The sequence below is a fragment of the Streptomyces sp. NPDC000075 genome (assembly GCF_040301925.1).
Lineage (GTDB): Bacteria > Actinomycetota > Actinomycetes > Streptomycetales > Streptomycetaceae > Streptomyces > Streptomyces polychromogenes.
The window spans coordinates 1-114694 of the sequence record NZ_JBEPFL010000009.1 but is presented as its reverse complement, the minus strand read 5'-3'; the positions used below and the strand labels follow the sequence as shown (position 1 = coordinate 114694).

At 70.8% G+C, this 114694-nt stretch carries 103 protein-coding genes and 4 pseudogenes (1 of these 107 cut by a window edge); 45 read left to right on the top strand and 62 right to left on the bottom strand.

What is annotated here, in order from left to right; translation table 11 throughout:
- From ABT403_RS13565 to ABT403_RS13550, 4 genes and pseudogenes are all read right to left on the bottom strand, one after another.
- Nucleotides 1–137, bottom strand: partial view of a hypothetical protein gene (locus ABT403_RS13565; protein WP_344151719.1) — the 5' end (the start) only. 391 nt of this gene lie to the left of the window's left edge; the window shows 137 of its 528 coding nt (coding positions 1–137); the start codon lies at nucleotides 135–137; its stop codon lies beyond the left edge, outside the window.
- Between the two features lie 705 nt (nucleotides 138–842).
- Nucleotides 843–1697, bottom strand: coding sequence for an IS5 family transposase (locus ABT403_RS13560; RefSeq protein WP_425580112.1), 855 nt, complete (start codon nucleotides 1695–1697; stop codon nucleotides 843–845).
- A gap of 61 nt (nucleotides 1698–1758) precedes the next feature.
- A complete protein-coding gene (locus ABT403_RS13555) occupies nucleotides 1759–2187 on the bottom strand; it encodes a RacP protein (protein WP_344151716.1) in 429 nt (142 codons plus the stop codon).
- 4 nt (nucleotides 2188–2191) lie between these two features.
- Nucleotides 2192–3304 (bottom strand): annotated as a pseudogene (locus ABT403_RS13550) (DUF6192 family protein).
- Nucleotides 3305–4772: 1468 nt separating this feature from the next.
- Between ABT403_RS13550 and ABT403_RS13545 the strand changes: the two are divergent.
- From ABT403_RS13545 to ABT403_RS13535, 3 genes are all read left to right on the top strand, one after another.
- Nucleotides 4773–5357 (top strand): GIY-YIG nuclease family protein, encoded by a 585-nt coding sequence (locus tag ABT403_RS13545; RefSeq protein ID WP_344151713.1) that lies wholly within the window; start codon nucleotides 4773–4775, stop codon nucleotides 5355–5357.
- 511 nt (nucleotides 5358–5868) lie between these two features.
- Nucleotides 5869–6318, top strand: a complete 450-nt coding sequence (locus ABT403_RS13540; protein WP_344151710.1) for a hypothetical protein — start codon at nucleotides 5869–5871, stop codon at nucleotides 6316–6318.
- Between the two features lie 203 nt (nucleotides 6319–6521).
- A complete protein-coding gene (locus ABT403_RS13535) occupies nucleotides 6522–7262 on the top strand; it encodes an ATP/GTP-binding protein (RefSeq protein WP_344151707.1) in 741 nt (246 codons plus the stop codon).
- Nucleotides 7263–7576: 314 nt separating this feature from the next.
- Here ABT403_RS13535 and ABT403_RS13530 read toward each other — a convergent pair whose 3' ends face one another.
- Nucleotides 7577–8488, bottom strand: coding sequence for a hypothetical protein (locus tag ABT403_RS13530; protein ID WP_344151704.1), 912 nt, complete (start codon nucleotides 8486–8488; stop codon nucleotides 7577–7579).
- A gap of 713 nt (nucleotides 8489–9201) precedes the next feature.
- Between ABT403_RS13530 and ABT403_RS13525 the strand changes: the two genes are divergently transcribed.
- From ABT403_RS13525 to ABT403_RS13510, 4 genes are all read left to right on the top strand, one after another.
- Nucleotides 9202–16551 (top strand): LamG-like jellyroll fold domain-containing protein, encoded by a 7350-nt coding sequence (locus ABT403_RS13525; protein ID WP_344151701.1) that lies wholly within the window; start codon nucleotides 9202–9204, stop codon nucleotides 16549–16551.
- A 545-nt stretch (nucleotides 16552–17096) separates the two neighbouring features.
- Nucleotides 17097–18827, top strand: coding sequence for an IPT/TIG domain-containing protein (locus tag ABT403_RS13520; RefSeq protein ID WP_344151698.1), 1731 nt, complete (start codon nucleotides 17097–17099; stop codon nucleotides 18825–18827).
- Nucleotides 18828–18877: 50 nt separating this feature from the next.
- The gene (locus ABT403_RS13515; RefSeq protein ID WP_425580111.1) at nucleotides 18878–19042 is read left to right on the top strand and encodes a hypothetical protein; all 165 of its coding nucleotides are present in this window, start codon (nucleotides 18878–18880) and stop codon (nucleotides 19040–19042) included.
- 321 nt (nucleotides 19043–19363) lie between these two features.
- Nucleotides 19364–20155, top strand: coding sequence for a glycine-rich domain-containing protein (locus tag ABT403_RS13510; protein ID WP_344151694.1), 792 nt, complete (start codon nucleotides 19364–19366; stop codon nucleotides 20153–20155).
- 1412 nt (nucleotides 20156–21567) lie between these two features.
- Here ABT403_RS13510 and ABT403_RS13500 read toward each other — a convergent pair.
- The 5 genes from ABT403_RS13500 to ABT403_RS13480 are packed head-to-tail and all read right to left on the bottom strand — an operon-like array spanning nucleotide 21568 to nucleotide 28934.
- Nucleotides 21568–22353, bottom strand: coding sequence for an aminotransferase class IV family protein (locus ABT403_RS13500; protein WP_344151691.1), 786 nt, complete (start codon nucleotides 22351–22353; stop codon nucleotides 21568–21570).
- 44 nt (nucleotides 22354–22397) lie between these two features.
- Nucleotides 22398–23804 (bottom strand): class I tRNA ligase family protein, encoded by a 1407-nt coding sequence (locus ABT403_RS13495; RefSeq protein WP_344151688.1) that lies wholly within the window; start codon nucleotides 23802–23804, stop codon nucleotides 22398–22400.
- Entirely contained in the window at nucleotides 23801–24154 is a 354-nt protein-coding gene (locus tag ABT403_RS13490) for a cupin domain-containing protein (RefSeq protein ID WP_344151685.1), read from the bottom strand. Before ABT403_RS13490 ends, ABT403_RS13495 begins: the two co-directional genes overlap by 4 nt.
- Nucleotides 24151–25503 carry a lysine N(6)-hydroxylase/L-ornithine N(5)-oxygenase family protein gene (locus ABT403_RS13485; protein WP_344151682.1) on the bottom strand — a complete coding sequence of 451 codons (1353 nt, stop codon included), beginning with the start codon at nucleotides 25501–25503 and terminating at the stop codon, nucleotides 24151–24153. Before ABT403_RS13485 ends, ABT403_RS13490 begins: the two co-directional genes overlap by 4 nt.
- Nucleotides 25500–28934 carry a non-ribosomal peptide synthetase gene (locus ABT403_RS13480; protein ID WP_344151679.1) on the bottom strand — a complete coding sequence of 1145 codons (3435 nt, stop codon included), beginning with the start codon at nucleotides 28932–28934 and terminating at the stop codon, nucleotides 25500–25502. The genes ABT403_RS13485 and ABT403_RS13480 overlap by 4 nt, the downstream gene beginning before the upstream one ends.
- Nucleotides 28935–29869: 935 nt before the next feature.
- Here ABT403_RS13480 and ABT403_RS13475 point away from each other — a divergent pair.
- Nucleotides 29870–30331 (top strand): VOC family protein, encoded by a 462-nt coding sequence (locus ABT403_RS13475; protein WP_344151676.1) that lies wholly within the window; start codon nucleotides 29870–29872, stop codon nucleotides 30329–30331.
- 235 nt (nucleotides 30332–30566) lie between these two features.
- On the opposite strand, the pseudogene ABT403_RS13470 reads toward ABT403_RS13475, so the two are convergent.
- From ABT403_RS13470 to ABT403_RS13460, 3 genes and pseudogenes are all read right to left on the bottom strand, one after another.
- A pseudogene (locus ABT403_RS13470) lies at nucleotides 30567–31845 on the bottom strand (IS256 family transposase).
- Nucleotides 31846–32072: 227 nt separating this feature from the next.
- Nucleotides 32073–33122 (bottom strand): D-erythronate dehydrogenase, encoded by a 1050-nt coding sequence (denD, locus tag ABT403_RS13465; protein WP_344151673.1) that lies wholly within the window; start codon nucleotides 33120–33122, stop codon nucleotides 32073–32075.
- A 64-nt stretch (nucleotides 33123–33186) separates the two neighbouring features.
- Complete coding sequence (locus tag ABT403_RS13460) at nucleotides 33187–34041, bottom strand: 4-phosphopantoate--beta-alanine ligase (protein ID WP_344151670.1); 855 nt, start codon at nucleotides 34039–34041, stop codon at nucleotides 33187–33189.
- Nucleotides 34042–34333: 292 nt separating this feature from the next.
- Here ABT403_RS13460 and ABT403_RS13455 point away from each other — a divergent pair, with 292 nt between their 5' ends.
- The 5 genes from ABT403_RS13455 (at nucleotide 34334) to ABT403_RS13435 (ending at nucleotide 38858) form a co-directional block, all read left to right on the top strand.
- Nucleotides 34334–34987: a HalD/BesD family halogenase gene (locus tag ABT403_RS13455; RefSeq protein WP_344151667.1), complete on the top strand. Its 654-nt coding sequence runs from the start codon at nucleotides 34334–34336 to the stop codon at nucleotides 34985–34987.
- Nucleotides 34988–35325: 338 nt separating this feature from the next.
- Complete coding sequence (locus ABT403_RS13450) at nucleotides 35326–36024, top strand: tyrosinase family protein (RefSeq protein ID WP_344151664.1); 699 nt, start codon at nucleotides 35326–35328, stop codon at nucleotides 36022–36024.
- Nucleotides 36025–36399: 375 nt separating this feature from the next.
- Nucleotides 36400–36648 carry a hypothetical protein gene (locus ABT403_RS13445; RefSeq protein ID WP_344151661.1) on the top strand — a complete coding sequence of 83 codons (249 nt, stop codon included), beginning with the start codon at nucleotides 36400–36402 and terminating at the stop codon, nucleotides 36646–36648.
- Between the two features lie 382 nt (nucleotides 36649–37030).
- Nucleotides 37031–37804: a hypothetical protein gene (locus ABT403_RS13440; RefSeq protein ID WP_344151658.1), complete on the top strand. Its 774-nt coding sequence runs from the start codon at nucleotides 37031–37033 to the stop codon at nucleotides 37802–37804.
- A gap of 499 nt (nucleotides 37805–38303) precedes the next feature.
- Nucleotides 38304–38858, top strand: a complete 555-nt coding sequence (locus ABT403_RS13435; protein WP_344151655.1) for a DEAD/DEAH box helicase family protein — start codon at nucleotides 38304–38306, stop codon at nucleotides 38856–38858.
- 141 nt (nucleotides 38859–38999) lie between these two features.
- Here ABT403_RS13435 and ABT403_RS13430 read toward each other — a convergent pair whose 3' ends face one another.
- Nucleotides 39000–39791: a DUF5995 family protein gene (locus ABT403_RS13430; protein WP_344151652.1), complete on the bottom strand. Its 792-nt coding sequence runs from the start codon at nucleotides 39789–39791 to the stop codon at nucleotides 39000–39002.
- 405 nt (nucleotides 39792–40196) lie between these two features.
- On the opposite strand from ABT403_RS13430, the gene ABT403_RS13425 reads away from it, so the two are divergent.
- Nucleotides 40197–41288, top strand: coding sequence for a polyprenyl synthetase family protein (locus ABT403_RS13425; RefSeq protein WP_344151649.1), 1092 nt, complete (start codon nucleotides 40197–40199; stop codon nucleotides 41286–41288).
- Nucleotides 41289–41320: 32 nt separating this feature from the next.
- On the opposite strand, the gene ABT403_RS13420 is transcribed toward ABT403_RS13425, so the two are convergent.
- Nucleotides 41321–42973: a hydroxysqualene dehydroxylase gene (locus ABT403_RS13420; protein WP_344152067.1), complete on the bottom strand. Its 1653-nt coding sequence runs from the start codon at nucleotides 42971–42973 to the stop codon at nucleotides 41321–41323.
- A 556-nt stretch (nucleotides 42974–43529) separates the two neighbouring features.
- Between ABT403_RS13420 and ABT403_RS13415 the strand changes: the two genes are divergently transcribed.
- The 4 genes from ABT403_RS13415 to ABT403_RS13400 all read left to right on the top strand — a co-directional run bounded on the left by ABT403_RS13415 (nucleotide 43530) and on the right by ABT403_RS13400 (nucleotide 48881).
- The gene (locus tag ABT403_RS13415) at nucleotides 43530–44654 is read left to right on the top strand and encodes a polyprenyl synthetase family protein (protein WP_344151646.1); all 1125 of its coding nucleotides are present in this window, start codon (nucleotides 43530–43532) and stop codon (nucleotides 44652–44654) included.
- A 52-nt stretch (nucleotides 44655–44706) separates the two neighbouring features.
- Nucleotides 44707–45660: a terpene synthase family protein gene (locus tag ABT403_RS13410; RefSeq protein WP_344151643.1), complete on the top strand. Its 954-nt coding sequence runs from the start codon at nucleotides 44707–44709 to the stop codon at nucleotides 45658–45660.
- A 169-nt stretch (nucleotides 45661–45829) separates the two neighbouring features.
- Nucleotides 45830–47182: a cytochrome P450 gene (locus tag ABT403_RS13405; protein ID WP_344151640.1), complete on the top strand. Its 1353-nt coding sequence runs from the start codon at nucleotides 45830–45832 to the stop codon at nucleotides 47180–47182.
- A gap of 34 nt (nucleotides 47183–47216) precedes the next feature.
- Nucleotides 47217–48881, top strand: a complete 1665-nt coding sequence (locus tag ABT403_RS13400; RefSeq protein ID WP_344151637.1) for a prenyltransferase/squalene oxidase repeat-containing protein — start codon at nucleotides 47217–47219, stop codon at nucleotides 48879–48881.
- Nucleotides 48882–49077: 196 nt separating this feature from the next.
- On the opposite strand, the gene ABT403_RS13395 is transcribed toward ABT403_RS13400, so the two are convergent.
- Complete coding sequence (locus tag ABT403_RS13395; RefSeq protein WP_425580110.1) at nucleotides 49078–49434, bottom strand: DUF6328 family protein; 357 nt, start codon at nucleotides 49432–49434, stop codon at nucleotides 49078–49080.
- A 343-nt stretch (nucleotides 49435–49777) separates the two neighbouring features.
- On the opposite strand from ABT403_RS13395, the pseudogene ABT403_RS13385 reads away from it, so the two are divergent.
- Nucleotides 49778–50176, top strand: a pseudogene (locus ABT403_RS13385) (tRNA (adenosine(37)-N6)-threonylcarbamoyltransferase complex transferase subunit TsaD); the annotation flags it as partial.
- On the opposite strand, the gene ABT403_RS13380 reads toward ABT403_RS13385, so the two are convergent.
- From ABT403_RS13380 to ABT403_RS13360, 5 genes are all read right to left on the bottom strand, one after another.
- The gene (locus ABT403_RS13380; protein ID WP_344152085.1) at nucleotides 50095–50466 is read right to left on the bottom strand and encodes a hypothetical protein; all 372 of its coding nucleotides are present in this window, start codon (nucleotides 50464–50466) and stop codon (nucleotides 50095–50097) included. The pseudogene ABT403_RS13385 and the gene ABT403_RS13380 sit on opposite strands and share 82 nt — an antisense overlap.
- Before the next feature lie 7 nt (nucleotides 50467–50473).
- Nucleotides 50474–51055: a DUF2231 domain-containing protein gene (locus ABT403_RS13375; protein WP_344151631.1), complete on the bottom strand. Its 582-nt coding sequence runs from the start codon at nucleotides 51053–51055 to the stop codon at nucleotides 50474–50476.
- 244 nt (nucleotides 51056–51299) lie between these two features.
- Nucleotides 51300–52580, bottom strand: coding sequence for an alcohol dehydrogenase catalytic domain-containing protein (locus ABT403_RS13370; protein ID WP_344151628.1), 1281 nt, complete (start codon nucleotides 52578–52580; stop codon nucleotides 51300–51302).
- Nucleotides 52581–52790: 210 nt separating this feature from the next.
- Nucleotides 52791–53183, bottom strand: coding sequence for a hypothetical protein (locus ABT403_RS13365; protein WP_351648902.1), 393 nt, complete (start codon nucleotides 53181–53183; stop codon nucleotides 52791–52793).
- Nucleotides 53184–53260: 77 nt separating this feature from the next.
- Nucleotides 53261–53410: a hypothetical protein gene (locus ABT403_RS13360; protein ID WP_344151622.1), complete on the bottom strand. Its 150-nt coding sequence runs from the start codon at nucleotides 53408–53410 to the stop codon at nucleotides 53261–53263.
- 280 nt (nucleotides 53411–53690) lie between these two features.
- Here ABT403_RS13360 and ABT403_RS13355 point away from each other — a divergent pair, with 280 nt between their 5' ends.
- From ABT403_RS13355 to ABT403_RS13300, 12 genes are all read left to right on the top strand, one after another.
- A complete protein-coding gene (locus ABT403_RS13355) occupies nucleotides 53691–54806 on the top strand; it encodes a glutamate--cysteine ligase (protein ID WP_344151619.1) in 1116 nt (371 codons plus the stop codon).
- 124 nt (nucleotides 54807–54930) lie between these two features.
- A complete protein-coding gene (locus ABT403_RS13350) occupies nucleotides 54931–55137 on the top strand; it encodes a hypothetical protein (RefSeq protein ID WP_344151616.1) in 207 nt (68 codons plus the stop codon).
- A gap of 245 nt (nucleotides 55138–55382) precedes the next feature.
- Entirely contained in the window at nucleotides 55383–55664 is a 282-nt protein-coding gene (locus ABT403_RS13345; RefSeq protein WP_344151613.1) for a type 1 glutamine amidotransferase family protein, read from the top strand.
- Between the two features lie 226 nt (nucleotides 55665–55890).
- Nucleotides 55891–56577 (top strand): HemK2/MTQ2 family protein methyltransferase, encoded by a 687-nt coding sequence (locus ABT403_RS13340; protein ID WP_344151610.1) that lies wholly within the window; start codon nucleotides 55891–55893, stop codon nucleotides 56575–56577.
- Nucleotides 56561–56818 (top strand): CDGSH iron-sulfur domain-containing protein, encoded by a 258-nt coding sequence (locus tag ABT403_RS13335; protein ID WP_344151607.1) that lies wholly within the window; start codon nucleotides 56561–56563, stop codon nucleotides 56816–56818. The genes ABT403_RS13340 and ABT403_RS13335 overlap by 17 nt, the downstream gene beginning before the upstream one ends.
- The gene (locus ABT403_RS13330) at nucleotides 56818–57849 is read left to right on the top strand and encodes an iron-containing redox enzyme family protein (RefSeq protein ID WP_344151604.1); all 1032 of its coding nucleotides are present in this window, start codon (nucleotides 56818–56820) and stop codon (nucleotides 57847–57849) included. Before ABT403_RS13335 ends, ABT403_RS13330 begins: the two co-directional genes overlap by 1 nt.
- Nucleotides 57850–58148: 299 nt before the next feature.
- The gene (locus ABT403_RS13325) at nucleotides 58149–58823 is read left to right on the top strand and encodes a glycosyltransferase (RefSeq protein WP_344151601.1); all 675 of its coding nucleotides are present in this window, start codon (nucleotides 58149–58151) and stop codon (nucleotides 58821–58823) included.
- A 209-nt stretch (nucleotides 58824–59032) separates the two neighbouring features.
- Nucleotides 59033–59308: an isoamylase early set domain-containing protein gene (locus tag ABT403_RS13320; protein ID WP_344151598.1), complete on the top strand. Its 276-nt coding sequence runs from the start codon at nucleotides 59033–59035 to the stop codon at nucleotides 59306–59308.
- 185 nt (nucleotides 59309–59493) lie between these two features.
- Nucleotides 59494–59895: a cofilin family protein gene (locus tag ABT403_RS13315; RefSeq protein WP_344151595.1), complete on the top strand. Its 402-nt coding sequence runs from the start codon at nucleotides 59494–59496 to the stop codon at nucleotides 59893–59895.
- Between the two features lie 20 nt (nucleotides 59896–59915).
- Nucleotides 59916–60113 (top strand): hypothetical protein, encoded by a 198-nt coding sequence (locus tag ABT403_RS13310; RefSeq protein ID WP_425580109.1) that lies wholly within the window; start codon nucleotides 59916–59918, stop codon nucleotides 60111–60113.
- A gap of 271 nt (nucleotides 60114–60384) precedes the next feature.
- Entirely contained in the window at nucleotides 60385–60588 is a 204-nt protein-coding gene (locus tag ABT403_RS13305) for a cold-shock protein (protein ID WP_344151592.1), read from the top strand.
- 127 nt (nucleotides 60589–60715) lie between these two features.
- Complete coding sequence (locus tag ABT403_RS13300; RefSeq protein ID WP_344151590.1) at nucleotides 60716–60991, top strand: hypothetical protein; 276 nt, start codon at nucleotides 60716–60718, stop codon at nucleotides 60989–60991.
- A gap of 11 nt (nucleotides 60992–61002) precedes the next feature.
- Here the strand turns inward: ABT403_RS13300 and ABT403_RS13295 are convergent.
- From ABT403_RS13295 to ABT403_RS13225, 15 genes and pseudogenes are all read right to left on the bottom strand, one after another.
- Nucleotides 61003–62228 (bottom strand): annotated as a pseudogene (locus tag ABT403_RS13295) (IS256 family transposase).
- A gap of 211 nt (nucleotides 62229–62439) precedes the next feature.
- Nucleotides 62440–63060 (bottom strand): HAD family hydrolase, encoded by a 621-nt coding sequence (locus ABT403_RS13290; RefSeq protein ID WP_344151587.1) that lies wholly within the window; start codon nucleotides 63058–63060, stop codon nucleotides 62440–62442.
- 31 nt (nucleotides 63061–63091) lie between these two features.
- Nucleotides 63092–64657: a glycosyltransferase family 4 protein gene (locus ABT403_RS13285; RefSeq protein WP_344151584.1), complete on the bottom strand. Its 1566-nt coding sequence runs from the start codon at nucleotides 64655–64657 to the stop codon at nucleotides 63092–63094.
- Nucleotides 64658–64677: 20 nt separating this feature from the next.
- Nucleotides 64678–65823: a radical SAM protein gene (locus tag ABT403_RS13280; RefSeq protein WP_344151581.1), complete on the bottom strand. Its 1146-nt coding sequence runs from the start codon at nucleotides 65821–65823 to the stop codon at nucleotides 64678–64680.
- A 54-nt stretch (nucleotides 65824–65877) separates the two neighbouring features.
- Nucleotides 65878–66798 carry a UTP--glucose-1-phosphate uridylyltransferase gene (locus tag ABT403_RS13275; RefSeq protein WP_344151578.1) on the bottom strand — a complete coding sequence of 307 codons (921 nt, stop codon included), beginning with the start codon at nucleotides 66796–66798 and terminating at the stop codon, nucleotides 65878–65880.
- Between the two features lie 114 nt (nucleotides 66799–66912).
- Nucleotides 66913–67824 (bottom strand): class I SAM-dependent methyltransferase, encoded by a 912-nt coding sequence (locus ABT403_RS13270; protein ID WP_344151575.1) that lies wholly within the window; start codon nucleotides 67822–67824, stop codon nucleotides 66913–66915.
- A gap of 22 nt (nucleotides 67825–67846) precedes the next feature.
- The gene (locus tag ABT403_RS13265; protein WP_344151572.1) at nucleotides 67847–68314 is read right to left on the bottom strand and encodes a cytidine/deoxycytidylate deaminase family protein; all 468 of its coding nucleotides are present in this window, start codon (nucleotides 68312–68314) and stop codon (nucleotides 67847–67849) included.
- Nucleotides 68314–68844, bottom strand: a complete 531-nt coding sequence (locus ABT403_RS13260) for a dCTP deaminase (RefSeq protein WP_344151569.1) — start codon at nucleotides 68842–68844, stop codon at nucleotides 68314–68316. Before ABT403_RS13260 ends, ABT403_RS13265 begins: the two co-directional genes overlap by 1 nt.
- Nucleotides 68845–68855: 11 nt before the next feature.
- Nucleotides 68856–69392, bottom strand: coding sequence for a dCTP deaminase (locus ABT403_RS13255; RefSeq protein WP_344151566.1), 537 nt, complete (start codon nucleotides 69390–69392; stop codon nucleotides 68856–68858).
- Complete coding sequence (locus ABT403_RS13250) at nucleotides 69389–69991, bottom strand: ATP-binding protein (protein WP_344152064.1); 603 nt, start codon at nucleotides 69989–69991, stop codon at nucleotides 69389–69391. The genes ABT403_RS13255 and ABT403_RS13250 overlap by 4 nt, the downstream gene beginning before the upstream one ends.
- A 141-nt stretch (nucleotides 69992–70132) precedes the next feature.
- Complete coding sequence (locus ABT403_RS13245) at nucleotides 70133–70672, bottom strand: hypothetical protein (RefSeq protein ID WP_344151563.1); 540 nt, start codon at nucleotides 70670–70672, stop codon at nucleotides 70133–70135.
- A 639-nt stretch (nucleotides 70673–71311) separates the two neighbouring features.
- Nucleotides 71312–71515 carry a hypothetical protein gene (locus ABT403_RS13240; RefSeq protein WP_344151560.1) on the bottom strand — a complete coding sequence of 68 codons (204 nt, stop codon included), beginning with the start codon at nucleotides 71513–71515 and terminating at the stop codon, nucleotides 71312–71314.
- Between the two features lie 103 nt (nucleotides 71516–71618).
- Nucleotides 71619–71927, bottom strand: coding sequence for a hypothetical protein (locus tag ABT403_RS13235; RefSeq protein ID WP_344151557.1), 309 nt, complete (start codon nucleotides 71925–71927; stop codon nucleotides 71619–71621).
- Complete coding sequence (locus tag ABT403_RS13230) at nucleotides 71924–72115, bottom strand: hypothetical protein (protein ID WP_344151554.1); 192 nt, start codon at nucleotides 72113–72115, stop codon at nucleotides 71924–71926. Before ABT403_RS13230 ends, ABT403_RS13235 begins: the two co-directional genes overlap by 4 nt.
- Before the next feature lie 67 nt (nucleotides 72116–72182).
- The gene (locus ABT403_RS13225) at nucleotides 72183–72686 is read right to left on the bottom strand and encodes a hypothetical protein (protein ID WP_344151551.1); all 504 of its coding nucleotides are present in this window, start codon (nucleotides 72684–72686) and stop codon (nucleotides 72183–72185) included.
- A gap of 375 nt (nucleotides 72687–73061) precedes the next feature.
- Here ABT403_RS13225 and ABT403_RS13220 point away from each other — a divergent pair, with 375 nt between their 5' ends.
- Together ABT403_RS13220 and ABT403_RS13215 are read left to right on the top strand one after the other, a co-directional pair.
- Entirely contained in the window at nucleotides 73062–73931 is an 870-nt protein-coding gene (locus tag ABT403_RS13220) for a helix-turn-helix domain-containing protein (protein ID WP_344151548.1), read from the top strand.
- A gap of 5 nt (nucleotides 73932–73936) precedes the next feature.
- Nucleotides 73937–74143, top strand: coding sequence for a DUF397 domain-containing protein (locus ABT403_RS13215; protein ID WP_344151545.1), 207 nt, complete (start codon nucleotides 73937–73939; stop codon nucleotides 74141–74143).
- A 112-nt stretch (nucleotides 74144–74255) separates the two neighbouring features.
- Here the strand turns inward: ABT403_RS13215 and ABT403_RS13210 are convergent, their stop codons facing one another.
- Both ABT403_RS13210 and ABT403_RS13205 read right to left on the bottom strand, forming a co-directional pair.
- A complete protein-coding gene (locus ABT403_RS13210) occupies nucleotides 74256–75377 on the bottom strand; it encodes a methyltransferase domain-containing protein (protein WP_344151542.1) in 1122 nt (373 codons plus the stop codon).
- A 7-nt stretch (nucleotides 75378–75384) separates the two neighbouring features.
- A complete protein-coding gene (locus tag ABT403_RS13205) occupies nucleotides 75385–75543 on the bottom strand; it encodes a hypothetical protein (RefSeq protein ID WP_344151539.1) in 159 nt (52 codons plus the stop codon).
- 227 nt (nucleotides 75544–75770) lie between these two features.
- On the opposite strand from ABT403_RS13205, the gene ABT403_RS13200 reads away from it, so the two are divergent.
- Nucleotides 75771–77063 carry a helix-turn-helix domain-containing protein gene (locus tag ABT403_RS13200; RefSeq protein WP_344151536.1) on the top strand — a complete coding sequence of 431 codons (1293 nt, stop codon included), beginning with the start codon at nucleotides 75771–75773 and terminating at the stop codon, nucleotides 77061–77063.
- A gap of 380 nt (nucleotides 77064–77443) precedes the next feature.
- On the opposite strand, the gene ABT403_RS13195 is transcribed toward ABT403_RS13200, so the two are convergent.
- The gene (locus ABT403_RS13195; protein WP_344151533.1) at nucleotides 77444–77764 is read right to left on the bottom strand and encodes a helix-turn-helix domain-containing protein; all 321 of its coding nucleotides are present in this window, start codon (nucleotides 77762–77764) and stop codon (nucleotides 77444–77446) included.
- Nucleotides 77765–77883: 119 nt separating this feature from the next.
- Between ABT403_RS13195 and ABT403_RS13190 the strand changes: the two genes are divergently transcribed.
- On the top strand, nucleotides 77884–78819 hold the full coding sequence (locus ABT403_RS13190; RefSeq protein WP_344151530.1) for a hypothetical protein: 936 nt from the start codon (nucleotides 77884–77886) through the stop codon (nucleotides 78817–78819).
- Nucleotides 78820–79009: 190 nt separating this feature from the next.
- Here ABT403_RS13190 and ABT403_RS13185 read toward each other — a convergent pair whose 3' ends face one another.
- On the bottom strand, nucleotides 79010–82294 hold the full coding sequence (locus ABT403_RS13185; protein WP_344151527.1) for an AfsR/SARP family transcriptional regulator: 3285 nt from the start codon (nucleotides 82292–82294) through the stop codon (nucleotides 79010–79012).
- 32 nt (nucleotides 82295–82326) lie between these two features.
- Entirely contained in the window at nucleotides 82327–82773 is a 447-nt protein-coding gene (locus tag ABT403_RS13180; protein WP_344151524.1) for a pilus assembly protein TadG-related protein, read from the bottom strand.
- 180 nt (nucleotides 82774–82953) lie between these two features.
- On the opposite strand from ABT403_RS13180, the gene ABT403_RS13175 reads away from it, so the two are divergent.
- Genes ABT403_RS13175 through ABT403_RS13155 form a run of 5 tightly spaced genes read left to right on the top strand, consistent with a single transcriptional unit; the run spans nucleotide 82954 to nucleotide 87123 of the window.
- A complete protein-coding gene (locus tag ABT403_RS13175; protein WP_344151521.1) occupies nucleotides 82954–84030 on the top strand; it encodes a tyrosine-type recombinase/integrase in 1077 nt (358 codons plus the stop codon).
- 16 nt (nucleotides 84031–84046) lie between these two features.
- Complete coding sequence (locus ABT403_RS13170; RefSeq protein ID WP_344151518.1) at nucleotides 84047–84379, top strand: helix-turn-helix domain-containing protein; 333 nt, start codon at nucleotides 84047–84049, stop codon at nucleotides 84377–84379.
- Entirely contained in the window at nucleotides 84376–86169 is a 1794-nt protein-coding gene (locus ABT403_RS13165) for a site-specific integrase (RefSeq protein ID WP_344151515.1), read from the top strand. Before ABT403_RS13170 ends, ABT403_RS13165 begins: the two co-directional genes overlap by 4 nt.
- Nucleotides 86170–86217: 48 nt before the next feature.
- Entirely contained in the window at nucleotides 86218–86751 is a 534-nt protein-coding gene (locus ABT403_RS13160; protein ID WP_344151512.1) for a DUF4262 domain-containing protein, read from the top strand.
- A 36-nt stretch (nucleotides 86752–86787) separates the two neighbouring features.
- Nucleotides 86788–87123: a hypothetical protein gene (locus ABT403_RS13155; protein WP_344151509.1), complete on the top strand. Its 336-nt coding sequence runs from the start codon at nucleotides 86788–86790 to the stop codon at nucleotides 87121–87123.
- Nucleotides 87124–87143: 20 nt separating this feature from the next.
- On the opposite strand, the gene ABT403_RS13150 is transcribed toward ABT403_RS13155, so the two are convergent.
- The 21 genes from ABT403_RS13150 to ABT403_RS13050 form a co-directional block, all read right to left on the bottom strand.
- Entirely contained in the window at nucleotides 87144–87671 is a 528-nt protein-coding gene (locus ABT403_RS13150) for a TadE/TadG family type IV pilus assembly protein (RefSeq protein WP_344151506.1), read from the bottom strand.
- Entirely contained in the window at nucleotides 87668–88054 is a 387-nt protein-coding gene (locus ABT403_RS13145) for a TadE/TadG family type IV pilus assembly protein (protein WP_344152061.1), read from the bottom strand. Before ABT403_RS13145 ends, ABT403_RS13150 begins: the two co-directional genes overlap by 4 nt.
- Before the next feature lie 128 nt (nucleotides 88055–88182).
- Complete coding sequence (locus ABT403_RS13140; RefSeq protein ID WP_344151504.1) at nucleotides 88183–88383, bottom strand: hypothetical protein; 201 nt, start codon at nucleotides 88381–88383, stop codon at nucleotides 88183–88185.
- A gap of 22 nt (nucleotides 88384–88405) precedes the next feature.
- Entirely contained in the window at nucleotides 88406–89293 is an 888-nt protein-coding gene (locus tag ABT403_RS13135; protein ID WP_344151501.1) for a type II secretion system F family protein, read from the bottom strand.
- The gene (locus ABT403_RS13130) at nucleotides 89290–90228 is read right to left on the bottom strand and encodes a type II secretion system F family protein (RefSeq protein WP_344151498.1); all 939 of its coding nucleotides are present in this window, start codon (nucleotides 90226–90228) and stop codon (nucleotides 89290–89292) included. Before ABT403_RS13130 ends, ABT403_RS13135 begins: the two co-directional genes overlap by 4 nt.
- Nucleotides 90225–91799: a TadA family conjugal transfer-associated ATPase gene (locus tag ABT403_RS13125; protein ID WP_425580108.1), complete on the bottom strand. Its 1575-nt coding sequence runs from the start codon at nucleotides 91797–91799 to the stop codon at nucleotides 90225–90227. Before ABT403_RS13125 ends, ABT403_RS13130 begins: the two co-directional genes overlap by 4 nt.
- Nucleotides 91789–92610, bottom strand: coding sequence for a CpaE/TadZ family protein (locus tag ABT403_RS13120; RefSeq protein WP_344151495.1), 822 nt, complete (start codon nucleotides 92608–92610; stop codon nucleotides 91789–91791). The genes ABT403_RS13125 and ABT403_RS13120 overlap by 11 nt, the downstream gene beginning before the upstream one ends.
- Nucleotides 92610–93344 (bottom strand): SAF domain-containing protein, encoded by a 735-nt coding sequence (locus ABT403_RS13115; RefSeq protein ID WP_344151492.1) that lies wholly within the window; start codon nucleotides 93342–93344, stop codon nucleotides 92610–92612. The genes ABT403_RS13120 and ABT403_RS13115 overlap by 1 nt, the downstream gene beginning before the upstream one ends.
- 53 nt (nucleotides 93345–93397) lie before the next feature.
- Nucleotides 93398–94027 carry an ATP/GTP-binding protein gene (locus ABT403_RS13110; RefSeq protein WP_344151489.1) on the bottom strand — a complete coding sequence of 210 codons (630 nt, stop codon included), beginning with the start codon at nucleotides 94025–94027 and terminating at the stop codon, nucleotides 93398–93400.
- A 230-nt stretch (nucleotides 94028–94257) separates the two neighbouring features.
- Nucleotides 94258–94860: a hypothetical protein gene (locus tag ABT403_RS13105; protein WP_344151486.1), complete on the bottom strand. Its 603-nt coding sequence runs from the start codon at nucleotides 94858–94860 to the stop codon at nucleotides 94258–94260.
- A gap of 470 nt (nucleotides 94861–95330) precedes the next feature.
- Nucleotides 95331–95597 (bottom strand): hypothetical protein, encoded by a 267-nt coding sequence (locus ABT403_RS13100; protein WP_344151483.1) that lies wholly within the window; start codon nucleotides 95595–95597, stop codon nucleotides 95331–95333.
- The gene (locus ABT403_RS13095; RefSeq protein WP_344151480.1) at nucleotides 95594–96493 is read right to left on the bottom strand and encodes a replication-relaxation family protein; all 900 of its coding nucleotides are present in this window, start codon (nucleotides 96491–96493) and stop codon (nucleotides 95594–95596) included. Before ABT403_RS13095 ends, ABT403_RS13100 begins: the two co-directional genes overlap by 4 nt.
- The gene (locus ABT403_RS13090; RefSeq protein WP_344151478.1) at nucleotides 96490–99069 is read right to left on the bottom strand and encodes an ATP/GTP-binding protein; all 2580 of its coding nucleotides are present in this window, start codon (nucleotides 99067–99069) and stop codon (nucleotides 96490–96492) included. Before ABT403_RS13090 ends, ABT403_RS13095 begins: the two co-directional genes overlap by 4 nt.
- Nucleotides 99054–99698 (bottom strand): hypothetical protein, encoded by a 645-nt coding sequence (locus tag ABT403_RS13085; protein WP_344151476.1) that lies wholly within the window; start codon nucleotides 99696–99698, stop codon nucleotides 99054–99056. The genes ABT403_RS13090 and ABT403_RS13085 overlap by 16 nt, the downstream gene beginning before the upstream one ends.
- Nucleotides 99695–100813, bottom strand: coding sequence for a C40 family peptidase (locus ABT403_RS13080; protein WP_344151474.1), 1119 nt, complete (start codon nucleotides 100811–100813; stop codon nucleotides 99695–99697). Before ABT403_RS13080 ends, ABT403_RS13085 begins: the two co-directional genes overlap by 4 nt.
- On the bottom strand, nucleotides 100810–103509 hold the full coding sequence (locus ABT403_RS13075; RefSeq protein ID WP_344151472.1) for a hypothetical protein: 2700 nt from the start codon (nucleotides 103507–103509) through the stop codon (nucleotides 100810–100812). The genes ABT403_RS13080 and ABT403_RS13075 overlap by 4 nt, the downstream gene beginning before the upstream one ends.
- Nucleotides 103506–103829, bottom strand: coding sequence for a hypothetical protein (locus ABT403_RS13070; protein ID WP_344151469.1), 324 nt, complete (start codon nucleotides 103827–103829; stop codon nucleotides 103506–103508). Before ABT403_RS13070 ends, ABT403_RS13075 begins: the two co-directional genes overlap by 4 nt.
- Before the next feature lie 14 nt (nucleotides 103830–103843).
- A complete protein-coding gene (locus ABT403_RS13065) occupies nucleotides 103844–106414 on the bottom strand; it encodes an ATP-binding protein (protein WP_344151466.1) in 2571 nt (856 codons plus the stop codon).
- Complete coding sequence (locus tag ABT403_RS13060) at nucleotides 106414–106917, bottom strand: hypothetical protein (RefSeq protein WP_344151463.1); 504 nt, start codon at nucleotides 106915–106917, stop codon at nucleotides 106414–106416. The genes ABT403_RS13065 and ABT403_RS13060 overlap by 1 nt, the downstream gene beginning before the upstream one ends.
- Entirely contained in the window at nucleotides 106914–107231 is a 318-nt protein-coding gene (locus tag ABT403_RS13055; RefSeq protein WP_344151460.1) for a hypothetical protein, read from the bottom strand. The genes ABT403_RS13060 and ABT403_RS13055 overlap by 4 nt, the downstream gene beginning before the upstream one ends.
- Nucleotides 107228–108061, bottom strand: a complete 834-nt coding sequence (locus ABT403_RS13050; RefSeq protein ID WP_344151457.1) for a conjugal transfer protein — start codon at nucleotides 108059–108061, stop codon at nucleotides 107228–107230. Before ABT403_RS13050 ends, ABT403_RS13055 begins: the two co-directional genes overlap by 4 nt.
- A 2075-nt stretch (nucleotides 108062–110136) precedes the next feature.
- On the opposite strand from ABT403_RS13050, the gene ABT403_RS13045 reads away from it, so the two are divergent.
- From ABT403_RS13045 to ABT403_RS13025, 5 genes are all read left to right on the top strand, one after another.
- Nucleotides 110137–110775 carry a hypothetical protein gene (locus tag ABT403_RS13045; RefSeq protein WP_344151454.1) on the top strand — a complete coding sequence of 213 codons (639 nt, stop codon included), beginning with the start codon at nucleotides 110137–110139 and terminating at the stop codon, nucleotides 110773–110775.
- A gap of 666 nt (nucleotides 110776–111441) precedes the next feature.
- Nucleotides 111442–111828 (top strand): DUF3846 domain-containing protein, encoded by a 387-nt coding sequence (locus tag ABT403_RS13040; protein ID WP_344151452.1) that lies wholly within the window; start codon nucleotides 111442–111444, stop codon nucleotides 111826–111828.
- A gap of 122 nt (nucleotides 111829–111950) precedes the next feature.
- Nucleotides 111951–112382: a hypothetical protein gene (locus ABT403_RS13035; protein ID WP_344151449.1), complete on the top strand. Its 432-nt coding sequence runs from the start codon at nucleotides 111951–111953 to the stop codon at nucleotides 112380–112382.
- A 106-nt stretch (nucleotides 112383–112488) separates the two neighbouring features.
- Entirely contained in the window at nucleotides 112489–113493 is a 1005-nt protein-coding gene (locus ABT403_RS13030) for a DUF932 domain-containing protein (RefSeq protein WP_344151446.1), read from the top strand.
- 80 nt (nucleotides 113494–113573) lie between these two features.
- Nucleotides 113574–114278, top strand: coding sequence for a PP2C family protein-serine/threonine phosphatase (locus ABT403_RS13025; protein WP_344151443.1), 705 nt, complete (start codon nucleotides 113574–113576; stop codon nucleotides 114276–114278).
- The last annotated feature ends 416 nt before the right edge of the window (nucleotides 114279–114694 follow it).

Sequence of the window (114694 nt, the reverse complement as noted above, 5' to 3'; positions counted from 1 at the left end):
GAACGACGGATGACAGGCATGACTTCCCCTGTCGGTTGCGTGGTGATCTGCCGCGGCCACGCAAACAGACCGAGCACCCCCGGGTCGCCAAGCCACTCCACATCACCCGAATCTTCATTCCCCCACTGGTTATTCATTCGCTTTCAGTTTGAAAAGAAACTCGAATTCGCCGTGAATCTGATTCGCGGAATACAGGGTTTTCACGTCAGCTTCAAAGACGCGAAACTGCCCACCCGGCCGGGCCCTAGACAAAATTAGCCGGACTCCGAAACTAAAACACAGAACGGGGCAGATGTCGCAGGCGCAACGTTTCCCCGGTGAACCCGCTCCTGCCAACCGGGTGAACCACGCCGTCACGGACTTCCATAGACGCCGTCCCACCGCACCGGCGCGAGCCGCCCAAGCCGGGGACGCCTGGTCAGGCACGGACGTGTGCTGTGAGCCAGGACGGTGGGTACCGACAGCCTGCCCAGGCTCATTGGTGGATCATGAACAACGCGAAGCGTTTCCTGGCAGCCCTGCTCTTCTCGGTGGCGGCCCTTCCTTGTCAGGGGTACCTCAGGCCGACGATCCGGAAGTCAGCTGGCGGACTCCTGAGGTCGAGGGCTGCAACCACCACCTGACCCTCGGATGCGTACGGCTTCGAGTTCTACTGGGCGAAATAGGAGCGCCCTGGATCGCGAATTTGGGACACGCCCTCAACGGCGGAATCCCCGACAGCTCGGCAGCGAGGGACTCGCTCGTTCTGGTGAGTCGCCGGGGATTCTGCTCTTTGCAGAGCCTGCCGCGCCAGAAGGAGAAGCAAGGTGTGAAATCCGGGTGCGGTTGGTGGTGTGGACGGGTCAGTCCCGGGTGTGTTCGCGAGAGGCTTCCTGACTGGCTCGGCGGGACTGTCGACGGGTGATCCGTCTGGTCATCAGAGTGATCGCGGCCCAGGTGATCAAGGTTTCGGAGTGCTGGATGAGCCGTTCGTAGTCGCGGGCGTGTCTGCGGGCGTGCATCACCCAGGCAAGCGATCTCTCGACGACCCAGCGGCGGGGCAGGATGACGAAGCCGACCGCGTTCTTCGGCCGACTCACCGTTTTCACCGTCAGGCCCAGGTACTTCTTCGCCCAGGCCACAAGCTGGCCCGCGTAAGCGGAGTCCGCCCAGACGATCGTGATCTCAGGGTGCATGAGCCGCAGGCGGAAGAGGACTTCTTTGGCCGCGTCACGGTCGGTCATGTCGGCCGGGGTGACCATGACGAACAGGGGCAAGCCCTTGGTGTCGACGACCAGGTGGCGCTTGCGGCCGTTGATCTTCTTCGCCGCGTCGTAGCCGCGGGAGCCGCGGCCGACGGTCTCGGCGGCCTTGACCGACTGGGAGTCGATGACAGTAGCGACCGCGCCGGGCGCTCGCCCCATGTCCCGCCGGATCCGTTTGCGGAGCTGGTCGCGGATCTGGCCGACGATGCCGGCGGCGGCCCAGCGGGCCATAAAGTTGTAGCAGGTCCGCCAGGGCGGGAAATCCTTGGGCAGGGCCCGCCATTTGCAGCCGGTGTCGACCACGTAGCGGATCGCGTCGACGATCTCACGCCGCGGGTGCTTCTCCGGGCGGCCGCCGCGTTCGGTCTCGCAGGCCGGGACCGGCAGGAGCGGTTCGATCAGGGCCCATTCGTCGTCGTAGGTGTCGGAGGGGTAGCAGCGCAGCCGCGCCACCTTCACCCCTCCTGTCCCGACGGGGCCGGGCCCCGCCCGCTTCGCGGTCGGGGCCCGGCGGTCAGGCGTCGATGTAGTCGGCGATCACGTCGAGGGTCGACTCGACGGAGTTGAGCTGGGTGTTCAGGTGCCGGATCCACCGGCCCTTGGGCTGGAGGGCGGCGTGCGGGGCGACGACGCCGGTGATGAAGCGGCGGATCTCGGTGAGCTTCGCGCGGATGACCGCGATCTCGTAGGCCTGAAGCTCGGTGGGGTCGGAGCAGAACTTGTAGCCGTCGGCCTTCGTCCAGATCAGCGGTGGCCAGTTCTGCTCGGCGATGATGTCGCGCAGGCAGGCCAGTCCGGCGCGGGCCTGGTGGACGGAGAGTTCGCTGGATCTGACCAGCTGGTTGAAGGTGAGCCCGGCCGGGCGGGCCTCGAAGAGGACGAAGCGGACGGTGTCGGCGTGCCGGTGGGACGCGGCCGAGCGGCGCTGGCCAGCGCGCGGCATGCCACTACTCGCCTTGCAGCAGGCGGGCGAGTTCGCCGTCGACGTCGACCTTTCCGGTGTCGACGGCCGTCTCGATCCAGTCCAGCGTGGCCCGGACGCGGGCGACGTTCTCGTGGACGATCGCCTTCTCGTCGTCGCTGAGCTGCCGGTCCCGCAGGGCCGGGACGGTCCGGCCTGAGGCTGCGACGAAGGAGTGGCAGGCGGTAATCAGGTCCAGGAACTCCACCGTCCGGTCGATCCGCTTGACCGCGGGCGCGGCCGGGCTCGTGCGCTCGAAGTTCTCGCGGGCCTGCCGGCCGCGTTCGACTTGGGCGTGGTTGACCTGGTGGCGGGCGGTGTCGTCCGACATCGCGCGGAAGGCGACGTCCGGCCGGCGCAGCAGGCCGGCGGTGACCGTGGCCGCGACGGTCTCGTCACGGGTCAGTTCCTCCACGACCCTGGTTCGCTGTTCCGGGGTGACCTGGGAGACCACGGTCGGCCTGCGCAGGACGTCGGGGGCGACTGCCGCGGCGACCCGGTCGTCGCGGACGAGTTCCTCGGCGGCCCTGATCCGGTCTTCCGGGGCGACCTGGGAGACCACGGCCGGCCGCCGCAGGAAGTCTGAGGTCACCGTCGCGGCGACCTGTTCGTCCCGGGCCAGCTCGTGGATCGCCGAGACCTTCTCGGCGGCGGTGACCGGGTGGTCGACCTTCCAGCCGACCCTCCGCCTGGCGGAGTCGACCGACCACCGGGCCTGTCCCTCGGGCGGGGTCAGGATCGCCGTGAAACGCTCCTGCTCGTCCTCGATGCTGCCCAGGATCCGGTGGATCGTGAACGACACCTCCGGCCGGCGACGTTCCTTGGGTCACTTCGACGCCGCCCACCTGGCGTTCTTCACCACCGAGTAGGACAGGCCGATGTCCTCGGCCAGCCGGAACAACGAGTCCCGGACGGTGAACTCCTCCTCGCAGGGCCCCTCCGGCATCCGGAACGCCCGCATCGGTTCGACTTCCAACGCGTAGTCGCCGATGGCGAAGTGGGCCCGGCTGACGGTCTCGACGAGCTTCCGCAGCTCGGTGACGATCTCGGTGTATCGGTCCAGGCCGACACTGCCGATCTTCTCGATTTCCTGGGTCATGGCAATGATCACCACCCATGACGGGGCCGGGGCACGATCCCTCGACCGTGACGAGACACGGCCCGCTGTCATTGCCGAGAGTCGAGCCCACAACCCCAAGATCACAACGAATGACCACAAGTGACCTGAATCTGACCGAATGCCCGATTTTGATGCGTTCGCGGACCGGTCACTGTGACCGTTCGTCGAACGAATCGTTCCGCGCCCTCCAGGCCCTCGTGCCGCACCGGCGCGAGCAGAACACCGCGTCCGACCGCCGATCCACCCCGGTCACCCAGGACGTCCCGCACTCGGGACACACCACCCTGCCCGCCCCGTTCAGCTCCGCTTGAACCCGACGCCGCAACCGCCGCTCACGACGCCACGACCTGGCGCGACAAGCAGTCGAGCAGAACAAGGCATCCGGCCGCGCCGCCGGCCTCAACCGGTCACCACAGCCCCCACAGACCCGCTCAACAGGCCGCCCGGAACCCTCGGACACACGTCCAGGCTAGAGCTCCGAGCGACCTGAAATCCGGGATATGGAACAGGCACTGAGCCCCTGACGCACACGGTCGCCGCGGTCATCGCGGCCCGTCTGCGGCAGGCCGCGGCCGGTCCGGTACCGAGCCCGACCGCGACGTGGGGCCTTCCCGCGCCCCGGCCGGGGGACAGCCCGGTCGAGCACTCCAGCACGGCCGCGGCTGACCGCAGCGTCTCCGAGGCCTTGGAGCACCGGGTGCGGTACGAGTGCGCCGACTGCGGCCGTCCCCCGGTCGCGGGGCGCGACCTGTGCGGGGAGTGCGCCGGGTGGCCTGCCTGCACGACCGGCTGCGGCCGCACCGTCGAGGCCGGCGGTGTGTGCCCGTCCTGCGCCGAGGCGGCGGAGTACGCGGGCATTCCCGCCCAGGCCGCCGAGAACGGGGCGTGCCCGGGCCACGACGGCCCCTGCGGTCGGCCGGTGGCAACCCTCGGCCTCTGCGGCCGGTGCCGGATCACGGCCGAGGCCGCCAAGCGGCAGGCAGAGACCGATTGGGAGACCGCACGGGACGCTGCTGTCGCAGCCGTTGAGCAGGCCGAGACCGAAGACCAGGCCATCACAGCCCCGTTCTAGCCGCTGTGCGCCCCTCTGAGCGCCTCGGAGCGCTGATCTCGGCCTTCCGGGTTGAGGCGGACTCTGAGAGGGGCTCAGCGGGGCGTGTGGGGCTTCGTGTTGCGGGTGGTGTGTGAGGCGGTGGTGTGGCTCGGCCTCCAAGTGCCGGTTGGCCGCCAACGCGTGGTGCACGTAGCGCGTGCCGTGAACGCGAGAGCGCCCGCGGGCACGGCCGGCTTCACGGGCCTTCCTTCCTTCCTCCTTCCTCCTTCCTTCCCGGATGAAGACCCTGGTCAGGGCCTCCTGCGCGGGTCCACAGGGTCCCTGTGGGAGGGAAGGAAGGAGGAAGGAAGTTCGAGCCTGTTCTGGAGGGCTGGCGGTCATAGGCTCGGGGCCATGGAGAACCTGACCGGCCCACGCCGCGGCCACTTACAGTCCTACCTCAGCGAGGCCGTGCGGGAGGAGACGGAGGTGACCTCCCGGCTCGCCACGGAAGCCGAGCTGGAGGCGCTGGGGTACTCGGGCCGCGTGGTCGTCATGCAGATCATCCGGACCACGTTCAGGGCGGACGGCACGCCCATCGGCAAGACGATGACCATCCAGGGCGGGAGCACGCCGCTCGTGCGATGGCTGAAGCCGGAGGACGCGGAGGACGAGAACGCATACCCGGTCGCCTCCGCTCCGCAGGTGCCGCCTCCCCGGGGGCAGGTCAGGGCCGTACGGACGTACCTCGTGGGCATGGAGGACTCGCCGCTGACGAAGATCGGGCAGACCACCGGCACCCTCAAGTCCCGGCTGGCACAGCTCCAGACCGGTCAGCCCGCCCTGCTCCTCCCGCTCCTGGACATCGAGGGCGACTACGAGGCCGCGCTGCACACACGATTCGCGGAGTACCGCGTCCGAGGGGAGTGGTTCGACCTGACACCCCTCGGGGACCCCGCCACGGCCGTCATGGATGCCCTGGCGGCACTGGGGCGCTGAGCCGCCGATGCCGTCCCGACGGGCCTTCAGAGGGTGGACCGAGGGGGAAACCCAGGGGGAGCCTGCGAGGGTGCCCGTGGGGGGAGGCAGGAGGGGGAATCTGCGGGGGAGGCGGAATTCGGGGAGGTTCTGCGTCAGTGCTGGTCATCAGCGTTGTGCAGCTGGTGAGTGGCCGGACTTTCTTGAGTGGGAGGAGCAGGGCGGGCTGACCGGTCTGGAGCTGTGCTGGCTGGCGGGCGCGCGTGACGCGCGCGTGTGGAGCGGCCGGTATTACGTACGTAATACGGCGCCCGGCCCTCGCGCGTGAAACGCGTGCACGGGTGCTGGTGCCCGGGTGTGCACGCGAGGGCGGCCTGCCCGAGGGCGTGTTCGCTAGCGTGGCGTGATCACGAGAGCGGGAGGCGCGGTGCGGCGGTCGGCGTTACGGGTTGCGGGGCTTGGGGTGGCGTCAGTGATCCTGGCGGGTTGTGGGAGTACCGACTCGGACGGGAAGCCAGCGGCCACGCCCTCGGTGTCCGCGCAGGCCTCGGCGAAGGCCGACCCGCAGGCGGCCGAGAAAGCCGCGGTGCTGGCCGCGTACGCGGGCATGGGGGCCGCCGAGGTCCGCTCCTACACCTCCGGGACGATGGACCCCGAGCTGGAGCGCTACGCGACCGACAGCGCCCTTGCGGACATTAAGGCGACGCTGTTCTGGTACCAGCAGCGCGGCACCGTCATGAAGGGCCAGCCGGCCCACGTGCCGACCGTCGAGTCGGTCGACACCACCGGGGATCCGCAGCGGGCGGTGGTGAGCGACTGCGTGGACTCCACCGGCTACGACAAGGTCGACAAGGCCACCGGCCAGACGGCGCCCGCGCCGTCGGGGCCGCGCCGCCACGTGGTGACCTCCACGGTGCAGCGGACCGGTTCGGGGCCGTGGCTGGTCTACCGGTCGACGATCGAGCGGGACCGCACGTGCTGAGCCGCTCCCGGCTCGCGACCGCGGCCGTGGCGGCCGGGCTGCTCTGGGCGGCCGCGGTCCCGCTCGCGCTCGCGGACGGGCCGGGGGGCGGGGTGGTGTGTCCGCCCCGGGATCTGGACTGCGACATCGCAGCTCAGGACCCGGGCAAGCCTGCTCCGGGCAAGCCTGGCGGGGGGTCGGGCAAGCCCCCCTCGGAGGGGGGCTTGCCCAGCTGCGCGATCGACGGCCAGGAGGTGCCCTGCTCCACCCCGGAGATGGGCACCTTCAACTCGGCGGACTCCTGCTACTGGCGCCCCACGGACGGCCCGCCCGGAGGCCTGCCGCCCGGCTTCGACACCGGGGCCCCCGCCGGCTGGAAGCCGGGAGACCCGAGCGGGAGCCTCTACCTGGTGACCTGCCCCAGCGGCGGGGACGTCCGCGGCGGGATCCGCTGGTCGGCGACCGGCCCGGCCAGCGGCGGCGTCGACGTCCAGGCGCTCGCCCGCCAGGCCGTCGAGCACCTGCGCCTGGAGGGCCCGGACTTCGGGATCGTGCCGCGCCCGGACGGCAAAGGCCTGGTCGGGCTGCCGGTGTGGATGTGGAACCGCCCGGGGCCGACCCGCACCGGGCCGGCGACCGCCTCGGCGTCGGCGGGATCGGTGACGGTCACCGCGACCGCCAAGGTCCGCAAGGTGGTGTGGTCGATGGGCGACGGCACGACCATCACCTGCACCGGCCCCGGGACCCCGTACTCACCGGAGCGGGGCAAGGAGAAGTCGCCGGACTGCGGCCACATGTACACCCGCACCAGCGCCCAGGCACCCGGCGGCCGCTACCCGGTCACCGCCACCACCACCTGGGACGTGGCCTGGGCCGGCGCCGGACAGACCGGCACCATCGCCACCACCCGCCAGAGCCAGACCAGCTTGGCGATCGGTGAGCTCCAGGTCCTCAACGTCCCCTGACCGGGCCCTGGTGAGTTCACCAGTGACCTCACCAGTGAACTCACCGGCCTGGGCAAGCCTGCCCCGGCGGGAGCCGGTGAGGGTTGCACCGGAGGTTGTCTGGAGGGTTGCACGTAGAGGTGCACTAGGGGTTGCACCGCAGGTGTGACCGGGAGTGGGACCCCAACTTTTCCGATTCAGCGCATCGTGCCTGGTCAGAACCGGTGGGCAAGCCCCTCGCGCGCGACGTCCCACGCGATAGCCGAGGGAAGAGGTCTGTCCTGTGTCCGGGGGCCGGCGCCGCGCGGAGGGGGCACGTACTGAATCGGCTCCTGCTAGCGACGCCAGGTGATGACCTTCTCGCGTACCAGCAGCGGTTTGTCGTCCGGTCCCTTCACGTGCTCGTTGATCCAGATAGGGCGGTGACTCTGCAAGCGTGGGTGCCATTGACGCCGCCAGTGCCCCCGGACGACCCAGCGATGCGACCACTCGACCTCTTGGGCCTCGTCGTTGTTTCCGCCCGTTGCTGTCTTGCGCCGCAGGGTGACGACTGCCACGGGAGCAGCGGGAATCTGTCCTGCCCGTTGGAGTCGCCTCCGCTGAGGGCGGTCTGCCTCCATCTCGCCAACGGCCACCAGCGGCTGCTGCATCAGGGTCCACATGGTGCGTGCATATCGGCACAGGGCAGCAGACTCGGGGCGCATGGCGCCGACCTCTACCGACTGAGCCATCTGGAGGGGGCGACCCGCCGGCATGAACATCCCGTTCCCCACCGGCGCGACGGGTGAGCCGAAGAACTGGCGTTCCTCGCCAACGACAGGTCCGATCCATTGGATCAGGATTCCGTCATCGTGCTGCTCCTCCGCCCACTTGGTAGCTGGAAGGACTCGATGGACGGGACGCCACCTCAAGCCGCTGAACGGATGGTCAACTGCACACTCCGGATCGGCGCACCGAATCGTGAAGGGCTCAGCGAGGACGAGGAATCCGTGACTCGACGGCGGCTCCTCGAGGAGAACGTCTTCGTCAGGCACGGTTTCCTGCGCCGCTTCCACGATGCGGACCATGTCCGGAGCCACCCAGTAGTTCTGCGCGATACGCAGACTGTCCAGCTCGTCTTGAGGGGAGTTGCTGAACCCCTGTCTCGCGTAAGCCTCGGCATCCATCTCCGCCAGCTCCGCAGCTGGCTTACTGGCGAACCAACCTGCGAAGGCCAGCTTGATGTCCAGGGTCTCCTCGGGCCGCATCGGCCTCCCTCCACACCGCAGTGCAGACATGTACATGGGGGGACATTCTTCAAGCCGGGGGTCGCGCGCGCAGTCGTTTGGCCGATTGAGGCCGACGGCCCGAACAAGGAACCAGTGAGGGTCTGTCCCCAGCCGCGGGATCACTTCCGCACGCGCAAGTGGTACCCGGTTACGCGAACGGTGGCGCTCCGGTGTGGTTGGCCTTCGCCGGCTGCCGCGGCTTCGACATCGAGCGCCCGGTCCAGTGGGAAGTGGAATATGGAGCCGGACGAACTTCCGCGCTTGGGCCTGGCCGCCGTCGACCCGCACATCGACCGTGACGTCCTCGCCCGGCAGATTGCCGGCGAGGAGCAGCAGTGCCGCGCCCTGGAGGACGTCGTCGATCGGTGGGGCACGGCGGGCGGTGAGCAGTCTTGGGCGGCAGCCTTCTCTGCGAGGCCGACGTCGTGGTGGGCGGCGATGAACCGAACGCACGGCCGACAGTGTGGATGAACCACCCCATCAGCAGTGTTCAGCTGTGCCGGGGTGGCGAGATTTAGTCATCCAGTGCCCAATTAGCCTACTTCTCAGGGGCTTTGCATCCTTCGCTCCGCTTAGGAGTGACGCGTGTCAGACTGGCCGAGGCCTGCCGGGTACTGCGGTGCGGGCCCATCGCCGCCTTCCCGGTCAAGGGAGAGCCGGGAGGCCGCGTCATTGCTTCTGGAAGGGGAACAGTGGCACCTCAGGAATCCCTGCTCAAGGTCTACGGCGACCGGTCGTACCGGCACGTGACCATGGCGCGGCACCAGGGAACGACCATCGCCTTCGCGATGGACTCCGCACGCCGCATCGTCTACTCGGTGCTGGACCTGTCCGGTCAGCAGGCCAAGGGCGAGATCGACTCGGCGTACTGGAGCGAGAACCCGGCCGAGCTGGCCTTCCCCCGGGAGATCGCCGAGGTCGGGTTCGCCGCTGTCGGCGCGACGGCCATGCCGACGGTCAAGCGCGGCGGGGCGGAGGCGGGCCCCGACGAGAGGCCGCTGCCCGCCGAGATCGACCCGTTCCTGTCCACGACGGCGCGGCTGACGGCCGACACCCCGTTCCACGTGGTCTCGGACGGCACGTACTTAGTGGTGCTGCGCCAGTCCATAGGCAGGACGGACCCCGGCGCGGTGTACAAGCTGACCGGCCGCGGCTCCTCGGCCGATGCGGGCCGCACGGACTACGAGCTCAGCGGCACCGAGAAGATCCCGCTGGTGCACAACACCCTGCTGTGCGACCGGTTCGTGCTGGTCGACGGCAAGCTCAAGCCCGTCCTCGAGGTGCGCTTCAAGCGCAGCCGGCACGCCACCAACCCCGAGTCGGCCAAGGACAGCCTGGGCACCGAGGACATGGAGGGCCGCCCGTTCCATGAGCCGACCCAGGAGCTGTCCTTCGTCCGGAACCTGACCCGGGGTCGCTTCGCCGCCGTGCTCGTGCCGACCGCGATCAGCAACGTGCAGCGCTGGCAGCTGTTCGCCCACAACGACGCCACCGGGCGCGTCGACTGCTTCAACGTCGAGCAGAGCGCGCAGGGCCTGTTCAACACTCTCGGCACCCGCTTCTACACCAGCCCGGACGCGGACTACCGCGACTCGGTGTTCGAGCGCGGCCCGGGCACCTGTCCGTTCACCGGGCGCGAGCTGGTCCCGGTGGCGGGCGGCGAGGGGCACGCGGAGACGGCGCTGCGGCTGACCGGTACCGACCCGTACGTCGACCTGGGCGATCCGGTGGCGCTGCGCTTCGGGGGCAGGGCCTACTCGATCGAGGCCTGGGTCAAGCCGAGCTCCCACGACGGCCCGGTGCTCGGCCGCGACGGGGAGTACCAGCTGGCCGTGGACTCCACCGGCGCGGTGACCCTCACCCACAACGGCGCGCCCTCCCCGCTGACCTCCGACGAGACCGTCCCCACCGACGTCTACACCCACATCGCCGCCACCTTCGACGGCAAGACCGCGAGGCTGTACGTGGGCGGCAAGCCGGCCGGCAGCGGCGCGCTGCCGTTCACCCCGGTCACCGGCGTGAACACCCTGATCGGCCAGAACGGCGCGGGCGACCACTTCGACGGCGATCTCGACGAGCTCCGGGTGTGGAACCGGGTGCGCTCGGAGGCCGAGCTCGGCGAGGAGATGAACCACCGGCTGATCGGCAACGACCCCGGCCTGGTGGCCTACTACCGCTTCGACGAGGGCACCGGCACCACCGCCCACGACCAGACGGACAACGCCCTGCACGGCACGCTCTCGGGCGACGCGCAGTGGGCAGGCTCGGACGCGCCGGTCGGCGACCACCCCGGGGTGCGGCGCGACAGCTTCACCCTCAAGGGACGCACGGTCGCCTCCGGCATGTCGGCGGTGCTCTATCACCAGCAGGAGAACGTCACCGCCGGGTACCGTGCCGATGCCAAGCCCGCCAAGCGGCAGGCGCGGGTGATGCTGGCGTTCGTCGCCAAGGACGCCCAGGGCCCGTCCATGGCCGCCTTGGACTTCGCCGTCGGCCGCGACGGCCGGCTGGCCCAGGCCCCGGACGTGCTGGCCCCGACGGCGCTCACGCGGCCGGTCAAGGGGCAGGACTCGGAGCGGATCAGCGTCCTGCAGCAGACGATCAAGCGGCTGGAGCCGGAGATCGCCGATCTGCAGCAGAAGATCGTCCAGCTGGGCGGCGAGGTCGGCAAGGTGGCCGACTACCAGGCGCGGTACGACCGGATGAAGCCGGAATTCGACAAGCTGGAGCGGCGCTACCTTGACGAAAAGGACCAGCCGACCGCCTACAACTACACCCTGGCGCTCAAGACCCCGCGGCTGAACTCGGCCGGGGGCCTGCGGCAGTGGCTGATCGGCGTGCGCAGCGACACGAACCGGGGCGTGGCGTACTTCTACGACAACAAGACCACGGCTATGTCGACCTGGCGGCTGGAGGCCGTCGGCGAAAGCCAGGACGACAGGCCCTTCTACCGGCTGGTCATCGACGGGGACCTGTATCTGCGCGTCGAGAACGACTCGACGGCGGAGAACTCCAAGATCCTGCTCAGCAACCTCATTCCCAACAACCACTTCGAGCAGTTCCAGCTGGTCACCGAAGGCCGGCCGAACTCCGACACGCAGTACGTCCGCCTCGTCAACCGCAGAACCCGGTTCGCGGTCGGCCTGCCCACCGCGGTCGACGGCGACGTCCCGCGCCAAGCGAGCGAATGCCTCAAGGGGGACTCGGGTCTGCTCGTCATGACGAGCCTCGGCCTGCGCTCGCGGCTGGACGTGCAGTACTGGCCGGCCAAGCTGGACATGGACACCCTGAGCACGCAGCTTGCGGGGGCGAAGACGGCTCAGAAGCGCGTCGCCGAGCTGCAGCTCGCGCTCAACGCTCGGCAGGCGGACCTGCAGACCGCCCGCGCCGAGTTGGCGTCCCTGACGAACGCCGCGCAGGGCGACGACGACCTGACGCTGGCCATGCCGCTGCTCTCGGTGGACGCCACCGGGCTGAGCCTGTCCGGCTGCCTGCTCGGCTTCGCCCAGGGCACCGACCGGCCGGCGCTGCTGGACAGCGGCACCGGCAACCTCGTGCTGTACTTCCGCGGCGTCAACGGGCAGTTCTTCGCCGTGTACTACGACACCGCCGTCGTCCGCGGCACCCGGACGCTGGCCGGGGACGGCGGCACGCTCGCCTTCCTCGCCCGCGACCCGGCCGTCGCCCTGGACACCTGCACCATCCAGGTCGGCGACGGCGACGCGCCCGACCGCTGCGACCTGACCGTCACCGTCGGGACGGTCACCGAGACCTGGAAGTCCCTCCCGCGCAAGGCCGCCCTGATGGCGGCCGCTCTGGCCGGGAACCCCGGTCGCTCGGTCACGCTCGGCGCGGTCGCGAAGGTGACGGGCAGCACGGTGGAGTTCACCACCGCCACCACCCTCCGCGTCCCGGCCAAGGCCCACCTGCTCATCGGCAGCACCAACTACGCCGCTTCCGCCGACGCCCCGGCAGGTGCCAAGAGCCTGACCCTGACCTCGGCGGGTACCGCGATCAAGCCCGGCGACAAGGTCAGCCTGGTCACCTACGACTGGGGCCGGGCGGAGTCCAGCCGCCCCGGCGTCCTCCTCTCCGCCGGATCCCGGCTGATCGGCCTGGCCACGAACGGGGTCGAATCCGTGCCCAACGGCACGTCCAAGGCGTCCGTCACCGGTCGCGGCTGCCGCTGGCGGGCCGAAATGCCGGGCCGTGCCTTCCAGTTCGGCGGCAAGGACCAGTACCTGACGCTGCCCGCCGCCAAGCAGCAGGCCGCCGCCCTGGTCGGTGACCTGAGCCTGGAGGCCTGGGTCAATCCCGAGGCCGGGCAGGGCCGGCTCGTCCACGGCCGGACCACGGACGGGGCGAACTACTCCCTGGCGCTCGCCTCCGCCGGGCTCCCGGTGTGGCAGTTCCTCGGCAACTCCAAGGCCGAGCTGACCGGTTCGCTCGACCTGGCGAACCGCGACTTCACCGTCGAGCTGTGGGCCAAGCGGGACACCATCCGCGCTGTCCGGGAGCCGCTGCTGACCCACGGCCTCCTGGCGGGCGGCCAGAAGGACCGGACGCTGCACCTGCACTTCGAGCCCAGCGGCGCCTTCGGCTTCGGGATGTACGGCGATGACCTGACCACCACCCAGACCTACTCCGACCTGGAGTGGCACCACTGGGCCGTGGTGTACCGCAACGCCAGCCGTGAGCGGTTCATCTACCGGGACGGCGTCGAGGTCGCCAAGGACGTCGCCACAGGGGCGTACCTCGGCAACGGGCCGCTGATCCTGGGCCAGCAGCCGTTCGGCGGCACCTCCCTCTACGGTCAGATCGACGAGGTCCGCGTCTTCGACCGGGTCCGTACCCCGCAGGAGATCCTCGCCCAGCGCTTCCAGCGTCTGTCGGGCCTGGAGCCCGGGCTGCTGGGCCACTGGAAGTACGAGGGCTCGAACGACACGGCCTCGCCGATCAAGGGCTACCAGGTGGTCGCCCGGGTCGGCGACCAGGCGATGAGGTCGGCGGAACGCTTCCCGTGCAACGAGTGGGGCCACGTCGCCGCGACCTTCACCCAGTCCTGGGCGGTGCGCCTGGACGGCGGCGAGGGCCTGTCGGTGGCCTCCCAGGACTCGCTGAACATCCTGGACGACCTCACCATCGAGGCGTTCGTCCAGGTCGAGCAGCTGGGCAGGCCCGCGGTCCTGATCTCCAAGGGATCGGCGGTCGACGGCGGCCGGGAGGGCGTCCCGTACGAGCTGAGCATTCTGCCCGACGGCCGACTGGAGTTCGCCTTCGCCGACGCCGCCGGCAAGGCCACCCGGTTCACCTCCAGCGAGACCGTGAAGCCCGGCACCTTCCACCGGGTGACCGTGGTGCGCCAGCGCCAGCCCGACACCGTCGACACCGTCAAGGCGAGCGAGAGCAAGCCGGCCGAGCCGGCCGTCCGCGTCTACCTGTACCTCGACGGCAAGCTGGCCTTCAGCACCCTGTGGGGCGGCGCCGGTACCCAGGCCAACAACCGCCCGGTGGAGATGGGCCGGGGGCTGCGGGGCGTCCTGTGCGAGGTCCGGCTGTGGAACACCGCGCGCACCGCCCCCCAGCTCGGGCTGCCGGTCGGCCCGCGCGACAAGGGGCTCCTGGCCTGCTGGCCGTTCAACGAGAACACCGGCAACGTCTCCGTCGACCTCGGCGGCTCCTTCCCCGCGAAGCTGCGGGGCGCCCGCTGGACCCGTGACCCCGACCCGAAGGCCAGCGTCCTGCGCCTGTACCGCAACGGCGAGCCACTGACCGAGGGCACGGCGACCGCCCAGGACCGCGACACCTCGGGCGACACCCAGCTCACCCTGGGCGCCCGCTTGGTGGGCGGCAAGCCCACCGAACTGCTGACCGGCACCCTGGAGGAGGTACGGATCTGGCGCAGCGTCCGCACCCAGGAGCAGATTTCGGACAACCTGTTCACCCGCCTGCGCGGGGACAAGCAGGACCTGCTCGGCTACTGGCCCTTCGACCGCGACTCCACCGAACCCGGCACCACCTCAGTGCGCGACGAGGGCCTGCGCGGCAACGACCTGCACTTCTCCCCGACGCGGCCGCGCATCCTGCTCTCCACCGCACCCATCTCCGCCGACACCGCCCAGGTGCGCTCGGCCCTCGCCGACGTGCGCACCCCCTTCCACAGCACCATCGCCGGCGCCCCCGGCGCCACCGAGTACGCCGACCTCCAGTACGACGCCAAGGGCCAGGCGATGGGGGTGCTCAAGCGCTGCTACGGCTTCGTCCGCGACGGCCGCTGGCACCTCATCACCGGCTACAAGGTCGGCGACCTGATCACCGAATGGGTCGGCCAGGCCCAGTTCGACCCGCAGCTCATGGGCTTCATCGAGGGCGCGCCGCCGGTGCCCTCCGAGAACCTCACCGACAAGTCCGACGGCTACGCCGGCGCCTCCTCGGTGGAGTTCGGCGAGGCCGAGGAGGTGGTGCAGAGCCTGTCCGCCAGCCGGGAGAACAGCCGCAACCAGGCGTTCAACGCCTCCCTCGGCCTGGAGAACGACCAGGGCATCATGACGGTCGCCGCGCCGCTCGGCGCGGGCACCGCCTTCCCGGCGGCCAAGTTCCACCTGAAGATCTCCGCGACGGGCAGCGTGGAGCGCTCCAACAGCTGGAGCGAGGACACCAAGGTCAGCGTCGGCAAGAACACCGCCCGCAAGACGAAGCTGGCACTGACCGGGTACACCGAGGACCCGGCCAAGGTGCTGAACTCCACGGTCGGCCGCCGGTACGTGCCCGCCAACACCGGCATCGCGCTGGTCCAGTCGCAGACCGCCGACGTCTTCGCGCTGCGCCTGGCGCACACTGGCGCCCTGGTCGCCTACCGGATGCTGCCCAACCCGGACATCCCGCTGGACTGGAACATCATCCACTTCCCGATCAACCCCCGCTACACCAAGCAGGGCACCCTGGACGGCGCGGTCGGCTTCAACGACCGCGGCAAGGTCGTCGACCCCGACTACCCCACGGCCACCGGCTACGGCGAGTACAGCTACTTCAAGCCGAAGGACGCCTACGCGCTCAAGCGCCGGATCACCCGCGACCAGCAGCGGCTGCAGGCCTTCTACGAGTCGATCTCGACCGAGGTCGGCCACACCACGAGTGACGAAGCGGCCAAGGCGCAGGCCAAGGAGGCCCTGCGCTCGATGGGCGTGAACGCCACCCAGGACGGCCCCCGGCCCACCGCCGGCGGCAGCGGCACCGCCACCGGCTTCTCGCACCGGGACCTGGTCAACACCTACATCTGGACGGCCCAGGGCGGCTTCTTCGCCGAGACCACCGAGGCCACCGACGCCGTCAGCGAGACCACCTCCGGCTCCTACAGCTTCAACGCCAAGGTCGGCGTCTCCGCCGAGCTCGCCTTCGGCATCGGCCCCATCGGCATCGCCGGCAACGCCGACGTCTCCATGGGCGGCGGCTTCACCGTCACCCGCGCCAAGAGCAGGGACGCCTCCCGCAGCTTCGGCCTCGACGTCCAGTGCGCGCCGTCCGGAGACCTGCAGCGCCGCGACAAGGACGGCAAGCTCGTCTACGACGCGGCGGGCAAGCCCGTCCTGGTGCCTGGCAAGGTGGACGCCTACCGCTTCCTGTCCTTCTACCTGGGCGAGAACAGCGCCAACTTCGACGACTTCTACAACAAGGTCGTCGACCCCCAGTGGCTGTCGAACAGCGACGCCCCCGACGCCGCCGCCCTGCGGCAGACCCGCCAGAACACGGCGAAGCCCCCGTGCTGGCGCGTACTGCACCGGGTCACCTACGTCAGCCGGGTCCTCGCACCCGTCCCGCCGCCCGGGGCGCCGCCGCTGGAGAAGGCGATGCGCGCCGAGAACATCGACAGCAACTACGAGCTGATCAGGCGCCTGGAACCCTACGTCCGCCCCGCCGCCACCACCAGCACCGCCCTGGCCGCCGCCACCCGCAGCGCCCTCGCCACGCAGCTGCCCGAACTCCTTCCCCACGCACCCGAGATCATCACCTACCTCACCCGCTACTTCGGACTCTCGGAATAGCGGATCGACATCCGCCCGGCCCTCCGGCAGACCGGAGGGCCGGGCCTCCCCAACCGCAGGACGAAGAGTGGGGTGGCCGCGGCACCAGGCCGCGACCACCCCACCTCTCGGAGCCGTTCCCGATCGACGGCTCCCCGCCCTGCGGGGGTGTGTGCGCCGGGTGCGCCGGTCGTGAACGCGCCATCTTTACCGGTTGCAGGTACGGGTCCTTGCCGTTGCCCGGAGGATGGGCGGGACAGTCGCCCGGGGGTCGGGCCCTGCACGATAGGGCGTGAGTTCCTCGGGGTCGTCGTACTGCCGTTCGTGCTGCTTGCCGCGGCGCTTCCCGCAGCCCTCAAGGGGGCGGGCCTGCGGTACGCGGATTCCGTCGACCCCTGGAGGGGCTCTCCGTGTCTGTATCCGTCCTGCCCCGCCCCGGCCGTGCGCGCTGGCGCCGGTACGCCGGTGCTGTGGCCGCTTTTGCGCTCGCCGCCGTGGGTGTGGTCGGGGTGGCCGCTGCTCCGGCTTCGGCCACTCCGACGATCATTGCCAGTATTCCGCTCGGAGTGGCTCCCGAGTACATGGCGGTTGCCCCCGACGGCGCGCACGCCTACGTCACCAACACCGGCGGCGGGCCGTTCGGAGGCCCGGCGGGCACCACGGTCAGCGTGCTGAACACCGCGACCAACACCGCGGGCACGCCGATCACCGTCGGCAACTATCCGACGGGCATAGCCGTGAGCCCGGACAGCTCGACCCTGTACGTCGCCAACAGCGGCGACAACACCGTCAGTGTGGTGAACGCCGCCACCGGCACCACCACCGCCACCATCGGGGGCATCGTCTCCCCGACCGGGGTGACGATGGTGCCCGGCGGGTCCGAGGTCTACGTCGCCAGCGGGGGTCCCAACTCCTCGGTCAAGGTCATCGACACCGCCACCAACACCGTCACCGCCACCGTCGCGGTCGACGCCTTCCCCCGTAATCTCGTGGCCAGCCCCGACGGCAGCAAGGTCTACGTTGTCACCCAGTCCCACTACACGCTGACGGCCATCTCCACCACCACCCACACGGTGACCGGCAGCGTCACCCTGTCGGAGAGTCCGTTCGCGCTCGCCGTCAGCCCCGACGGCACGACCGCCTACGCCACCCATTCCAACCGCAGCACCGTCTCCGTGGTGAACCTGACCGCCCTGACCGTCACCGCGACGATCACCACCGGCAGCTCGCCCTACGGCGTCGCGTTCAGCCCCTCCGGCACGACGGCCTACGTCGTCAACATCAGCAACGGCACCCTGTCGGAGATCGACACCGCGACGAACACGGTCACCGCGAGCACCCCGATCGGCAACACCGCCGAGACACTGGCCCTGAACCGCACCGGCAGCCGGGCCTACGTCGTCAACGCCCCCTACAGCAGCGCGACCAGCCTCGACGTCATCCAGCTCGGCCCCGACGCCGCGGTGCCGGCCGTCACCGCCCTCGCCCCCGCCACCGGCCCGACGACGGGCGGCACCACCGTCACCGTCACCGGCACCGGCTTCACCGGCGCCACCGCCGTCACCTTCGGCACCACCCCCGCCACCTCCTTCACCGTCAACAACGACACGTCCATCACCGCGACGGCACCCGCCGGGAGCCTCGGCACCGTCGACGTCACCATCACCACCCCCGGCGGCACCAGCCCCACCAACAGCGCCGACCGCTACACCTACCGGGTCCCCGCACCAGCGGTCACCGGCCTCGCACCCGCCACCGGACCCGCCGCGGGCGGCACCTCCGTCACCCTGACCGGCAGCCACTTCACCGGCGCGACCGCGGTCACCTTCGGCGCCACCCCGGCCGCCTCGTTCACCGTGAACAGCGACACCACGATCACCGCGACCGTGCCCGCCGCGAGCGCGGCCGGGCCGGTCGACGTGACCGTCACGACCCCCGGCGGCACCAGCACCACAGGACCCGCCGACCGCTACACGTACATCAAGGACGCCACGAAGCTCTCCGCCGAGCCGGTGCTGATCTCCATCACGCCCGGGCAGCTGAGCGTCAACCTCAACCTGTCCGCGACCCTGACCGACACCACCACTGGTAAGCCCGTTTCCGGTGCCACCGTCGCGTTCAAGGTCGGGACCACTGCGGTGTGCAGCGCCACGACGAACGCGGCGGGTGTTGCCACCTGCACGGGTGCCTGCCCTGTTGTGACCGTGCTCCTCCACCTCGGCTACACCGCCACCTACACCGGCAGCCCCACCCTCGAGGCCGCCACCGCCACCGCCGGCCTGATCCGCATCGGCTGACCCCGCACCGCACCACCAAGCCGAAGTCCATCAAGGCGAAGAAGGAGGAGATGGCCAAGCAGCGCAAGCGCCTCAAGGCTGCCGGTGTCCGCCGGTTCTACGGCGCCCAGGCGCGCCGGCCCCGGCCCCGGCAGAACCGCATCGGCAGCGCCGCCGCCCGCCGCGACGCCCGCGACCTGTCCCGGATGCGGCACTCGAACACCTGGCTGTGGTGACGAGGCCGGGCTGGCTTTGTTCACGAGAAACGGACAGCAGAGGTTCATGACTTCGAGCGGCACCGGACGCTATCGCTGTTCGAATCCTCGCGATCGCCCGTCTCGGCTGTGCTCGACGAAGACAAGCGCATAGAGCAGCCTCCCGGTGCCGGTGGGGGCCGTAGGTACCTCCAGGACCACACCGTGAGGGGTGAGGTGGTCTGCGCGCCCGGCCATCTCGTCGGTTCCGAGCAAGCCGCTTCCTCCCTACGCGGTTTTACCGTGACGCGAGCCGTCACCGTCCGAATGTGACCGAACCCAGACCTCGGCGTTGTTCCGGACATGCGCAAGAATCCCTTCCCCTTGGCCCTGGCAGTCGCAGTTCTGCCGCTTCTGGCAACACCCGTCGCGGCCGAACCGGTCCCGACCACCACTCCGTTCACCACCCCCGGAACGCAGACGTTCACCGTCCCCGACGGAGTGACCGAACTCCAGGTGACCGCCGTCGGTCCGGGCGGCGGCGGAGGAGGCGGAGGCGGGAACAACGACGGACAGCTCACCGGCGGCGGAGGCGGCGGAGGAGCCAGCGGAGCCATCGTCTCCTGCACCATCACCGTCACCCCCGGCAGCTCCCTCGACATCACCGTCGGCAAGGGCGGCGCGGGCGGCAAGGGCGGCGGCACAAGGGAGGACGGCTACGGCGGGGGTGACGGCACCCCGTCCACCATCGGCGTGTCGGGAGAGCTCAGCTACCTTCTTTCCGCCGTCGGCGGAGACGGCGGCTACGGCGGCAGGAGCTCCACGCCGATCATCACCAGCGGCAGCGGAGGCGGCGGCGGGAAAGCCGGGCCGGAAGAGTACACGAAGTGCTCCGGGACGAACGTCACCATGCTCCAGGGAAACCCTGGTGAGAAGGGCGGCGACGGTGCCACCAACAGCCCCGGCGGAGGAGGCCACGGAGGACTCGCCTCCCAGCACTTCGACCAGTGCGGAGGGGCCGGCAACGGCCGCACCGGCGGGCAGGGAGCCGCCGACCGCAAGCTCGGGCCGACCGGCACCCCGGACCACCAGAACGCCACCGACGGGTACACCGCCACCGACGGCTGCATCCTGATCAGCTACACCACCTCGTAGGGGTGGACCCCGACATACGCCCGCCAGGTTGGCCGGCCCCGTCCGACGGGCGGGGCCTCACCCGTGAACCCCGGCAGGGCCCCAGAACGGTGCGCTGACATCCAAGATCAGTCTCACTGGGATTTCCTGCACCTCAACCACTTGCGTACGACGTCCCTCCGAGTCGCCCGGGCAGACAGCGCAGGGCCGGCGTTCGAACCTGAGGTGCCTTCAGCGCCTCCCAAACGTGAACAAAGCCACCGGGCACCGTCCGCCGAGCGGACCGCCCGATGCCGACACTGAGTGGAGCCCATCGAGTGGAATCCACTCAATGGCCTCCACCGGGTGGCGTCCACTGCGGCGCTCACCGATTGACGGTGGACTCCACTCTCGGGCGCACCACGATGGCCCGCACCGCACCGGATGCGCACCATCCGCACTCTCGCCCGCACCTGGTGCGCCGCACCTGCACTCCGGCCCAGCACGAGCCACCCCTTGTCCAGGTTCGGCCGGCCCCTTGACCGGGGTCGGCCCGCCATCACGGTGATGACGGCGGGCCGAAGTTCTGCCATGCGGTTCAGGAGCGGCCGGGACCCGGATATCGCCGCGCACAAGACGCCAACGAGGACTTTTCCAGCCGATCATGTCCTGAGCCAGATGACAAGGGCTGCCGCTGCGGCCGTGCCACTCTAGTGATGGGGGAGCCACCAGACGCCGCCTGCGATGAGCACAACAGAAATAGGTACGACCAGTGGCCAGAGGAACCGGATTCGTCGTCGTGAAGGCGCCGGCTGGGCGGACGACGGTGGCGGCGCGGCCGGCACGTCCGGTGGGAACGGGGCGGCCCTCTCGACGACGGGGGGTTCTGGGTCCTCCCATGCGTCCCATACTCCCGGGCCACCCGTGCCCTGCCGGGCGCGTCGCAGGACACCGCGTCCTTCGCGGCGCCAACGGATCCCGGCAACGTCTGTGAACTCGACGGTGATGTGTTGCAGGTAGGCGTACTCGTCAGACTCTGTGGGCGGCAGCGTGAAGTCGTCTTCACCCGGCCGCGAAGGGGCACCTCGCCCCTCACTTCGCCGCGGAATGCTGCAGACCCTCGACCTGAGCCCGCGAGACCAGCTCGTCGATCAGCCGGACCCCCCGCCCTCGAGGGCTGCGGCTCGACTGCCTCGCTGATCTCGGCCTCGGCCACGTTCTCACTGGTCATCGACGCATCCTCCATGATCGGGAGCTACACCGAACGATTTACAGTCCCACGAGTTCCCACAACGGCTGGGCTGCGAGCGGCCGTCATCGATGGTGGTCGAGAGACCGTGTCCTGGCCGGCCGGCTGCCGAAGGCTCCACCGCCGCCACGAACGCGAGGCCGACCACTTCCTCGCCTTGGTTGGTGGCGGGCTTGGTAAGGCGGATGCGACCGGCTCCGCACCTCTACAGCCGCTCGGGGGGGATGGCTGTGTAGGCCTCGTGCAGTGCGGTGAGGACGGGATGCTCGTTCGGGAACCGAAGGTCGTCGATGGCGCTGATGGGCCGGACTCCGAGGGTCGTGCTGGTGGCGAAGGCGGCGGCCATGTTCGGGAGGTCGGTGAGTCGCACGGGCGCTGTGGTCTGCTTCGGGGCGTCCACGCTCCGGAGCAGGAGCATGGTCGTGCCGCTCAGTGCGGGCGCCTCGGGCCAGATGACGGTTCCGTCGTCGGTGACGAAGCCCGGGTTCCATGTGGTGCCTTCGGAGATCCGGCCGTCCGGTTCGGTGAAGAGGGCGTCGTCGAAGCCGGCGAGCTGGGCGTCGCGGCGGATCCGTAGCTGTGGTTGGAGGCCGAGGTGCTTCACCGTAGCGTTGTCGCGGGAGAAGGTGAAGGATCTGGTGGTGAGCGGTGAGGGCAGGCCGGCGCCGACGGGGCGCAGGTTCACCAGGACGTGTGGATCTTGGCCTTGGCTGGGGCGTCCCATGTCGAGTGCAGGGTCGAAGATCGTGACGCGGACGCCGACGGCCCCGCTGACTCCTCGGACCGCTTTGCGGATGTAGGTCAGCGTCCGCTCGCGGTCCAGGTCGACGCCGAATACGGTGCTGCAGTCCCTGACCAGGCGGTCGAGGTGGAGTGAGAGGCCTCGGGCGGCGCCGTCCTGGAGCCGGATGAACGTGAAGTGCCCGTAGTTCGTGAGCGCGAGGGCCTGAAGGTCCTCGAGGGTGACGGGTGTTCCGTTGAGTTCGGCCACGTGTGCAGTCTTGCAGCCGGCCGGAGGTGGCACACAGTCCACGCTCAGCCGAACTGGTGGTGGAGTTCGGCGGTCAGGTCCGGCATCAGGGGGGCGGCGCGCTGGATGAGGGCGCGCAGGGCGAACAGGGCGAGGGCGGGGTCGTCGGGGGCGCGGTGGGCGGCCAGGTCCAGCAGTTGGGCGGTGGCTTCGGCTGCCTCACGGAGGCTGAAGGTCTCGGGGGTGTAGGCGCGCAGCATGCGTTCGTGGTAGCGGTGCAGGAAGGGGGGCGGGGTGGAGTGGGCGGGGGGTTCGTAGTCGGTGAGAGCGGCGCGGACTGCGGCGAGGGGCTGGTGGAGGCGGGTTCGGACGGTGTGCGTGAAGGCGGTTTCGGTGAAGTCGGCTCGCTGGTGTTCGGGGTTGTCCAGGGCCAGGCCGAAGCGCACCGCGTCGGCGCCGTGCCGGGCGAGGAGGTCGCGGGCCAGGACCAGGTGGCCGCGTGTGGTGGAGAACTTGGCGCCGGCCAGGTGGAGGAATTCGTTGGTGATGATCGCGGTGGGGGCGGTGAGGTGGCCGGCGGCGAAGCCGAGGCACAGGTGGGCGAGGGAGAAGAAGAAGGTGTTGTCGTAGCCGAGGAACTGCACCAGTTGGTGGCCGGAGTCCTTGGCCCAGGCGTCCTTGGCGGCGTGGGTGAGGCCGGGCAGCATCTCGGCCCAGACGTTGAGGACCTGGCCGGGGAAGCCGTCGACGGGGACGGGGATGCCCCAGTCGGCGGGGTAGCTGACGGGAAAGTCCGGAAGGGGCTGGGACAGCATCTCGCGGACGAAGCGCAGGACGTGGGGGCGCATGCCGTCGCGGTGGCGCGTGTAGTGGGCGGTGATGCGGTCCCGGTGGTCTTCCAGGGGCAGGACGAGGATGTTGACCGCGCGTTGTCCGGGGGCCTCGTCGCCTTGGTCGTCGGTGCAGTGCAGGAGGGTGGCCGGGTCGTTGGGGTGTCCGCAGATCTCGCAGATGGCGCCTGAGGTGGTGGCGAGGCATTCGGGGCAGTGTCCGGTGGCGAAGGCCTCCAGGAGGTGGCGGCCGCTGCGCGGGTCGTAGGGGAAGGTCCAGGTGCGGCGGGCCAGGCGGCCGGTGCGGTTCAGGTGGGTGAAGAACTGCTGGACGTGAGTTCGGTAGGCGTCGTCGGGTTCGGTGTAGGCGTCGATGGCGATGCGGGCGAGGTCCAGGGTTTCGCGGATGGCGCGGCCGTATCCGGCGGCGAGGGTGGCAGGGTCCCGTTTTTGGGTCTGGGCCATGGTGACGACGTACGTCTGGTGGTGGTCGGCGCCGGTCACGTAGCGGGTGCGGTTGCCGAGCATGCGCTGGGCGCGGCAGAAGACGTCGGCGGCGAGGTAGGGGCCGGCGAGGTGGCCGACGTGCAGGTCGCCGTTGGGGGTGGGGGGTGTGGCGGTGACGAGGAAGGCCCGGGTCATCCGGCTGTTCCGAAGGGGGTCTGGGACCAGATGGAGACCAGTTCCAGTGCGTGGTCGTCCGGGGTCTCGAAGTGGTGGACCTGCTGGGCGCCGATGATGAAGGCGTCGCCCTGGCCTATGTCGGTGGCTTCACCGTCGACGTGGACCCGGCCCTTGCCGCGGGCGACGTAGAAGTGTTCGAGGTCCTGGTGGGAGTGGGGGACGGTGCGGGTGGCGGGGGGCACGGTGCAGATGCCCATGCCTGTGTCGGAGGGGCCGGAGTGGTCCCAGGGCAGGACGCGGCGGAAGGTGCAGCCGTGTTCCTGGTGGGCGGGTGCCTGGTCGCGGCGCTGTATGGGCAGGGGGCTCACTGGTCGGCTCCTACGAGGTCGTCGGTGTGGGCTGCCGGCGGGTGGGGGGCCTTGCCGTCGGGTGGGGGGCCGAAGGCCGCGTCGAGGATGCGGGCGGCCCGGTGGGCGAGGACGGACAGCACCGGACTGGTGGGGCCGTGGGTGTGTTCGGCGGCGCCGTGCAGGAAGACGCGCGGGCGGAAGCCGGGGGTGGTCTGCACCGAGTAGTCGCGGCGGATGAGGAGTTCGGAGCGGCTGTCTCGCATCAGGTGGGGTTCGAGGTCGTCGAGCAGGCCACCGCTCTCGCGGTGGTCGAAGCCGGTCGCGAGGATGACGGCGTCGTAGCGGTCGTGGACGGTCTGCCCGGTGAGCGGGTCGCGCAGGGTGACGTGGGCGAGCGTGCCGATGGTGTGGCAGTCGGCGAGTTCGGTGAAGGGGGACAGCCGAAGCCGCGCGGTGCCGTGCACGCGCTGGTCGTAGAGGAGCTCGGCGATGGCCCGGATGTCCTGCTCTTCGACGGCGCCGTAGTTGGTGGTGCGCAGGTCGGTGAGGAGGCTGCGACGGCGGGCGGGGTCGGCGGTGTGGAAGAGGTCGACCGCGTCGGGTTCGTAGATCGCGTTGGCGAGGGGGCTGTTGACGGCGGGCAGGAGGGCGAAGCCGCGGTGGGCGAGGGTGATGTCGGCGGCGGGGAACTCGCGGGCGAGGTAGCGGAAGATCTCGGCGGCGCTCTGTCCGGCGCCGGTGACCAGGAAGCGGTGGGGCAGGTCGTGGCCGCGCAGGTGGAAGGGCTGAACGCTGGAGAGGAAGGTGCTGCTGTGGAAGACGGAGGGGCTGAGGGCGGTGCCGGGCGGCAGGAGCGGGCGGCCGCCCGGGGCGAGGGAGAGGTGCCTGGCGGTGGTGGTGCGGGATCTGCCGGCCGCGTCGCGGTGGTCGACTTCCAGGTGGGTGACGCTTCCGTCGGTACCGGACACCGGGCGGATGCGTACGGCGGTGGCGGCGTAGGTGACGTGGGGGGACAGGGCGCGAGCGGCCCAGGCGAAGTAGTCGGCGTATTCGAGGCGGCTGGGATGCAGCGTCCCGAGGCTGAGGAACCGCTCCAGGCGGCCGTGCGTGACGAGGTAGTTGGTGAACGAGTAGGGGCTGGTAGGGGCCTGTGCGGTGACCAGGTCCTTGAGGAAGGCGATCTGCATGCGGGTGCCGTCCAGGAGCATGTCCGGGTGCCAGCTGAAGGACGGACGGGACTCCAGGAAGTGGAGGCGGGAACGCACGGCGGGGCTGCGGGTGGATGCGCAGAGCGCGGCGAGGGAGAGGTGGGAGGGACCGAAGCCGATGCCGAGCAGTCCGTGCTGGGTGTGGGGGCCGTCGGTCATGCGGCACGGTGTTCGGCGAGGCGGTGGATGGTGGCGCCGTCGACGATGAGGTCGCGCAAGGTGAGGGGGAAGCCGGCCTCCTGGGCGAGGGTGCGGACCCGTAGGGCGGTGAGGGAGTCTCCGCCGAGCTCCAGGAACGAGCTGTGGATGTCGACCTCCTCGGTGCCGAGTGCGTCCGCCCAGATCCGGGCGAGGGCGGCTTCGTCCGGCGTGACGGCCGTGGCGGGTGTGCGGGCTGCGGTCGGCGGGCCGGCGGGGGCGGGGTGCGGCAGTCGGGGTGAAGGGGTGTCGACGCTGGTCAGGAGCTTGCCCAGGGATTCGGTGGTGTCGTCGGCGATGGTGCGCAGGGTGGTCAGGAAGGCGCTCATCACCCGGTCCACGGTCTCCCGGTCGAAGTGCGCGCGGTCGTATTCGACCTGGAAGACCAGCTCGTCCTGGGCTGATACGCCGATGGTCAGGGGGTAGTTGGTCCAGCCGCGGTTCGGTCCCTGGTGGATGGTGAGGCCGCCGCTGCCGGCCCAGCCGATGCCGTGCGGGATGTTCTCGAAGACCAGCAGGGACTCGAAGAGCAGGCGGCCGCTGGGCAGGTCGGGGTGCTGTTGGATCAGGGGCAGCGGGTACTTCTCGTGGGTGTGGGCGGTGAGCTGGGTGTCCTGGACCTGGTGCAGCCAGTTGGTGAGCGGCGTGTCGGGGTCGACGCGCAGACGCAGGGGGAGGATGTTGACGAAGATGCCGGCCATGTCCTCGATCCCGGAGAGGGCGACAGGGCGGTGGGTGATGGTGGTGCCGAAGCAGATGTCGTCGCTGCGTGTGAACGCGGCCAGGACAGTGGCCCAGGCCGCCTGGATCAGGGAGTTGGGGGTCAGGCGCTTGGCCCGTCCGAAGGCGAGGAGGCGCTGGGTGGGCCCGGGGCCGAAGGGGTGGACGGCCCGGGCGTGGAGTGCGCGGTCGCTGGCGGACAGGTCGGGGCGGGCGGTGCGGCCGATGAGGGTGGGGCCCTTGTAGTCGGCCAGGCGTTCGGTCCAGTAGGCCCGGGAGTCGGTGGTGTCCTGTTGGAGGACGAAGGCCACGTAGTCGCTGAACGGGCGAGCGGGCGGCAGGATGGGGGCGGCGGTGTCCCGGTCGGCGCGGTAGATCTCAACGGCGTCGCGGAGCAGGACGAACAGGGACCAGATGTCCAGGACGAGGTGGTGGTAGGTCATCACGAGCCGGTGCCGGGTGGGGCCGGTACGGATGACGGCCAGCCGGAACAGCGGCGCCCGCTCAAGCACGAACCCCTGGCGCTGGTCGGCGGAGAGCCACTCCCCCAGCTCGGCCTCCTGGTTCTGCGGGTCGTGGTCGCTCCAGTCCAGGACGGTCCACTGGGGCTCGGCGTCGGCCTGGACCGCGTGGAGGGGGTCGGTGAGACCACGGGTGACGATACTTGTGCGCAGGATCTCGTGGCGGCGGGCGACCTGGTGCCAGGCCCGGTGGAAGGCCTCGACGTCCAGTTCGCCGTCGAGGGTGTAGAGGAGCTGCTCGACATACACCCCTGACTCAGGGTCGAGCAGGCAGTGGAAGAGCATGCCCTTCTGCATGTCGGTGAGGGGGAAGACCTTCGTGATGCCGTCCGGGTCGGCGGCGTCGCGACGGAGGCGGGCGAGGTCGCTCTCTGCGACGGAGAAGCCGGGGGCGGCGAAGGGCCGGCTCTCCTTGCCGTTACGGCGGCGGCCCTCGACGAGGGCGGCCGTCTCGGCGACCGTGGGCGTGGCAAAGAACTGGGTGGAGCTCAGACCGAGGCCCTCGGCGTTGGCCTTGGCGGCGATCAGGAAGCCCTGGATGGAGTCGCCGCCGAGGGCCAGGAAGTCGTCGTGGACCCCCACCCGGGGAAGGCCGAGGACATCGGCCCACAGTCCGGTGAGATAACGCTCCAGGTCGGTGCGGGGTTCCTGGTACTCCTCCGCCAGCTCGATGCGCTGCCCGTCCTGGGCGGCGAGGGCGCGGCGGTCAACCTTGCCGTTGTGGGTGAGGGGGATGACGTCGACGAGCGCGAAGGCGGCGGGGATCATGTAGTCGGGCAGGGATGCGGCCAGATGGGTGCGCAGGGCCGCGGCGACCGGGGCGGGGCCGGTGACGGTGAGGTGGGCTGTCAGGCGCTGGTGGCCGCCATGGCCGCGGTGCCCGGAGACGACGGCTCCGGTGACGCCGGGGAACTCCCTGAGGCGGGCTTCGACCTCGCCGAGTTCCACCCGGTAGCCGGCCACCTTCACCTGGTCGTCCATGCGGCCGTGGAGTTCGAGGCAGCCGTCGGCGGCACGTCGGCCGAGGTCGCCGGTGCGGAAGATCCTGCCCTGCGGGCTGTCCGTGAACTTCGCGGCGGTCAGGTCGGGCAGCCGGTCGTAGCCCTCGGCCATGCCGGTGCCGGCCAGGCACAGCTCACCGGTCTCGCCGTCCGGGGCGGGCCGCAGATCCCCGTCGAGGATCAGCGGGGCGAGCTCGGCCGGGTAGCCGATGGGCACGAACCCGTCGTACGTCGCCCCGGGCAGGCACTCGAAGTTGCTGGCGTACAGCGCCTCGGTGAGGCCGTACATGTTGAACAGGCGGGCGCGGGGGCCGGTGGCGAAGAACTCCCCGGCCAGGGCGCCGGGCATGACGTCGCTGCTGCAGAATACGTAGCGCAGGGAGGTGTTGGCGGCGAAGGCCGGGTTCTGGAGCATGCCGGAGATCAGGGCGGGCACGGTCAGCAGGTTGCAGACCCCTTCGGCGTTGATGATCTCCACCAGGCGGTCGGGGTCCTTGTGCTCGCCGGGCGGGACGATGACGGCGGTGCCGCCATGCAGCAGTGGCCAGAACACTTCGCGCACCAGGTTGGTGATGCTCAGGGTGGTGCGCAGCAGGTGGCGTTCTCCGGGCTGGAGGGCGAAGGTGTCCTGGAGCCAGCGCTGTCCGCTGACCAGGGCGCGGTGGGTGAGCATCACGCCCTTGGGGACGCCGGTGGAGCCGGATGTGTAGAAGATGAAGGCGAGAGCGTCGTCGGGGACGGTCACGGGATCGAAGACCGTTTCCTCCTCCAGGAGGTCCTCGACGGCGACGACGACCGTGCCCTGAGGGTACGGGGCCGCGAGCAGCGGGCGTTCGGTCAGAACCAGGTCCGTGCGGGCGAACTCCAGGATGGTGTTTCGGCGGGCCGCCGGGTCCTCGGGGTCGACGGGTACGCACACGCCTCCGGCCCGCAGCAGGCCGACCAGAGCGGGCATCAGGAGCAGCGACCGCGACAGGTGCAGGCCCACGCGGCTGCCCAGGCCCACCCCCCTGGCCGCCAGACCGGCCGCGATCCGGTCCGCCCGCGCTTCGGCCTGCCCGAACGTCAGCGTTTTCCCCTGGCAGAGAGCCGCTGTCCCGGCCCCGTCTCGTACGGCCTGAGCGGAAAGCAGTTCATGTAATACAGGCATGAGCGGACACCGTCTTTCCGGAGGAGGGTGCGCTGCGGATTGGGGAACCTGCCGTATGGACATCTTCAGCCATGGTCGCCAGCAGATCTGACGGTGGGAAGGGCACGATCCGGCCGACCCTGATCACTACCGGCCCACCATGCCGACGCACCACAGCTGCCGCCCGTCGCCCCTTGAGGACGGGCTTCCCCTGCGCCGAGCAGTTTCGGAATCGAGAGCGGTGAGACCCGCTCATTTCGGTGAGCTGGAATCCGCCGCGCTGGCGAGCGGGGACCGGAGGAGGAACCACCGAGATCGTCCGAGTCAGACGACTGGCGAAAGGGGCCACATTCCCACCCCTGCGCAACGCTGGCTGAAACAGAGCACCACTTGCCCTCACGTCAGGTGAGATCTTGTGGGGCGGGAAGCCGACGTCCTCGCGGGAGACTAAACCGGCGGCTCGAAGTGTGAGCCAGCCGGGTGCGCAAGCGGCGGTGGGGCAGCCGCAACAGCGCCGGCCCAGTGCCGCCGGGGTCCGCGCCGGAGGCGTGGGGTCCGGCTGTGGACTCGGCCACGACTCGTGACCCGGAGGGGCACCGATGGCTGACGCGTCGTGTGGACGAAGGATTCGGTAGCAGGTGCGGGGACCCATCCGACCCGGCCGAGGAGGCGAGCCGTCACCATTCGAGGGTGCGCCCCGGGATTGTCCGGTCGCGAGGGCTCGGTCAGCGCGATCTCGTCGAAAGCATGAGCGAGGTACCGGACGCTGTTCGGCCGCCTGGGGCCAATTGAGTGAGATCCCACGGGAAAGGCAGACTCCGGCCTCGGCCGGTACGGCATGATCAAATGGAAAGGCCTGTCGCCGGCGCTCCATGGAGCCGTCCGACCTCGCCCGAGGAAAGCGTTCTCAGCCCGGAGACACGGTTCAGCGAATCGTCGAATCAGGAGATAAGAGCATGGTGGCCAAGCCCATCCCTGAAGGACAGCACAGCATCGCCCCCTATCTGGGGATCAAGGACGCGGCCAAGGCCATCGAGTTCTACAAGAAGGCCTTCGACGCAGTCGAGGTGTTCCGCCTTGACAGCCCTGACGGCCGTGTCGGACATGCAGAACTGAAGATCGGCGACTCCACGTTGATGCTGGCCGACCCCACTGACGTGGAAGGAGGGCTGACCGCAAGCCAGACGCTCGGCGGGGCGGCCGTCGCAATCCACCTGTACGTCGAGGACAGCGACAAGGTCTGCAGCCAGGCCGTTGCCGCCGGAGCCACCCAAGTCCGCCAGGTTCAGGACCATTTCTATGGCGACCGCAGCGGAGCCCTGAAGGACCCGTTCGGCAACCTGTGGTTCATCGCCACCCACAAGGAAGACCTGACCTCCGAGGAGGTTCGCAACCGCGCCGCCAAGCTGTTTGGCTGAGAGTGAGATATCGCGCTTTGAGGCGGGGCTGGGGCCCGGCGGGCGCGCTATCACTGAGTGGTGATCAAGATTCTTCACCGCGGTCTTGCCACCACCGTTTTGGTCATCGCTGCGCTGGCCCCGTCGTCCCCAGCCCGCGCCACGACGACCTTCAGGTCATCTGGTCTGATGGCGAGGTCGACATGTCGCAGAGCATGGGTCTGTCAAACGAGCGGTGTAACTCAGGTTGTTGGAGTTACTGACGGGCTGCGGAGAGTCGGCCGTCGAAGGTGATGTCGAATGCGTTCAGCGCGGTCTTCCAGCGCATGGTCCAGCGGGCCTGGCCCTTGCCGGTGGGATCGAGCGACATGATCGCCATGTAGACGCACTTCAGGGCGGCCTGCTCGTTGGGGAAGTGCCCACGGGCCTTGACCGCCCGCCGGATCCTCGCGTTCACGGACTCGATCGCGTTCGTGGTGCAGACGATGCGGCGGATCTCGGTGTCGAAGCGGAGGAACGGCGTGAACTCCTCCCAAGCGTTCTCCCAGAGCCGCACGATCGCCGGATACTTCTTCCCCCAGACGTCGGCGAACTCGGCGAACCGCTCGAGTGCGGCCTCCTTGGTCGATGCCGAGTAGACGGGCTTGAGTACCTTCGCGATCTTGTCCCAGTCCTGGCGGGCGGCATAGCGGAAGGAGTTCCGCAGCAGGTGGACCACGCAGGTCTGGACGGTGGTGCGGGACCAGACGGTCTCGACTCGCGTCGGGCAAGCCCTTGAGCCCGTCACAGATCAGCATGAGGACGTCGTTCACGCCGCGGTTCTTGATCTCGGTGAGAATGTGCATCCAGTGCTTGGCGCCCTCGCCGCCGTCGCCGGCCCACAGCCCGAGAATGTCCAGCCGCCCCTCGGCCGTGACCGCCAAGGCCACGTAAATGGGCCTGTTGGCAACCGCGCCGTCACGAATCTTCACGTGGATGGCGTCAATGAAGATCACGGGATAGACGGCGTCGAGGGGCCGGTTCTGCCATTCGGCCATGCCCTCGAGGACCTTGTCGGTGATCGTGGAGATCGTCTGGCGGGAGACTCCGGCGCCATAGACCTCGGCCAGGTGGGCCTGGACCTCACCGGTGGTCAAACCCTTCGCGGAGAGCGAGATGACCATCTCGTCCACGCCTGACAGACGCTTCTGCCGCTTGCGGACAATCTTCGGTTCGAACGAGCCGTCACGGTCTCGGGGCACGGCTATCTCGACCGGACCGACGTCTGTCAGTACGGTCTTGGCGCGGGTGCCGTTCCGTGAGTTGCCGCCGTTCTTCCCGACCGGATCGTGCTTGTCATAGCCAAGGTGGTCGGTGATCTCGCCCTCGAGGGCGGACTCCAGGAGCCGCTTGGTGAGCTGCTGGAGCAGTCCGCCCTCGCCGGTCAGCTGCAGGCCCTCGGCCTGAGCCCGGCCCACCAGCTCGTCAATCAGTCGGTCGTCCACAGACTTCGCCGGCGCTGCCTCACACGGTTCGGTGGTCTCGGCCTCGGTCATGTTGTTGCTGGTCATCGATGCATCTTCCATGATCGGGAGTTACACCGAACGTCTTACAGTCCCTCCCCGAGGTGTGGCGCTCCCCGCCTTGCCTGAGTGACTCCCGAATTCGGTTCCTGGTGCGGCGTGAAGCGGACCATCATGTCGAGCGTGGACGAAGAGGGGGCTGGTGTCGTGGACTGCGCCCCGTCGGCGGCAGGGCGGGCTGGGCCGTCTGGTCGCGGTGTTCAGTGGGGTGGCGTCTGACGGCGGGGTGGTCTCCTAGCTGTCGGGGCCCGGACGGCGTGGGGGTGGTCGGTGAGGTACTGGCTGAGGAGGGAGTGGATGTCCGGGTCGGGTGTGAGGCCGAGGGCGGTGGCGCGTTGGTTGTCGAAGACGGCGGGCCATGAGGTGACGATGGCTTGGACGGTGGGGTCGGGTCGGTGGGTGATCAGGTCGGTGGTGGTGTCACCCGCGAGGTGTTGCAGGGCGGTGATGATGTCGGTCACGGTGACGGTGAGGGCGGGCAGGTTGACCGGCTCTGGTCCGTCGAGGCGGCCGGGGCCGTGGCCGCGTTCTGCTTCCGCCAGGCGCAGGAGTCCCTGGATGGTGGTGCGGGGGGAGGCGAGGGCCACGGGAAGCTCGGGTGGGACGGGGCAGGTGGCCAGCCGGCCGGCGAGGGGTTCGCGGATGAGGGAGGACAGGAACCCGGAGGCGGCCGCGTTGGGGGTGCCGGGGCGGACGGCGACGGTCATCAGCCGGGCGGTGCGTCCGTCGAGGTAGCCGCGGCGGGTGTAGTCGGCGATCAGGTGCTCGCAGACGAGTTTTTGCATGCCGTAGCTCGAGTGTGGTACCGGGGCGGTGTTCTCGCTGACTGCCTGTGTGGTGGGGTGGTCTGGGCGGGTGCTGTAGACGGCGAGACTGCTGGAGAAAACCAGCCGTACCAGCGGTCCGCCGGCGGCTACCTGGGTGCGGGCGGTGTCGAGCAGGGCGCGGGTGGTGTCGATGTTGGTGCGCATACCGAGGTCGAAGTCGGCCTCGCAGGCGGCCGACACCGCTGCGGCGAGATGGAACACCACGTCCACCGGATGGCGAAAGAGATCTGCGAGGCGGTCGTTGAGATCGCCGTGGACGACGTCGACGAGCGGATCGGCGGCCAGTGCCCCGTCGGGCGGGGTGAGGGTGTCGGCGAGGACCAGCCGGCTCAGCGGCGTGCCCGCGAAAGTCCGCTGGGCCAGGAGCGTTCGGGTCAGGCACTGTCCGAGGAACCCGGACGCGCCGGTGATCACCACCCTCACCCGCCCTCTCCCTTCCCCTCGGCCGGTCCGCGGGCGCGCCCATGTACGACCACGGCCGGCGGCGTCACCGGCCGGCGGCGTTCTCGGTGAGGACGAGCGGCATGGCGTCGATCAGCCGCGTGTCCCCGACCCGTACGGCGGCAAGCAGCCACGCCGGCCCCCGCTGCGGCGCGTCCTCCAGACCGGGTCCTGTCAGCTCCAGGTACAGCGTCTCCACGGGAACCTGACCGAGCCGGGCCTCGTCCAGCAGCCCGCGCGCGACCCCCAGCACCTCACTCACCCGGCCGCCGCGGGTAGCGGTTTCCACCCCGGCCGCAAGGGCGCGCGGCAGCGCGAAGGCCGCGGTGCGCTCGGCGGGGGAGAGACGGGCGTTGCGGCTGGACAGCGCCAGGCCGCCCGCCTCCCGCACGGTTGGAACGGCGACCACCTCGACGGGTACGTCCAGATCGAAGACCATGCGCCGGAACAGGGCCAGCTGCTGGAAGTCCTTCTCGCCCAGGAACACTAAGTCGGGCCGGACGAGGTTGGTCATCTTCAGCATCACGGTGAGCACACCCTCGAAGTACCCCGGCCGGCCCTCGCCCTCCAGCCCCTCGCCCAACGGCCCCGGCACCACCCGCACCAGCGGCCCACCCCCGCGGTACACCTCGACCGTCTGCGGCAGGTACACCACGCTGGCGCCCTCCGCTGCGCACAGCGCATAGTCCGCCTCCGGCGTACTCGGATAGGTGGCCGGGTTCTCGTATTGCAGCGGATTGACATACACCGTCACCACCACGTGGTCGGCGCGCTCGCGGGCAGCACGGATCAGCACCGCGTGTCCGTCGTGGAGGGCGCCCATGGTGATGACCAGGCCGATCGTTCCCCTCAGCCCGGCCCGGGCCTTGGACAGGCTGTCCCGGTCGGTTGTCACGAGCACGCGATCGGCCTCCTCATGGGCGAGTACTGCGCCCTGCTGCGGCGGCAACCTACCCTCCCGCCCGCTCCGGCCAAACGCCGCCGCCGGCCCCGCGAGCCTCGCCGCTCTCCGCCTCCTCCGCCCTCGTGCAGCATTCACAGACCCGCTCATGGCGCTGGGGGAACGATTTGGCATGGGCTGTTCGGCCCTGCGTCGGGAGTGAAGGGGCCCGGTGTCGGGGACCCAGGAGCAGACGACCCCCAACCGTCAGGGAGTTCCCGTGCCTCAGCTCCTGCGAACCGATACCGCGGCCGTGGATTCCGGCAGTGCACGCCGGCTCGCTACGGACGGCTACCTGCCCCTGCCCGGCCTCCTCACCGCCGACGGCCTGACCCTGCTGCGCCAGGAAGCAGCCGCTCTCGAGGCCCTGGCAGGCCGCCGTGACTTCGCGATGGCCTGCATGGACGACTCACCACGCCACATGACGACCCTCGGCGGCCAGATCATCGCCGAAACCTCCCAGACGATCCCAGCGCTCTACCAGGACCCCCACCTCGTCGCACTGCTGGGCCAGGCAGCGGGTGAGCCGGTCACCGGGATCACTGATCCGGTCGAGCGGCACGTCCTGAACATCCTGCACCAGGCCGGCGACACCCACGGCGCACACACCGACGACCAGCCCTACGCCCTCGTCCTCTTCCTCGAAGCCCCCGCCGACCCGGCCGACGGCGGACTCCTCCACTTCCTGCCCCACGCCGGTTCCCTGCGCGACCTCGACACCGCCCACGGAGCCCGCACCGTCCACCACCGCCCCGGTGACGCATACCTCCTGCGTAGCGACACGACCGCACACCGCGTCACTCCCCTGATGCGGCCGGGTCTGCGCCGCACGGTCCTGAACTTCGCCTACACCACCCCCACCGCCCGGCCCCACCCCACCGGCTCGGCCACCGAGCTCTACACCTGACGCCACGCATGGCCACCGTGAGGTGACCCGCGAGGGCCGATTCCGCCGGTGAGGAGTCCGCCGACGAAGGGGCTGGCCGAGGCGGACCGGGCCGCCCCTGCCGGGCGGCCGGGGGTGCGTGCTTGTGATCCTTCGATGCCGAGTGGCGACTGATTCTGCTCGTCTATGACCACTGCGGAGAGTCTGCAAGGAATGCCTTCTGCCGCGTTGGAGGGTGGGGAGGGGGCTGACATCTGAAGGTTGACGGGAAGGGCGCGCGAGTGGTGCTACATCAACGGTCGGACGTGCAGAACTTGAGCAATGTCCAGTGGCAGGCGTATGTCCGTACAGTCCAGCAGATGCACAAGGAGGGCACCTACGACGAACTGGCGCGCATCCATTTCGACAACGAGCAGCACTTCGCCGGCCAGCCGCTGTTGCTGCCGTGGCTGCGGGCCTACCTGGCGGTCTTTCAGGAGAAGCTGCACGCGATCGACCCCAACGTTACGGTGCCGTACTGGGACTGGTCGCGAGACTCCAAGGCACCGCAGCGCTCCGCGATCCTGAGCAACACCTATTTCGGAGGGAACGGCGGTCGAGGCGACGGACGTCCGGTTACCAGCGGGCCGTTCGCGAACTGGATCGTGAAGACCCCAACTCCCCACCAGCTCGGCCGCGACTTCTCCAACGGCTCCAGCATCCCTGCTTGGACCTGCCCCGACGACCTGGACACGTGTCTGCAGCGCAGCAGCTACGACGACTTCAGGCAGGCCATCGAGACGGGACCGAAAGCCTCCGTGCACGCCGGGGTCGGCGGCCGGGTCGGGGACATGTCCGACAAGCAGGCGCCCAACGATCCCCTTTTCTGGTCGCACATCGCCTTTGTCGATCTGCTGTGGGCCGAGTGGCAGGCACGCAACCCCGACCAGGCCACCGACTTTCCCGGGGACGCAGACCAACACCTCGCCGGTCTGGGAACACGCAAGGTCGCCGACACCTTCGACACCAAGAACCTCGGGTACGTCTACCCCCGGTGGTCTGCTCAGCCGGTGCTATGACCACACCGGGCCACGCCGCGTAGCGGGAAGGCACCAGAATCCGGGCATTCGCCGGGGTGGCGGTCCCTTCGGATGCGCGGCGTGGCCCGAATCCCGGCCGCCGTGCCGCCACCCCTGGAGGACCACCGGAGCCCGGCCTGGCCCGACTGCGGGCTCTGCGGCGCACGCCGGGCAATCCCAAGGGGAGCCCGGGAGGCGCTGGCCTCCATGGCGAGCGTGAGGCCGGCCCAGAAGAGCAACTTGTCCGCTGGGTCAGTCACTCGCTGCGGCAAGAGCGCCGCCGCACACCTCCCCTGACTCCACGCCGCCTCGTCGCGAGGTGAACGGCGCTTTGTGCACGTTTTGTGCGATGTCTCCCTGGGGATGTCTCGGCCTATGGATCTTGACGAGCTGAGCCAGGCTGAACGCAGGCGATGGGTGGAGACGCACACCGCCGCGGTGCGCGCCTTGTCGATGGCAACCGCAGGCAAGGAACCCCAGGTCAACACCGCAGACGAACGCAGCCTGAGCTACGAGTGCGTCTTGGGAGACGGCTCACGACCAGACCTGGTCTCGGTCGTAGGCACCATTCCCGACCTGGCCCGGACTCTTCAGGAGGGGCGAGCAGCACGGCAAAAGCCCTGAGTGAGTTCACTCCGCGGGTGATCACGTTCTGGCCGGCGTGAGAGGCAGACGCGACCTTCCTACTCACGGCGGGCCTCGCACCGGAGCTCACCGCCACCCTGTGGGAGAAGATCGGCGGACTTCGCCGTCCCAGGCGAAGCGCCGGACTTACGGGCTTGCCGTCAGGCGGCGTCCTGGAAGGCGGCCGAAGGCCGGTCTGGGGCCCGCGTTGCAGCTCGGTGTTGCACCGCCGTCCGGTGCCGGAAGGCAAGACGAAGGCCCCGGGGGTCACGACGCCCCGGGGCCTCCACTTCGCTGACCTCCCCGCTCAACGAAGTGCCGGGTGCCTGTCACGCCCACCTTCGTGCTGCCTTCTGTCAGGGGGCGTCTCTACCCTGGCGTGATGACACGGTCTGAGTTCAAGTTCGCCTACCTGCAGCCGCTGTTCGCGGACGTGGAGCGACTGCGTGGAGAGGGCGCCTACCGGCAGCTGCCGGCACCGCAGCCGTTGAGCAGCCTCGCGACGGACGATGCACCGCTGGGCATGTACTCCGCGGCCACGCTCATCCGGAACTCCTACAGCGCGGGGGTCGCCCACGCCGATGCGCTGCGCAGGCTCGTGCACGCCCGGGAGGTAGACCCGCAGAGCCCGTGGACCCTGATGCGGGGAGCGCTGGAGAACTTCGCCACGGCCGTCTGGATCCTGGGCGGCAACGACCGCACCGAGCGCCGCCGACGCACCCTGGCCCTGTGGCGTGAGGACATGCGCAACCGGGCCCAGCACGAGGAGGACACCGACCACCAGCCGGGCCCCAGTGGCAAGACCGGTCGCGAGCGCCGCCAGGACATAGCCGACCTCGCCCTGTCCCTCGGCATTCCCACCGCCTCCCTCGGCAAGCCGGAGGCGGGGAAGGTCATCGGGGAAGCCGCCGAGGACGCCGGCCTGAAAGCCCGAGAGGTCTCCGCAGCCTGGCGCGCGGCGTCAGGGTTCGCCCACGGCCGGTACTGGCCCAACCTCCAGGCATCCATGCCCATCGACGCCGTGCGCGGCGGCCCCGACCACTACCTGATGGCGCTGGTCATCGACGAGGACCAGCACCGCCCGCTGACACAGCACACCAGGAAGCTGCTCCACCGACTGCACGACAGGTACCAGGCCAGGGCCACAGCCCACTGACCACGCAGTGAAGCCCACCAGGCGCCGATGACTCGGGGCGCTTTCGCGCACAGCGTCGCTGGCCTCCCTACGAAGGTCCGCGCATACGGTCTCCCGCCGGCCGAGGGCAAGCGCGACGACCCGCGGCGGCCGGCCTTCGTCCGCCGGCAGTGTGGCTAGCATCTCGTCGTGGTGAGGTCGCCCTCCACTTCCACGGCCAGGACGCGGAGTGCCGGTGTAGGTTCTGGCAGTGGTCGTGCTCGGCGCCCTGGATGGCGGGATCGTGTTCGGCTACGAAGCCGCAATCCGTCGCAGGTGACAGCGGACACTGAGAATTCCCCACAGGCGGGCGGCCAGTTGCTGGGGAGATATCTGGCCGACGACGGTTACCTGCTGTCACCGAGACGCCAGTGCGCCGAGCTCTGATGCCAACGCTTCTCCAGCCGAAAACCTGGTGCTCGAATCCACGATCCCGACCATAATGCGCAAATCAACCGGGACCGGAGCAGAGCGAGCAGTAATGAACCACGACGACCATGCGCACGAGGCAGAGCAGCGTGCGCTGCTGATCACCGGAACCGTCGGGGTCGGCAAGACGTCGGCCGCCGACCTGCTGGGCGATCTTCTCGCTGACGCCGGTCTGCCTCACGCCATCATGGACTTGGACCGCCTGTGCCAGGCGTGGCCCGCCCCGCACGACGACCCATTCAACTCCGGCCTGCTGCTCCGCAACCTGCGAGCCCTGAGCGCCAACTACCTCGATGCCGGTGTGCGGCACCTCGTCCTGGCCGGAGTGGCCGAGAACAGGGCAGACCGCGATCACTACCAAGCTGCCATCGGAATGCCGCTCACGGTGTGTCGCCTGACGGCAGACCTTCCCGTCGTGCACAGCCGACTCAGGCGCCGCCATGAAGCTGACAGCGACCTCAAATCCCTGCCCTGGCACCTGGAACGCGCCGGCCGGCTCGACCAGATCCTCGTTGAGGCCGGCGTCGCCGACTTCACCATCGACACGACCCACGTACCGCTCGCGGCCGTCGCGTCCGCCGTTCTCAAGGCTGCCGGCTGGACCTGACCCGACACATGAAACATCGCGGCGCTGGTCTCGCTATGCGGCGCCGTAGATGTTCATCGTGACGGCCTGTGCATGGAGCAACTGGCCGTACGCGGGGAATGTGAACTGGCCGCTGACACGCAGGGCTGGCGACCGGGCTTGTCACCGGTGCCGCGGTCTGGGCCGGGCAGTCGTGTGCCCTCGCCACGAAGAGGGAACCGTGACGATCAGGCGTGCGATGCGGCCGGCCCGCCGTTCCATGCGGCGGGTGATGTGGGTGCGGGCCGGTGCGTCGGGGGCGTTCCACAGGGCGAGGATGTCGCGCCAGATCCGGTCGCGCCATGCCACCAGGACGAGCATCGTCAGGCGGACGCTCGCTCGGCGGCCGGCGGGCAGGCGTCGTAAGACCGTGGTGGTGCGGCAGCGGTAGCGCTCGGCCAGCATGTCCGTGCACTCGAGGACCGACTGTTCCAGGATGCGGTTGACGCGGAAGTAGTCGTGGCGGTAGCGGCGCAGGAGGTGTTGGTCGATGTGCGTGCGGTTCGCCTGGAGGTAGGCGTGGACGACGAGTCCGAGGTCGTGGTTGATGTGTGCGTTGATGCCCAGGATCGCGCTGCGGTACGGCGCTGCGGGTCCGTGGGCGGCGTAGCAGGTGGCCAGCCGCCAGGAGGTGGCGGTCACCGGTGTGCCGTGCAGTGAGTTCCGGGTGGCGATGAGGGCTTCCTCGGCGAAGAGGCCGGTCACCTCGGAGAGCCACCCGGGTTCGAGGAAGCCGTCGTGGTCCTCGGTCAGCAGGACCTCGACGACCCGGCGGGTGATGACGACGTAGACGTCGAGGAAGACGGCGCGGTCGTCGCCGGCCTCGCGGAGCCGCTCGGTGAGCAGTTCGAGTGCCTCGAGGGCCTCCGGTGCCGTCCGGGGCCGCCAGTTGATGTTCTCGGTCGTGATCCGCACCCTGTGCTCCGGTCGCCAGTGATCGTTTTCGTGCTGACAAGCTAGCGGGTACGGAAGCCGCAAGGACCGGAACCCGGGAGACTTCCCGTCCGCGGCAGGGGCGCCGGGCCGCACCGGATGCGCCCGCCGGGGCTGTGCACAGCCTCGCTGCTGCCGCACGGCCGAGGTGAGCCGCTACGGCTGCCCCCCTGCCGCACGGCCCTTGCGCGGCAGGGGAGAACAGAGTTGTGCTTCTGCCGGACTCCGCGGCACGCAGGGTGGGCGGAGGGGGCGCGTACGGGCGGTCCAGGCGGTCGGATCCGAGCGGTACCCGGGCGGGTTAGGCTCGGCCCTGGGCGTTGCCCGCACCCCCTTCCGCTCTCACCGCCGACCGGTTCCGGAGCCCTGTTGAACATGTCGTCCGCCATGACGTCCCCACCCATCGCCTGTCTGCTGTCCGAGGCGCGTGATCGTACGGACGTGGTGGTCGGGGCGCTTCTGGAGCGCGTGGAGGCAGGTCCCGCCCAGGTGCTGGCCTACCAGTGGGGTCTGCGGGACGCCGTCGGCCGCCCCGTGCCCGCCGGCGGAGGCGGAAGGGGCAAGGCGGTGCGGGCCGCGCTGGTGTTCGCGGCCGCCCGGGCCACGGGCCGCCCCTGCTCGGACCCCCTGGTGCCCGCCGCGGCCACCGCCGTCGAGATGCTGCACACCCTCTCCCTGCTCCACGACGACGTGATGGACGGGGACGAACTGCGGCGGGGGCGTCCGGCGGCGTGGCGGGTCTTCGGCCCGGACGCCGTCGAGAACGCCGTGCGCCACTTGACCCCGCACGCCGTCGGCCTGTTCTTCGACGAGGCAGCCGGCCCGGACGCGGACCCGACGGTCCCGCCCCGGGACCCGGAGGTGTTGAGGGGCCCCGCACACGCGGCAGGCGTACTCGGTGCGGCCCTCGTACGGCTGGTCCAGGGCCAGGCCCTCGACCTCGCTCTGGAGCAGGAGGCGGCCCCGGGCGTCGCCGCGACCTTGCGCGTGCACGCCGACAAGACGGGCTCGCTGTTCTCGTGCGCCTGCGAGTTGGGGGCGGTCCCGGCCGCGGCCGCACGACTGGCGGCCTTCGGGGAACACCTCGGCCTCGCCTTCCAGATCGTCGACGACGTACTCGGCATATGGGGAGACCCCCTGGTGACGGGGAAGCCCGCCGGCTCCGACCTGACGGCCCGCAAGAAGTCCTACCCGGTCGCCGTCGCCCTGGCCCCGACGGCCGCATCGGACAGCGCCGTCGACGACGCCCGCCGAAGGCTGGCCCACCTCTACGCCCGCACCGAGTCCTGGACGGCGGCGGAGACCGACGAGGCACGCAGACTCCTCGACCGCACCGGCGCCCGCTCCGTGGCAGAGGCGGCCGCGCGTCGCCACGAACGGGCGGCCCTCAAAGCCCTGTCCCGGATCTGCCTGCCGGACGAGGAGGCGGGGCAGGACCTGAGGGCACTGGCCGCGTTCGTCACCGGCCGCCTGTACTGATCACCGACGGGACCCGGTAGCCGTGCCTCCCTTCACGACTGCTCCCAGGGGGCGGGCCGGTCGAAGGCGTTCGGCAGGCCGGCCGCGTACAGCTCGTCGTCCAGGCGGTGCAGACGGGCGAGTTCGGAGGGCTGCTCCCAGCCACGCACGACGCATGCCGGTGCGGTGGAGCCGGCGGCCTGGAGGAGGGCGTTCACGGCGGCTTTGGCGCTCTGGTCCGCGGCTTCCATCGTGGCGAGGTTGAGGTCCACGTCCACGTGGTCGCCGGCCTGGAACAGGTTCGGGACCTTCCCGGCGGGCTTGGGCCGCCACCGCCGCGAGCCTGCCGTGCTGATCAGCAGCGGTTCGGTGTTGTGGGCGAGCCCGCCGGGCGCGGTGGGCCAGCGGATGGCGGGATCGGTGAAGCAGGAGTGCACCAGTTCCGGGGAGAGCAGTTCACGGCCGTCGCGGCGCAGTGAGCCGGCCAGTTGGTGCCAGACCTCGCGGATCACCTCCTGCCGGGTGCAGGCCCGGGCGGGTTTCCCGGTGAGGGGTCCGGGGACGTCCCAGGCCGACACGTCGACCGACAGGACCTCGTGGACGGTGCCGTCGCCGTACCGGGCAGGTATGTCGATGCCCGGCCAGAACTGGGCCTGGGCGATGGACGTCAGTGCCCACGGGGAGTCCACGTGGATGACGTGGCCGTGGACGAGTGGGGTGGGCTCGCGCAGGAAGAACTGGATGCCGGTCATCCAGTCCGTCTCCAGGCGGTCGATGTCCGCCAGGGTCTCGTCGAGCTCGCACACCTCCGGCCCGAGGGTGCGAACGGCGGCCTCGGCGGGGACCGCGCAGACGAACCAGTCCGCCTCCACCTCGCGCACGGCCCCGGACGGAGTGCGCACGACGGCCGCCCGCACCGCGCCACGGGCCGTCCGCAGGCGCAGCACGCGATGACCGACGAGGAACCGGACGCCGAGCCCGACCAGATGCGCGGCCCACGGCCCGATCCACGCCTCGGTGGTCGGCGCGTCCAGGACCCGGTCGGCCTCGGCGTGGCCGGCTCCGCCGAGCAGCCCGGACCAGAATTCCACCTGGGTACGGCCGATGGAGGCGACGCTCGCCACCTCGGCCTTCGCGGCGACCAGCGTGCGGGTGGGACCGATCACGCAGAGCCGTCGGTACTCCTCGGAGGCGGTCGCACCCGCAGTGAATTCCCACCACGAGGTGTTCTCGAACTCGCCGTCGCGGCGAGCGGGCCCGCTCGTGGCCCAGACCAGCAGCCGGTTCGCGAAGTGGGCGCTCTCCTCGGCGGACAGGCCGGGCGTGCGGGCCAGCAGGTGGCCCGCCGCACGCAGCGTGCCCTCGACGCTCCTTGTCGCGGGTCCCCCGGAGATGTCGACGACCACCCCGTCGCGCTGCCGGTCCCGCGCGTACATCACCTCCGTGGTCGCCACCAGCCTGTCGGCGACACAGCCGCCGCCGGAGGGAATGCGCGCCATGGTCTCGGTCACGTTCCGGTAGAACCCCGGGAAGAACCGGAACCCGTGCTCACCCGGCAGATCACGGCGCCCCTCCGTCCCCGTACCAGGGACAGGGATGCTGCGCGCCTTGCCACCCAGGGCCCGGGCCTCGACCACGGTCACCGCGAAACCCCGCTCGGCCAGCTCCATCGCCGCGGTCAGACCTGCAGGGCCGGCCCCGATCACCACCACCCGCCGTCCGGCACGCCCGCCCCGGCCGTGCCTTCGCACACCAGACCCGGCAACGCTCGCCCCGGCCCCGTTCCCAGCAGTCCCCACGCCTCTGCCCTCCACGCGCACCCAACTCCGGCCCGGCGTACCCGAACCGCTCGGACAAGATCAGCACACGGCTGTCGTGAACCGCAGCTGTGCCCGGCCGGGGCCGAGCACGCCGAGCCGGTTCCGTGCCCGCGCACCGGCGGCAAGCGGCCGGCTCCGGCCAAGACCGCGGGAGCGGGCGGCGACCTCCCGGCCCCAGGGCGGGATCGTCGATCTCCGCCTGCGGCACAGGCACGTACGGCGGCAGGATCGCCTTCCAGCAGCCCATCGGCCTCAGCCCGCCTCCTCGGCACGCGTGCGGCAGGGGAGCGAACGGAGCCGCGTTTGGGGCGGCTCCATCCGGGCAGCCTCGACGAGCTTCAAACGGGTGTCTCGTGAAGCACTTGACGGGTATATGCCACGAATGTGATCGTCTGTCCTGTTGATCTTGGCGGCGTCTGCCGCCCTGGGGAGGGCAGACGACATGTCCGACGTACTGGCGCACCATCGTTCGACCCCCGCCTCATCACGGCAGAACTGCTCGCCCGGCGAGGAAGAGGGAGCCGAGGTCAAGGCCCGGATCGAGGTGGCTCTGGCGTCCTTTCTGGACGCCAAGGAGCGTGCGGGCGCGGCCGGAGGCGCGGTTCCGGAACAGCTGGCTGCGGTGCTGCGTGAGTTCATCGGTTCAGGGGGGAAGCGGGTCCGTCCGCTGCTGTGCGTGCTCGGCTGGCGGGCCGCCGGTGGTGTCGGCCTGCCCCGGCCTGTGGTGGGGGTGGCGGCGGCGCTGGAGATGTTCCATGTGGTCGCGTTGATCCACGACGACCTGATGGACGGTGCGGCGACCCGCCGGCGGCGCCCGGCCGTGCACCGGCAGCTGGCCCAGAGCCTCGGCGCCGGCCTGCCCCGGGAGCGGACCGAACGGCTGGGGGAGAGCGCCGCGATCCTGGCCGGTGATCTCGCCCTGACCTGGTCGGACGAGCTGCTGTACACGGCCCTGACGCCCGACCGCCTCGCCGATGTCCTCCCGCTGGTGGGCGCGATGCGCGCGGAGGCCGTGTACGGCCAGTACCTGGACGTCACCGCCGCCGGCCGCCGCGAGGGCGGTGTGCCGCTTGCGCTGCGCATCGCGCGGTACAAGACCGCGACCTACACCGTCCAGCGCCCGCTGCACATCGGCGCGACGCTCGCCGGCGCGCCCGCGGAGCTGCTGGAGGGCCTCAGCGCCTACGCGGTGCCGACCGGCGAGGCGTTCCAGCTGCGCGACGACCTCCTCGGTGCTTTCGGCGACCCCGGCCGGACCGGCAAGTCGGCCTGGGAGGACCTGCGGGACGGCAAACACACCGTGCTCGTCGCGCTCGCCCGCGAGCGTGCCACTCCCGCGCAGGCGCACGTCCTGGAGACCCTGCTGGGCGCACCCGCGCTCGACGAGGACGGCGTCCGCCAGCTGCGCCGGGTACTCGTCGACAGCGGCGCCCGTGCCGAGGTCGAGCGCCTGATCGCCGAACGCCGCGCCCAGGCCTTCGACGCGCTCCAAGCGATGGCCCTGCCCGGTCCCGTCGCCGAGGAACTGGCTTGTCTCACGCACCGGGCCACCGCCCGCCGCCACTGACAACGCCGGCGCCCGCATCCCGCCCTGATCCCACCCGTGAGAGGCCGAACCCGTGAGCACCCCGCACGTCGGCGACCCGACCGACCCGCACACGCCGACCTACCCGCACCTGTTTCCCAGCGGATGCAGCCCGCATGTCCGGGGCGTGGACGAGCACACCCGGACCTGGCTCGCCGCGACCGCCATCACGGACGCCGGTGACGCGGGCGCCCGGTTGAAAGCCACCCGGGTCGGACACATCGTCGCTCGCCTCTACCCTGCCGCCCCCGCTCCCCTCCTCGAGCTCGCCGCGGACGTGTTCGCCTGGCTCGTCGCCTTCGACGACGCCCACGTCGAGGCGACGGACGTCTCGGCCGAGATCCTGGCACCGCGCATCGCCTCCTTCGTCCAGGTCCTGGAAACCGGCACCACACCCGCCCAGGACGTATTCGCCGGGGCCCTGGCCGACCTGGCAGACCGCATCCGCGATCTGATGACCCCTGCTCAGGCCGAGCGGGTGCTCGCCGGGCTCAAGGAGGTGTTGCTCGCGATGCTCTGGGAGACCACCACCCACCAACGCCGCATCGCCCTCGCCGAGTACCGCGCCATGCGCCCGCACACCGTCTTCGGGCACTTCGCCACCACCCTGGTCGAGCCGTGCGCCGGCCTGGAGCTGCCCGCCGCCGCACACGCCGACCCGCGCGTGCGACGGCTGCGGCACGGCCTGGCCACGCTGTGGGCCTGGACCAACGACCTCGACTCCTACCGCACCGAGCGCCAGGCACTCGGCTCCGAGCCGCAGACCCTGCCCGGCATCCTGGGCCGCGAACACGGCCTGACCGAGAACGAAGCGTTCGCCGAGGCCCGCCGCATGTGCGATACGCAGGCCGCCGAAGTCCACCGGCTGATCACCGAGCTCGCCGCCTCGCCAATACCCGCCCTCCCCGCCTACGCCCAGGCACTCGGCCACGCCATCGGCGGCACCCAGGAGCTGCGCCGGATCAGCGACCGCTGGCGCACCGCCTGACGGCACGCATCCGTCCCCCGCCTTCCTCGACGACCCCTTCTGCGCCCTGACCTGGAGGACCCGTGTCCCCTGACCACCCGCCCGGCCGACCGTCCATACCCGCGCTCCCCCCGGCCTCTCGGCCGACTCGCTGCGGTTCTTCAGCCGAGAGCGCCGCAGGGGCGGCCCGGTGAGCGGCACGACCGCCGTGACGGCTCCCGGCGCGCTGCCGGTACTCGGACACCTCCCGGCCTTCCTCGCCTCACCGCTGCGCTTCCTGCGCGGCCTCCCCGCGCACGGCGACCTCGTCGAGGTACGCCTTGGACCGCAGCGCGTGCTCGTCGTCTGCGATCCGGCCCTCACCCGCGAACTCCTCACCCACGACCGCACCTTCGACAAGGGCGGCCCAGTGTACGAACGGATGCGGGAAGTGGGCGGCAACGGCCTGGCCACCTGCCCGGCCGCCGACCACCGCCGCCAGCGCCGACTGATCCAGCCCGCCTTCCACCCCACCCGCCTCCCCGGCTACGCACAGGCCATGACGGAGCGCATCGACGCCGGGATCAGCGCCTGGCGGCCCGGACAGCGGATCGACCTGGTCACCGAGCTCCGATCGATGGCCGCCGACATCCTCCTCTCCACCCTCTTCGGCGCCGCCCTCGCCCCGCGAGCGCGCGACGTGCTCGCCGCCGACCTCCAGGAGATCCTGACCGCCGTACCCCGGCGTGCCGTCCTGCCCGCGCCGCTGTGCGACCTGCCCACCCCGGCCAACCTCCGCTACCGCAAGGCCGCCCGACGCGCCCGGCGCACCATGACGGCACTGGTCCACGGCCTGCGCGAGAACCCGGCCGACGGACTCTTCGGCGCCCTCCTCGGCGGCCACGACCCGCAGGCGGGCGACCGACCCTTCACCGACGTCGAACTCGTCGACCAGGCCATCACCATGTACGCCGGCGGCACCGAGACCACCGCCGGCACCGTCTGCTGGGCCCTCTACCAGGCCGCACGCAACCCCGAGGCCGGACGCCGGCTTGCCGAGGAGTGCCGCACGCTGCTCGGTACCCGCGCCGCCGGATGGGACGACCTGCCCCACCTCCCGTACACCCGCCAGGTCCTGCTGGAGGCGACCCGGCTGAACCCGCCGGGCTGGCTGGTGACCCGCACGGCCACCACCGACGCGCGCCTGGGAGCCCACCACGTCCCGGCCGGCGCCACCCTCGCCTACAGCCCCTACCTGCTGGCCCACCTGCCGGACCGGTACCCGGACCCCGACCGCTTCGACCCCGACCGCTGGGCCCCCGGCCAGCAGACCGCCGACGGCCCTGGTGGCCAGGTACCGGCATCGGTCTTCGGCGGCGGGGCACGCACGTGCATCGGGCAGGACTACGCCCTCGCCGAAGGCGTCCTGATGCTCGCCTCCATCACCGCCCGCTGGCAGCTGCGCATCGACCCACACGGTCCCCGGCTACCCCGCCTGCCCGGCCTGACCCTCAACCCCCTGCGCCTGAACGCGACAGTGACCCCCGCCGCCCCACGCTCCTGACCCGCGCATCCTCCCGAAAGGCGGCTCCGCCCCCATGACCCTCGGCACCACCACGCCCCCAACCGCCTCACACGTCACCGAGCTGCTGTCGGCCGTCGACCGGGACCCGTGGGGCTCCACCAGCCCCTCGGTCTACGAAACCGCCCGGGTCCAGTCCTGGGCCCCCTGGCTCCCAGGCCGGCACACTCGCTGGACCTGGCTCCTCGACCAGCAGCACAGCGACGGCCTGTGGGGCGAGGGATCACTCGGTCACCGGGTCCTGCCGACCCTCAGCACCGTCGCCGCCCTCCTCCACCACCTCGCGGAAGACGGCGACGAGGCCCGCACCCTCCAAGGCCGGCACCGCACCCAGGCCGCCGCACGCGGCCTGTACGCACTCACCGCCCTCCCCCCGAACACCGAACTGCCCGACACCGCCGCCGTCGAACTCCTCGTCCCAGGCCTGCTCGGCGAGATCAACGAACTCCTCGACACCCTCCACCCCGGTGACCACCCCGACCTCGCGCCGCTCCTGCGGGGCCCCCGGCTCACCACCCTGTGCGGCCTGCCCGCCACCACCACGGCAGAGCTCACCCGGTGGCTGACGCGCCGCCCGACCCTGCCGGCCAAACTCCACCACTGCTTCGAAGGCATCGCAGCAGCCTGCCCGCCCGCCCTGATACCCACCGCGCCGACCACTCTCCTGGGCGGCTCACCGGCAGCCGCCGCCGCATGGCTCGCCACCGCACCCCCGACACCGGCCCACCGCACGCAGCGCACCCTCCTCGAGGCCCTCGCCGCCCGCTACCAGGGCCTGCTGCCCGAAGCCGCCCCGATCACCGCCTTCGAACGCCTCTGGGTCCTCACCGCACTCGAACGCGGCAACCTGCTCACCGGCCACGAATCCCTCGCCCGCAGCTGGGTGACCGCGATCCTCGACCCGAACGGAGTCGCCGGCGTACCGGGCCTGGAACCCGACGCCGACGACACCGCCCTGGCCCTCCACCTCGCCGCCCGGCTCGGCCTGCCCCACGACCACACCGTCCTGGACCGCTTCCGCACCCCCACCCACTACGCCTGCTACATAGGCGAGGACACCGGCTCGACCACCGCCAACGCCCACGTCCTCCTCGCCCTCGGCAGCTGCCTCCACCACCGCCCCACCGAAGCGGCCCGCCTCGTCCCGCTCATCGACACCCTGACCGGCTGGCTCCTCGACCACCAGCAACCCGACGGCTCGTGGAACGACAAGTGGCATGCCTCCCCCTACTACGCCACCGCCCGCGTCACCGCAGCCCTCCACCACACCGCCACCCCACGGCCGGGTGCAGCGGCAGCCCTGCGATCAGCCGCCCGATGGGCCATCGACACCCAGCGCCCCGACGGCTCCTGGGGCCTCCACCAGCCCACCACCGAAGAAACCGCCTACGCCCTCCAGATCCTGCCGCGCTCACCCGGCACAACGACCCCAGCCACCCTCACCCGAGTCCACTCCCACCTGACCCGACAACCACACCCCTCCCACCCCCAACACCCCGCCCTCTGGCACGACAAAACCCTCTACGCACCCACCGCGATCATCCACGCCGAACTGCTCGCCGCCCACCACGCCCTCGCCGACCGACCTCGCGCCGTCGAGCAGGCCACAGCCGACCAGACGACCACGACGCCGCCGCAGGCCCCCTACGCGGCGACCTCCTCCCCGACACGCAGGTGCTGACGCAGCTGCTGCGCGCAGCGTGGGAGCCGGCGTCGTCAACGACGAAAGCGTCGGCGACCACGACGGCCCCAACGGCCGCCTGCGCACCTAGCCGGCCCGAGCGCTGCGGGGGCGAAGGCCGCTGCCGCGCGGGCGGGGGCGAAGGGACGGCGGTGGAGACTTCAGCGGCGGCCGGGTCCCCTACCTGCGAGGTTTCCTAAATCTGAGGCAGCAGGCGCCCCCGCCCGGTGTGGCCGGCAGACGGTCCGGTCCGCCCTGCTGCGGCTTTCGCCGCTCCAGCCGTCCGGGCGGCGACGGCGAAGTCCTGGAGCCGGCGCAGCAGCCGGGTGGGCCGGACCAGGTGGTCCGTGCCCGGCAGGCGGGCGAAGACCTGGGTGAAGGGGGCGGCCAGCAGGAACGCCAGGAGCAGCTGGACCGCCGTGAGGGCGACGCGCACCTCGTGCAGCAGTTCCGCCCACAGCCGGTCCGCCCGCTCGTCGCAGCTCTCGTGCCGGTCACCTGGACCGAGCAGACGGGCGTGCCGATGCGTCCTCATGAGCAGCCGGTTCGACATGGCGGCCTCCTCGCGGTGATGCGTGCGTCTGCCCCGACGGGCCCGTGTCATGCGGTCCGGACGGCGACGCACGGGCCGCAACGGTGCCCGGCAGCGCCAGCCGCCCTCCTGCACGGATCCCCGGCGCGGCGGTCGCGGAGGGCTCCGGAGCAGCCCGTCGCCGGCGCCGGGATCGGCCTCGATGAACACGATCACTCGGCGGACGGGATTCCGGCGCGGGCGGGGCGATGAACGTCATGCGGTCCACGGAGACCGTCACGGCTGGCCCGTCGGCATGACGGCCCGCGGAGGCCGAGGCCGAGGAGGCGTCGTCGGCGAGTTTCATGACGACGCCGTCGTGGTCGTGGGCTCTCCCGTGGTGCTCGGCATCGAGTGATCCGGCGATGAGGCGGGGCCGGAATCGTGTCCGGCAGCCGCCTGCTGGCGCACGTGGTGGCGTCGAGCAGGAGCACGCACGGTTCGGCGGGGTGGCGCCGGAGATCGCTGCCCCTCCCACCTGCACCACTTCAATCCCGTCGTACAGGAGGCCCTGGGTCAGGCGGGCCTGCGGCTCTCGGACGTCAACGCCGTAGCGGTATCCAGCGGCCCAGGACTGTCGGGCGTCCTGCAGGTGGGACTGTCCGGTGTCACGACCCTGACCTCCGCGGCGGGCGTGCCGCGCTACGGGGTGCACCACCTGGCAGGCCACGTGGCCGCCGACACCCTGGAGCACGGACCGCTCCCCCTGTCGGCCATGTCGTTGAACCAGTAGTCGCCGGCGGCGAGGCCGTGAACGCCGGCCAGCACCGCCACGGCCTCCCGCAGGCACGCCAGCCGCTCGACTGCCGAAAGTGCCTCCTGCGTGTGCGGGGGTCCGACGCCGCCGTGCAGGTCGGCCGCCTTCGAAGCGACCGTCCGGTCGCCGGGGGCCAGCGCCCATGTGTGGTCGCGGACCTGCTGCTCGGCTTCCTCGGCCAGGTCGTTCGATGCCCGCCCGCACATCCACAATCTCAGTTCGACGACGAGCTCGCCCATGGCGCGGGGCCGGGTCACCCCCTGTTCACGGTGAGGTGTGGGATCCGACGGCCTGTCGATAGGCCACGTGCCCGCCCAGCGCACCACTGACGGCTACGACAGCCATTCCGCTCAGCGCCCACAGTCGGCCTCTCGCCGAGCGGCCGTGGAGCCGCCCAGCGAGTGAGGCGGTGTAGCAGGCCACCGCAGCGACGTTGGAGGCCGCGTGGACCAGCCCGACTCGTGCCTGCTCGGGCGGCAGGTCCGCCCAATCCACCCAACCAGTCACCGCTGCCGGGACGACGCCGGCCAGTCCGACGGCGGTCAGAGTGATCGACGCACGGTGTGTGCCGGGCACGACGTCGAGGAGGGAGGCCGACAGCCAGCAGCCGATGGGCACCTGGACGAGTACGGGGTGCACGGGGTGGCCCAGGTGCCTGCCGCGCAGCAGATCGCGCATGCCGGCCAGGGGGAGCGCGCGGATTCCCCGCTGCAGCACCCTGATGGCCGGATCGGTCACCGTTGCCCGCTCGAGGCGGTCCAGAGTCTTCAGCCAGCACGCCGAGGCGGTGCCGAGCGCCGCGGCCGGCCCGGCCGCGGGCGGGGTGTCGAGGGTGTGTGGGTTCATACACGACGCCTACCCCCTGTCCCGCCGTTGCCCCGCTTTGGCCCCTACTGCACTCGAACGACAGCCCGCCACACGGGGGAGCCGTGTGTTCCATCACCACGTTTCGGCGGGGAGGCTCCGCGACTGGCGGCCCGCAGCGCGGTCCACCAGCCCACCCTGGACTCAGCACAACGGTCGGGCAGCAGAGGCGAGACATCTCCGCCTGCACAGAACCCTGCCGCCCACCGACCTGCGGTGTACGAGTTCAACGCCTGAGTGCCCGCTCCAACTGCTGCTTGTTCATCTGGGAGCGGCCTTCGACGCCCTGCGCCCGCGCCTCTTGGCGCAGTTCCTGCAGGGTGCGATGGGAGGATCCGCCCGCCTTGCGACCGTTGCCGTTGGGGTGGAGGACGACCTTGGTCCAGCCGTCGTCGCGGTTGTCGAAGTGCTCGTACGCCGATGGTGCCTCGTCGAGGCTGAGTTCGTGGGAGACGAGGAAGCTCGGCTCGGCCTTGCCGCCGGCGATCAGGTCGCGCAGGGCGCGGTTGTAGCGCTTGACGGGTGCCTGGCCGGTGCCGAGCCGCTGGCCCTTGAACCAGAGCATGCCAAAGTCCAGGGGCAGCTTCCCCTGGGCTTCGAGCTCGCCCTGGGCCTCGGCCCCGCCCGGGTCCTCGGGCAGGAACACCCCGACCACGCCGAGGCAGCCGGTGAATCGGACCGCGTCGATGAGTCCGTTCATGGTCAGGGTCGCGTCTTCCTTGCCCTGGGGGTCGTGGGCCTGGTAGCCGACGCATTCGCAGCCGTTGTCCGCGCCCAGGCCGAGAGTGGCTTCCTTGACGGCCTCGGCCGGGTCCTGTTCGGCGGTGTTGATGGCGATGGCGCCGATCTCCTCGGCGAGACGGAGCCGATCGGGCTGGTGGTCGGCGACCCAGACGCGGCCGGCGCCCTTGAGGATGGCGGAGTAGGCGGCCATGAGGCCGACCGGGCCCGCTCCGTAGACAATCGTCTGGTCGCCGGGCTTGACGCCCGCCATTTCGGTGGCGTGGTAGCCGGTCGGAAAGATGTCGGCCAGCATCACGTAGTCGAGCTGCCGCTCGGCGGCGTCCTCCCCCAGGCGCAGGGCGTTGAAGTCGCCGTACGGGACGCGCAGCAGTTCCGCCTGGCCGCCCTGGTACGGGCCCATCTCGGCGAACCCGTACGCGGCGCCGGCCATGTCCGGCTTGGGCTGCATGGTGAGGCAGTAGTTGGTAAGGCCCTGCTCGCACTGCTTGCAGAAGCCGCAGGCGATGTTGAAGGGCAGGACCACCCAGTCGCCGACCTGTACTTTGCTGACGGCCTTGCCGACCTCGATGACCTGGCCGAGGTTCTCGTGGCCGAAGGTCCGGCCCCTCTCGAAGGAGGTCCGGCCCTCGTACATGTGCAGGTCGGAGCCGCAGATATTGGTAGTGGTGATCTTCACCAGGATGTCGCAGGGGTGCTCGATCTTCGCGTCGGGGACGTCCTTGACCGTCACCGTCCGCGGCCCTTCGTACACTGCCGCTTTCATGGTTCGTCCTTGCCGAGGCCACCCTTCACCGGGCCGTCCACGGTGAGTGGGGCATCTTCGGGAGTCTTGGCGCGGTCGGCCCTGTAGACGAGTCGACCGTGGGGTGACGCCCGGGCTGCTGACGGCCGGCGTCTCTCCTGCCGCGTCTACCCGCCTCCTGCTCGTACACAACGTGGGGCTACGTGTGGAGCGAGGAACCATAAAGGAAGCTCACCAACCGGCGATGCTTTGGCGGCCCGGCCGGAGATCGGCCAGGAGGCGGCCGACATCAGAGAGGAGCGTGCCTTGCAAGGCGTACGGCCGGGAGGATTGCGGGGTGATCCGTTCGTGCTGTCGCCCCTGGTCGAGTTCTGCGGCCGCTTCGTCGATCTGCGTGTCGAGGAGGTCCGGTCCGGTCTGGGACGCCTGGCCGATCTCCTGCATCGGGGTGGCCGCGGCGCGTCGTAGGGCGCTGATGATCCATACCGTGTCCGGCGACGGTGATCGCTTTCCGGGCGCGGGGAGGGCCTCGCCGGCGCAGGACAGCGCTGAAGCGGGTCCGGAAAGCCGTTTTCGTATCTCGGTATCGATGGCGTGGAGGGCGCGCTCGCACGTGGCGGACAACCCGTGCCGGTCGCGCCGTCATTGGCGCAGTTGCTTTCGGTGGGGGTCGGTCGCTTCGAGGGCGTTGGCGAGGTCGTTCAGGCGCCGGTCCATGGTGGTGTGGCGGTCGGTGACGGCCTGCTGCCGACGGTGTGTGTGGCGGGCTTGGCCGGTCTCGGTCCCTCCTCTGCGATTTTCCGGGTGAGGAAGTAGCTGAGCAGGGCGCGAACCGCGGCAATGGCCGCCAACTGCCCGATCTCCGTAAAGCGGGGTGTGACCTGGAATGTGCAGCACCTCAGCCGTGAGGGGAAACTTCAGCAGAACGGGGGAGCGCCCCAGGCTCAATCGGATCCTGTTGAACTCACCCATGAGCGACCGGCCGCAGAGCCCCGGTCGAGGCGCACAGCCGTTCCACGGGAAGTTGGGACCCTGACGTGCGGCTCGGCCCCGTCGTGCAGGGCTGCGGCATGGCCGGGGAGAGCCAGGGCAGGAGCGGGGTATCTGACGGTGCGATCCACAGGCGGCGGGATGCGAAGCGTAGGCGTGGAAGAAGAGCTGCTGCTCGTGGACGCGGACAGTGGCGTCCCGCTCGCCGTGTCGGGGGCGGTGCTGGCGGCCGCTGAGCGTTCGGCCTGGCAGCACCTGGGTACAAGCGGTCGGCGGGAGCACGAGTTCGAGAAGGAGCTGCAGAAGGAGCAGTTGGAGTTCGCCACGAAACCGGTGACCGAGATGCGTGAGCTCCAGGAGGAGATCGTGCGCATCCGTCGTGAGGCGGCCCGCCACGCGGCGAGTGCCGGGGCCGCGGTGGCGGCGGTCGCGACATCCCCGCTGCCCGTCAAGCCGTCGTTGAACGTCGGACGGCGCTCTCGGTGGCTGGGCGAGCAGTTCGGACTGACGGCGCAGGAGCAGCTGACCTGCGGGTGTCACGTCCACGTGTCGGTCGCGTCGGACGAAGAGGGCGTCGCCGTCCTGGACCGCATCAGACCCTGGCTGGCCGTCCTGACCGCGATGAGCGCGAACTCGCCCTTCTGGCAGGGCGAGGACAGCGGGTACGGAAGCTACCGCAGCCGCGTGTGGAACCGCTGGCCGTCCGCAGGCCCGGTCGACATCTTCGGCTCCGCCGACCGCTACCACGAGCAGGTCCGCGCGATGATCGACACCGGAGCGCTGCACGACGAGGGCATGATCTACTTCGACGCCCGTCTGTCAGCCACCTACCCCACCGTCGAGGTCCGCGTCGCCGACGTCTCCCTGGACGGCACCACGCCGGTCCTGCTCGCCGCCCTCATCCGCGGCCTGGTCGAGACGGCGGCCCGCGCCTGGCAGGACGGACGGCCTCCGGCCAGGATCGGTACGAGCCTGCTGCGGCTGGCGTCCTGGCGGGCCGGACGCTCCGGCTTGGACGGACCCCTGCTGCACCCCGAAACTATGCGGCAGACCACTGCCGAGGACGCGGTCGAGGCCCTGTATCAGCACGTGCGCGAGGCGTTGAAAGACCATGGCGACGACGAGCGGGTCCGGGAAGGCATCGCGCACCTGCACGAACGGGGGAACGGCGCCCGCATCCAGCGCCGCCTGCGCGCCGAGGGGCCGGAACTCGCGTCCGTCGTCACCCGGTGTGCGGAGCTGACCCTCCGGTCGTGAGGCGCCCCGGCGGCACGGTGGGGGTTTCGGACTAGGTCCCGGCCGATGTGAGGGGGGAGGTCCCGCAGAGGGTAGACGCGGGGCGTACCGAAGTGACGGTGAAGAGCGAGGAACGGAGTGCGCGATGACCAAGGCCGGGAAACACGACTCGGCGCCCACGTCTCCGTCGCAGGCTCCCGGCGAGAGCGGCGACCCGGAGGCCCGCGAGGAAGCGGAGGAGGCGGTCCTCCCCGACACGCACGAAGGTGAGGCTGGCGACCCATTGACACCGAGCAGCGATGCGCAGCGTCGCGCCGCCAAGCAGGCGAAGATCGACGGTCGCAACAGCTGACCGACGTTCGTACGGCCACCCCCCAGGTTGCCCCCGCTGTCGCTCGGGGGACACCTCCACGCCTGCGGCCGGTCACCTCAGGCGGGATAGGAAGCTGCTTCGGGGCGCGTGGGCGTGCGGGAGGGGAACCCTGGGATCCTGCTCGGGGACCTCGTAGTCGAGCCGGGCCAGTTCCGTCGCGATGGCCGCAAGCGCGGTGACGGTGCTCTCCTCTGCGGGGATTCTACGCCGTCCTGCGCGCGGGCGTGCCTGAGGCCGGCGCGGAGGCGTACGGAGCCCGGGACGCCAAGGCCGGCACCGCTGCGCAAGCCGCCGACCCGGGCGTCCTCCTGATCGTCACCGAGGCGTACCGGCACGGCAAGGCCATCGGCGGCTGGAACGGCGCGGACCAGCTCCTCGAAACCGCCGGCATCACCCCGGGCGACCCGGGGATCGCCCTGGAGGAGGATGCTACGGCCGTCGTGGGAGCCGTTGCCGCAGCGCTGGCCGAGCACCGGGCCCGGGACAGGTTCCCGCCTGCAGCCTGAAGGTTCTGTGGCGGGAGACGGCGAGAACGCGCTCACTGTGGCGTCCGCGGTGAGACCGTTTCCGCCTGCCCTTAGTCCTTGCCCCTTCGCTCGGTGTTTGCCTCGACGATTGCGTCCGCTGGTCCGAAGATCGCCGACACGCTGCATGAGGTCACCCACCCTGGGCAGCCGCCGTATGACGTCCAGGAGGCGGCCTCACAGATGCCACGACCCCCGGAGGAACGCGATGTCCAATACGGCTCTCGCCCTGAGAAATCTCACCGGCGGCCTGGTCGCCCTGCCGAGTGTCTACCGGCCGCAGGCGGACACCCACCTGCTCGCCGAGGCCCTTGCCCGCGAGGAGCTGGGGCCCCGCACCAGCGTCCTGGAGATCGGCACCGGGACCGGCGCGCTTGCTTTGCACGCCGCTCGCAGAGGTGCCGCGGTCACGGCGGTCGACGTCTCCTGGCCGGCCGTCGCGTCAGCGCGCATGAACGCCCTGATCCATCGGCTTCCCTTGCGCGTCCTGCACGGCGACTTCAGGGCCCGTACCGTCGGCCGACGTTTCGACCTGATCATGGCGAACCCCCCGTACGTTCCTGCTCCAGGCTCGGCATTGCCTACGCGGGGGCCGCAGCGCGCTTGGGACGCCGGCCCGGACGGACGCCTCGTGATCGACCGGATCTGCGCGACCGCTTCCGCTCTGCTACGCCCCGGCGGCGCTCTGCTCATGGTGCACTCCCGAATGTGCGGGGCCGAGGAGACCGTGGCCCGGCTGGCCGGGGCAGGGCTGTCCGCCCAGGTCACAGCGAAGGCATCCGTCCCCTGGGGCCCGGTCCTGCGCTCGCGGCGGATCTGGCTGGAGCGGCAGGGCCTGGCGAGCGAGGCCGAGGATCGGGAAGAGCTGGTGGTCATTCGTGCCCAGAACCTCTGACCCCGGCCCGTGCCCGACCGACGGAGTGAAGCCCGCCCGCCGAGTGTCCGTGGACCCGCAGGGGCCCGTCCTCATCGAAGGCCCCGTCGAAATCGTCCGGGACGACGGGACGATCGCCCGCTCCGACCGCTTCACGGTTGCCATCTGCACCTGCCGGCGCAGCCGTACGTACCCCTGGTGCGACACCAGCCACCGCCCCCGCGAGCGAACCGCTCCGCCGCCTGACGACAGGAACCCGTGATGCCGCCTCCCAGCCCGGCCCCGGTCACCGCTGCTGACCCGGGCCCCCATCTGGTAGGAGGGCGGGGCGTGTTGTCCTGCGCAGTGTCGGACGCTCTGCGCACCGGGAGCCCGCCGCAGTGCGCCCCCGGGGCGGTACTGGAGGCCGACCCGTGGGGCGAGGACCTCCAGCTCTCCCTTTACCTCCTCTACGAGCTCCACTACCGCGGCTTCGACGGCGTGGACGACGCACGCGAGTGGGACCCGGACCTGCTGCGACTGCGCCAGGCATTGGAAGCGCGCTTCCTGGACGCCCTGCGCACCGAGCTGTCTGATGCACCCCGAACGGTCGAGGACGCCTTCGCCCCGCTCCTCGTCGAGCCCATCGACCACTCCGGCAGCCTGAGCCACCACCTTGCAACCGAGGGAGAACTCTGGCAGTTGCGCGAGTACGCGGCCCTGCGCTCCCTCTACCACCTCAAGGAAGCCGACCCGCACGCCTGGGTCATCCCCCGGCTTACCGGGCGAGCCAAAGCTGCCATGGTCGCCATCGAATACGACGAGTTCGGCGCCGGCCGCGCCGACCGCATCCACGCGCAGCTCTTCGCCGATCTCATGACCGACCTCGGGCTGGACCCCAAGTACGGCCGCTACTTGGATCAGGCGCCGGCACCCCTGCTCGCGAGCGTGAACCTGATGTCGCTCTTCGGCCTGCACCGGGCCATGCGCGGAGCGCTCGTCGGTCACTTCGCGTGCGTCGAGATCACCTCCTCGCCCGGCTCCCGTCGCCTGGCCAAGGCCATGCGGCGCTGCGGCGCGGGGCCGGCCGCCGAGCACTTCTACGCCGAACACGTTGAGGCCGACGCCGTCCACGAGCAGGTCGTCCGCCACGAAGTGATCGACGGCCTCCTCGCCGACGAACCTGAGTTCGAAGCGGACATCGCGTTCGGCTGCGCGGCGACCGTCCTCCTCGAAGACCGACTCGCGAGCCACATCCGCGAAGCATGGGACGACGAACGCAGCGCACTGCGCACGCCCCTGCTCGGCCCTTAGCGGTGCGGATTTCCTCGGGGGCGTGTCCCTCCCGGGCCGTTCGCTAGCCGTTCAGGTCCTCCGGAGCCGTCTGGTCCGCGCTGTGGTGGCCCGTTCGCGGTCCACTGCCGACAGGGCCTGGCCGGCCCCGTCCAGGTAGCGGAGTGGCGCACGCGGCGCCATCCCGGAACGTTGGGGTCGCTGGTCCGCAGCCGCACGGCCGTGGTCAGTCCGTGTCGGGGTTGGCCTGCGGGCACAGGGTCCATGCCTGGTCCGCGCAGGCGTAGGGCAGGGGAGGGACGCGATGACCGCGGACGTCGATGCCACTACCGGGCACGATTTCGCGGGGTTCCGGCTCTTCCGACTGCTTCATGCCAGGCGCCTGCCCCGCATACGTCGGCGCACGCCGAGCCCGCGGCGGTGCGATCAGAGCAGGGGCCGGATTCCGGGCTCTGCCCCCGCCTCCGCGGCCCGGGCGCCGGATCCGTGCCGCCCGACGGGTAGGACGGAGCGGCCTCCTCCAGGGCGAAGGCGGTGGCGGCGTAGAGGGCCAGGGCGGTGAGGGCCAGCCCCGCGGCCCCGGCCCCCGGGTGGTGCACAACGGTATCGACTTGCGGCGCTGGCCGGCCGGAACCGGAGGCGGGGACCTGGTGTGGTACGGGCGGATCGTGCCCGAGAAGGGACCCGCCCTGGCCATCGCCGCCGCCGAGGCGGGGGTCGCGCTGACGCTCGCGGGACCGGTAGCCGACCACCGCTACTTCCGCGATCACGTGGCTCCCCGGCTCGGCGGCCGGATCCGGTACGCGGGGCACCTGCGGCGCAGGGAGCTGGCCGCGCTCGTCGGCTCCGCCCGGGCGACCCTGGTCACCCCTTGCTGGGACGAACCGTACGGGCTGGTCGTCGCGGAGTCCCTGGCCTGCGGCACCCCGGTCGCGGTCGGCGCCCGTCTTCGCCGCCGTGAGCCGCGGGTGCGGGCACGATCAGGGTGCGGGTAGTCCTCCGTTTCAGGCCCTGTCCCTTCCTCCCGCCACGCTGACGCGGCAGGTATCCCGGCCCTGGCCAGCGTGCTGCTGTCTGCGTGACCGCCGGCGGCGCAGGAGTGAGGGTGGGCGCGGGATAGGGGGTGTCGAGGTGCGCCCACCGCGGCGGCCGCCGACCATGGGCGAGGTCACCCCCTTTTTTCTGCGATGGTCGGGAGTCTTGGATGCTGGAGCGCACGATGCGTAAGGACCGTACCGAGGTCACCTTCGTCCTGCCCGCGGATGTTCCGCCGGGTCCGGTGAGTGTGGTGGGGGACTTCAACGACTGGCAGCCCGGCGCCCACCCCCTCAAACCGCGCAAGGACGGCAAGCGGGCGGTGACGGTGGAACTGCCGGGGGAGAACTCGTATGCGTTCCGGTATCTGGCGGCGGGGGACTACTGGTTCAACGACGAGAGCGCCGGCGACCAGGACGGCCACAACAGCCGCCTGCACACCTGAACCCGCAAACCGCCCAGCGCCCCACCCACTCCGTCGTCCCCGGGAAGCCGCCGGGCCTGCCGGGCCTGCGGTCTGCACGGCCGGGATGGGGGCCGTCACGCGTGCCTGCCCATCGACGACCACCCGCTCGCCGTGAGGGGTTCGCGCCCCCGGCGCTATCCATGACGGAGGCCCCACTGAGCAGCATGATCAACCTGTCTCCGGGCTGCCTGAAGGCCTTGCGTGACCTGAGGGAAACCCGTCAGATCAACACCGTGGTCATGTGCACGACGGGGACGTCCCAGGTCCTGGTCGCGGAGGTCGAAGCCAACCTCACGCACGACGAGCTCCTCCAGGTCCTGCCGGAGCTGGAGGCGCGGCTGATCGTCTACGAGCTGTCCTTCGCCGGGAAGGACGGCGCGCACCGCCACGAACGCCTGCTGATCTTGTGGATGCCGCACGCCGCCGTCGAGCGGCAGGACGACTACACCGGTGCCTACGACACCCTGAAGGACGCCTTGGCCGACGTCCGTATCCACCTCACCGCCCGCAGGCCGGACCACCTCGCCTACCAGCGCCTCGTCGCCCTCGCCACCGGCAGCCCCTGAACCTGCGCACCAGCCTGCCGGTGACGCCGCCCGCGACCTCCGAGGAGCCCATCGGGGGCTGGACCGCCCTGATGGACTTCGATCCGGACGGGATGGCGGAGAACATCGCCGACAAGTTCGGGTTCGTCGAACGGCAGGTCAAGGGTGACCTGAAGCGGTTCAAGCACTTCATCGAGGACCGCGGCGCCCCCACCGGCCAGTGGCGCGGCCAGGTCTGACACCCAAGCCCTCCCCACGACGGCGCCGGGGCCGCGCCGAGAGGGCGGCCCCGGCCTCTTGATGCACCGGGGCTGCCGTGGGCCCGTCGGGGAGCGGGCTGCGCCGCGTGGTGGGTGGGAGGCGTCGGTCCGCGGGCCTTCGTTCCGTGGACTTCGTCGGCTGACGGTGTGGCAGTCCTCGGACGGCGGGAGTGGTGGGGTAGGTCTGGTGTGGCCGTCCGCGCGCCCGCCGGTCGCGGCCTGGTGATGAGGGCGAACAGGTGGAGTGTGGATGGCCAGTGGCACGGTGAAGTGGTTCAGCGCGGAGAAGGGTTTCGGGTTCATCGCCCAGGACAACGGCGGCCCGGACGTCTTCGCCCACTACTCCGGTATCGTCGGCGCCGGCTACCGCGAGCTGGGCGAGGGCGAGCAGGTCAGCTTCGACGTCACCCACTCCCCACGCGGCCTCCAAGCCGAGAGCATCACCCGCTCCTGACCGCGCCCCTTCCCGGCAACCCGCCCCGCTCCCGTCCCAGGCCGCGTGAGCAGGCACAGGCACGTCGCCCGTACACGGTGATCGTCCCGCGCACCGGACGACGCCTGAGGGCACCCTGGAGGCGTCCTTGAACATCCGGACGAACGCCCACGCACCGCCGCACCCACCCTGTGACGGCAGCGGCGATGTCGAGCGGGCGGTAGCCGTGCTGATGGCCCTGATCCTCTGCGACCATGCCACCGCCCACCACCTCCTCGACGCCGCCGCCCGACACACGGCCACCGGCCCCGAAACCCTGCCCTACGCCCTGCGCACGGGCAGCGGCCTGCCACCCGAGCTCCAGGACACCCTGCAGCCCGCCCTCGAAAGCCCCGGAACGGGACGTGTCAGCGATCTTGTGTAAGTCGGTTGGTGTCATTGGATGCTGAGCCGGTCCTCGAAGAAGAGTGAGAACTGGTTCAGTGCCTCCTTCCAGTGTGCGGCGACGTGGTTCGCGTCGCGCGCTTTGGGGTTGATCTGCTCGCGGACCGCGAGGTAGAGCACCTTCAACGCGGCCTGTTCCGAGGGGAAGTGGCCGCGGTTGCGGGTGGCCTTGCGGAGGCGGGCGTTCATGGATTCGACCATGTTCGTGGAGTAGACCACGGTCCTTATGGCCGGCGGGAATGCCAGGTAGGGCGTGAACTCAGGCCAGGCGGACCGCCAGGTGCGGACCACGGCCGGGTAGTGTTCACCCAGGTCAGAGGCCTCAAATGTATCGAGGGCTTGTCCGGCGGCCTGCTCGGTGGGGGCCGTGTAGATAGCCTTCAGGGCCGGCACCAGCTTGGGGTGGTCCCGTACTGACGACAGGCGGAGCGATGCCCTCGTCAGGTGGATCACGCACGTTTGGACGGTGGCTTTGGGCCAGGTCGCGGTGACCGCGTCGGGCAGGCCTTTCAACCCGTCGCAGACCACGATGCAGACGTCCTCGATGCCGCGATTGCGCAGTTCGGACAGGACCGCCATCCACGTGGTCGCGCCCTCGCCCTCGGCTCCTACCCACAGACCCAGGACGTCTTTGCGGCCGTCCATGTCGACGCCGACGGCCAGGTAGACGGGCTTCGCCGTCACCGACCCTGAGCGGATCTTCACCCACAGGGCGTCGATGTAGATGGTCGGCCAGACCGCATCGAGGGGCCTGTTCTGCCAGGTCACGAGCTCGTCGACCACCGCGTCGGTGACCTTGCTGATCAGGTCGGGGCTGACCTCGACGCCATAGATCTGGGCGAGGTGGGAGCGGATGTCGCGCACGCTCATCCCGCGGGCGTAGAGCGAGAGGATCCGGTCGTTGAACCCGGCCAGCCGACGGGCGTTCTTCGGGACCAGACGCGGTTCGAAGTCGCCGTTGCGGTCCCGCGGCACTGCCAGGGCGACCGCCCCGGCATCGGTCAGGACCGTCTTCGGCGAGGTGCCGTTCCGGAGTTCCCTGACCCGTGACCTGCCAGATCTCCGCGTTCGTAGCCGAGGTGTTCGCTCATCTCGGCTTCCAGGGCGCGCTCGAGAACGGCCTTGGTGATCTCCGTCAGCAGCCCGCCCTCACCGAGCAGAGCCGCCCCCGAGGCATCAGCCTTGTCGAGCAGCCGCTTGACCACCTCGTCGACCATCTTGTCGCCGGCCGCCGCCGAGGCGACTGGTTCCGTCTTGTCTGCCATGACTCGTCCGATCCGCCTGACCCGCAGGCCCGAGGCCGAACCCCGGGCCAGGCTGTCACATCACGGACTTACACGATCTTTCAGACACGCTCCACCTGCCTCCCGCCTGGTGGTGCTGCATCGGGCTGCGCGGACGTGATGCGGTTGACCGATGCAGCAGGAGTCAGGCGATGGCACCGATCCTCAGCCCCAGCTTGTGGAGCTGGGTGATGAAGTCGGCGGAGCCGGTGAAGTGGTGGGCGTGGAGTCCGGTGGTGGAGGCGGCGTGGACGAAGGTGGGCTCGTCGTCGAAGTAGGCCAGGTGCCGGCTGGGGATGCCCATGTGTTCGGCGGCGGTGCGGAAGGCGTGGGGGGAGGGTTTGTCGACGCCGAGGCTGGCGGAGGAGAAGACGTGGTCGAAGGTGATGTTGTGGTGTTCGAGGTCGGTGGGGAGGGCGTCGGTGCAGTTGGACAGGACGCCGACGGGCATGTGGCGGCGGATCTGGTTGAGGAGTTCGACCATGGTGTCGTCGCGTTCGCCGCGGTCGGCGCGCCAGGGGCCGAGGTTCTGGGATACGGCGGGGCCGAAGTCGTCCGCGAGGCGGTCGGCGACGTTGTCGGCCCACTGTTGGTCGGTGAGGATGCCGACGCGGGCGGCGCGGTAGGTGGGGTGGTTGTAGGCGTAGTGGTGGATGGTGCCGGGGGGCAGGCCGGCGAGGCGTTCGCTCTGTCGGGCGCCGGTGTTGTGCCAGTGGCGGAAGAGCCCGTTCATGTCGACGAGCAGGCCTTCGATCTGGGCGGTCACAGCGGACTCCTTGCTGAAGCGGGGACGCGGGCTAGGACGTCTGGGCGGCGGTGGTGTAGAGGTTGAGGTAGTGGTCGGTGGTGCGGGCCCAGCTGTAGTTGTTCTCGACGTGCGTGCGGGCGTTGGTGGCGCGCCGGCCGAGTTCCTGACGGTCGCCGAGCGCGGCGGTGAGGGTGTGGGCGAGGTCGTCGGGGTTGTCGGGGGCGACGAGCCATCCGGTGGCGTGGAGGCCGGTGCCGGTGATGGTGCGGGCGGGGCCGCCGGTCGCGGTGGCGATGGGCGGGGTGCCGCACGCCATCGCTTCGAGGTAGACCATGCCGAAGGGTTCGTTGACGGCCGGGGCGACCATCAGGTCGGCGGTGGTCAGGCCGGTGGGGAGTTCGTCGTGGCCGCGCCAGCCCAGGAAGTAGACGTCGTCGCTGATGCCGAGGTCGGTCGCGATGCCAACGGGGTGGCGGCCTTCGTACTCTCCGGGGTAGCCGCCCCACATCAGCAGGGCGGGCGCCGGGTCCAGGCGGGTGCGGGCAGCGGCGAAGGCCTTCAGCAGGACCGGGACCCGCTTGAAGTCCAAGAACCGGCCGACCCACAGGAGCAGCGGGCGCAGGGTGCCGTTCGGGGCGGTCAGGCGTGCGAGGTCGCGGTCGGTGTAGCGGATGCTGCCGGGTTCTTGGCCCGGTGCCCAGCCGCGGGGGTCCTCGGTCAGCCAGTGGCGCAGGTTTTGCAGGCGTTGGTGGTGGTTGAGGGCGCGGGGGCGGAAGGCGTGGGTGTCGACGCCGTTGGGGACGACGGGCGGCGGGGTGTGCAGGTGCAGGAGGTCGGCGGCGAGGTTCTGATCCTGCTCGGAGACCGTGATGGGCAGGCCCGCGTGGTGGGCGGCTTGGCGCAGTCGGCGGATCCAGTAGGTGCTGTGGCCCCACTTCTCCCAGGCGGTGCCGGTCAGGAGGAGGGTGTCGGGTTCGGTGAGGTGGGCGGTCTTGGCGATGCGGGTGGCTTCGGTGTGGCGGTAGGGGTTGTTGCTGTTCAGGAGGTGGGCCAGGTCGGTGAGGGAGGTCTGGGCGCGCCGGGCGAGGCGGGCCCGCTCCAGCAGGCCGGCCAGGAGCTTGAGCTCGGTGCCGTGGAGGGTGGTGACGCGGGGAACGTCCGGGTAGGCGGTGTGCGCGCTGGTCTGGAGGTGGCTGAGGTGGTGCAGGTGCAGGACGGTGGGGTGGGGGCTGCGGTGGGTGGTGAGGTGGCGCCTCCAGGCGCGGGTGAGGTGGTCGGCGTCGGCGGGCGGGATGGCGCTGTAGAGGGGGTCGGGGCAGTGGCCGCGGTCCTCGTAGGAGGGGTGGAACGGCCAGGGGGTGGCCTGGGGGTTGTCGCCGCGTTCGAAGGCGGTGCGGGCGTCGTTGTGGTCGTAGGGGTGGAGGTCGAGGCCCTGGTAGAAGGTGGGGGCGTGGGAGGGTTCGCCGGGGGCGCCGAGGGATCCGGCGTGCAGGCGGGTGGCGTGGCCGCGGGAGTTGAGTTCGCGCAGGTGGTAGCGGACGACCTGGGCGCTGCCCCCGCGGGGCCAGAACTGGATGGCCGTATCCACGGTCATCGGGGCGTCGTTGCTCGGCATGGGTGCTCCCGTCAGGGTGGTCAGGGGCGGGGGTCGATGATTAGCGGCCGGGCACCGGCCGTACGGCCAGCCCAGTACCTCTCCTGGGGGTCCTGCGGGGCTCGGACGGTGAGGGCGAGGACCTGGGCGAGGTTGTGCCGGTCGCGCAGCGGGACCGGCCGGCCGAGGTGGAGGGTGCGGGAGCCCGCGTGGAGCGTGAACGGCAGCCCGGGCAGCCCGATCTTCGCGAGGTGCTGTTCGACCTCGGTGTTCTTGACCGGTTCCCGGTGGGGCACGGAGTGCAGGCAGCGGTCGCGCTGGCCGGCCGGGCAGCGGTTCGAGACCAGGCAGGTGGGGGTGTTCCACACCCCGGCGCGGTCGCCGCGCCCGAGGACGTGGGCGAGGGCGCAGCTGTTGGTCTGGAAGAAGGGGTGGCCGGCGTAGCGGTCGGGGAGGGCGTGGAGCCAGTCCCAGGTGGGGCGGGGCCAGACGGAGTCGGCGGTGCGCGGGTCCAGAGCCGGATCGGCCAGCGCCGGCCACAGGGCGGTGATCTGCTCCAGGGCGGTGGGCTTGACCTTGGTGCCGACGGCGACGGTGCAGGTGGCGTAGCGGGTGGCGAGGTCCATCACGTGCTCGATGGCCTCGGGGGTGCTGTTCTGCGGGAGGGCGGGCCGCCAGTAGTGGATGACGGGGATGCCGGCGGCGTGCAGGCGGGGGAAGTTGGCGCGGAGCGCGGTGTGGTCGATGCCGCGTTCGATGTCGGGGCCGAGGCCGGAGTAGGAGAGGTAGACCAGGATCGGCAGGCCGGCGGCGCGGTTGCGGGCGATGCACTCCACGACGTCGTCGGGGATGGCGCACTTGGTGATGATGCAGACCGGGTTACGGACGGTGGAGGCGGCCAGCAGGTCCAGGAGCTCGGTCAGGTGGGCGCGGGTGACCGGGGTGGCCAGGGCATCGGTGCAGGTGTAGAGGGCCAGGACCAGCCCGGGGTGGTAGTAGCGGTGGGCCAGGAGCTGGGCGACGGTCTCCTCGGGGGTGGCCAGCACCGTCGGTTTGACCGCCGTGAGGCCGAGGTCCTCCAGGTAGCAGTACCGGCACCGCTTGGGGCAGCCCTGGACGGGGTTGACGGCCAGCCAGGTGTCGTGCTGGTCGATGACCGGCTCGAAAACGGGTGAGGTGGGTGGCATGGGTGCTCCCTTCGGGCCGCTCACGGTGGGCGGCGGCCCGAAGGGAGCGGCGGATCAGGTAGTACTGGGGGCGGCAGCGTCCCCGGATTCGAGGGCGAGCCTGCGCAGGATGGGCCCGTACTCGGGGTGGGCCAGCGCGGTGGCCATCTGCGCGACGAGGTAGTCGGCGGGGTTGCCGGTGTCGTACCAGCGGCCGGAGATGACCTGTCCGTAGACGGCCCGGCTGGAGGCGTAGGCGTTGATGGCGTCGGTCAGGTAGATCTCGCCCTGGCGGTGCTCGTACCAGCGGCGGGTCTGTTCGCGGAGCTCCTCGATGATCGCGGGGGTGATCACGTAACCGCCGATCGCCGCGTAGGAGGACGGGGCGTCGGCGGGCTTGGGCTTTTCGACCAGGCCGGTGATGCGCAGCAGGCCTTCGCCGAGGTCTTCCTTGACGACGGGGACGCCGTAGCGCTGGGACTCGGCCGCTGCCATGGGCATCAGGGCCAGGACGGGGCAGTTGGTGGTCTCGTAGGCGTGGATGAGCTGCTGCGCGCGCGGGACGTCGGCGACGAACACGTCGTCGGGCCAGAGCACGAGGACGGGTTCGTCGCCGAAGGCGCGGGCGGCGTTCAGGACGGGGGTGCCGTTGCCGTAGGGGCCGTGCTGGTCGAGGTAGGTGATGTGGCCCTGGCGGGCGAGTTCGCCGACTTCTTCCACCGCGTCGGCGTACTCCTTCTTGCCGTCCGCGCGGAGCTGCTCGACCAGGGCCGGGTTGGGGCGGAAGTGGTCCTGGATGAGGGACTTGCCGCCGGAGACGACGATGGTGATGTCGGTGATGCCGGAGGCGACGAGCTCGCGGACGGTGTGCTCGATGATCGGCCGGTCACCGACCGGGAGCATCTCCTTGGGGGTGGCCTTGGTCAGCGGCAGGAGGCGGGAGCCGAGTCCGGCGGCAGGGATCACGGCCCTGCGGATCGTCGGGTTCGCGGGCATCAGGAGCTCTTTCCGTCGGGAGACCCGTGCCGCACCGGCCGGCGGGGCACCCCCCGACGCTACCAACGCCCCTCGCGCCCCATCGGCCGCCGACCGGGCGGCACACCGGTGGGGTCAGGAGCAGAGGAAGCTGCCGGTGTACTTCGTCACCGCGAAGTGACCGTGTTCCATGATCGCCTGGGCGACCTGCTCGGCCACGCGCTCGCGCAACTCCGCGAAGAACGCCCCGTCGAGCCGGGCGTCGGGCTCGGAGGAGGCGCAGCAGTGGTTGTGACCGACCTGGTAGAAGCGCAGGAACGGGGCGGGGTCGGTGAAACGGAGCTGGTCCTGCCACGTGACCCTTTTCACGGTCTCGAAGTGGCCGGCGAGCTGCTCCGTGCCGTTGTCCAGGGACAGCCGGCCCTTGGGGGTGGCCTTGAACAGGTAGTCGGGGGCGTTCATCGCCTTCAGGGCGGTGAAGTGGACCTGATACATCTCCAGCATGCTGTCGGGGCGGTCCGTGGTGAGCTGGAAGATACCGCCGGGGCGCATGACGCGGCGGACCTCGGAGAAGCAGCGGTCGAGGTCGGGCACGTAGTGGATCATGTAGTTGGCCATGACCCGGTCGAAGGAGTCCTCGTCGAGCATCGACAGGTCATCGGCGCTGCCCTCGATCCACGTGCACGCGGTGGCGGTGCCGTGCATCCGGGCCCGGGCCGCCTCCAGGACGGCCGGCGCCACGTCGAGGCCGGTGATCGTGCCGTCGGCGAGGTGGGGGCGCAGGTGCTCCAGGACGAAGGCGTTGCCGCACCCGAGGTCCAGGAGGTCCTCCGTCCCGGTCAGGGCCAGGTTGTCGATCATGTGGCCGACCATGGACGTCGGGTTCGTGCGGAAGCGGTTGTGGACGTCCTGCTTGACGTCCAGCATCCGCGTGTCGTTGAAGAAGCGGTCGCGGGCGGTTTCGGTGGAGAACTCGAAGTGCCGCGCGGGGATGACCTTCTTGGCGAGGGCGTCCAGGGCGGGGGTACGGAAGTCGGTCCGGCTCATGACGGGTCTCCTTGGTCGGGGTTCAGAGGTGGGTGGGCGGTGCCGGCCATTTGGTGCCCACGTACTTGTGGGGCAGCAGGTCGTCCAGCGGGGTCAGCGCGGGCACGGGGCCGGGCAGGACGACGCGGATGTGCGGGGCGTGGTCCAGGAGGAGCTCGCGGCACAGCCCGCACGGGGGCACGATGCGGGCGAGCGGCGGTTCGGTGGGCTTGGGGAAGCGGACGGCGGCCACCGCGAGCAGGCCGGCGCTGGTCACCAGCCGGGCCGCGGACAGCGCCCCGGCCTCCGCACAGACCGCCGCCCGTCCGACCATGGCGTCCACGTGCAGACCGAGGTGCACCCGCCCGTCGGCGTCCAGGACCGCGGCCGCGATCTGGTGGCGGGCCAGCACGTATCGGTCACGGATCACCTCGAACGCGGCCGCCACCAAGTCCCGGGCGACGAGGTCGGTGCAGCCGGCGGCCGGGTTCGGGACCTCCTCGACCTTCATCACGCTGCCGTCGCGGGCGCGTCGTGGTGGATTTTGGAGGGCTGCGGGCCGCGGCTGCCCTGGTACTTGCCGTCGTAGAGGACGACGTCGCCCTGGACCCGGACGAACGCCACCTGCCCGAGCCGGTCACCGGCGTACACCCTCAGCGGCTCCACCGTGTGGAACTGGAAGGTGGTCTGGCCGATCGAGCCGATGTCGATCAGCTCGGCCGTGCAGTGGGAGAACAGGCCCAGCCGGGCCGCGCCCGACCGGCTGCTGATCCTCGGCACGTAGAAGTTGCTGCCGATGACCTCGACGCTGGCACCGAGGTAGATGCGGTGCGGCTCCAGCACGAACCCGTCCTCGGGGATCTCGACCTCGACGAAGGGGTTCTCGGCGCGGGTGTCGAGCACCTCGCCGGTGTAGTAGACCAGGGTCGGGCCCAGTGTCAGGTCGTAGCTGTTCGGCTGGACCTGCGCGGGGTGGAAGGGCTCCAGGACGAGGCGGCCGCGTTCGCGCTCGGCGACGATGTCCGGTCCAGTCAGGATCACGGGAGGTCTCCTCAGGTGTGGGACAGCAGGGCCGGGGCCAGTAGCCCGGGCGGCGGGACGGTGGCCTCGTCGATCCGGCCGAACCGGCCGGTGTAGGGCAGGCGGCCGCTGGTGGCCGTCCAGAAGCTGACCTGGCCGATGACCATGCCCGCGTACACGCGCAGCGGCTGGACGGCCTTGAGCTCCAGGGTCCAGCGGTGGCAGGCACCGAGCTGGCCCAGGTCGGCGCTGTACTGGACGAACAGACCCAGCCGGCCGACGGAGGAGCGGCCGATCAGCGAGACCACGAAGTCGCGGCCCCCGATTTTCTCCACTGTGGTCCCCAGGTACACCCGGCCCGGCCACAGCACGATCCCCTCCTCGGGGATCTCGACCTCGTCCAGTTCGAGGTGCCCGTGGGTGTCGGCCGTCCCCGAATGGTGGGTGCGCAGCAGGGGGCCGAGGCGGTAGTTGTAGGAGACGGGGTTTACCTGGGCGGGGGTGAACGGCTCGATGGTCAGCGCGCCAAGGCCGCGCTGGTGCTGGATCTCGGGCCCGGTCAGGATCACGGCCTGAGCTCCTTGACCAGCAGGCCGACACGCGTCCGGAACTCGAAGAGGTCACCGGCGTTGTCGATCCTGCGCCACGGCTCCACCGTCAGCGGCGCCTCGGTGGGGTGGTTCTCGTCCCCGGTGGCCAGGTCACCGCGCGCCTGCCTGCGGGCCCCGCGCAGGGCGGCCGGCGCGCTGATCTCGACGAGCCGGAACCCGAGGTTGATCACGGTCTCCACGTCCGGCGCGCGCAGGTCGTCGCACAAGAGCACGGCATGCGAGTTCTCCTTCTCGGCCTGACGCACCCGGAAGACGAACGGTCCGGTCAGCGCCGCCGGGTTGATGCGCCGCATCTCCGTGCCGAGCATGTTCAGGAGCCGGCCGTCCTGCTGGCTCTCGTCGGCCAGCGGCCGATCCGCCAACGCGTAGATGACTCGCTGCGCCTGGTAGAGGGGCTCCGCCAGTCTGAAGCGGGCGACCTTGATTCCCTCGGAGGCGAGGTCCTCGGTGAGTACTCGGGCCGCGGTGCTCTTCCCGGCACCGGGCAGCCCGTACAGGGCGATCTTGTGCATGGCACCTTTTCCGTTGCTTGGCTGATACGAGAGCGATCGGGCCAGGGACTCCTCCGCGTGGGGGCGAGGAGACAGATCGGCAGGTTGGTGGTGCGTGTCGTGGCTGCCCCCAGGAGACGGGTTGGAGTGAAGGCGCAGGCATCCGACGGACCGAAGGCTGTGGTCCCGTCTGCGTCGCTGGCCGGGTTAGGCCGGCCGGCTCCGCCCCGCCCCACGCACCCGCCGCCGGAACCGGCCCACGAGCGGCGGCTTGGGCGCACCCGAGCGGCGGGCGGTCCGGCTGCGGAAGTCGAGAGCGGGCAGGATGCGCGGGTGCCGAAGTGCCTGAAGGATCTCCGGGGTGAACTCCGGGTCGTCCCAGGCCCCGACGCTCAGCATCGCGTCGCGGTTGGACAGGAGCGGCGCCAGCTGGACGGCGTCGCGGTGCTTCAGAACGGCCGCCCATCCCACCAGCATGCGTACGGCCCAGTCGCTGTTCGGCGACTCCATCCGGGATGCGGCCGCGGCCAGCCGGAACACCGCACCGGGGTGCTCATCTCGCGTGGCCTCGGCCAGCCAGCGGGCCGCAGCCTCGACTGCGTTCCGGCGCAGTGCCTTGGAGCCAAGGCGGTAGAGCGAGTTCGCCCTCCGCTGGGTTTTAGTCACCGGCCCGGGCAACCAGCCGTCCGGCCGGTCCCAGACACCCTCGCGCACGTCCAGTCGGGCGAGCAGGTCCTTCAACGTCATCGGCTTGTGGTGGGACAACACCGCCTCCTGATCTGTCGCAACGGGCGCGGGCTCGCTCAGTGCCCGGTTGGTTTAGTGCCGGCCAGCAAGGTCAAGGCCGAACACCCTGGCGGGCCGGCCGCCCGGTCGCTGCATCCGCACAGTCGCGTGGCTCCGCGTCGCACGGCCGGGCGGCCGTACTCCGGGACCGTGAGGAGCATCTGCGGTCCGGGGGTGACCGTGCCCGCCGCCTCCCCAGGAGTGACCTGACCTGGAGACGGACGTGCACGGAAGGCCCTCCCCCTGGCGGGCGCCACCGGCGGAACGGGGAGGATGCCGGAACCCCCTGTGGATCACCGACGATCCACAGGAAGGTTGGGTCTGCCCTCTCGGCTGGTCCGTACCCGCACGGCCAGAAGACAGGAGCTTGAAGACGACCGCAGGCCCGCCCGCGGGGGTCGGACTCCCCGTACGGCACAGGGCGGGCCCGCGGTTCCGGCCGCCCCGCCGAAGAGTGGAGAGCGGCCGGAACCGGCAGCTACCGGGTGATGTGGATGCGCCCTCGACCGGATTCGGAACCGTCCCGGGACCAGCCCCTGTGCAGCCCCGGGACGGGGTCTCAACAGGCCGCGGGCCGACCGGCCACGTCTCCATGTGGGCTCAGTCCTTGCCCGAGGCCTCGATCTGCTCCTCGGACATCACCGGGTAGTGGGGGCGCGTACGCTCGATGGCCTCCCGACTGTCCGTCAGCACGTAGTTCCGGCACGGCCACACCGACGGCCTGAGCAGATCCAGGCCGATCACGGGAGGCGGGGCGAACCCCTCCGGCCGTCTCGCCATCGACACCCGCTTGGGCAGGCTCACCGGCTGGCCGCCACCCAGATCAGCGGCGGCAGCACCACGGCGATCCCGGCCACCACCATCAGCAGCTGGAACGCCGACTGCCTCCACCCCCACCGACGTCGCCTCACCAGGCACCCCCGTCAGACGACTCGTCGTCGTCCTCGTGCGGCGCCTTCGCCTTGTCGCGTTCCCTCAAGGCCCTGTCGAGCTGGCTGTACAGCAGCTCCACCCGGCCGGGCGTGATCCGCAGCACCGTCCGTGCCTTCGTGGCGTCCCGGTAGACGACATCGACCGGGAGCAGCAGCAGGTCGTTCTTCTTGTCCCACATGGGGTCCCGGTCGATCGGCGTGGCGAACGCGACCGCCGGCACACCGAACGGCGGCGCCGCCAGGTCGACGACCTCCTCCTCAACCGCTTCGCTCTCAACGCTCACCTCGGCTCCTCCGCCCGCTCCAGCAGGCCCAGGTCCATGGCCGCCGGCCGGAACATGTTCAGCGCCTGCTGCGACGGCAGCTGCGGCTCCTCGACCAGCGCCGCGCCCGGCTCCCGCACCGGCAGCGGCCGCGCCGGCTGGCTCTTCAGCGGCGTCGGCGGCCGCCGGTCCGCGTACCCCTCGAACATGAGTTGTCCTCCATCGATGAGATTCTGACTGCCATCAGTGCCGCCCTGCCCCCGACCTGACCGACGCTCACGCGCCCGTCTCCGGGGCAGCCAACGCCACGAACCAGCGACGGGAGGTCGCCGACCGCAGCACCTCCTCGTACTCCTCCAGGTCCGGGCTGACGTGCTCGTAGGAGATGCAGAGGATCCCGTCCGCGTATCCGTGCTGGACGTGCTCCAGCATGTTCATGAACCCTCCGCCCCGGCCCGGGATCGTCGGCGCCGTCGCGTCGGTGAACTCGGCCCCGGCCCGCATGCCCCGCACCCGGGCCACCGTCCGCAGCCGGTCGAAAACCGGGCCGGGGTCGGGGGCGGACGCCTTCGTGCACACGTACAGCGCAACCCGGGGTGTTCTTCCGTTACGACGTGCGGCAGCCGTCGCCTCGGTCAGCATGTGCTGCCGCAGGTACATCAGCCGGCGGAACGGATCAACCTCGATGCCCCTCCCTTCACCCCCCTGGTAGCCGGTCTGCCAGACGACGTGTGCCAGAGGGCGTACAGGCCGGTCGATGTGCGGTGCGGTCAGGGCCATGACGGCACACTCCTCAGCAGGACAGTGGCAGGAAGGTTGGGGCCGGGCCCGTCAGGGCGCGCCGGGACCTGGTCCCCGTGGGGTGCCATCAGAGCGATTCGTTTGTCCTCTGGTGGCACAACTACCTTCCTCCCAAGCCGAGTCGGATCGCAATCCAAATCCGGATCTGATTGCGTGTCGAGCCGGGATTGGTATATGCAAGGAGACGAACCGACAGCAACTTGACGCGAACCGAGGGCTCTTCGAGGCGAACCGGGGGCGATCGGACGTGAACCGGGGGCGTTTCGGCGTGAACCGGTGGAGTCCTGACGCGAACCGGGGGTATCCACGAGGCAACCCGGCGCGAGGGACAGGTCTACCGAAAGGGGTGTCTGGATGGCGGCGAACGTGGGTTCCACGTTCCTTCGGATCGTGCTGGGCGCGGAGCTTCTCCGGCTACGCGATGCAGCCGGTATGACAGGTGACGCAGCAGCGAAACTGGCCGGCTGCTCCGGAACGACCATCAGCAGCGTCGAACAGGGGAAAACCGGGTTCCGCCGCATAGAGCACCTTGCCAAACTCCTAGCGGCGTACGGTGTCGACGAAGACGGCCAGACGATGCTCATGGACATGCACCGGCAGTCCAAGGGGGATGACTGGTGGACCACGGACATCAGCACGATGCCGTCGGGCATGAACCTCTTCCTTGCCATGGAGTCTGGAGCGAAGACGGTGGACGCCTGGGTTCCAGGTGTCGTTAACGGCCTGCTCCAGACCAGGGAGTACGCACACGCCCTGATCAGCAAGGCGAAGGCCGCCAACGACACGACCGACTCCTTCGTCGAAAGCGCTGTCGAAATCCGCATGACCCGACAGAAACGGATCACAGAGCAAGGGATGAAGCTGAACTGCGTGATGGATGAGGCGGCACTGGCCAACATGGTCGGCAGCAGCAAGATCCTCCACGCCCAGTACGACTACATCATCGAAATGATGACCAACCACGCGAACGTGACCGTGCAGATCATCCCTAAGTCCGCCAACACATACCGGGCAACCGGCGGCGACTTCTTCATTCTCGGGTTCGACCCCAAGGAGCTCCCCAAGCCGAGTGTGGCGTCCGGGACGGTGGACGGGGAAACGAGGGTCACGTCCAAGGAACGAAAAGCGAATCAGTTCGCGCGCCGGTTCGAAGAACTCGTCCGAGGCGCGCTACCAGCCCATGAAACCCCGAAGTTTCTCCAGCGCCTGAAGAAAGAGGTCTGATCAACATGAGCACCACCAACGGCCGCGCACACGGCGAGTGGTTCAAGTCGTCGTACAGCGGCAACCCGAACGGCGAGTGTGTCGAGGCGTGCCCGCAGCCCGCCGCGATCTACATCCGTGACTCGAAGCGGCTGGACGAGCTCGACTGCCCGGTTCTGTCGTTCTCACCGGCCGCCTGGTCCACGTTCACCGCGCACACCAGCGGTCGCTAGTCTCCGGGCGTGCCCTCCCCGCAGGTATCGGGGAGGGCACGCCATCCGACCAGGGTGCCTCAAGGGGCTGACAGTGGACAGCCGCCGTTAGTAGGCTCCTACACACGGTGCCTCACGGCCTGTACGGCCCTGCTTCCGCAGTACCAGACCAGACGTACTGCGTGCCTGATGTGACGGTCATCCCGAAGTCGAACAAGGACGGGGAACCCTGCGTGCCCCAGTGTTGAAGACCGGCTTCGACCTCCGTCAGGAGGCGCCGCCGGCCACCTTCGTGGGCCACAGTGGTGCCCGACGCATCGGTGACCGCGGTGGCCCAGGAGCTGATGCCGTCGTGGAGCCGCACGGTGAGCCCCCGCTCGCCGTGCTCGGTGGTGATCCGGATGTCCGGGTGGGACACACGCAGGGCGAAGAGGGCGTCGGGCCCGGTGAGCGGTTCCAGGTCCGTGTCGGCCTTGGCCTCGCGCTCAGGTTCCCCATCGCCTTGGATCTGGCCGAAGTCGCTGCCCTGGTCGGTGCCGCGGCTGGGCATGAACATCCCCAGGCCGTGGACCCAGCCGGTCGCCGACTTGCCGTCGTCGGCGACGGTGAGGGCGATGGTGCCCAGACGTCCCCAGGGGAAGACGATGATGCCGCCGGGTCTGGTCTGTTCGATCCACGTCCAGGGGACCCGCTGGGCGGCGTACGTGGCGATGAGCCGGTCGTACGGCGCGCCGGCGGGCCAGCCCGCCTGTCCGTCGCCGGTGTGCACGTCCACGTCCAGACCGGCTGCGGTCAGACGCCGCTCGGCGGCCGTCGCGAGGCCGGGGTCGACCTCGACGCTGGTGACCTGTCCGGCACCTGCCCGAGCGGCGAGGAGGCCGGCGTTCCAGCCCGCCCCGGTGCCGACCTCCAGGACCCGGTGGCCGGGCTGGAGCTCCAGCGAGTCGAGCATGTCGGCGACGACGGACACGCACGACAGGCTTGAGCTGGGCAGGCCGTCGAGGATCTGCGTGATCGCCGAGTCGTTCGGGCCGGCGTAGACGAGGTCGGCCCAGGTGTCAGGCTCGCGGCCGAGGTCGACGGGCACGTACGCGTCCCGGCCGTTCCAGGTCCACAGCCGGTCGGGGGCGTAGTGGTGTCGGGGGACGGTGTCCAGGATGGCGCGGCGGACCCACTCGGAGTCCGCCGGCCATCCCTTCGCGTCCATGGCCTCCGCCAGCGCGCGGCGGCGCTCCTCAAGACGCACGAGGGTCATCGGTGGGTCAGCCCCTGCGCTTGCCGGTGGGAGGTGGCGGGGAGTCGACCTTGCCGTCGCTGTTCCCGGGCGGCGGGGTGCCGCCGCTCAGCGGCGGGTTCGGCCGGGCGTGGCTCCCGCCGCCTCCGTCCCCGCTTCCGCCGTTCCCGCCCTTGTCCTTGCTCATGGTGTGCTCCCCTCACGTAGGTGATGGTGCCTCTACAGGGCGCCTGCGGCGGCAGTTCGTCGTCGCGGCGGCCTGTGACCACCACACCACATACCGTGCCGAGCAGGGGGTGCGAGGTACCGTTCGCGCACGCGGTTTGCGGATCCTGCACACGCACTGCGCACGGGTGGTCACTCCGTCTAAGGTGGGGTCGGCAGACCCGTGGTCCGACCGACGAAGGGCGCGCCATGAGCACCGATCCGCTCTGGAACAGCCGCCGTGTCCTCGCCCTGGTGGAGAACCAGGACCCTGGCGGGCTCGTGCGGATCGGCCGCGAGTCCCTCAAGCTGCGCCAGGGTGACCTCGGAACCCGGCTGCGATGCTCGGCCTCCACCGTCTCCCGCCTCGAAGCCGGCCGCCACAACGACCTCCGCCTGCTGCGCCGCGCCGCCGAAGAAGTCGGAGTTCCCGGTGACCTGCTCGCCTCCTCCTTAGGGTTAAGGCTCCGCCCGCGCCCTACAGTTGAGCGTGATCCGTTGCCTGCCCAGGAGGACCCGATGCGCCGCCGTACCGTCCTCGCAGCCGTCGGCCTCGCCGCGCCCGTGAGCCTTCTGGGCGGCCTGGAGACAGCTCTCGCCAGCCCGCCCGACCCGACAGGCTCCTCCCGGCCGCTGGACGCCCGCCTCGCGGACGCGCGCAACCTGTTCGACACGGGCCGCCACACGAAGCTGCTGGAGGCACTGCCGGGCCTGCTCGGCGACGCCCACGAAGCCGCCGCCGGCCGCCGGGACCTCGACTACGCCCGTCTCTCCTCCGCTTACACTCTCGCCGCGACCCTGCTCAACAAGCTCGGCGCCTACGGGACCTCCCGGATCACCGCGGACCGGGCCGCCTCCTACGCCGAGGTCTCCGGATCCCCGCTCGCGGCCGCGGCCGCCGCCCGCGAACTCGCCGCAGTCCTACGCCACCAGGGCCAGGAGGCGGCAGCCCAGCGCCACATCGAGGCCGCCGCCTCGCGTGTGGAGGCTACGGGGTTGACGGCCGACGCGCAGGCTGCGGCGTACGCCCAGATGCTGTGCACCACCGCGTACACCGCCGCCGTCGCCGGGGACCGCGACCAGGCCCTGGCGATGATCCGCGAAGCCTCGCGCGCCACCCGCAACCTGCCCCATCAGGCCCCGACGGGCCGTCTGTTTCCCATCACCCCGGCCTCGGTGGACCTCTACGCCGTCGGCGTGCACTGGGCCCTCGGCGACGCCGGCACCGCCCTCGAAGCCGGCCGCAACCTCCGGGCCGAACAGTTCACCACTGCCGAGCGGAAAGGCCGGATGCACACCGACCTCGCGCGGGCGTGGTGGCAGTGGGGCAAGCCCGAGGAAACCGCCGCGCAGCTCCTGGCGGCGGCCCGCGTGTCGGTCGCAGAGGTACGCGACCGGCCCCCGATCCGGCAGATCGTCACCGAGCTCGGTGCACGTCACCCTCGTGTTCATGGCGTGCGTGAGCTGGTTGCGATCGAGGGCGGAGGCTTCCGACCGGCCTGACGGGGTGGCTCGCTGGCTTGCGACGGCCAAGGAGCAGTGCGCGGACGGCGGCACCGCCGTCCGCCGCAAAAGCCTGGAGACACTGCCTGCCTACGGCTGCACGCGCGGCAAATGGCCCGCCTGAACCGGTCGTGACTCCTGAGCGCAGGAAGTCATTGTCAGGTAACGGTACGGGCCCGCACGGCCAGGAGCTGGCGCGCGTGGCCGTGTGTCCGTCTCGGGCGGCTTTTGCGACAAGGGCCCCACATCCTCGCAAGGTGCGACGCAGCCAGTTTCGGATCAGCTCCAGGTTCCCGGTCCGCGACGCCGCCGAGGCGAGGCGGTAGCAGGAGCTGAGGGGCCGGGGTTGTAAGGCGTGCGCGAAGTTCGCTCGCGTGTGTTCAGGGGGTGGTGTCTGGGTTGGTGTTGAGGCGGCGCTGGACTTCGGTGGGGTTGATGTCGTTGAGCCAGGTGCCGAGTCCGGCTGTCATGACGAGGGGGTCGATGCCGAGGAGCTGGCTGATGTGGTGCATGTCGCGGAGGGTATAGGTGATCTGCCCGTCCTGGCGTTTGCTGATCTGGCTTTTGGACATGCCGAGGTAGCGGCCGAGCTGCTCGTAGGTGAGTTCCGCGCGCAGCCGTCCGTGTTCTACGGCCTCGATGAATCTGAGTTCGAGGTCGGTGACGGATTCCCGGGCCTGCTGTTTCGCGGTCTTCTCCATGTGGCCATCCTATCGATCCCGGCTTCGACGTCGGAGACCAAGTCCACCTCACTGGAATCAGCGTATCCCAACGGCTTTCTAGGTTGCTGTCAGGGAAACCGTGTTGCTAGTTTTGGAGCATGACTGACGGACCGAATGACGTCATGCCTGCGGGGATCCGGCCTGGCTGGGCGCCTGCCCACGCCTGGCGCTGGTTCTTGCTCCGTTCCGCCAAGCATGTTCCGAAGGCGACCAGGGACCAGCCCGAATGGAAGAGCCTCGGCGCGTCCTTCTTCGCGATCTTGCAGGCGGTCGGCCAGGCGGCGAACGAGGACGGTACGAACGCCTTCCTCGGCACCGACACACTCATGGCGATCGGCCGGTGCAGCAAGGAAACCGTGCAGAAGGTGCTCGTCGCCGCGGAGGCTGTCTGCCTGATTCGCAAGACAGCCAATGCCCGGGGAGGACGACACCCCAAACCCGCCACCTACGCGTGCACACTCCCGCTCGGCGCCGACACCGAGACAGGCCACGGCATCGCCTGGGGAGAGGCGGCGGCTGTGCTGTCCAGTTCAGAGCACGACCGAAGGCTCCGGCACAAGCGGGCCAAGGGTCCGGAGCGTCACGTGATGCCGCCTGACCGGAGTCCCGTGCAAGAGCTGGCGGCGTCATGTGACGGTCCCGTACCCGCCGGAGCAGAGGTTGAAGTGGCGTCACATGACGCGGCCAGAGAGCGTCACGTGACGGGTCAGAAGGCGTCACCTGACGCCCCTACCAGGTTTCACCCAGCCTTTCACCAGGAGATGGATGAGGCGGTGGATCAGCCTCAGGTGGATGGGGCCTTGCCGTCGGCTATCGGGCGTGGCAGGCCTCTCGACACAGCTGCTGTGCCAGCCGGGGGGCATGAGGGCGGACGCGCTTCCGCAGTGGCGGAATCCAACTACACGAGGCACGTTGCCTCCTGCGACCGGTGCCCCCGCGAGATGTGGTGCCCGCAGGGCTCACGGCTGCGCAAATACCTCGTCGCCGAGCAGAACCACAAACGGGCCCGGTACCTGGGCGGTCCGCCAGGATGAGACCGGGTGACTCGGTGCCCTGCCCGTAGCGCCGCCACCGAGCGGTGATGGTGCCAGGGTGCAAGATCAGGACTGAGAGTGACGGGCCCCGGCATTCCGATGCATTCCTCAGCAGCGGCCATTTCGTGCGCGAGCGGACTCACAGCCGCTCCGAGCCAGCCTCGTCCGCATATGAGAGCGGGCCCCCTTCTCAAGCCCCTGATACACGAGGCAGAGTCCCGGCAAGAACCTCGGTGATGGTGTGTTCGGTGGTGTCGTCGAGGGTGATGTCGTAGGTGCGGGCCATCTGTTGGAGGCGTGCGACGGCCTTCCGGATGGCGGTGGTGTTGCCGGCGGTGGCTTCGATGTGGAGCAGGTCGCGGAACAGTACTTCGGAGGTCTCCTCGACTTCGAGGGCCTGGAGGACGGTGCGGCGGGCGGCGTCGAGGTCGGGGGTGTCGCCGTCGGTGTGCCAGCGGGCGAGGGTGTGGGCGGTGTCGGTGATCCGCGCCAGCATTTCCTGGATGACGGGGTCTGCCCAGGGCAGGGTCCGGCCTTCGAAGGGGCGGCCGCGGACCAGCGCGATCGCGGTTTCCAGGTCTGCGGTGCCGGCGCCGGGGCCTGCGGCGAGGCCTCGGGAGGCCAGGATTTTGAACTCGGCCCAGTCCGAGGTGACCGTGGGGTGGAGGACGTAGCCGGCGCCGTTCTTCGGCCGGGGGAGCAGAGGCAGGCCGCCGCTGGTGAGGCCGAGGACGTTGCGGAGTTCGGACAGGCGGGAGTGGAGGGTGCGGGTGGACCAGGGGTTGACGGGGTCCATGGCCTGGCACAGGTAGTCGGTGCCGCGTCCGGGGCGTAGGTGGAGGAGGGCTGCGACGGCGGCGGTGCGGGGTCCGTGGGCGGAGGCGGCGGTGCCGGTGATGCGCAGGGGGCCGAGCATGTCGATGCGGACTGGTGTGTGTTCTTCACCGTTGGCCTGGGCGGGCACGGCGGGGGTTTTGGCGGGTACCGGCGCCGTGCCGGTGGCGGCCTGGCCGGCCTCGTTGGACTCTACCGTGTCCGTCGTCGCCGTCTCTGTCCCGTCTGCTGCTGGCTGCCCGGTTTCGGGGGTGCCTGGGTGGCCGACGGGCTGGGGAGCGGTGGCCGGGGAGTCGGCGATCAGCGCGGGGAAGGGGTTGCCGGGGTCCTGGGCATCGGCGGTGGTGGACCGGAGGGTCAGGGGCTGTCCGCACGCGGCCGCCTGATCGTGGGCTTCCGCGAATTCCCAGGCTCCGGTGGCCGGTGCCGGGTCCTGGGTGGTGACCTGCAGGGCGTGGACGTACTGCCGGTACTGCTCGTCGGTGATGCGTTGCAGAGTGACGGGCAGGCCGAGCGGGGCGAGGACGGTGTCCTGCCCGGTGGTGACGTCGATGATCTCGGCGTGCGGGAAGACGCGCCGGGCCGCCTCACTCGCGGGCAGGACCACGGCGGTCTTCAGGTCCCGGGCGGCAGCGAGGGCATCGGCGAGCTGGGCCAGGTGCTCCCCGTCGTGGTCGCCGACGCCGATCATCAGCCAGGGCAGGACCTGCTCGCCGCTCTGGTGGGCTTCGAGGAGGAGTTCGCCGAGGTCGGCGGCGACGGCGGGCAGGTGGGGCATGGTGCGGATCCGGCCCTGCGGCAGGAGCTGGGCCAGGCGGCTGCCGAGGCCAGCGGTGAGGATCTCGCTGTAGTCGGTCCAGCCGGACGTCCCCAGCTCCAGGGCCAGAGCGCGGGCGACTTCGAGGACCTCCTCCGGGGTGCCGTCCAGGAGAAGGACGTGGCAGGTGGTCAGGTCGGCGAGCAGGAGCCCGTCCTTGTAGGCGCCGAGGGTGACCAGGCCCGGGTAGGGGGCCTCGACCTCGTGGAGTGTGTCGGTATCGGGGAGAACGGCTGCGGGGTCCAGGGTCCAGGTGCGGCTGTCGGGCCCTGCGGTGAACGGGGCTACGGGGTCGACCTGCTCGTCCAGGAACAGGCGGACCTCCTTGGCCCCCAGGAGCACGCCGCGCAGGGCGGGCAGCACGCGTTCGTCGGTGGCGGCCTGGTGGGCGAGGGCGCGCAGGATGCGGTCGAGGACTTCGTCGCCGGCGGGCTCGCCGGCCGCGGTCAGGAGCTGTTCGAGGGTGCTGGGGTCGTGGTCCTGGGCGATGGTCTGGCCCGCGCGGCGCTGACGTTGTTGCAGAATCCGGCGCACGCCCAGAGCGCTGGCCAGGGACGCGGCCAGCAGCGTCCCGACCCCGGCGACCAGCGCCCAGTTCACGCCGGCCGTGGCGCTCTGCGCATGCGGGGCGTCCGGGGCTGGGGTCTGGGCGGGGGAGGAGCTCGGGGTCGGCGAGGAGGTCGCAGGTGTCCGCGTCGTGGGCTGGGCCGATGGTGTGGCGGCTGGTGCGGAAGGCGAAGGGGCCTGGGTGGGCGGCGCTGTCTGCGGGGGCGCCGTCGCCACCGGCGGGGCGGTGGCCGGTGGCGTGGCCGGACCGGTCTCGGGGGTCCGCGGGGCCGGGGCGGGGCTCCCGGTTCCTGCGGTGTGGGGGAGGGCGAGCTCTTGTCCGGGATAGATCAGATCGGGGTTGGTGAAGGTGCCGCCGCCGGGAAGAGGCTGGTCCTGGTTCAGGTTGAAGAGTTCCTGATGGCGGTCGGGGTCGCCCAGCTGCTCGGCCGCGATGGAGGAGAGGCTGTCCCCGTCGCGAACCGTGTACCGGACCTGGCCGGCGCCGTGCGACGCGCTCCCCTCTCCTGCTGCGCCCGTTGCCGGGGCGGAGGGGATGGCGGCGCCGGCGGGCAGGGTGAGCACCCATCCCGGCTGGATGGGCCGCTCGGCGTCGAAGAGAGTGCCGTCTGCCATGGTGCGGCCGTCGTTGAGGGCGGCGATGTCCGTCCACCGTTCCCCGCTGCCGAGCGTCTGCTGGGCGATGGACCACAGGCTCTCCGCGGGCCGCAGATCGCGGACCGTGTACGTCACGGCCGTGCTCGACGCGTCGGCCGGGGTGCCGGCGTGCGGTGTGGCCTCGTTGCCGGATCCGGGGATGGGGGAGGCGCTGACGCCGACAGCGGCGGCTGCGGGTGCGGCGGCGGCGCTGGGAGCGGCAAGCGCGGTTCCGGCCGGGAGGGCCAGCAGGACGGCGCCGACCAGGGCGGCTGCGGCCCGCTGTCCGACCAGCCCCCGGATCTGCGGGGCCGCGCGGCCGCGGAGCTGGGCGGGGATCTCCAGCAGGACCGCGCCGGTGAAGCAGGCCCATCCCGCCCATCCGGCGGCGGCCAGGACGAGCAGGAACACCTGCCCCGAGTCCTCGGTCGACAGCAGATGTGAGAGGGCGGCCAAGCCCGGGGGCCCGACCAGGCTGGTGGCCCACCACAGCAGGACGGGCAGACCGGCCAGCAGCAGGGCCAGAACGGTCAGGGAGAGCAGGGCGCGCAGCAGCGCGGCCGCTGTCTGGGCGCCGCCCCTGCGGGACGGCCTGGTGTGGACGGGGGTGGGCTTCGGCATCGGCCGGGTCCTTCTCACGGTGGTTGGCGGGGCTATTGGGGCTGGGTGATGCCGTGGAGCATGCGGGCGCTTCCGTGGCCGGTGACATCCAGGGAGGTGATCCCGGCGATGGCCAGGAACACGGTCGGGTAGGAGCCGTGGACGGTGACGTCGAGCCGGCTCCGGTCGGCGGACAGGGTGGCGCTGCCTTGTGCGCCGGCGCGGGCGAGGTAGGCCTGCGCGGCCGCCTGGGCCCCTTCCGGGTCGACGCGGACGTCCGTGCCGGTGACGGCCGAGGCCGGGTCGATGGCCTGCCCGGCCGCACGCGCGGCCTCCATCGCGAGCGCGTCCGCGCGTTCGGTCGCCCGCAGTTTCCCGCCGCCGTCGATGGCCAGGCCGATGATCGCGAGCAGCGCCACGGTGACGATCGCGGTGTAGACGGCGATCCCGCCCCGGTCCTCACGCAGATGTCCGGCCGCCCGCCGCAGACGGTTGTGCACGGTCTAGCCCTCCCGTGTCGGAAAAGTCGTAGGTTCGGCAGCCCCCGGTTTGGCAGGTCGTGCTCCGGTGCTGGCCAGGGGCGTGCCTCGATGGAGTGAAGTTCTTGAAGCATCTCCACGAATCATGTAGGCCTTCCGATATTCCTGAAGCATCGGCACTCCCGATGAACTGGAGCAGTCATGACGTTGGCGGCCGTGCGGAACCTGGCCTCGCCGCGGGTCTTGAGCTCGGCGGTTGATGAAGAGGACTTCGAACAGGAAATCGTCGACCAGTACGCGCTGGCCCTTGCGGCTGCGGGAGCTGGGGACGGCTCGGTGGAGTTCAACTGCCGTGCGGCGGTGGAGTTCGTGCGGTCCAGTGATCGACGCCTGTGGGCGGTCGGGGCGGAAGACGCCGATCGGTACCTGGTGCGCTTGCGCCGGGAACAAGGACGCAAGCCTTCGACGGTTCAGGGCTACGCAGGAGCCATCGCGCGCTTCTACGACTTCGTGGTCAGCCGGTACCAGGGCGACATCCACGCGCTGACCGGATGCGTGGTGACACAGCCGATCGACGAGTTCAACCGGCCGGCGAAGGCCAATCACGCTAGCGTGCGGGTGCCGCCCGCCCGCGCCGAGGTGGAGGAGCTCTTCGGCCAGTGGGCTGCGCATCTGCCCAGCACACGGAAGTATCTGCCGGCCGCCCGCGACTACCTGGCGGCGTCGCTGTGGCGACGAGGCGGGCTGCGGATTCGCGAGACGGCAATGCTGGACATGCGCGACTGGCGGCCGGACCTGGGACGATGGGGCAAGTTGCACATCCGCTACGGCAAGGGAAGCCGCGGTCGAGGCCCCAAGACCAGGCTGATCCCGGCGATCGACGGGATCGACACACTCATGCAGTGGTGGCTGACGGACGTACGCCACCAGTTCGATGACGACTGGCGCAACCCGGATGCCCCTCTGCTGCCCAGTGAACGACGCGACGAGATGACGGGAAGTTGCACCCGCATCGGCACCGACCCCCTGCGCTCGGGTCTGGCCGCAGCGGTGGGAGCCTGGCTGCCCGACTGGAAGGGGCGGCTGACCCCACACGGCCTGCGGCACTACTGCGCCTCCGAACTCTACGGCCGCGGCGTGGACCTCAAGGCGATCCAGGACCTGCTCGGCCACAACTGGCTGTCGACGACGACGCACTACATCCACGTGCCGACGCAGCACATCGAGAACGAATGGCTCCACGCCAACGACCGCACCGCGCTGCGGCTGCTGGGCTGAGCCGAAGGAGTCAGAGATGCAGTGGAACTTGCGAATGAAGGCGGCCGAGGCCGGAATCTGGCAGGCGACCCAGATGCGGCGCCGCCTGGCGGAGGCCGGACTGGAGATCAGCGCCGGGAAGATGTCGATGCTGTGGTCGCGCACTCCGACCACGATCAGGCTCGACGACCTCGAGGTCCTGTGCACGGTGCTGGGCTGCACGCCCTGCGACCTGCTCGTGCCAACCGGTCTGCCAGCCTCGCAACCTGAGCAGGCACCCATGCGCGCGACCGGGAACGACACGGCCCCGTCCAGGGCCCACGATGTCCTGCCCAGTCCCGGCCGCCCGCGATCGGCACCGCCGCTGTGACCCGGCCGAAGTGCAACCTGTGCACCGTCTGCCGCGAAAGGCCCGAAGCCATCACGAGCACGGGCTACTGCTTCGGCTGTTGGCCCGGCGGCCCGGTCACCCCGCCCCCGTGCCTGGTCTGCGGCTCCTTCGACTACTACAACACCGGCAAGTGCCGCCGGTGCCACCTGTACGGACAGCCCGCCATGGAGGCCTGCCCAGACTGCCTGGCCTGGGGCACCACTAGAAAGACCAAATGGGTGTGCCAGGCCTGCCATGGCTGGCGTGCTGCCCATGCCGACGAAGGCGTCTGCCAGACCTGCGCAACCCCGGCCCACCTGCACACCCAACTGGGCATCTGCCGGCTGTGCTTCGCCCACGCTCGCAACCTGATCTCCGTACTGGGACGGTTCGACCCGGCCGCGGCCAACCAAGAGGGCCAGCAGCTCTTCTTCGCCGGACTCACCCAGCAAAAGGGATCCTCGCGAAAGGCCCGTCGGGCCGAACAACGCGCCCGCACCACCCCCTCGGACATCCCGCCGAACATGAGGAACGACCTCAAGGCTCTCCTGGACATCCCGCGGCCGCGTCACGCGCCAGCCGGCAGCACGCCGGTTCCCGCCCGCAGTGAACAGCTCGCCTTCTTTCCCGCTCAGCGCGATCATTCCCGCCTGCGGCAGCGGGACTACCCCTGGCCCGCCGACCCCACCCTGCTTCGCAGGCTGTGGAGCCTCGCTGACCAGCGGGCTGCCAGCCTCGGCTGGAGCCAACCGGTCAGGATGCGCTGCCGTGCCGGCCTGCGGATCGTCCTGGGCCTGCAGGACGATCCCGGTGCCTCCATTCAGCGCAGCAGTCTGGAGTTCCTCACCGAGATCGATCTGACCACCAAGCACGTCGCTGCTGTCCTGAACGAGGCCGGCCTGCTCATCGACGACCGCGACAACGTCCTGAATCGATGGCTCGAACAACGGCTGACCGGGCTGCCCGGGCAGATGGCTGACGAGGTGCGCATCTGGTTCGACGTCATGGCCAATGGTCGTCCCCGGCCGCCGAGGCGCAAGCCCCGCAAGGACACCACGATCCGTCTGCATTTCTCCTGGGCCCGCCCCGTACTCCTCGCATGGGCGGCTGACGGCCACACTTCCCTGCGCGAGATCACCCGCGAACACGTCACGGCGGCGCTGGCTGCCAGTAGCCATCCCGCACGCACGGGCCAGGGCCTGCGCTCGCTGTTCCGCCTGCTCAAGCAAGACCACACCGTGTTCGCCGACCCCACCTCCCGGATGCGCCTGGGTCACCACCCGTCCCGAGAGCCCCTGCCCGTCGAAACCGCCGCCATCCAAGCCCTCCTCGACGAATCTGACCCCGCTCGCGCTGCGGTCACCGCACTCGTCGCCTTCCACGGACTGGCGACCGGCCAGGTGCGCAACCTCCAGCTCATCGACATCAGCGCAGGCTGGCTGCACATCGACGACCGCAAGATCCCCCTGGCCCCGCCGGTCCGCGAGCGCATCGCCGCCTACCTCGACTACCGCACCGCCACCTGGCCCAACACCGCCAACCCGCACCTGTTCATCAACCGCCGCAGCGCGATGGAGACCCGCAACGTCGGCATCCGCTGGATCAAACTCCTCCTCGGCCCCGGAGTGAGCTGCCGCTCCATCCGCGAAGACCGCATCCTCGCTGAAGCCCTGGCAAGCCACGGAGACGCCAAACGCCTGCACATCATGTTCGGCCTGTCCATCAACGCCAGCCTCCGCTACACCGACGTCGTCGACCACCCGGGCTTCACCGCCATCGACCCTGGCTGACTGATCCCGCCGAACTTGAGGCCGAACCGCTCCCGTAACCTCACGGCTATGCCCACCGGTCACACCCCCTGCCACTGCGTCGTCTGCCAGGACATCATCGAACTGGACCCCCGCACCCAGTCGACCGTCGATGTCATTGAGCAGCGCGGCTGGCAAGTCACGATGATTCCCGCCGATGATCACGGACCCGGCTGGGCCTACACCATCGGCCTGTGGCACAGCCACCGGATGCCCGAGATCGCGATGTTCGGCCTGGACATCCACCTGATGCAGACAGTCCTCAACGACCTCGCCCAGCAAGCCGTTGAAGGACAGCCCCTGGAGGCCGGCCAGGAACGAAACGACGTCGCGAGTGTCCCTGTCGTACTCAGAGCCGTCGACTACCGCTGGTACAAGGCGTTCTTCGGAACCGCGATCAGCTACTACCGCAAGCCGCCGTTCCCAGTCCTCCAGGTCGTCTGGCCCAACCGCGACGGAGCCTTCCCCTGGCAGCCCGGTGGGGAAGGCCTCCTGAGCCACCAACCCCGGCTGCACCTGCACCCCGACGAACACCCCGTCGGCGTATGGACTCAGGACCTTTGAGCCTACGACGGCGGCGGCGTCGCGGACAATGACGGCGTGACGCACTGGTTCCGCAGCTACTGGACCGAGGAAGACACCTGGTTCCACTTCGAGGTCGACGCCGACGGTTGGGTCACCCGCCAGGTTGAACTCCAAGGCCCCCTTGAGAAGCCGATCGCCGCAGCTTCCCTGGCCGAATGGCAAGCCGCCCAGGCGGCCGGAACACTGGCGGACTACGAGAAGGTGTTCGGCGCCACTGCTGAGGTGCCTGTCCATGAGTGGGACGGATACGAGCCGCACGATCTCATCGTCAAAGAGTTCGAGAGCGTCTGGCTCGCAGCACGAACAGCCTGCCAAGCAGGAGCTCGGAATCGCTCGACGAGCGGAGCATGAACCCAAGTACTCGCGCGCGCTCACTGCACGGCCCCCGTACTTCGGTTCGCCGTCCATGACCCTTCAGAATTCGCGAACCCAAGAGCTCTGGAGCGGTAGGCGTCCACGACGGACGTGAAACGGCTGGTCAGGGTCTTGGTGCCGGGGACGCCGGGGAGTAGCAGGTCGGCCATGGTGACGTTGCAGGTGATGGTGACGGTGACGGTGCCGGCCTGCCCGAGGGGCACGGTCAGGCCGGAGATGTCCACGCTGGTGCTCACCGACGTGCAGTGGATGCCCTGGTCGCGCAGGGAGCGGGCAGCCGCGGCGGATGCTTCGGCCTGGGCGCCTGCGGTAGTGCGGGAGATGGAGGCGGCGCGGGCCGCGTCCTCGGCGGCCGCGTCGATCTTCGCGCCGGAGGTGACGATCCGCCCGCCGGCGATCGCCAGACACAGCAGCATGATCAGCAGCGGGGTCACGATGGCCGCCGCGATGGTCTCACTGCCCCGGTCCTGCCGGGCCAGCGCCAGCCATCGGCCCGCCCGCGTGGTGAGGATGCCAGGGGTCATGGGGTGGTCCACCGTTCTCGCGGGGCCCCGGCGGACTGCGAGACGCTCAGGCCCGACACCCCCGGGATGAGGGAGGGCGCCAGACCGGTGACGGTCACCCGGACCTCCGCGCCGTTGCTGCCCGCTGTGCTGACCGTGCTCCCGGCGAGGCTGTCGCCCGCGATCCGCCCCAGGGTCTCGCGGGCCCGGGCGGCGCCCGCGTCTTCGGGGGCCTGGTAGACGCGGGCGGCGGCGACGCCCTCACGGGCGGCGGTCAGGGCGATGTTGCGGGCGTAGAACCACATCGCGGCCTGCACCACCGCGACGGTGACGAGGATGACGAACGGGAACACGATCGCCATCTGGATTGAGGCCTCCCCCCGGTCCCTGCACCCGCCCACGATCCGCCCCCGCCAGCCCGGACCCCTTCCGGGGCGGCCCCGAACGCGCCCTTGTGCCGGCTGGCTCGGCGCCCAGCCTTCTGCCACCTCGCCCCCCTTCCTCTGATCTGTCGTACGCACCTGCCGGTCTGTCAGATGCCGGACAGCTTGCTGTTGTACTTGCTGACGACGATGCCGATGGTGCCCGCGATGGCGATGGCCCCGGCGACGGCGGCGACCCAGATGATGATCGTGGTGATGGAGATGTCGCCCCGGTCCTTGGAGCTGTGTTCCTTGATCTCCTGCCAGTGGGAGCGCAGGGCGACGGACAGGCGGACGGCGAGCTTGGTCATAACAGGGTTTCCCTCAGGGTTGTCAGGTGGTGAGCATGCGGATGATGGCGGGGAACGCGATCAGGAGCATGACCAGCACGGCCAGCAGGGCGCCCGGGGCGGTCATCTTCTCGCTGTTCGCGTTCGCGTCGGCCGCCTGAGCGGCCAGGAGTTCGGTGCGCAGGTTCCTCGCGCGCGAGCGCAGGGTGGCGTAGACGGACGCGCCGTCGTCGGCGGACTGCCGCATGATCGCGGCGAGGTCGTCCATGACGGGCAGGTCGAGCTCCGAGGTCAGGCGCGTCAGGGACTCCCAGTGCGGCACCTTGTCCACCCGCGAGCGGGCCAGTGCCGCCTGGATCCGCTGGAACGCCCACCCGGTGCCGACCTGCGCGGCCTGATCCATGGCCTGTTCCGCGGAGACGTTCCCGGCCCTGCGCAGCGCGACCAGGTCGAGGTAGGCGGCCATGGCGTGGGCGAACTCCGCCCGGGCCCGCTTCGCCTTGTCGCGCAGCGCCAGATCCGGAGCGAACCACAGCGCGGCCCCCGCCAGGACCGCGACGATCGCGGGCAGATACAGGGGCAGCCCGAGCAGGAGGAACGGGACGGTGGACAGGGGCGGCAGCAGCAGACCGCCGCCGGCCAGCGCCACCTTGGTCAGGAGGAAGCGGGCGGGGGTGCTGCCGGTCAGGGCCAGGTCCTTGTACGGGATCCGGACACCCGGCACGTCGGCCAGGCGCTCAAGCAGCCACCGCCCCCACCGCTCATCCCGGTCCACAACCCCCTCGCCTGCGGCGGCGGGCGGCGGCGCGGGCTGGTTGAGGCGGCGCAGTGCCGGCCCGAGCGCCGGCGCGGGCCGCAGGATCTCGCGGATGAGCAGGGCGCCGCCGGCGCCGATGGCAGCCCCGGACAGGATCGCCGCGACCGGCATCATGCGCCCACCTCCACAGCCGAGTCGGATGCTTCTTCAACGCCTTCGGGGGAGGGTGCGGGAGTGACGGCGCTGCGGGGGTCGGCGATCAGGAACCGGGGCACGGGCTTGATGTCGGCGATCTGCCGCATCATCACCAGGACCCCAACGAACCCCGCGAGGAGCACGGCCAGGACCAGCTGGCCCACCAGCGTCCCGTAGGGGGCGGTGTAGGAGGGGACGAGGAATCCGGCGCCGATGACGCCGAGGGTGATGATGGTCATCCACCGCATCGTCGTGCGCGGCTTGGCCCGGTCGGCCTCGATTCCCCTGCGCCGTCCCACCTCCTCGTGCACGGACTCGGCGAGGTCGTCCAGCGCCTGCGCGAGCCCGGGCCCGCGGTCGGCCGCCGACAGCACCAACGCCGCCACCACCTTGTCGGCCGTCACATCGTTGAGAGCATCGCCGAAGGAGCGCAGCGCGTCGGTGGGCCGCCACCCGACCTGGAGCCGGTCGACGAGATCGGCGACCTCACCGGCGATGTCCTCAGGACACCCACGGCGCGAGATCTGCAGCGCCTCGTCCAGGCCCCGGCCCAGCCGCAGCACGTTGGCCAGCCGCTGCGTCCAGTCACCCAGGGCTTCGAGCTTCCCGATGCGGGCGGTGGCCGACTTCGTCGGCGACAGCAGCCACGGAACCCCGACCACCGCCAGGAACAGCATGACCCCGGCGATGAACACCCCCGTCACCAGCCACAACAAGACTCCGCCCAGTGCCCCGCCGGCCAGGCGGGTACGGCGGGCCATCCGCTCATCCCGGCTCGCCAGGTGCCGCCCGGCCCGCAGCCGCGCGCCCAGCCCCGGCCCCTTCGGGGCGCTGGTACCGACGACGCCGGCCACCAGGCCGACCAGGCCGCCCGCCAGGGCGAGCCCCGCGAGCACCCACCACAGCACGGTCACAGCGCCGCCTCCCTCACCAGCAGCGGCAGCGCCGCGCCCCAGGCCCCGGCCTGCTCGTTCAGCAGCGAGGCGTCGAAGCCGGCCCGGCGCAGGTCGTTGATGCACCGCGGCAGCACCAACGGCACCGCCCGGTGCTCGCCCCACTCCGGGCGGGGCCCGAAGATCTGGTTGGTTTCCGGGCGTCCGCCTTCGCCGATGCCGGTGACCTCCAGGACGTGGGAGACGAACCGGTGCCGGTGCCCGCCGATCTTCGTCTCGTCCACGGAGGAGACGAACACGATGAAGTGCAGCCCGTTCGCGGCCTGCCGGTAGGCCAGCGACTCCGACATGTTCGCCTGGGCCAGCAGGTACAGCTCCGCGATCCGGTCGAACACCACGCTCGGGTGTATGGCGTGCAGGGTGCACAGGTTGCCGCCCGCGCCGTTCGTCATCGCCTGGAGCATGGCCACGATCTCCGGCCCGCGGACCTCACCGACCACGATCCGCGTCAAGGTCATACGCAGCGCCCGGTACATCAGGTCCATCAGCGTGATCTCACCGGCGGCGACGCCGCCGACCATCTCGCCGTTGGACTCGCGGGCCTCCATCGGCACGACCTGCCGGTGGTGCCCGTTCTCGTGGGCGAACAGCTCGTACTCGGTCTCCAGCGTGGCGAACCGCTCGTCGGGGTCGATCTCCTTGAGCAGCGCCCGCAGCAGCGTCGTCTTCCCGGCGGCCTGCCCGCCGACGATCATGACGTTCTTCTCCGCGCGCACACACGCCCGCAACAACGCCTCCAGCGTGGAGTCGAGCATCCCCCGGCTCACGAGTTCGGGCAGGTCGGCGTGGCGCATGCTGTGCCGGCGGATCGTCACATACGTCCCCGGCGTCACGTCGATGACCGCCTGGAGGCGCGACCCGTCGGCCAGGCGCAGCGCAAGGAACGGGTCCGCGGTCGACAGGCTCCGCTCGGCCTGCCCGGTCGTGCGCCGTGCCAGGTCCCGCAGGAGCTCGCGCAGTTCCTCGTCGGAGTCCGCGACCGGCGCCACCCGAACCCGCCGCCCGTCGGTGAAGTCCAGCCACACGTCCGCGTACCCGTTGATGAAGATGTTCTCCACCAGCGTGTTGTCCAGGTGCTGCTGCAGCCGCCCGGCCCGGAACTGCAGGTCGAACACCGCCTGCGCGATCAGCGCGTCCTCGCGCGGGCTGGTGGCCGCCCCGCGTTTGACGGCCTCGGCGTCCGACCAGACCGCGACCTGCTCGTTGATCAGGTGCCGGCCCTGCTGCTCCTGCGCGGCCTGACCCAGCCCGGGCCGGGCCCGCAGCAGCTCGGTCAGCCGCTCCCCGACCTGCTTCTTGATCAGCCGCACCGCCCCGTAATCCACCACCACATCACCAACCGGCACGACGGCCGGCTCGGGCAGGTACTGCGTGCCGGCGACGGGGCCCGTGGGGGCCGGAACCCACGGATTGACCGGGCGGGAATCCAGGGCCTCCGGCGAGGGCATCACGCCCACGCCGCGGGCGGCGCCCAGTCGGCTCTCCAGAGACCCGGCGACGCGGGGGTCGTTGTGCAGGGGGTTAGCGCGCACCGCTCACCGCCTGGGCCGCATCCGCGCTGGGCGGGGCCAGGCGCGAGCGGCGGATCGCCACCAGCTCCTGCACCCGCACCGCCGCCGACCGGGCGGAGCGCATCAGCTCACCGGACTCGAAGCGGCGCGGCTGCTCCGCCCCGTCCGACAGCACCGCCGCCTCTTTGGGCCGCCACGGCAGCACCGCGGTGACCGTGACCCCCAGGTGCTTGCGCACCTCCTCCTTGGAGAAGGGCCCCTGGTCCACCAGCAGTATCCCCAGCTCCGTGGCCCCGCCCAGCGACTCCCGCAGCGCCTCCAGGCGCACCTGGGCGCTCTGCAGCCCGCGCAGCGTATTGCGCGCGACCAGCAGCACCGCGTCCGCCTTCTGCGCCAGCACCCCCGGCGCACCGACAGCGCCGCGCCGGCCCAGGTCCACGATCACGTCGTGCCCGTGCTGCTCGATCCCCGCGAACACGGCGGCGAGCGGCCGCCACACCGGCTCCATCGCCGAGGCGTGCGCCGGGTCGTAGAGACCGGGCAGCACCAGCCGGTCACGCGTCCCCGCATCGGTGACGTCCACCAGCTGCCGCCAGAACGCCTCCACCAACTGCCCCTGCCCCTGCCGGGCCGCGATCGCCAGATTCCGCATCCCTCGCGAGTTGTCGAGAGTCCCCTGGAGCGCACCTGGCAGGACGGCCCCGCCGTCCGGATCGGCCTCGGCCAGCACCACCCGATGCCCTGCGGGCATCGGCCACGTCATCAGCAGAGCCAGGGCCGCCGTGGTCACCCCCGGCGCTCCCAGCCCGCCCGCCAGCGCTACCACCGCCATCAGGAACCCCCCTCCTGCGCGGCGACGATCAACGCCACCGCCCCGGTCGCCACCCGCGACGCCAGCGTCGGCCCGTCAGCGGCGGGCACCGCCACATCCACCACCACGACACCCGTCGCCGGCGCTGCCACCCCGACCGCGACCACCGTCGCCGCGAGCGTCTTCGGCGCAGGCGCCGGCTCCGAAGACTTGCCCGCGCCCGGGCTCACGGCAGCCCCCGCCTGCGCCGGGTCCGGCGTCGAGACGATCAGAACCTTCTGCCCCGGAGCCAGCCGCGACGCCGGCAGCTGCGACGGCTTGAGCGCCACACCCACCAACTGCTCACCGTTCTTCACCAACGACACGGCGGTGATCTGTCCCGGCGACAGCAATGATCCGGCCTTGAGGGCCACCGCAGCACGCTGCCCGACCAGGCCCGCCTTCTTCGTCGTGGGCACAGCCTTGACCAGCGGATCCAGCGCCAGCGAAGCTGGCGCCAGGTCCGCCTCCGTGAGCGTCGCGCCCACAGCCACGTCCCGGGCCACCACCAGCACACTCGACCGCTGCCCCGACTCAGTGAACAGCAGCGCCCCCGACAGGCCTCCGGCCGCGATCAGCGCGACGGACAGGGCGATCAGCCCGGGACGGCGACGTCGCTGGCGAACGACTCGGGGCGCCGCTGCCGGGCTGTCCGCGGGCCCGCCCGGCCCGGGCACGGCGGCACGGCCCTGCGTGGCCGTGGTGGTAGTGCTCACGTGATGTGCCTCCAGGAGAGAGGAAGGAAGAGATGCAACGGCGGAGGGGACTGCTACTGGCCGACGACCTGGACTTCGCCCACGGCGATGTCCACGCCACTGGAGCGGACCTCGGTCAGCTGACCGCTCTGGCCCCCGCCGGTCCAGTCGATCGCCCAGGTAGACGTCGCCGTCACGTGGTACTTGCCAGGCGTCCGGTAGCTGTGACCGCAGTCGGGCGACGGGTTCTTGCCGAACTCGGCCCGGTAGGGGGTGCCCGGGGTGGTGCAGGTGACCGTCGTGCCGTCACCCATCGCCCATACGATCTTGGCGACCCTCGCCGTGGCGGTGACCGTTACGGCCCCGGCGGACGCGGACGCCACGTTGGGCCCGTAGGTCTCGGGGCCGGTCGCCGTCCACATGTAGACGGGCATACCGACGACACCGACGCCCCCGGGCTTGGGGACGATGCCGATGGCCGGCGGGCGAAGGAGCATCGAGTCGACCGCGCGCTGCGCGAGGACAGCGGGGTCCACAACCACCGCACCGGGCGGGTTCTGCGCCCAGAAGGCCCGCCCCGCTCCCGCGAGATTGTCGCCGTCCGTGATGCCGTTTCCGAGCCCGCACGGGTCCAGGTAGACCGCCCCGTCGCCGGGCGAGTGGCCCTGCCACAGAGCGCTGCCCGCCGGCGGAGGAGGATCCATCGGCCGAAACGAGCAGTCCCGGCCCAAGCCGTCGGTGCTGCTCCCGGAACCCGTTGAGGAGCCGCCGGTCTGCTGGCCCGTGTTCGAGTGGGCCGGGGGTCGGCCCGGAACGTTGACCTCAACGCAGACGTGTAGGTAGCAGTTGCCCACGCTGACAGGGTCGTCCGCGCTGGCTGTCGAAGGGCTGGATGCGAAGAGGATGAGCGCACCCACGGCCCCCGCGCGTCGTCTCAGCACGCCTTCCCCTCCTGCTTGTCCTCCAGAACCATCCAGCCGGTGGGCCACTTCTCGGCCGTCACGGTGTTGACGTACCGCAAGAGCCGCGTGCTGGGCAGCGGGAGCTCCGTGCCGCCGCTCTTCTCCACCGGCTTCCAATGGGAGACGTCCAGGCAGTCGGTGATGACGGCGGTCTTGAGCTTCGTGTCTGCCTTGAAGGTGATCCCGGAGTTCGAGCGTTGCGGCTGGCCGGAGAAGACGTGTCCCCTCTTACGCAGGTTCGCCAGGTCCTGCTGGATCTGTACGAGGGCGCTACCAGTGGCGACCTTGGCCAGGTTGGGGTCGTCGGGATCGGGCTTGGCGTAGGCCGCGGTCAGGACATCCCAGTAGCGGGTGTAGGCCGCCTGCACCTCGGTCTTGTCGGCCGCCTCGGGGTCGGCGGCTGCGCTGGGCGAGGCGCCGGCCGTGGTGCCGCTGGGGGAGAGGCTCGGCACGGGGGCGGCGTTCTTGTCGTTCTTGCTTCCGCTGGTGCATCCGGCCGTGAGGGCCGCGACGGTCGCGGCGGCGGCTGCCGCCGCGAGCAGTCGACGGTTTCCGGTGCGGTGCTGTCGTGTCATTGCCACTGGGCTCTCCCCGGGTTGCCTTGTCGGTCGGGTCACGGCCCAACTCGCGTAAATCGCTGGTGCAACGCATCGTGTAACACTTCGGTGTCGTTCTCTCCGGCACCATATGACGTCAACGCTGCAGCTCCTAAGGGGTTCTTGGGGTGCAGGTGGCTGGACGTGATTTTTGCGTGTGGAGCCTTGGCCGCCTTGTGCCTTGGCGGCGTTGACGTGCAGTTTCCGTCTGTCGTTGTGGCTGACGCCCGGTATTTTGGCGTGAATCCGGCAGGTCGTGTCCTGAATGCGGCCCGATGGCTTGTTCTTTGCTGCCGGTAATGATTCTTGATACTGCTCACCGGTTTTCTCACCGATGGAGGCTGGCCTGGGTCACGATCAGGCCGGCAACTCACCAGCACCCCGATATCGAACGGCTCGGGGGGTCTCGGAGGCTCGGCCTTCGCGGCCTCCGCTGTTTTGTGCGCCGGTCAGAACGGGGGGCAGTCCTCGCCGTCGAAGCTGGCCCAGGCTCTGCGGTCCGCTTCCTCGCCAGGGACGGCGGAGGGTGGTTGCGGCGGCGTGTCCCCTTCGCTTTGCCAGCTGAAGCGGTACTCCTCGTAGCTGTTGATCTGGCCGGTCTCGATCTGGAACTCGCGGTCTGCGATTTCGCGCATCTCTTCCTCGTGTTCGGTCTGGGCCTGGAGGTAGTCGGCGAGGTCGGCGGCGGACAGGCCGGCGGGCCAGGGCCCGGTCACAGCTGGGTCCAGCCGCGCGGCTCGCTGCTCCCGGCCAGGGGCGTCCACACCTTCGCCTGGGGGCCGTGGGCCTCGATGTCTTCGAGGATGGCGGCGCCGAGGGGGACGTGGGCGCTGAGGCGGGTGACGAGGTCGTGGTCGGCGGTCATGCGCCGCAGGTCCGCGATCCGGTTGGCCAGGGTGGTGCGGGACGCTCCGGTGAGGATGAACAGGACCCTGGGGAAGCGGGGGTAGGAGCGCTGCCAGGCGAGCACGGCGCCCTGGTCGGCGACGGTGCCGCGCCGACCCAGGGGCTGGGGGGTGTAGTCGTGGAAGCGGGCGTAGGTGATGAGCTTGCGGGCCAGGCGCTCGCTGCTCATGGTGGTGCGGTCGATCTCCACGAAGGCCCGGTACTGCAGGCGTCGGGGGCTGGTGGCGGTGTAGTGGAAGACGGCGTCGGCGATCAGCCGGTCTTCGCCGGCGGTGTCGGGGAGGCGGTGGGTGACCTCGGGCACCCAGTCCAGCGGCTGGTACTCGTCACCACGCTCGCGGGCGTCGGTGAGGAAGGCGAGGTGGGCGCGGACACCGGTGAGGATGTGGGCGGCGCGCAGGGAGGCGGCCTGGGCGGACGGGATCGGGGTGGCGGTGCGGCCGCGGAGTTCGGGCCAGTCCCCGACGGTCTGGTGGCCGGCGGGGGTGAGGAAGTGGGCCTGGAGGCGGCCGGGGAGCACGGCGTGGGTGATCAGTCCCTGCTCACGCAGCGGAACCAGCACGTTGTGGATCTTGCGGGGCGGGGTGTTGGGGATGAGCATCTGGTGGAGCTGGGTGCTGGTCAGCAGCCGGTGCTGGGCGATCAGGGCCAGGACCTGGTGGGCGTGGGTGTCCGCGGTGGGGGGCTGGAAGACGGCCGTGGTCATGCGTACTGCTCTCCCGTGTTGTCGGTGTCGGTGGGTGCGGTGCGGGTGGTGAGGAAGGAACGAACGGCTTCCTCCTGGGCCAGTGCCATCGCGGTTCGCTCGGCCAGGGGCAGGGCGGCGGTGTGGGCGTGCGCGGCCTTGCGCAGGGCGCCGACCTGCCCGGGCCGCGCGAGGTCGCCGAATACCTCGGCCAGCTCGGGGCCCCGGATCGGCAGGGGGCCGACCCGCTTCCCGGCGACGGTGAAGGAGGCGTAGTGCCTGAACCGCTCCAGATCGGCGACGTCGCGGGGGCTGACGGTGCCCGGCCACTGGTCGGTGATCTGCGCGATGGCCTCCATCGATCCGGCCGTGGTGGACAGGCACGAGGCGTTCTGCAGAAGGGCGGAGCGGGTGGCCGGGTTGAGGCGGTGCATCAGCTGGGTCATCCCGTACAGGCGACAGCCGAACTTCCTCAACTGCTCGGTGATCTCCGCCAGCACGGTGGAAGACCCGTCCAGGGAGATCAGTTCGTCCAGGTAGAAGCGGAACGCCCGCCGCTTGGCCTCGGGCAGATCGCCGCGGGACAGGCCAGCGCGCAGGAAGTCGTGGACGATCAAGGAGATGAGGAGGCGGTCCGTGGGGCCGGTGCCCGGCGGGCAGACCCACAGCACCTGGCCCTCATCCATGGCGGAGCGGATGTCGTACCCGCTGACGGGGCATCCGAGGAACGCGCGGGTGACGGGGGAGGCCGCGAGGCGCTCCAGCGGGTTCAGCACGGTCAGCAGCGCGTCCCGGGGGATGTCGGGGAACGTGGCCGTCCACCACTTGCGCCCCTCCGTGTCCAGGCCGGCGAGGGCGAGGTGGCGGAAGGTGGGGTCGGTCAGCAGCGCCCGGACCTGGAAGATCGTCGCCTGCTGTTCGGGCACCTGCGCGAGAACGGCCTGGGAGTTGACGGCCACCAGGGCCTCGACGGCCTTGGTCAGGATGGTGAGTGCGCGCGGCGCGGTGACGTCCCCCCACCCCAGAACGCCGGCGAAGGCCTCGACGGTGGCCGTGGTCACTTCGTGCGGCGGCTGCCCTGCCGTCATGTCCAGCAGGTTCCAGCAGCTGAGCATGTCCCCGTCCTTACGGACGGTCAGATCGAACAGCGCGACCCGGTCGATGATGTCCTCGTGGGCGAGGTAGCGCGCGACGTCCGTGAAGGAGTCGCCGTGCGGGTCCACGAACGCCAGCCCGCGTCCGTTGTGGGCGCTGGCGACGGCATGGACCTGGGCGCGCATCGTCTTGCCCCAGCCGGCCTTGCCCGACTGAATCTCGAAGAGGGTGTCGTCCTCGTGGGTGGCCAGCAGCCGTTCCCGGCCGTCCGTCCCCCGGTACCAGCCCTGGGGCAGCAGATTCTCCCCGAGGGCGTAGGTGGGCATCTCGGTCTTCAGTAGCGGCAGACGGGCCGTGGTGGTCGGCGGCTTCAAGAGCCCGGCCAGTTCGTCGATGTGCGCCCACCCGCCGCGGGCCGGGCGCATCACGGCCGTCGCCCACTGCTCATCGAACCGGCGCCGCCACGGCCGGCGGTCGGGGCCGAAACGCAGAGGACCGGCGGACCAGCCGAGCGTGGCGAGGCGGGAGGGGCCCGCGTAGACGTCCATGGCCGCCCCGATGCGTGCCAACCGTGCCTCCGCACGCCCGGCCGCATCCGAGGCACAGCGCACCAGGATCTGCACCCGCACCAGACCCGGGCTGTGCGCGAGCTTCCCCAGCACCGCCTCCCGCTCGACGCGACGGGGCTGAGGGGACATCACCATCTGCCCCCGAGGGCTGCCGCGCCACTCGGACGGGTCCAGCAGCTTTCCCATGGCGACCGGCAGACTGTCGGCCGGCTCGCGGGTCAGCCAGCGGGCCTCACGCTGGGCTTCCCGGCGGGCCTGGTCGCGGGCGCGCTGCATAGCCTGCATCCGGCGTACGGCAAGGTGCCAGCGCGGCGCGGGGGAGAGATCCACGCACACCTCGGCGACGTCGCCGAGCTCCGCGTTCAGGTCGGCGACCGCGTCGATCAGAGGCTGGAGGGGATCGGGGTCCAGCGGGACCTCGCGCAGGCGCGAGCCGGGCTCCCCGTGCAGGGTCAACACCGCGCGTACGACGTGGGCGCGCCGCTTGTCGGCCACCGGGGCCGTCCGCTTCACCTCGACCCGGGCCCCGTAGGGGGTCTGCTTCAGCAAGGCATGCGCGGTCGCCGGGGCCTCGATCCGGTAGACCAGGGGTCGCTCCCCGTCGGCGCGCAGTCGCAGCCTCACCGAGCGCGCCCGGCGCGGCGTCCACCACGGACCCGAGCCAGCCGCCCGCACCAGTTGCATGCCCTGCCGCCAGATCTGCTCGGCATCCGGCTCGAAGGCCGGCGTCGGCTCCAGCTGGAGGTAGGTGCGCCGCGACAGGGCCTCGGCGCTCAGGCGCCGTTGCAGGTGCTCCCATCCGATCAGGGCGGCAGCCGTGAGCAAGGCCAGCCACCAGGAGTTCGCCAAGGTCCAGCGAGCGAGCGCCGCCAGCCCGTCCCACAGCGCGGCGCCCAGGGGCAGGACCGCCATGGCGGTCAGGTGCGGTTCCATGATCCTTGTCCGTTCTGGGTGTAGTGGAGGGTCGCGGTGCGACCGTCGAGGAAGGTCCCGGCCGGGTTCGCGCCGGCCCACACCAGCCGCACCACGGCCTCGGCCTGTGTCCGCTCACCGCCCGCGGGGGCTGGGGTGTCGCGGCGGGCGGTGGCGGCCTGGACCCGCACCTGCGTGTAGCCGGCGGTCTCCGCCGTCCAGGCCTGGCGGCCCAGCTCGAGCAGTTGGCGCTCGTCGTCCGGCGGGAGATCGGGTGGGCTGGCCTGGTCCAGGGCCTGCTGGATGATCGGGTCCGCCGTCGGCCCGGACCCCGGCGGCGGGAGCTCCCGCGCCACCGCGCCGCCATCACGGGCACCGGGCCCGGCCGACGGCCCGGTGGGGCCCGGTACCACCGGAGCGGCGGAAGACGCCGAGCCGGCGGAGGCCCGCGGTGACGGGGGAGCGACGGACGCGGCGGCCGACGGCGCGGCCGGGCCCGAAGGTCGGGCGGGGCCCGTCACCCTGGGCACCGCTGCATCCGTGCCGGGCCGGATGCCGTGTGCTCCCGCATACAGCAGCGCCAGCCCGGCGGCGGCCAGGACGGCCGCGGCGGCGATCAGGCGGCCGCCCGACCACGCGTGTGCGGTCACAGGAGCCTCGCCCCTCCCGCGTAGTCGGGCATCGCGGTGACGGGGTCGATCCGCACCTGCTTCCCAGGACGGGGCGCGTTGATCATCTTTCCGTCGCCGAGATAGATCCCGACGTGGTGGATGGTCGAATCCGAGGTGGGGCTGTAGCCGTAGAAGATGAGGTCGCCCGGGCGCAGCGCCCCGAATCCGGCGGACGCGGGGATCCGCCGGCCCGCGCCGGCCTGTTCGGCCGCGGTGCGCGGCAGCATGATCCCGGCCTTGGCGTAGGCGTACTGGGTCAGGCCCGAGCAGTCGAACCCGACCACGGTGCCGCCGTCCTGCCCGCCGGGCGAGCAGCAGATCCCCGTACTCGGACCTTCGGGCCCGCCCCCGCCCCAGGAGTAGGGGATGCCCTGCTGGGCCAGCGCGGCCTGGACGACCGCCCCGACGTTCCCCGACGGCAGCGCCGGCGTGGTGCCGAGGGCGTCGTAGCGGTCGATGCCCGACATGACGTCGTCCACATACGCCCAGGACAGGTTGTAGGTGTGGATCGCGGCACGCAGCTGCTCCCGGTCACCGAGGTTGCGCCCGTCGCCGCAGAGGTAGACGGCGGCCGATGCGGCGGCGTCGTCCGCGTTGTGCGGACTGATCTGCCCGTCCTTGTTGACGTCCTTGCCGTAGGCGCGGAACGTCTCGGGCAGGAACTGGAAGGGGCCCACCGCCCGGTCGAAGGCGCTGTCGTTGTCCCAGCGTCCGCCGTCGGTGTCCCGGATCGCGGTGGTGTTCCCGCCCGCGTCGGAGCCGTCCAGACGGGGGCCGGTGATGATCGGAGAGATGTCCCCGCTCGCCCCGACGAGGTGCCCGGCGGCATGGTCGGATTCGACCCGGGCGATCCCCGCGAGGACCTGCCACCGCATCCCCCGACACCCCGGCACATAGGACGTGACCTGGGCGGCGCCGGTGAGGTAGGCGGCGAACATCCTCTCCGGGATCCCGGCCGCGGCCGCGCTCACCGACGAGCCGGCAGGCGCGCCCCCGCGGGCCCGGGCGGCGGCCACCACCAGCACCGGAGCGGTGCAGCACGCCGCCACCATCAGCAGCACCCCCAGACATCCCAGCTTCTGCCACCTCTTCACCGCTCACCGCCTTCACGCCGCCGCCGCTCCGCCGCGCGGGCGTCGAAGATCGCGCGCAGCCGCGCCGCGTTCGCCGCCTGCGCCCGTGCCTCCCCGTCAGCCGCCCCCGGCTGGCTGCTGCCCGCGTCCCGGGTGCCGGCCTGTTGGGCAGTGGCGGCGGGCGCGGCGGGCCGCCGCCGCGGCGCGGGCTCGCGGCCGGCTTCGGCGCGTGGCGCCGAGATGCTCGTGCGCGGGGTGCTCTCGCGGCCGCTGGAGGAGGCGGACAGGGGGGCGGTGGCGATGGCGGCGGCCATCGCGGTGTCCCGTACCGACCCCATCGGGTCGTGGACCTGCCAGGCGGTCGCCAGGCGCTGCCCGGCGTGGTCGACGCCGTTCCGCACGATGCGGCCGCCCTCCGCCCAGCGATCGGCGTCCTCACGGACCTGGTGCGCCGCCACACGCAGTTGCGTCCGGGCGTCATCGGTGAACTCGCTGGCGGCCCCGCGGGCGCGGCCCAGGTTGCGGGGAAGCCCGAAGGTCGCCCCGTAGGCCAGGCGCGCGGTACGCGAGGCGACCCGGTAGCCGCGCAGCCGAGAGGCGCGGGCATGGATCCGGGATCCGAGCAACGGCCGGTCGGTCGCCGGATCGTGCAAGACCTCCCCAGTCCACTGATCCGCGACCACCTCGCCCGCCCCGCCGCCGCTGCCCCGGGCGGCGCCGGCCAGAGCGTGGGACGCGGGGTGCTGGCCCGGCTTGGGCCCGATCAGCGCCGCGTGCCCCATCCGCAGTGCGACGGCGAACGGCGCCAGGCCGCGCTTTCCCTCGGCGAGGGCATCGCCGATGAACCGGCCGGGGGACATCGGCATGCCCACCCCGTCGCTCATCGCCGTGAGACTGCCCAGGGACGCCAGCCGCGCGCCGAACGTGCCGTGCGCCGACGACTGCCCGCCCCGGTGGCGGATTCCGCCGCTGGCGGACCCGTGTTCGGAGAGAGCGGCGCCGATCTCGGAACTGTCACCGCGCAGGTGGCTGCCGCCGACCTTCCGGTAGCGCATGCGGGTGGCCACGCGCTGCCCGAGGCCGGACGCCGCGGCCAGCACCCGCCGGTGCATGACCAGGAACGCGACAGCGATCGCGTCCAGCAGCAGGAGGCGCTCCACCATCAGGTCGGCGTCGCTGTCCGAGAGGATCGCGTCGACGGCGATCCCGAACATCGGCAGGCACAAAGCGGCCACGAAGGACACCAGAGCCGAGGCGATGAACACCCCGAGCCACCGCCACAGCAGCATGCGGGAGGGGCCCGGGAGCATCGACCACACCCAGGCGATCGGACCGCCGGCGGCGGCCGCCGCGTCGGCGCCCTGCGCGCCGAGCATGACCACCGACATCGACACGATCATGAGCGTGACCACGAGCACCGCGACCAGCAGGGCAGCTACCGACCACACCCGATCCCAGGTCGGAGTCTGCGCGTACTCGGCCGCCTGCTCCCCGACGGACCCCGCATCCTTCAGGTCCTTGATGAGCTGCAAGAACGCGGCATCCTTGGTGTCCGCCCCGCGAGGGCCGTTCCCGTTCTCGCAGAAGTCCTTCTCGACATCGTCCATCCGCGCGCAGGGGTTCTCGCAGTACTCCTTGGCCGACCCGTGCAGCAGCTTGCACTCCGATTTGGCCGACCCTTTCTGGCTGCCGCCGGCTTCCTTCACCTGGCGCTCGCACGCCTCCTTGATGGGGCCGAAGGTCCCGGAACACCTCGACAGGTCCACCTCGCCCTGCTCTTGCTTCTGCTTGGGCCGGCTGCTCTCGACCCACTTCAGATGGGCTTTGTAGGCGTCGGCTTCCCCCGCCTTGTGGGGATCGAGGACACGGCCGTACTGCAGGAGCATGTACGGCTTGACCACCAGACTGTCGGTCAGCGCGCGCTGGACCGGGTCGACCACCGATTTCGCCTCGGCCTTCTCCTGCACGCAGGCCTCGTGCGCGGGTCCCACCGCGCTGTCACAGGGCCGGCCACCGCGTGCGGGTGTGCCGAAGTAGGAGGCGGTGGTGATGGACGCCACCTCGACGGCGGCCTGATGCGTCTGGTCGAGCGGGCCGTCCTTGCCCAGCAGGTAGTCAGGCCGCACGAACGCGCCGGCGGCCAGAGCCGCGATGACCAGGGTCAGCGCGATCTCCCCCAGCCCGGTGCCGGCCTTCCCCCGGACGAACAAGATCAGCCCGAACACGAACGCCCACGCCAACAACAAGCCTTCGAGGCCGAGGGGGGCGACCACGTGCCGCTCGTAGGCGTCGGCGATCTGCTGCGCCGGCCTGGTCAGCAAGGTGATCAGCGGGAAGCGGAACACGAAGGAGATCAGCCACCCGCACAGGCCGACCAGCAGCCGCACCAGGGTGAACAGCCCGCCCAGGACCAGGCGCTGGATATCGCCGACCACATCAAGATCCGGCATGCGCCCCGTCACAGCCAGATCGACCGCCGGGATCCCCCCTTGGGGCTGCGAGGAGACGGGCATGGCCTCCAGCTGATAGCTGCTGAGCGGCACCCCCTCGCCCGTCATGATGTCCAACGGCCCCAGCAGGCCCCCGCCCGCGCCGGACCCATCCGCGGTCGCGGCCGCGGCCACCGCCATGTTCGTCACCAGAAACATGACGGTGAGCAGCGCGACGAACCCGGCGGCGCGCAGCGTCCCCCGGTCCAGCCTGCGCCGGCCCCTCACAGCCGCCGCCCGGCGGCACTCACCAGAGCGATCGCGGCCGCGACAGCGACAGTGGAGAACAGCAGCAGCGCGGACCGCGCATCCAGCCCCGGCAGCCCGGCCACACCCGGCCCGGCCGGCTGCGACGCGGCGACAGCGCTGACGGGCTCGGACACACACGGCCCGGGCACCGCCCCGGCGCCCCGTGCACATCCGGCATCCGCCCGGGCGGCATCCACCCCGGCCGCAGGTGAAGCGGTCGGAGTGTGGGGCAGGGCCCACGCGGCAACGGTGCAGGCCAACAGCAGGGCGGTGACGGCGCCCACCAGCAGCAGCCGCACACCCGATCGGTACGTCATGAGGTCCCCCCGGTGGCCGCGGGCTGCGCCGCGCGGCCGGGTGTGGTGAAGATCGATTCCTTGATGCGGGGCACGGGCGGGACGACGACCTTGATCCGGCCGACCTGCATGCGCGGGTCGCGCAGCAGCATCTCGCCCTCGCGGCCGGCCTGACCGACCGGGGAAAGGCCGGTGGTGACCAGCCGGATGAGGTCCTCGTCCTCGCCGTCCAGGCCCAGAAACCGCAATCCCTTGACCGCGCGGGCGCGGTCGGCGGTCCGGGCCAGGAACCGGTAGGCGACCAGGCCCGCGTCCTTGCCCAGCTCGTCGGCGTCGTGCGCCCCGAGGAAGACACCGGCGCCGTGCTTGCGGCCGTCGTGGAGGATCTCGTGGACCAGCGCCGAGCCCTCCGCAGAGGAGGTCAGCCAGTACACCTCGTCCAGGGAGACCAGGCAGAACCGCGACGGATCGGTGAACGCCGCCTGCCGGGCGACGGCCGCGATCAGATACAGCACCGCCCGCCCGATCAACGCCTCCAAGGGCTGCTGGCGCAGCACCTCGACATCGGCGAACGCCTCCCGCGGCGGCAGGGTCAGGCCGGTGGTGGTCACCACCACCATGTCGGCACCGAGATCCCCATCGAGCGTGACCGGCGGCAGACTCGGGTCGAAGACCATCGCCGCCAGCGGATTGGTCCGCACGATCCGCAGCAGATCCGCCATGGTGGCGGCCGCATCCCCCCGAGTCGAGCCGGCGCCCGAGGCCGCGAGCGAGGCCAGGACGTCGAGGACCTTGCCCATGGACGGCTCCGGCCCGCCGCTGACCTCCTCCACCGCGTGGTGGAGCACGGCCCCGGCAGCCGTCATCGCCCCCACCCCCAACTGCAAAGTGAGGTAGGACAGGGCGTAGTGGGCGCCGACCGGCCCGCCGAACACCCGCAGCGGGTCGATGGAGATCCGGGCCTCCGCGGCGTCGATGATCTGGCAGCGCTCACCCATCGCCGTCCGCGCAAAGCCGGCCCACTCGCGCATCGGGGTCCGGTCGATGACGATTGCCCGCCCGCCCCGGTCCACCACCGCCTCGGTGACCAGCTTCTCCAGCACGCTCTTGCCCGCACCGAGATCACCGATCACCGCGCTGGACGCCGACGCGTTGACCTGCGGGGCATCAGCCGGATTCAGCAGCACCGGGCGGATCGTGCCGCAGTCCAGGTCGTAACCCACCATCATCCCGGCCGGATCACCCACCCGCGACAGCGTCAGAGCACCCGAGGCGGCCCAGTCCTCCGACAACTGGTGCTGCGTGAACTGCCCCAGCTTCGGAGCTCGCACCGTCCCGGGCAGGCCCAGCGCGAACAGCTCCTCCTGCATGCCGTACGGACGCTCCACCCGGTAGTCGCCACCCGACAAGGCCGCCGACAGCTCCCGCGCCCGCGCATCACACGTCCCCGCGTCCGGCCCCCACACACTGAGCACCGTCACCGATTGGACCTCGACCTCCACCGACGTCCTGGCCATCCGCGCGTCCTGCTCCGCCAGATCCCCCGCAGCATCCGGCAACGAGTGCGGCATCCCAGTCGGCTGCGCACCGTACTGATCCGCCTGGTCCAGCAGCTCGCGCTTCTTGCGCTGGACCTGCGCCCGCGCCTTCTTCGCGGTGACCACCCGCAGATCGACCGTGACATCGACCGGGAAGGGCAGGGCCTCCAGCTGGGCTAGGACATCGGCGGCCCGCACCGACACCGCCGGCGGGATCTCCGCCAGCACCAAGTGCGCCTGGTACCCAGTGCCGGCCTCGGACTCCACCTGAAGCCACCGGCGACCCAGCGGCGACGAAGCCGCCGACCGCCACCACGGGCTCCTCGGCTTGGCCTCCTTGGCGCCGGCGCCCATCTCCTGGCCGCCCTCGGCCAGGCGGACCATCCCCAGATCCGCGTACGAGGGCGACAGCAGACTGCCCTCCCGAACCCTGCTGCCATACAGCCGGCTGTGCTCTGCGTCCGACAGCAGTGGCTCCTCCGCCAGGCCCCGGCAGAGCGCGTGCTGGAGCATCCACACGATCTCGGCCGCCGACGCGGGCCGAAGGCCCAACCCTCCGCCCAGGGAGGTCTGGATCCGCTCAGCCTCCACAACGGCCGCCTTCACCTCCGCCTCGGCCACTGGCACCGGCGGGAGATCCAGAGCAGCCGACAGCTCCGCGTACAAAGCCGTCAGGGAAGCGCTCGCGGATCCGCCCTTGGCCGCCAGGGGCACGGCCAGCCACAGCGTCCGCTCGTGCATCTCCTGACCGGTCAGCAGATCGACCGTCGCCGCGCAGGTCTCCGCCCACGCGGGCAGCCGCTGCCAGTCGACGTCGGCCACCATCCGCTCGGCGATCTCCCCGGGATCCGTCCGGGCCGCGAGAACAAACAGGCGCGGCTCCATCCCGGGCATCGACCGCACCAGCGAGGTGATCCGCCCCAGCAGGTCTTGGTGCACCCGGGCGGGCAGGTAGCCGCCCGGCAGCGCGGCCACCCGCCACACCGCCCACACCCGGCCCGAGGCCGACCACAGCAGATGCCCCGCGATATGCCGGAAAGGCGTCCTCATCACGCCGCCCTCCCCGCACCGTCGGCGAGCAGCCGCGCAAGACCCGAACCGGCAGCCGCCCGCCCGCCGGCAGGCACCTCGACCACGGCCACCGTCCCGGCACCCGCCGGACCGGTCACGAGGGCGGGGGTGATGACGAACCGGGCACGCAGGCAGGACGGCTGCCGGTCACGGGCCACCCGCCCCCCAATCCGCCCGGCCGGATGCCTCAACAGCAGTGAACCCACCCCGAGCACAGCCGTGAACGGGTTCTGCCCGGCGATCTGCGCCCCGCGCACCGCCCACACCGCACCCAGCCACAGAGCGATCGGCACCGGTCCCGCCCACGACCACCAGTCGAACGTCTTGATCAAGGCGAAGGCCCCGCCGCCCAGCACCACCAGCTGCGCCGGGGTGTAAGGGCCGAACGGCAGCGTCCAGTCACCGAGCTTGCCCAGCACCCACGGATGCCGGCGCGCACTGGTGTAAGCACGCGCGACGCGCACCCGCTCGGCCCCGCTCACAGAACCCCTCCGCTGCCGCCAGCGACAGGGTCAGGGGTGACCACGACGGTGACAGCGCCAGCGCCCTTGGCCGGGTTGTTGATCTCGTCCTTCACCGCGCCGGACAGCGACTCCCGCGCCTCGTACAGGCCCAGGGCGAGCACCATCGCGATCAGCGCGCCGATCCCGGCCTTCAGCGAGAAGCGGCGGGCCACGGTCACCACGACCACCACCGTCAGCGCGACCTTCAGGCCCTTGTCGCTCCACCCGGCGAGCGTCCCGATCAGGGAGTCGCCCAGCTTGTCGAGCTGGCCCGCGAGGATGAACTGCTTCATCGCGCACCTCCCGCGACCGGCGCGGCCACCGAACCGGACGGGGCAACGGCCGGCGTTGCCGCACCAGCGGCCCCGCCCTTCAGGGCGCTGATCTCCCACCGCCCGGCCCGCGTGGTCACCTCCAGTTGATAGACCAGCGGCCACCGTGTTCTGGCCCGGTCCTCACCGGTGACCCGCACCCGCACCCGCGCCCGGGTTCCGTCGGCCGGAACCTCCTTCCCCGCGGCCCGCTCCGTGTCGGACATGACGTCCTCGACGTCCACCCGCACGTAGCCGGCAGCCGCCGGAGCCGACAGACGCACGCCGGGCGAGAGGTAGCGCTCCAGTCCCGCGCCCTGCCCGCCCGCGAGGTAGGTGCGCAGGAACTCGCCGAGCGACGCCGACAGGGCTGCCCCGGAGGGGACGGCGTGGGAGAACGGGCCGGCCGCGGTTTCCGGCGAGGACTCGGGGGCGGACACCTCCGCCGGCGAAGCGGAGACACTCAGCGGCCCGCCGTCCCGGCCCCCGGTACCGGACACCGCGAAGTACCGAACAACCGGCCCGGTGCCTGCCGCAGGCTCCGGCGCCGGACTCGAAGCCGCCGGGGCAAGAGGGCTGGCGTTGGTGAGGGCGGCGACGACCACAGTCCAGCCGTCGGGGGAGGACACGGTCCGCACGGGTACCACCCGCAGTGCACCAGGCGTCGCCTCGCCGCGAACGCGCTTGGGGAGCTGTACGGAGGGTGCCATCGACCGCAGGGCCGCAGCCACGGGGCTGTCGGTCTCTGCTGCATCGGAGCGCAGCCACAGCTCCACGAACAGCGCCGCCGTACCGGCCGGGTCGGCCGGCAACCTGGATGCGCTGTCGGCGTGCGGAACCGACGCAGCCTGAGCAACGGGGCCTCGCGGCATCACGAGGGCGACAGCCAGGGCCAGCGGCCCAGCGGCCAGCGCCGCCCAGGCCCCGATCCGGGCAAGACGCGGACCGCTCGTCGAGACGGTCCCGCTGACGGGAACGGTCTCCGGACGGGAACGGCGCAACGGCTGCGGGGTTGCGGCCTGCGGCGCTCGCCGTAGGCGACGCGAGGGCCGAGGGACAGGGCTCATGACAATGCCTTCCGTGGAGGTGCTCGTTCTTCTTGCACCCCACGAAACGGCGGTCTCCTCACCGGCCAGCTCACCACTGCCAGCCCCCCGGCGTCACGGGAAGGAAACAGTGCTGCTGGTGAGTCACCGGTGAGCTCACGCCATCCAGTGAAAACTCCCCACCCCAGGTCAGAGCCCTGCCGACAGGACTTCACCGGTGACGAACCCGGCCCCCGGCGAACTCACCAACCACCTCACCGCTCCCACCACCGCGGGCCGGCCGGGAGCCGATCCGGCGCGCCTGCGGCCGAAGCGACGAGCGGTGCGGCCGATCACGGGGCCTCCTTCATCCCGCAGGGCATCGCGCCTGCAGGACGGCGGATACCTTGTCAGAGCCAACTCCTACAGCCCCGGCCACTGCCCCCACCCCGGCCAGCGCCGACTGGCCGCCGCCCGAAGTGGAGGACACATGTGCACCTGCGGAGCCCTGCCCGACCACGACGAGTGCTCAACCTGTGCCGTCCCTGCAGCGTTCGCCGGCTCCCCGGCCGAGGACGAACCGCCCAGGCCGTCCCCGACCCACACCTCGGCGTACCCGGACGAGCCGCCCTTCTGAGAGGGAGTCGCACAGCGCACCGACCGGGTCCGGGTGCCGGCTCAGCGGGGGAAGTCGCCGGATTCTCCTGACCGAGCGGCGTCGCTGCGCCGTGGGCGTGACAGGCCAGCACGAGGCCACCCCGACACAAGGCCGCTGCCGCGCGCGGCCCGACCGAGGTGGCCGTCCGCCGCAAGCCGACTGCCTGCCATCGACACGGTGATCGGCGCCCGCGATGCCTTGGCCCTGTCCACGGGGTTCGCCGCACCCCCTGCCGACCTGCGCGGCTGAGGGGGAAGCAGTGGGGGAGGTAGGAGGGGGATATTGAGGGGGACGCAAGAGGGGGAAACTGACCGGGACACCGACCTGATTCCGGACCTTGCATTTGCACTGGTCAGGCGCCCTTTTCGGTGGTGGTGACCGGCCAGACTTTATTTGAGTAGGGGAGGGAGTGGTTGGGGGAATGGAGGTGGTTGGCTTCTGCAGGGCGCCTGACGGATAGGCGGGACCGGAAGCGACCCGGTGGGCTGCGATCAGCTGCTAGCCATCTCCCGCTGGCCGCCCGTGGGCGGTCAGGCTGGGTGGCGTCGGGACGGTGCCGAGCCTGAGGGTCGCATCCGATCGCGTCGCAGCGCAGTTCCTCCTGGAGAGCCGGGAGCGGTACTGCGTGAAGGGGTCCTCGACCGGGGCCAGGGTTCGTGCCTTGGCGTTCGGCTGGTGCTGGTATCGGCGGGCGGTCACGTGGCGGGCGTCGACCAGGAGCAGCTGGATCCCCGCGGGCGCGAGGGAGTTGCGGTCGACACCGAAAGTGTGGCGGCCGACGTCGTGCCGGCGGCGTCCGTGGCCGGTGTGCCTATGCCGCTGGCCCGGCCGGGCTTTGGGGAGGAGCCGCTTGGTCGTGCGGGTGCTGATGTCGTGCTGTGCGACGAGGGGGCTTCTAGGCGAAACCAATGTGGCCGACGCCCACTTCCGCTGCAAAGCGGGTGGCAAGGGCGCCGGCCGACCGAAGAACACACCACGAGAGAACCCGCGTGCATCATCAAGGCGAGCATAGCGCCCGGCCCGGGTGCAGGCACGCACCCCAACGCTCCTTGGATGCGATAGCATTTTTCTCCTTGCGTAGGGGTCTCGTCGGACCCTCACGGCACGGTGCGCGCCGGCGTACCTCACCCTCCGGAGGTCGAGACCCGTGATCCGCGCTGGACGGACCGCCGTGGGCCGGCGCGAGCTTGCTGACGCGCTGGGGATGACATGGCCGACGTTCCGACGGCTCAAACCGCACGATGCCGAAGGCTTCCCCGAGCCGGTCAGTTCGGAGGGGGCACTGGTGCTGCTGTGGGACCTGGAACAGATCACCGCCCACCGAGACGGCAGACCGCAGCCGGCCCTTCCGCCCGAAGAGGACGACGAGGACCTGCTCGACCGGCGCGAGGCCGCCGTTGTGCTGGCCGTGAAGCCGCGCAGCATCGACAGCTACAAGACCGACCCGCGCCTCGCCGACCACGTTGTTGTGGTGGGCGGGGTCGAGCACTGGCCCCGCGGCGTGCTGCGCGCCTACGGAGCCACCCGAGGCACCATGACTGCGCCCAGCGGCCGACCCACCGGATCCGGCGACATGGTCCCCCGGGACCTACTCCCCGGACGCATCGCTGAACTCCTCGACGCCGACCCCGCGGTGACTGCCGCCCACGCCGTCGACGTCCTCGGCGTCTCCACCTCCACCGCGCAGAAGCACCTCCAGCACGAGCGGGCGGCACGCATCGCCGCACAGATGCACACCGAGCCTGGTCTCCGTGCCGAAGCGGCCGCAGACCGCCTCGGCTACCCACCGGCACTCCGCCGCAGCGCCGTGAAGGCAGCCCAGCAGCTTCACGACAAGCACTGACACCCCAAGACCCCGGAGGGGGCCTGGCCGCCCGGCCGGGTCCCTCCGGGCTTTCTCGGCCCGGTGGGGGCGGGCGTTGCGGGTCCGGTGCCGGTGGGGTGGCCGGCTCCGCTGCGCTGCGCCGGCCACCCCACACCGTGGTTGTGGCGGGGAAGGCCCCGCGGAAGACGTGCCGGACTCCGCTTCGCTGCGTCCGGAACGAGCGCTGCGCGCTCTCACGCCTCCCGCGGGGCCTTCCCCGCCACAACCACGGTGGCCGCGTGCCGCACTCCGCTGCGCTCCGTCACTCCGCTTCGCTGCGTAGAGCGCCCGCCCGGCTCCGCTTCGCTCCACCAGCCGTGCACTCTCGGCGGCACGCGCTGCGGGGTGGGGAGGGGCGGGAGATGCGAGCGTACGCGCTCCGCGCGCACCCCCGCATCTCCCGCCCCTCCCCACCCCTTGCCCTCCGCGCTCCGCGCTACGGGGCTGGCCGGCACCGGACCCGCAATGCCCGCCCCCACCGGGCCGTAACCACGTCTGACCTGCGGATACATCACTCTTTCGAGTCGGCCGCGAGGGGCTGATCCCACCTCGGATGATCCTTGATTGCGGTAGAGTTCTCTTGTCGGTGAGAGAAAGTGGCAAGCCCACCGGCCGAAGAACCCACCCCCTATCCAAGGGAGAACCATGTCCCCTACCAAGGCCGTCGAGTTCGGGCTGGTGATCCAGCCCGACGGCTGGTTCGAACTCGCCGACTGGACCCCCAACACGACTCCGGCCGCCACCCTTGGCTGCGACCTCACCCACCCCATCCCCCTCAGCCGTGAGATCACGCTGTGGGTGGACGAAGACGCCCTGATGAACGGCAGGCCGGTCAATGCTCCGGCCACCCCGGTCCTGCGGTCGCTCGGCGCTATCCAGTTCCCCTACTTCGGCGCGGTCCTGCTCACCGGACCCACCGACCACGACACGGCATGCGAAGCCAACGGCCTGAGGGAGGACCAGGCCCTTGCGCTCATCGAGCAGTACCTCACCCGGGCCGCCGTCAAGGTCCCCCAGCAGCGCACCTGCTGAGACCCAGAACGGCCAGCAGGGTGACTGCCCTCCGCCCCGACCGTCTCGCCTGTGGGGCCGGGAGTGGCACCAGCCCCACAGGTCGACCGAACGCCGCAGGACAACCGTGAAGGGGCACGCTCGTGACCAAGTTCCAGACCTCCCACCATGCACGCACGCTCGCCCGCCGCAGCATGACTCTCGTGCGGGCTGTCGGCCGGACCGCCGGTGAGGGACTCCACCACCTGACCGTCATCGCACTGGCACCTCGCGGCGTCGCCGAGGCCGAGTGCGTCATCACCGGCCCCGTGCCGAACGAGGACGACCCGACCGACCCGCTCGTCTACGTGGCCTACCTGTTGGCCGGGACCGCGATGGGCGCGAAGGCCATGTTGACGGCGCGCACCCTGGACCCGCAGGGCGAGGTCACCTACAGGTCGTGGGCGGTGAGCGACCTCGTCGCGCACCCCGCCACGGCCGAAGAGAGCTTCATCGCGTACTGCCTCGGCGAAAACCGCGACCTCACGGACCTGGTCCCCGGCGTGACGTTCGTGGACGCCCCCGCACTCGACTGACCCGGGCCCGGCAGCGAGCACCCCGCAGATCTGAACACGCACGGCCAGCGGCGGGGGAGTGGCACCCCCGCCGCATCCGTAGAACACCCAAGAAGGAGAAACTCCCATGGCACACGAAATCGAGCAGTTCAGCGACGGCACGGCCGCGTTCGTGAGTGCACGTGAAAGCGCCTGGCACCGGCTGGGCACGGTCACCGCCGAAGCGCTGACCGCCGAGGACGCCATGCGCCTGGCCGCCCTTGACAACTGGGACGTCCGGCTGATCGGCCTGCACGCCACCGAACTGACCCCCGACGGCGCGACCGTGCTGGACGTGCCGAACCACCGGGCGAGCGTGCGCACCCACCCCAAGACCGGACGCCCCGAGACCCTCGGCGTGGTCGGCCCCGACTACACCCCGGTACAGAACGAAGAACACGCCGAGTTCCTCAACTTCCTCGCCGACGAGTCCGGAGCCCACTTCGAGACGGCCGGATCCCTCCGGAACGGCCGACAGGTGTTCCTGACCATGAAGCTGCCCCAGACGATGACCATCGGCGCCAGCGACAACGTCGACCTGTACATCGCCGCCTTCAACTCCCACGACGGCAGCAGCGCCTTCCGCATCGTCGTCACGCCGGTGCGCGTCGTGTGCGCCAACACGCTGCGCGCCGGGCTGCGGAGCGCGAAGAGCAGCTACACGGTCCGCCACACCTCCGGAGCGCGCGGCCGCATCGCCCAGGCCCGCCAGGCCCTGGGCCTCACGTTCAAGTACGCCGAGGAGTTCGAGAAGGCCGCCCAGCGCATGCTGGAGACGGAGATGACCACGCCCATGCTCCGGTCGATCGTCGAGGAGCTCTGGCCGGCCACCAACGCGGACAGCGCCCGCAAGAAGACCAACCAGGTCAACCGCTGGAACACCATCCGGAACCTGTTCGAGCAGGCCGACACGCAGGCGGGCATCCGGGGGACCGCCTGGGCGGGCTACAACGCGATCACCGAGTACGCCAACCACGTCGCTCCGGCGCGGGGCGCCAGCCCCGACCTGAAGAGCGCCGCCCGCGCCGAGCGGGTCATCACGGGCACCGCCGATGACGTGATGGAACGCGCGTTCCGCCTGATCACCGTCTGACCCGCGTCAGCTCGACAGCACCTCTCCCGGGGCGGGAGAACCCCTCCCGCCCCGGCCACCCCCCAAAGGCAGGACCACCCATGAGCACCCACAGTGCAGCCCAGCTGATCGGCGGACGCTCCCACCAGTGCGACGCCACGGCGACCTACACCCACCAGGAGCGCCGCGCATACGCGTTGCTCGACGGCATCGGCAGCACGGAAGAAGTCCAGACGTGGACGCGTACGGCCGCCCGCCGACTGGCCCGCGCTGCCGCACGTGCCGGGGCACTGGAAGGCCTGCGGCAGATCCACGCCGCCCGGGCCGCCGAGGTGGCCCCGGAAGGCTGGTACGCGCAGTACATGCCCACGGCCGTGGCCGTCGTGGCCGTCGCCGAGCCCGGCAAGCCGCTTGAGGTGGCCTGGTGCGGTGACGCCCGCGCCTACCTCCTCCCGGAAACCGGCAGCCACCTGGAACGGCTGACCACCGATCACAACATGCGACAGGTCCTTATCGACATGGAGCTTGAGCCCGGACCGTACGCCCGCAATCGGGTGACGTCCTACCTCGGCGACACCAGCCCCAACCCACCGCTCGGATCGGTTCGCGCCCCCAACAACGGCAGGCTCGTACTCGCCAGCGATGGCGCGTACGAGCCTCTCGAAGACGCTCAACTCCCCATCACGGACTACCTGATGGGACGCCCTCACAGGGCCGCCCGGGCCCTGGCAGCGGCCGCCATCGCACACGCCGACGGCCGCGCCGACAACGCCACGGTGCTGATCGCAGATCTCGCCGCGAGGTAGCGGCCCCGAGGCGGTAGCCCAGCGGACCATGACCTCAAATCCAGAGTCAATCCAAGTAACATTTTGAATCACCTCCTCGGGGCGCGGGGTGGTCGGTCAGTTCACCCGGCCACCCGCACCCCTCCCGCTACTGCCAGCCGCCCGCGAAGCGGGCTGGTCCTGGAGGCGAAGCCGGAAGGACTTGGGTGGGGGAGCGAAGCGGACCCACCCAACGGGCCATAGGCCCGGACCCCGTGAAACGGGGTCACCTACGGCCGCGTAGCGGCCCGTTCAGAGCGAAGCCCTGAACCTGTCCGGAGCGAAGCGGAGGACCCCTGCCGAAGGCAGGCCCTGGCCCGGCGAAGCCGGGCCGACCGAGCGCAGCGAGGCGGTTCTCTCCTACGCGCGCAGCGCGTAGGTACCCGCGGAGCGGGTAC

Excerpts from the sequence above, each read along its gene's own strand:
- ABT403_RS13495 (WP_344151688.1), bottom strand. The coding sequence starts at position 23,804 with ATGACCCGGGCCTTCCTCGTCACCGCCACACCCCCCACCCCCAACGGC.
- ABT403_RS13150 (WP_344151506.1), bottom strand. The coding sequence starts at position 87,671 with ATGACCCCTGGCATCCTCACCACGCGGGCGGGCCGATGGCTGGCGCTG.
- ABT403_RS13340 (WP_344151610.1), top strand. The coding sequence starts at position 55,891 with ATGTCCAATACGGCTCTCGCCCTGAGAAATCTCACCGGCGGCCTGGTC.
- ABT403_RS13510 (WP_344151694.1), top strand. The coding sequence starts at position 19,364 with ATGCGCAAGAATCCCTTCCCCTTGGCCCTGGCAGTCGCAGTTCTGCCG.
- ABT403_RS13200 (WP_344151536.1), top strand. The coding sequence starts at position 75,771 with ATGAGCACCGATCCGCTCTGGAACAGCCGCCGTGTCCTCGCCCTGGTG.
- ABT403_RS13205 (WP_344151539.1), bottom strand. The coding sequence starts at position 75,543 with ATGAGCAAGGACAAGGGCGGGAACGGCGGAAGCGGGGACGGAGGCGGC.
- ABT403_RS13030 (WP_344151446.1), top strand. The coding sequence starts at position 112,489 with ATGGCACACGAAATCGAGCAGTTCAGCGACGGCACGGCCGCGTTCGTG.
- ABT403_RS13105 (WP_344151486.1), bottom strand. The coding sequence starts at position 94,860 with ATGACACGACAGCACCGCACCGGAAACCGTCGACTGCTCGCGGCGGCA.
- ABT403_RS13245 (WP_344151563.1), bottom strand. The coding sequence starts at position 70,672 with ATGACGTTGAAGGACCTGCTCGCCCGACTGGACGTGCGCGAGGGTGTC.
- ABT403_RS13175 (WP_344151521.1), top strand. The coding sequence starts at position 82,954 with ATGACGTTGGCGGCCGTGCGGAACCTGGCCTCGCCGCGGGTCTTGAGC.
- ABT403_RS13135 (WP_344151501.1), bottom strand. The coding sequence starts at position 89,293 with ATGATGCCGGTCGCGGCGATCCTGTCCGGGGCTGCCATCGGCGCCGGC.
- ABT403_RS13185 (WP_344151527.1), bottom strand. The coding sequence starts at position 82,294 with ATGCCGAAGCCCACCCCCGTCCACACCAGGCCGTCCCGCAGGGGCGGC.
- ABT403_RS13025 (WP_344151443.1), top strand. The coding sequence starts at position 113,574 with ATGAGCACCCACAGTGCAGCCCAGCTGATCGGCGGACGCTCCCACCAG.
- ABT403_RS13095 (WP_344151480.1), bottom strand. The coding sequence starts at position 96,493 with ATGACCACGGCCGTCTTCCAGCCCCCCACCGCGGACACCCACGCCCAC.
- ABT403_RS13215 (WP_344151545.1), top strand. The coding sequence starts at position 73,937 with ATGAGCACCACCAACGGCCGCGCACACGGCGAGTGGTTCAAGTCGTCG.
- ABT403_RS13065 (WP_344151466.1), bottom strand. The coding sequence starts at position 106,414 with ATGAGGACGCCTTTCCGGCATATCGCGGGGCATCTGCTGTGGTCGGCC.
- ABT403_RS13425 (WP_344151649.1), top strand. The coding sequence starts at position 40,197 with ATGACGTCCCCACCCATCGCCTGTCTGCTGTCCGAGGCGCGTGATCGT.
- ABT403_RS13435 (WP_344151655.1), top strand. The coding sequence starts at position 38,304 with ATGAACCACGACGACCATGCGCACGAGGCAGAGCAGCGTGCGCTGCTG.
- ABT403_RS13485 (WP_344151682.1), bottom strand. The coding sequence starts at position 25,503 with ATGACCGACGGCCCCCACACCCAGCACGGACTGCTCGGCATCGGCTTC.
- ABT403_RS13315 (WP_344151595.1), top strand. The coding sequence starts at position 59,494 with ATGATCAACCTGTCTCCGGGCTGCCTGAAGGCCTTGCGTGACCTGAGG.
- ABT403_RS13515 (WP_425580111.1), top strand. The coding sequence starts at position 18,878 with ATGGCCAAGCAGCGCAAGCGCCTCAAGGCTGCCGGTGTCCGCCGGTTC.
- ABT403_RS13220 (WP_344151548.1), top strand. The coding sequence starts at position 73,062 with ATGGCGGCGAACGTGGGTTCCACGTTCCTTCGGATCGTGCTGGGCGCG.
- ABT403_RS13350 (WP_344151616.1), top strand. The coding sequence starts at position 54,931 with ATGACCAAGGCCGGGAAACACGACTCGGCGCCCACGTCTCCGTCGCAG.
- ABT403_RS13270 (WP_344151575.1), bottom strand. The coding sequence starts at position 67,824 with ATGAGCCGGACCGACTTCCGTACCCCCGCCCTGGACGCCCTCGCCAAG.
- ABT403_RS13545 (WP_344151713.1), top strand. The coding sequence starts at position 4,773 with ATGGAGAACCTGACCGGCCCACGCCGCGGCCACTTACAGTCCTACCTC.
- ABT403_RS13055 (WP_344151460.1), bottom strand. The coding sequence starts at position 107,231 with ATGAAGCAGTTCATCCTCGCGGGCCAGCTCGACAAGCTGGGCGACTCC.
- ABT403_RS13285 (WP_344151584.1), bottom strand. The coding sequence starts at position 64,657 with ATGCCGAGCAACGACGCCCCGATGACCGTGGATACGGCCATCCAGTTC.
- ABT403_RS13325 (WP_344151601.1), top strand. The coding sequence starts at position 58,149 with ATGCCACTACCGGGCACGATTTCGCGGGGTTCCGGCTCTTCCGACTGC.
- ABT403_RS13190 (WP_344151530.1), top strand. The coding sequence starts at position 77,884 with ATGACTGACGGACCGAATGACGTCATGCCTGCGGGGATCCGGCCTGGC.
- ABT403_RS13395 (WP_425580110.1), bottom strand. The coding sequence starts at position 49,434 with ATGTCGAACCGGCTGCTCATGAGGACGCATCGGCACGCCCGTCTGCTC.
- ABT403_RS13170 (WP_344151518.1), top strand. The coding sequence starts at position 84,047 with ATGCAGTGGAACTTGCGAATGAAGGCGGCCGAGGCCGGAATCTGGCAG.
- ABT403_RS13415 (WP_344151646.1), top strand. The coding sequence starts at position 43,530 with ATGTCCGACGTACTGGCGCACCATCGTTCGACCCCCGCCTCATCACGG.
- ABT403_RS13555 (WP_344151716.1), bottom strand. The coding sequence starts at position 2,187 with ATGCCGCGCGCTGGCCAGCGCCGCTCGGCCGCGTCCCACCGGCACGCC.
- ABT403_RS13400 (WP_344151637.1), top strand. The coding sequence starts at position 47,217 with ATGACCCTCGGCACCACCACGCCCCCAACCGCCTCACACGTCACCGAG.
- ABT403_RS13225 (WP_344151551.1), bottom strand. The coding sequence starts at position 72,686 with ATGGCCCTGACCGCACCGCACATCGACCGGCCTGTACGCCCTCTGGCA.
- ABT403_RS13160 (WP_344151512.1), top strand. The coding sequence starts at position 86,218 with ATGCCCACCGGTCACACCCCCTGCCACTGCGTCGTCTGCCAGGACATC.
- ABT403_RS13265 (WP_344151572.1), bottom strand. The coding sequence starts at position 68,314 with ATGAAGGTCGAGGAGGTCCCGAACCCGGCCGCCGGCTGCACCGACCTC.
- ABT403_RS13445 (WP_344151661.1), top strand. The coding sequence starts at position 36,400 with ATGGATCTTGACGAGCTGAGCCAGGCTGAACGCAGGCGATGGGTGGAG.
- ABT403_RS13275 (WP_344151578.1), bottom strand. The coding sequence starts at position 66,798 with ATGCCCGCGAACCCGACGATCCGCAGGGCCGTGATCCCTGCCGCCGGA.
- ABT403_RS13375 (WP_344151631.1), bottom strand. The coding sequence starts at position 51,055 with ATGAACCCACACACCCTCGACACCCCGCCCGCGGCCGGGCCGGCCGCG.
- ABT403_RS13475 (WP_344151676.1), top strand. The coding sequence starts at position 29,870 with ATGGTGGCCAAGCCCATCCCTGAAGGACAGCACAGCATCGCCCCCTAT.
- ABT403_RS13305 (WP_344151592.1), top strand. The coding sequence starts at position 60,385 with ATGGCCAGTGGCACGGTGAAGTGGTTCAGCGCGGAGAAGGGTTTCGGG.
- ABT403_RS13120 (WP_344151495.1), bottom strand. The coding sequence starts at position 92,610 with ATGGCGGTGGTAGCGCTGGCGGGCGGGCTGGGAGCGCCGGGGGTGACC.
- ABT403_RS13110 (WP_344151489.1), bottom strand. The coding sequence starts at position 94,027 with ATGGATCCTCCTCCGCCGGCGGGCAGCGCTCTGTGGCAGGGCCACTCG.
- ABT403_RS13195 (WP_344151533.1), bottom strand. The coding sequence starts at position 77,764 with ATGGAGAAGACCGCGAAACAGCAGGCCCGGGAATCCGTCACCGACCTC.
- ABT403_RS13090 (WP_344151478.1), bottom strand. The coding sequence starts at position 99,069 with ATGGAACCGCACCTGACCGCCATGGCGGTCCTGCCCCTGGGCGCCGCG.
- ABT403_RS13040 (WP_344151452.1), top strand. The coding sequence starts at position 111,442 with ATGTCCCCTACCAAGGCCGTCGAGTTCGGGCTGGTGATCCAGCCCGAC.
- ABT403_RS13280 (WP_344151581.1), bottom strand. The coding sequence starts at position 65,823 with ATGCCACCCACCTCACCCGTTTTCGAGCCGGTCATCGACCAGCACGAC.
- ABT403_RS13530 (WP_344151704.1), bottom strand. The coding sequence starts at position 8,488 with ATGCGGCCCGAGGAGACCCTGGACATCAAGCTGGCCTTCGCAGGTTGG.
- ABT403_RS13140 (WP_344151504.1), bottom strand. The coding sequence starts at position 88,383 with ATGACCAAGCTCGCCGTCCGCCTGTCCGTCGCCCTGCGCTCCCACTGG.
- ABT403_RS13045 (WP_344151454.1), top strand. The coding sequence starts at position 110,137 with ATGACATGGCCGACGTTCCGACGGCTCAAACCGCACGATGCCGAAGGC.
- ABT403_RS13450 (WP_344151664.1), top strand. The coding sequence starts at position 35,326 with ATGCACAAGGAGGGCACCTACGACGAACTGGCGCGCATCCATTTCGAC.
- ABT403_RS13330 (WP_344151604.1), top strand. The coding sequence starts at position 56,818 with ATGCCGCCTCCCAGCCCGGCCCCGGTCACCGCTGCTGACCCGGGCCCC.
- ABT403_RS13320 (WP_344151598.1), top strand. The coding sequence starts at position 59,033 with ATGCTGGAGCGCACGATGCGTAAGGACCGTACCGAGGTCACCTTCGTC.
- ABT403_RS13440 (WP_344151658.1), top strand. The coding sequence starts at position 37,031 with ATGACACGGTCTGAGTTCAAGTTCGCCTACCTGCAGCCGCTGTTCGCG.
- ABT403_RS13370 (WP_344151628.1), bottom strand. The coding sequence starts at position 52,580 with ATGAAAGCGGCAGTGTACGAAGGGCCGCGGACGGTGACGGTCAAGGAC.
- ABT403_RS13355 (WP_344151619.1), top strand. The coding sequence starts at position 53,691 with ATGCGAAGCGTAGGCGTGGAAGAAGAGCTGCTGCTCGTGGACGCGGAC.
- ABT403_RS13480 (WP_344151679.1), bottom strand. The coding sequence starts at position 28,934 with ATGCCTGTATTACATGAACTGCTTTCCGCTCAGGCCGTACGAGACGGG.
- ABT403_RS13210 (WP_344151542.1), bottom strand. The coding sequence starts at position 75,377 with ATGACCCTCGTGCGTCTTGAGGAGCGCCGCCGCGCGCTGGCGGAGGCC.
- ABT403_RS13230 (WP_344151554.1), bottom strand. The coding sequence starts at position 72,115 with ATGTTCGAGGGGTACGCGGACCGGCGGCCGCCGACGCCGCTGAAGAGC.